This is a genomic window from Pseudoclavibacter caeni, from assembly GCF_008831125.1.
In the GTDB taxonomy this organism is placed as follows: domain Bacteria; phylum Actinomycetota; class Actinomycetes; order Actinomycetales; family Microbacteriaceae; genus Pseudoclavibacter_A; species Pseudoclavibacter_A caeni.
Genome location: NZ_WBKA01000007.1, coordinates 1 through 97,609 on the forward strand (window position 1 = coordinate 1; position 97,609 = coordinate 97,609).

The 97,609-nt window shown below is 68.7% G+C and carries 70 protein-coding genes, 1 tRNA gene, 1 rRNA gene, 1 pseudogene and 1 riboswitch; of the genes and pseudogenes, 47 read left to right on the top strand and 26 right to left on the bottom strand.

What is annotated here, in order from left to right:
- The 5 genes from rrf to F8O02_RS08035 all read left to right on the top strand — a co-directional run.
- A 5S ribosomal RNA gene (gene rrf / locus F8O02_RS08020) occupies positions 1 to 80 on the top strand; the annotation flags it as partial.
- A gap of 576 nt (positions 81 to 656) precedes the next feature.
- Entirely contained in the window at positions 657 to 1,358 is a 702-nt protein-coding gene (locus tag F8O02_RS08025) for a hypothetical protein (RefSeq protein ID WP_158036734.1), read from the top strand.
- Positions 1,355 to 2,002: a hypothetical protein gene (locus F8O02_RS09260; RefSeq protein ID WP_218859543.1), complete on the top strand. Its 648-nt coding sequence runs from the start codon at positions 1,355 to 1,357 to the stop codon at positions 2,000 to 2,002. The genes F8O02_RS08025 and F8O02_RS09260 overlap by 4 nt, the downstream gene beginning before the upstream one ends.
- Positions 1,999 to 2,475 carry a DUF4186 domain-containing protein gene (locus F8O02_RS08030; RefSeq protein WP_218859545.1) on the top strand — a complete coding sequence of 159 codons (477 nt, stop codon included), beginning with the start codon at positions 1,999 to 2,001 and terminating at the stop codon, positions 2,473 to 2,475. The genes F8O02_RS09260 and F8O02_RS08030 overlap by 4 nt, the downstream gene beginning before the upstream one ends.
- Positions 2,472 to 3,173 carry a mismatch-specific DNA-glycosylase gene (locus tag F8O02_RS08035; RefSeq protein WP_225734224.1) on the top strand — a complete coding sequence of 234 codons (702 nt, stop codon included), beginning with the start codon at positions 2,472 to 2,474 and terminating at the stop codon, positions 3,171 to 3,173. Before F8O02_RS08030 ends, F8O02_RS08035 begins: the two co-directional genes overlap by 4 nt.
- A gap of 134 nt (positions 3,174 to 3,307) precedes the next feature.
- On the opposite strand, the gene gndA is transcribed toward F8O02_RS08035, so the two are convergent.
- Positions 3,308 to 4,813 carry an NADP-dependent phosphogluconate dehydrogenase gene (gndA, locus tag F8O02_RS08040; RefSeq protein WP_158036736.1) on the bottom strand — a complete coding sequence of 502 codons (1,506 nt, stop codon included), beginning with the start codon at positions 4,811 to 4,813 and terminating at the stop codon, positions 3,308 to 3,310.
- Between the two features lie 240 nt (positions 4,814 to 5,053).
- Here gndA and F8O02_RS08045 point away from each other — a divergent pair, with 240 nt between their 5' ends.
- The 4 genes from F8O02_RS08045 (at position 5,054) to mfd (ending at position 12,219) form a co-directional block, all read left to right on the top strand.
- Entirely contained in the window at positions 5,054 to 6,400 is a 1,347-nt protein-coding gene (locus tag F8O02_RS08045) for a Na+/H+ antiporter NhaA (protein WP_179416271.1), read from the top strand.
- Positions 6,401 to 6,638: 238 nt separating this feature from the next.
- Positions 6,639 to 7,292, top strand: a complete 654-nt coding sequence (locus F8O02_RS09035) for a 50S ribosomal protein L25/general stress protein Ctc (protein ID WP_179416272.1) — start codon at positions 6,639 to 6,641, stop codon at positions 7,290 to 7,292.
- Positions 7,289 to 7,888: an aminoacyl-tRNA hydrolase gene (gene pth / locus F8O02_RS09040; protein ID WP_179416273.1), complete on the top strand. Its 600-nt coding sequence runs from the start codon at positions 7,289 to 7,291 to the stop codon at positions 7,886 to 7,888. The genes F8O02_RS09035 and pth overlap by 4 nt, the downstream gene beginning before the upstream one ends.
- A gap of 308 nt (positions 7,889 to 8,196) precedes the next feature.
- Positions 8,197 to 12,219: a transcription-repair coupling factor gene (gene mfd, locus F8O02_RS08055; RefSeq protein WP_158036789.1), complete on the top strand. Its 4,023-nt coding sequence runs from the start codon at positions 8,197 to 8,199 to the stop codon at positions 12,217 to 12,219.
- A gap of 12 nt (positions 12,220 to 12,231) precedes the next feature.
- Here the strand turns inward: mfd and F8O02_RS08060 are convergent, their stop codons facing one another.
- The 3 genes from F8O02_RS08060 to F8O02_RS08070 are packed head-to-tail and all read right to left on the bottom strand — an operon-like array spanning position 12,232 to position 16,521.
- On the bottom strand, positions 12,232 to 13,074 hold the full coding sequence (locus tag F8O02_RS08060; RefSeq protein WP_318655774.1) for a MazG family protein: 843 nt from the start codon (positions 13,072 to 13,074) through the stop codon (positions 12,232 to 12,234).
- Positions 13,067 to 14,146: an ABC transporter permease gene (locus F8O02_RS08065; protein ID WP_158036738.1), complete on the bottom strand. Its 1,080-nt coding sequence runs from the start codon at positions 14,144 to 14,146 to the stop codon at positions 13,067 to 13,069. Before F8O02_RS08065 ends, F8O02_RS08060 begins: the two co-directional genes overlap by 8 nt.
- Positions 14,146 to 16,521: an ABC transporter ATP-binding protein gene (locus tag F8O02_RS08070; RefSeq protein ID WP_158036739.1), complete on the bottom strand. Its 2,376-nt coding sequence runs from the start codon at positions 16,519 to 16,521 to the stop codon at positions 14,146 to 14,148. The genes F8O02_RS08065 and F8O02_RS08070 overlap by 1 nt, the downstream gene beginning before the upstream one ends.
- A gap of 210 nt (positions 16,522 to 16,731) precedes the next feature.
- Here F8O02_RS08070 and F8O02_RS08075 point away from each other — a divergent pair, with 210 nt between their 5' ends.
- From F8O02_RS08075 to F8O02_RS08095, 5 genes are all read left to right on the top strand, one after another.
- On the top strand, positions 16,732 to 18,069 hold the full coding sequence (locus F8O02_RS08075) for a histidine--tRNA ligase (protein ID WP_158036740.1): 1,338 nt from the start codon (positions 16,732 to 16,734) through the stop codon (positions 18,067 to 18,069).
- A 181-nt stretch (positions 18,070 to 18,250) separates the two neighbouring features.
- Positions 18,251 to 19,534, top strand: a complete 1,284-nt coding sequence (eno, locus tag F8O02_RS08080) for a phosphopyruvate hydratase (protein WP_158036741.1) — start codon at positions 18,251 to 18,253, stop codon at positions 19,532 to 19,534.
- A 2-nt stretch (positions 19,535 to 19,536) separates the two neighbouring features.
- The gene (locus tag F8O02_RS08085; protein WP_158036742.1) at positions 19,537 to 20,097 is read left to right on the top strand and encodes an FtsB family cell division protein; all 561 of its coding nucleotides are present in this window, start codon (positions 19,537 to 19,539) and stop codon (positions 20,095 to 20,097) included.
- Complete coding sequence (locus F8O02_RS08090) at positions 20,094 to 20,645, top strand: DUF501 domain-containing protein (RefSeq protein WP_225734226.1); 552 nt, start codon at positions 20,094 to 20,096, stop codon at positions 20,643 to 20,645. The genes F8O02_RS08085 and F8O02_RS08090 overlap by 4 nt, the downstream gene beginning before the upstream one ends.
- A 68-nt stretch (positions 20,646 to 20,713) precedes the next feature.
- Positions 20,714 to 22,096: an NAD(P)/FAD-dependent oxidoreductase gene (locus F8O02_RS08095; protein WP_158036743.1), complete on the top strand. Its 1,383-nt coding sequence runs from the start codon at positions 20,714 to 20,716 to the stop codon at positions 22,094 to 22,096.
- Positions 22,097 to 22,327: 231 nt separating this feature from the next.
- On the opposite strand, the gene F8O02_RS08100 is transcribed toward F8O02_RS08095, so the two are convergent.
- Both F8O02_RS08100 and F8O02_RS08105 read right to left on the bottom strand, forming a co-directional pair.
- On the bottom strand, positions 22,328 to 23,227 hold the full coding sequence (locus tag F8O02_RS08100; protein WP_158036744.1) for a M48 family metalloprotease: 900 nt from the start codon (positions 23,225 to 23,227) through the stop codon (positions 22,328 to 22,330).
- Between the two features lie 7 nt (positions 23,228 to 23,234).
- Entirely contained in the window at positions 23,235 to 23,804 is a 570-nt protein-coding gene (locus F8O02_RS08105) for a LemA family protein (RefSeq protein WP_158036745.1), read from the bottom strand.
- A gap of 550 nt (positions 23,805 to 24,354) precedes the next feature.
- On the opposite strand from F8O02_RS08105, the gene F8O02_RS08110 reads away from it, so the two are divergent.
- A tRNA-Leu gene (locus F8O02_RS08110) sits at positions 24,355 to 24,428 on the top strand.
- A gap of 219 nt (positions 24,429 to 24,647) precedes the next feature.
- Here the strand turns inward: F8O02_RS08110 and F8O02_RS08115 are convergent.
- Positions 24,648 to 25,325, bottom strand: coding sequence for a hypothetical protein (locus F8O02_RS08115; RefSeq protein WP_158036746.1), 678 nt, complete (start codon positions 25,323 to 25,325; stop codon positions 24,648 to 24,650).
- A 258-nt stretch (positions 25,326 to 25,583) separates the two neighbouring features.
- On the opposite strand from F8O02_RS08115, the gene F8O02_RS08120 reads away from it, so the two are divergent.
- Complete coding sequence (locus F8O02_RS08120; RefSeq protein ID WP_158036747.1) at positions 25,584 to 26,384, top strand: nitroreductase family protein; 801 nt, start codon at positions 25,584 to 25,586, stop codon at positions 26,382 to 26,384.
- 17 nt (positions 26,385 to 26,401) lie between these two features.
- Here the strand turns inward: F8O02_RS08120 and F8O02_RS08125 are convergent, their stop codons facing one another.
- Positions 26,402 to 27,211 (bottom strand): helix-turn-helix domain-containing protein, encoded by an 810-nt coding sequence (locus F8O02_RS08125; RefSeq protein WP_158036748.1) that lies wholly within the window; start codon positions 27,209 to 27,211, stop codon positions 26,402 to 26,404.
- A 331-nt stretch (positions 27,212 to 27,542) separates the two neighbouring features.
- Here F8O02_RS08125 and F8O02_RS08130 point away from each other — a divergent pair, with 331 nt between their 5' ends.
- From F8O02_RS08130 to ilvA, 12 genes are all read left to right on the top strand, one after another.
- Positions 27,543 to 30,206: a YncE family protein gene (locus F8O02_RS08130; RefSeq protein ID WP_158036749.1), complete on the top strand. Its 2,664-nt coding sequence runs from the start codon at positions 27,543 to 27,545 to the stop codon at positions 30,204 to 30,206.
- A 201-nt stretch (positions 30,207 to 30,407) separates the two neighbouring features.
- Positions 30,408 to 31,442, top strand: coding sequence for an ABC transporter substrate-binding protein (locus tag F8O02_RS08135; protein WP_218859549.1), 1,035 nt, complete (start codon positions 30,408 to 30,410; stop codon positions 31,440 to 31,442).
- Between the two features lies 1 nt (position 31,443).
- On the top strand, positions 31,444 to 33,786 hold the full coding sequence (locus F8O02_RS08140) for an immunoglobulin domain-containing family protein (RefSeq protein WP_158036750.1): 2,343 nt from the start codon (positions 31,444 to 31,446) through the stop codon (positions 33,784 to 33,786).
- Positions 33,783 to 34,631 (top strand): hypothetical protein, encoded by an 849-nt coding sequence (locus F8O02_RS08145; protein ID WP_158036751.1) that lies wholly within the window; start codon positions 33,783 to 33,785, stop codon positions 34,629 to 34,631. Before F8O02_RS08140 ends, F8O02_RS08145 begins: the two co-directional genes overlap by 4 nt.
- 258 nt (positions 34,632 to 34,889) lie before the next feature.
- Complete coding sequence (locus F8O02_RS08150) at positions 34,890 to 35,717, top strand: FecCD family ABC transporter permease (protein ID WP_225734228.1); 828 nt, start codon at positions 34,890 to 34,892, stop codon at positions 35,715 to 35,717.
- Positions 35,714 to 36,886 carry a FecCD family ABC transporter permease gene (locus F8O02_RS08155; protein WP_225734230.1) on the top strand — a complete coding sequence of 391 codons (1,173 nt, stop codon included), beginning with the start codon at positions 35,714 to 35,716 and terminating at the stop codon, positions 36,884 to 36,886. The genes F8O02_RS08150 and F8O02_RS08155 overlap by 4 nt, the downstream gene beginning before the upstream one ends.
- Positions 36,883 to 37,779 (top strand): ABC transporter ATP-binding protein, encoded by an 897-nt coding sequence (locus F8O02_RS08160; protein ID WP_158036752.1) that lies wholly within the window; start codon positions 36,883 to 36,885, stop codon positions 37,777 to 37,779. The genes F8O02_RS08155 and F8O02_RS08160 overlap by 4 nt, the downstream gene beginning before the upstream one ends.
- Entirely contained in the window at positions 37,772 to 39,130 is a 1,359-nt protein-coding gene (locus F8O02_RS08165) for an enterochelin esterase domain-containing protein (RefSeq protein ID WP_179416274.1), read from the top strand. Before F8O02_RS08160 ends, F8O02_RS08165 begins: the two co-directional genes overlap by 8 nt.
- An 11-nt stretch (positions 39,131 to 39,141) precedes the next feature.
- Positions 39,142 to 39,993 carry a lytic transglycosylase domain-containing protein gene (locus tag F8O02_RS08170; protein WP_158036754.1) on the top strand — a complete coding sequence of 284 codons (852 nt, stop codon included), beginning with the start codon at positions 39,142 to 39,144 and terminating at the stop codon, positions 39,991 to 39,993.
- Between the two features lie 46 nt (positions 39,994 to 40,039).
- Complete coding sequence (locus F8O02_RS08175) at positions 40,040 to 40,618, top strand: nitroreductase family protein (protein WP_158036755.1); 579 nt, start codon at positions 40,040 to 40,042, stop codon at positions 40,616 to 40,618.
- Between the two features lie 135 nt (positions 40,619 to 40,753).
- Complete coding sequence (locus tag F8O02_RS08180; protein WP_179416275.1) at positions 40,754 to 42,118, top strand: AI-2E family transporter; 1,365 nt, start codon at positions 40,754 to 40,756, stop codon at positions 42,116 to 42,118.
- Between the two features lie 186 nt (positions 42,119 to 42,304).
- Positions 42,305 to 43,615 (top strand): threonine ammonia-lyase, encoded by a 1,311-nt coding sequence (gene ilvA, locus F8O02_RS08185; RefSeq protein ID WP_158036757.1) that lies wholly within the window; start codon positions 42,305 to 42,307, stop codon positions 43,613 to 43,615.
- Between the two features lie 143 nt (positions 43,616 to 43,758).
- On the opposite strand, the gene greA is transcribed toward ilvA, so the two are convergent.
- On the bottom strand, positions 43,759 to 44,247 hold the full coding sequence (gene greA, locus F8O02_RS08190; RefSeq protein ID WP_158036758.1) for a transcription elongation factor GreA: 489 nt from the start codon (positions 44,245 to 44,247) through the stop codon (positions 43,759 to 43,761).
- A gap of 574 nt (positions 44,248 to 44,821) precedes the next feature.
- Here greA and F8O02_RS08195 point away from each other — a divergent pair.
- Together F8O02_RS08195 and F8O02_RS08200 are read left to right on the top strand one after the other, a co-directional pair.
- Positions 44,822 to 45,241 (top strand): DUF4307 domain-containing protein, encoded by a 420-nt coding sequence (locus F8O02_RS08195; RefSeq protein ID WP_179416276.1) that lies wholly within the window; start codon positions 44,822 to 44,824, stop codon positions 45,239 to 45,241.
- A 163-nt stretch (positions 45,242 to 45,404) separates the two neighbouring features.
- Positions 45,405 to 45,824: a hypothetical protein gene (locus F8O02_RS08200; RefSeq protein ID WP_158036760.1), complete on the top strand. Its 420-nt coding sequence runs from the start codon at positions 45,405 to 45,407 to the stop codon at positions 45,822 to 45,824.
- 73 nt (positions 45,825 to 45,897) lie between these two features.
- On the opposite strand, the gene F8O02_RS08205 is transcribed toward F8O02_RS08200, so the two are convergent.
- Positions 45,898 to 46,674: an isoprenyl transferase gene (locus F8O02_RS08205; protein WP_225734232.1), complete on the bottom strand. Its 777-nt coding sequence runs from the start codon at positions 46,672 to 46,674 to the stop codon at positions 45,898 to 45,900.
- 370 nt (positions 46,675 to 47,044) lie between these two features.
- On the opposite strand from F8O02_RS08205, the gene trhA reads away from it, so the two are divergent.
- Positions 47,045 to 47,710: a PAQR family membrane homeostasis protein TrhA gene (gene trhA, locus F8O02_RS08210; protein WP_404821186.1), complete on the top strand. Its 666-nt coding sequence runs from the start codon at positions 47,045 to 47,047 to the stop codon at positions 47,708 to 47,710.
- Here trhA and F8O02_RS08215 read toward each other — a convergent pair.
- Positions 47,692 to 48,771 carry an Lrp/AsnC family transcriptional regulator gene (locus F8O02_RS08215; protein WP_158036762.1) on the bottom strand — a complete coding sequence of 360 codons (1,080 nt, stop codon included), beginning with the start codon at positions 48,769 to 48,771 and terminating at the stop codon, positions 47,692 to 47,694. The two genes, trhA and F8O02_RS08215, sit on opposite strands and share 19 nt — an antisense overlap.
- A 141-nt stretch (positions 48,772 to 48,912) precedes the next feature.
- On the opposite strand from F8O02_RS08215, the gene F8O02_RS08220 reads away from it, so the two are divergent.
- The gene (locus tag F8O02_RS08220) at positions 48,913 to 49,779 is read left to right on the top strand and encodes a substrate-binding periplasmic protein (protein ID WP_179416277.1); all 867 of its coding nucleotides are present in this window, start codon (positions 48,913 to 48,915) and stop codon (positions 49,777 to 49,779) included.
- 1,050 nt (positions 49,780 to 50,829) lie between these two features.
- Entirely contained in the window at positions 50,830 to 51,570 is a 741-nt protein-coding gene (locus F8O02_RS08225) for a hypothetical protein (protein ID WP_158036764.1), read from the top strand.
- A 31-nt stretch (positions 51,571 to 51,601) separates the two neighbouring features.
- On the opposite strand, the gene F8O02_RS08230 is transcribed toward F8O02_RS08225, so the two are convergent.
- From F8O02_RS08230 to F8O02_RS08235, 3 genes are all read right to left on the bottom strand, one after another.
- Positions 51,602 to 53,080 (bottom strand): ABC transporter permease, encoded by a 1,479-nt coding sequence (locus F8O02_RS08230; RefSeq protein ID WP_225734234.1) that lies wholly within the window; start codon positions 53,078 to 53,080, stop codon positions 51,602 to 51,604.
- Positions 53,081 to 53,182: 102 nt separating this feature from the next.
- Positions 53,183 to 53,395, bottom strand: a complete 213-nt coding sequence (locus tag F8O02_RS09265) for a hypothetical protein (RefSeq protein WP_225734236.1) — start codon at positions 53,393 to 53,395, stop codon at positions 53,183 to 53,185.
- Positions 53,396 to 53,621: 226 nt separating this feature from the next.
- The gene (locus F8O02_RS08235; protein ID WP_158036765.1) at positions 53,622 to 54,167 is read right to left on the bottom strand and encodes a hypothetical protein; all 546 of its coding nucleotides are present in this window, start codon (positions 54,165 to 54,167) and stop codon (positions 53,622 to 53,624) included.
- 43 nt (positions 54,168 to 54,210) lie between these two features.
- Between F8O02_RS08235 and F8O02_RS08240 the strand changes: the two genes are divergently transcribed.
- Complete coding sequence (locus tag F8O02_RS08240; RefSeq protein WP_158036766.1) at positions 54,211 to 54,798, top strand: TetR/AcrR family transcriptional regulator; 588 nt, start codon at positions 54,211 to 54,213, stop codon at positions 54,796 to 54,798.
- A gap of 401 nt (positions 54,799 to 55,199) precedes the next feature.
- Here F8O02_RS08240 and bioB read toward each other — a convergent pair whose 3' ends face one another.
- Positions 55,200 to 56,417 carry a biotin synthase BioB gene (gene bioB, locus F8O02_RS08245; protein WP_158036767.1) on the bottom strand — a complete coding sequence of 406 codons (1,218 nt, stop codon included), beginning with the start codon at positions 56,415 to 56,417 and terminating at the stop codon, positions 55,200 to 55,202.
- A 295-nt stretch (positions 56,418 to 56,712) separates the two neighbouring features.
- A riboswitch (TPP riboswitch) is annotated at positions 56,713 to 56,824 on the top strand.
- Between the two features lie 172 nt (positions 56,825 to 56,996).
- On the opposite strand from bioB, the gene thiC reads away from it, so the two are divergent.
- From thiC to F8O02_RS08260, 3 genes are read left to right on the top strand one after another with little or no spacing between them, the layout of a single operon-like run.
- A complete protein-coding gene (thiC, locus tag F8O02_RS08250; protein WP_218859698.1) occupies positions 56,997 to 58,733 on the top strand; it encodes a phosphomethylpyrimidine synthase ThiC in 1,737 nt (578 codons plus the stop codon).
- A gap of 51 nt (positions 58,734 to 58,784) precedes the next feature.
- A complete protein-coding gene (locus F8O02_RS08255) occupies positions 58,785 to 59,048 on the top strand; it encodes a type II toxin-antitoxin system Phd/YefM family antitoxin (RefSeq protein ID WP_158036768.1) in 264 nt (87 codons plus the stop codon).
- Positions 59,045 to 59,305, top strand: a complete 261-nt coding sequence (locus F8O02_RS08260) for a type II toxin-antitoxin system RelE family toxin (protein ID WP_158036769.1) — start codon at positions 59,045 to 59,047, stop codon at positions 59,303 to 59,305. The genes F8O02_RS08255 and F8O02_RS08260 overlap by 4 nt, the downstream gene beginning before the upstream one ends.
- A 12-nt stretch (positions 59,306 to 59,317) precedes the next feature.
- On the opposite strand, the gene F8O02_RS08265 is transcribed toward F8O02_RS08260, so the two are convergent.
- The 6 genes from F8O02_RS08265 to F8O02_RS08290 all read right to left on the bottom strand — a co-directional run bounded on the left by F8O02_RS08265 (position 59,318) and on the right by F8O02_RS08290 (position 69,285).
- On the bottom strand, positions 59,318 to 60,673 hold the full coding sequence (locus tag F8O02_RS08265; protein WP_158036770.1) for a Wadjet anti-phage system protein JetD domain-containing protein: 1,356 nt from the start codon (positions 60,671 to 60,673) through the stop codon (positions 59,318 to 59,320).
- Positions 60,657 to 64,043 (bottom strand): ATP-binding protein, encoded by a 3,387-nt coding sequence (locus tag F8O02_RS08270; RefSeq protein ID WP_158036771.1) that lies wholly within the window; start codon positions 64,041 to 64,043, stop codon positions 60,657 to 60,659. Before F8O02_RS08270 ends, F8O02_RS08265 begins: the two co-directional genes overlap by 17 nt.
- Positions 64,043 to 64,756: a DUF4194 domain-containing protein gene (locus F8O02_RS08275; RefSeq protein WP_158036772.1), complete on the bottom strand. Its 714-nt coding sequence runs from the start codon at positions 64,754 to 64,756 to the stop codon at positions 64,043 to 64,045. Before F8O02_RS08275 ends, F8O02_RS08270 begins: the two co-directional genes overlap by 1 nt.
- Positions 64,753 to 66,201 (bottom strand): DUF3375 domain-containing protein, encoded by a 1,449-nt coding sequence (locus F8O02_RS08280; protein ID WP_158036773.1) that lies wholly within the window; start codon positions 66,199 to 66,201, stop codon positions 64,753 to 64,755. The genes F8O02_RS08275 and F8O02_RS08280 overlap by 4 nt, the downstream gene beginning before the upstream one ends.
- 246 nt (positions 66,202 to 66,447) lie before the next feature.
- Positions 66,448 to 67,602 (bottom strand): thermonuclease family protein, encoded by a 1,155-nt coding sequence (locus tag F8O02_RS08285; protein WP_158036774.1) that lies wholly within the window; start codon positions 67,600 to 67,602, stop codon positions 66,448 to 66,450.
- 729 nt (positions 67,603 to 68,331) lie between these two features.
- Positions 68,332 to 69,285: a GIY-YIG nuclease family protein gene (locus F8O02_RS08290; RefSeq protein WP_158036775.1), complete on the bottom strand. Its 954-nt coding sequence runs from the start codon at positions 69,283 to 69,285 to the stop codon at positions 68,332 to 68,334.
- Here F8O02_RS08290 and F8O02_RS08295 point away from each other — a divergent pair.
- Positions 69,271 to 69,513 (top strand): hypothetical protein, encoded by a 243-nt coding sequence (locus F8O02_RS08295; protein ID WP_158036776.1) that lies wholly within the window; start codon positions 69,271 to 69,273, stop codon positions 69,511 to 69,513. The two genes, F8O02_RS08290 and F8O02_RS08295, sit on opposite strands and share 15 nt — an antisense overlap.
- A 127-nt stretch (positions 69,514 to 69,640) precedes the next feature.
- On the opposite strand, the gene F8O02_RS09270 is transcribed toward F8O02_RS08295, so the two are convergent.
- Positions 69,641 to 70,906: a DUF6880 family protein gene (locus F8O02_RS09270; protein ID WP_218859550.1), complete on the bottom strand. Its 1,266-nt coding sequence runs from the start codon at positions 70,904 to 70,906 to the stop codon at positions 69,641 to 69,643.
- Between F8O02_RS09270 and F8O02_RS08305 the strand changes: the two genes are divergently transcribed.
- Positions 70,905 to 71,192 (top strand): helix-turn-helix domain-containing protein, encoded by a 288-nt coding sequence (locus tag F8O02_RS08305; protein WP_158036777.1) that lies wholly within the window; start codon positions 70,905 to 70,907, stop codon positions 71,190 to 71,192. The two genes, F8O02_RS09270 and F8O02_RS08305, sit on opposite strands and share 2 nt — an antisense overlap.
- Before the next feature lie 215 nt (positions 71,193 to 71,407).
- Here the strand turns inward: F8O02_RS08305 and F8O02_RS08310 are convergent, their stop codons facing one another.
- Together F8O02_RS08310 and F8O02_RS08315 are read right to left on the bottom strand one after the other, a co-directional pair.
- Entirely contained in the window at positions 71,408 to 72,670 is a 1,263-nt protein-coding gene (locus F8O02_RS08310) for an ATP-binding protein (protein WP_158036778.1), read from the bottom strand.
- A gap of 145 nt (positions 72,671 to 72,815) precedes the next feature.
- Complete coding sequence (locus F8O02_RS08315; protein ID WP_158036779.1) at positions 72,816 to 73,832, bottom strand: HNH endonuclease; 1,017 nt, start codon at positions 73,830 to 73,832, stop codon at positions 72,816 to 72,818.
- Positions 73,833 to 74,002: 170 nt separating this feature from the next.
- Here F8O02_RS08315 and F8O02_RS09395 point away from each other — a divergent pair.
- The 8 genes and pseudogenes from F8O02_RS09395 to F8O02_RS08350 all read left to right on the top strand — a co-directional run.
- Positions 74,003 to 75,178: pseudogene (locus F8O02_RS09395) on the top strand (DEAD/DEAH box helicase); the annotation flags it as partial.
- 504 nt (positions 75,179 to 75,682) lie between these two features.
- Entirely contained in the window at positions 75,683 to 76,501 is an 819-nt protein-coding gene (locus F8O02_RS09400) for a sigma-70 family RNA polymerase sigma factor (RefSeq protein WP_455430524.1), read from the top strand.
- Between the two features lie 95 nt (positions 76,502 to 76,596).
- Positions 76,597 to 79,692 (top strand): helicase-related protein, encoded by a 3,096-nt coding sequence (locus F8O02_RS08325; protein WP_225734238.1) that lies wholly within the window; start codon positions 76,597 to 76,599, stop codon positions 79,690 to 79,692.
- Between the two features lies 1 nt (position 79,693).
- Positions 79,694 to 84,412, top strand: a complete 4,719-nt coding sequence (locus F8O02_RS08330; RefSeq protein ID WP_158036781.1) for an Eco57I restriction-modification methylase domain-containing protein — start codon at positions 79,694 to 79,696, stop codon at positions 84,410 to 84,412.
- Positions 84,409 to 91,017, top strand: a complete 6,609-nt coding sequence (locus F8O02_RS08335) for a DEAD/DEAH box helicase (RefSeq protein ID WP_158036782.1) — start codon at positions 84,409 to 84,411, stop codon at positions 91,015 to 91,017. Before F8O02_RS08330 ends, F8O02_RS08335 begins: the two co-directional genes overlap by 4 nt.
- Positions 91,014 to 93,251 carry a 3'-5' exonuclease gene (locus tag F8O02_RS08340; RefSeq protein ID WP_158036783.1) on the top strand — a complete coding sequence of 746 codons (2,238 nt, stop codon included), beginning with the start codon at positions 91,014 to 91,016 and terminating at the stop codon, positions 93,249 to 93,251. Before F8O02_RS08335 ends, F8O02_RS08340 begins: the two co-directional genes overlap by 4 nt.
- Before the next feature lie 269 nt (positions 93,252 to 93,520).
- Positions 93,521 to 94,450, top strand: a complete 930-nt coding sequence (locus F8O02_RS08345) for a hypothetical protein (protein WP_158036784.1) — start codon at positions 93,521 to 93,523, stop codon at positions 94,448 to 94,450.
- The gene (locus F8O02_RS08350) at positions 94,447 to 96,441 is read left to right on the top strand and encodes a hypothetical protein (protein ID WP_158036785.1); all 1,995 of its coding nucleotides are present in this window, start codon (positions 94,447 to 94,449) and stop codon (positions 96,439 to 96,441) included. The genes F8O02_RS08345 and F8O02_RS08350 overlap by 4 nt, the downstream gene beginning before the upstream one ends.
- Before the next feature lie 42 nt (positions 96,442 to 96,483).
- Here F8O02_RS08350 and F8O02_RS08355 read toward each other — a convergent pair whose 3' ends face one another.
- The gene (locus F8O02_RS08355; protein ID WP_218859553.1) at positions 96,484 to 96,699 is read right to left on the bottom strand and encodes a hypothetical protein; all 216 of its coding nucleotides are present in this window, start codon (positions 96,697 to 96,699) and stop codon (positions 96,484 to 96,486) included.
- 168 nt (positions 96,700 to 96,867) lie between these two features.
- Positions 96,868 to 97,609: transposase (locus tag F8O02_RS08360; RefSeq protein ID WP_158036786.1), on the bottom strand; the 742-nt coding region annotated here is incomplete at its 5' end.

Genomic DNA, 97,609 nt, shown 5'->3' on the forward strand with positions numbered 1-97,609 from the left:
TTCCGAACCCGGAAGCTAAGCCTCACAGCGCCGATGGTACTGCACGGGGGACCGTGTGGGAGAGTAGGACACCGCCGGACACCCATTCCACCTCGGGCCCGCACCACACCAGTGGTCGCGGGCCCGAGGTGCACCCACAACCACACCAAGCCACACCACCCGGGCGCCCCCACGCCAGCCTGACACATCCCCGCCGACACACTCGACAACCACCCGACCCGCCTGCTTCTTCGCTCCTGCCAGGGCCGCAGCCATCAGGTGGCACATCTTCACCCCGACCGATGCCCTTCCTCACCCATCCGCCGCACGCCGCCATGGTGGCACAATGAAAGGCGGTGCCTGAATCACATCCCATCGGAGTCGATGACGGATCGTGCACAGACCTCATATTCATCACCGAGCACCTGAGAGCATGGAGACCATGGCAGACCATCACGACAGCGACCGTTCCAGACACGACCACGGCGGCCATCGGGACGACCGACGTTCGCGTGGCCGTGACGCCGGACGCGGTGGCAGGCCTGATCACGACCATTTCGATCGTGGCCATGAGGGCTCCAGACGCGGTCGTGACGGCGATCGCCGTCACGATGGCGAGCGTCGCCACGACAGAGGCGGACCTCAGAGGCGCACCTGGCATGATGATCGTCGCGGCAATGAGCAGCATCATGGCGATGGCCACCGCTCGGACGGGGATCGCTCGGGATACCGCCGCGACCGGCACGACGACCGGCGCGGTGGACGTGACGGTCGCTGGCAGCGCGGCGGAGACGACCGCTGGCGAGATCGACAGGACGATCGCCACGAGGGCGGTGCCCGGCACGATCGACGCGGCAGGGGCAGCTGGGAGGACCGGCGTGACCGCCCCCGGGGGCGTGACGACTGGCACAGTGAGCATCAGAACCGTGAACACGGGCGCGACGGTCACTGGGAGGATCGTCGGGATCGCTCCCAAGGTCGCGGCGGCTGGAACGGTGCCCATCGAGACGAACACCGTGACCCTGACGGATTCCGCGGAGACCGGCGCGATGATCGATCGAGCGCTCGGGGACGCTGGGACGACCGGCGTGGTGGCGACGGTCGCTGGCATGGTCGTCACGAGGGCGACCGGCAGCATGACCAGCGTGATGATCGGCGTGCCCGCCAGGACGGCGGCCGCTGGGAGGACCAGCGCGACCGCCGCCGCGATGACCGCCGTCGTGCGTCGGGTCGTGACCACGACCGGCCTGACCGTCGTGACGGTCGCCATGATCGCGGCGACAGCCGTGGCCGCCGTGACGATTCCAGGTCGCCGCGTCGCACGCGTCCTGACGAGCTGCAGCTGCCGGAGACGATCACGCCACGCGACCTCCCCATGAGCATGCGCGTCGCGCTCAAGTCGCTCCCCCGGGAGAAGGCCGACACCGTGGCGTGCCAGCTCGCGATGGCGCTGATGCTGCTCGATGACGATCCCGCCGCGGCGCACGCCTACGCCCAGGCCGCGGTGCATCGGGCCGGACGCGTGGGCGTCGTCCGCGAGATCGCCGGCCTCGCCGCCTACCGGGCCGGTGACTGGGCCACCGCGCTGCGCGATCTGCGTGCGCATCGCCGAATCACCGGCGACCAGACGAACCTCGCGATCATCGCCGATGCGGAACGGGGCCGCGGCCGGCCGCAGGAGGCGATCCAGCTCGCCGAGGAGGCCGACCTCGCCGAGCTGCCCACGGCGACGCGTGTTGAGCTCGCGATCGTCGTCAGCGGTGCATGGCGGGACCAGGGCGACCTCGACCGGGCGCGGAAGGCGCTCGAGATCCCCGAGCTCGACCCCGACACCGCCTACGCGTTCAGCGCCCGGCTCTTCGAGGCCTACGCCGACGTGCTGAAGACTCTCGGGGACCCCGCGGCGCGGGACTGGGCGGTTCGCGCCGGAGTCGCGGAACAGGCGTGGGCGAGGCGCGAGGGAGGAGACCTCGACGACGACGCCGAGTTCAGCATCCGCGATCTGGGGGAGATCATCGAGTGACCGGCCGGCCGGGCGTGCTCGACCGGCTCGCGCGCAGTCGGTTCCGCTCGAGCTTCCACCTCGACGCCGCGGACGCCGCCTATGCGCGCGAGCACGGCCGCGACACGATCGCCCGGCACGCCCGCGACCTGCTCGCCGGACGGGTGGGCCCCGCCGAGCCGCGGAACGACGGACGGCAGACGCCGTACCACGGTCACCCGGTGTTCACCGCACAGCACGCCACCGCCACCTGCTGCCGCGGCTGCATCGCGAAATGGCATGGCATTCCCAGGGGATGCGCGCTCAGTCCCGCGGAGCTCGACCGGCTCACCGGGCTCGTGATGGCCTGGCTCGATCAGGATCTCGCCCGCGACCTTGCCGCGCGGCGCGAGCGGGTGGCACGGCGGGACGCACGCGCCGCACAGGACGCGCCGCAGGGTGTGCGAATGGACGGCCAGACTGCGCGGCAGGACGAGCAGGCGGCACGGCGATGACCGCACGGGAGCGATCGACCGGCTCGGCACAGCGGGACGCAGCCGGACCGGAACCTGCCCGGCAGGGTATGGGCCAGCCCGGACGTCTGGACACTTCGAGCCCCCGGGTCTCGAACCGCCCGCATCGCCGCCGGTTCACCCGCGCGGAGCTGCTCGCGCATGAGAACGGCACCGTCGACGACATCATCGGCCCGGACTGCCGGCTGCTGTTCGTCGGCGTCAATCCGGGACTCTGGACGGCGGCGGTCAACGCACCGTACGCGTACCCCGGCAACCGGTTCTGGCCTGCGCTCGAGCGGTCCGGGCTGCTCGACCGGCGGCTCGACGCCAGTGACGGGCTCGACGCGGCGGAGCGTGCCGTCTTCATGCGCGCGGGACTCGGGTCCACGAATCTCGTCGCCCGGGCGACCGCCCGCGCCGCCGAGCTCGACGCCGCCGAGCTGCGCGCCGGTGCCGAACGGCTCGTCGCTCTGGTCGGGCGAGTGCGGCCGCGGGCCATCGCCGTGCTCGGCATCACCGCCTGGCGGACGGCCTTCCGGCGTCCGCACGCCCGTATGGGCCGGCAGGAGGAGACGATCGCCGACGTGCCGGTGTGGGTGCTGCCCAACCCGAGCGGGCTGAACGCGCACGAGACCGTGGACACGATCGCCGCGCGGATGCGCGAGGTCGGCCGGGCGGCGGGACTGCTACTCGACTGACTGGCGGTGGGCTGGCGAGGTGACCGGGGCGCGGCCGGCCTGCGCAGACGGTCGGGCGCCGTCGAGCCGGTCGGGCTCGGGGCTCGGTAGGCTCGGGGCTTGGCCGGGCCTGGCCGGCAGGCTGCCGCAGGTGCTCAGCCGACCCGGATCTCGGAGCGATCCCCGCTCCACAGCGTGTGGTAGGCGCCGGGACGATCCGTGCGCTCATACGTGTGGGCGCCGAACAGGTCGCGCTGGCCCTGGACCAGCGCGGCGGGCAGCCGTGGCGACCGCAGCCCGTCGAAGTACGCCAGCGAGCTCGCGAACGCGGGCACGGGGATGCCGGCGAGCGTCGCATGCGCCACCACCTGACGCCAGGCGCCCTGGGCCGCGTCAAGCAGCCGGGCGAAGTGCGGGGCGAGCACCAGCGAGGCCGGAGCGTCCGCCGGGTCGCCGTCGTAGGCGGCGGCGATGAGGTTCAGGAACCCGGCCCGGATGATGCACCCACCGCGCCAGATGCGCGCGATCGCGGCCAGGTCGATGTCCCAGCCGAACCGGGCGGCGCCCGCGCGGATCTCGTCGAACCCCTGCGCGTATGCGACGAGCTTCGCGGCGAGCAGCGCCTGCCGCACCGCCTCGACGAACGCGGCACGGTCGGTGACGGCCAGCGTGCCGCCCGGGTACCCCTGGGCCTCGGTGAACCGGGCCTGCGCGGCCTCGCGCGGAGCGGTCTGGGTGGAGAGCCCGCGGGCGAACACCGCCTCCGCGATGCCGGTCACCGGTGTGGCGAGGTCGAGGGCGGTCTGCACCGTCCATGTGCCCGTGCCCTTCATGCCGGCCCGGTCGGCGATGACGTCCACCAGCGGCAGCCCCGTCTCGGCGTCCACCTGGCGCAGCACCTCGGCGGTGATCTCGATCAGGTACGAGTCGAGCTCGGTGCGGTTCCATGCGGCGAACACGTCTGCGATCTCGGCGGGGGTCATCCCCGCGCCGCGCCGCAGCAGGTCGTAGCTCTCGCCGATCAGCTGCATGTCGGCGTACTCGATGCCGTTGTGCACCATCTTCACGAAGTGGCCGGCCCCGTCGGTGCCGACGTGGGTCACACAGGGCTCGCCGTCCACCCGCGCGGCGATAGACGCGAGGATTGGGCCGAGCGTCTCGTACGACTCGACGCTGCCGCCCGGCATGATCGACGGGCCCTCGAGCGCACCCTCCTCGCCGCCGGAGATGCCCGCGCCGACGAAGTGCAGCCCGTGCTCGCGGGCGGCCGCCTCACGCCGGATCGTGTCGGTGAACCGGGCGTTGCCGCCGTCGACGATGATGTCGCCCGGCTCGAACACTTCGGTCAGCTGCCGGATGACCTCATCGGTCGGCTCGCCGGCCTTCACCATGATGATCGCCGTGCGCGGGCGGGCCAGCGCTCGGGCGAAGTCGGTGATCGACTCGGTCGGGATGAACGTCCCCTCGTCGCCGTGCGCGGCCATGAGGTCGCGTGTGCGCTGGGGGCTGCGGTTGAACAGGGCGACGGCGCTGCCGTGCCGGGCGAGGTTGCGGGCGAGGTTGCCGCCCATCGTGGCGAGGCCGACCACGCCGATGTTCGCCCGCCCCACGAGGTCGTCGGGGAGCGCGAGGGACGAGGACGCTGGAGCACTGGAGGTCATGCCCGGATTCTACCGGCCGGGGCTCGCACGGGTGTGGCGGTTCGGACGGTGCCGCCGGGACATCCCCGCCCGGGATAGACTGGGGCGGTTCCGGCCTCGGCCGGATGGTGAGTCGGGAAGTCTGGTCGACCGGGGGCGCGTGCGGCGCCCTCGTCCGCATCCGCTCGCGCATCCCGCGCCCACCTCTGGAGGCGACCGTCGACCATGCCCGCGTCCCCCGAATACCCCTCGAACCAGGCCATGACCTCCGACCCGTCCGCGGCCGCTGCCCGTCCTGCGGCGTCCGCCCCGTCCGCGAACCCGGGACGACCCGCCCCGCGCCCCCGGCGGTGGCGCCCGCCGGCGGACGCGCGCCCCGGCATCCTGCTCATCGTCGCGTCCGTCATCGCCCTCGCGCTCGCCAACAGCCCGCTGGCCGACGGGTTCCACGCCCTGCTGCAGACCCCGGTCGGCCCGGCCCTCGCCGCGGACGGCCCACTGACCGTGCACGCCTGGATCGCCGACGGACTGCTTGTCGTGTTCTTCTTCGTCACGGGTGTCGAGCTGCGCGCCGAGTTCACCACCGGCAGCCTCTCCAGCCCGCGGCGCGCGGTGGTGCCCATCGCCGCCGCGCTCGGCGGCATGGCGGCGCCCGCCGGCATCTACCTGCTCGTCAACCTGCTCGCCGGCCAGGCCGGCCAGCCCCACGGCTGGGCAGTGCCCACCGCGACCGACATCGCGTTCGCGGTGTCGCTGCTCGCCCTCGTCGCCCCCGGCGTGTCGGCCGGGGCGCGGGCGTTCCTGCTCGCCCTCGCGGTCGCGGACGACCTGTTCGCGATCATCGTGATCGCCGTGTTCTACACCGGCGGGGGCTCGTTCGCCTGGCTCGCCGGCGCCGCGGCGGCCATCGCGGCGTTCTGGGCGGTGGCGACCGCGGGACGCCGCGTCGCGCTGCGCGGGGTGCCCGACGGACCCCGGTTCCCGCGCCGGCGGGCCGCGCTGTGGGCGCTGACCATCTCGGGCCTCGGGCTCGCCGCGATCGCCTGGTGGTGCACGCTGCGCTCCGGGGTGCACCCGACCATCGCGGGAGTCGCGCTCGGCCTCGCGATCGCCCCCGACGCGTCCGCCCGCGTGCTCGCCACGCTGGAGCCGGTGTCGACCTGGGCGGCGGTGCCGCTGTTCGCGTTCGTCAGCGCCGGCGTGCCCGTGGGGCTCGACGCGCTCGCGGACGCCGCCGGCGACCCCGTCTCGATCGGCGTGCTCGCGGGGCTCGTGCTCGGCAAGCCGCTCGGCATCCTCGTGGTGACGTGGCTTGTGACCCGCCTGACGGGGCGTGCGTCGGCGCGCGACGCGGGTGGCGTGCCGGACGGAGCATCTACGCCCGGCGGGTCGAGTGAAGCCGGAGCCAGCTGGCCGGATCTGTGGGTCGTCGCGATCCTCGCGGGCGTCGGCTTCACGGTGTCGCTGCTCGTCGCGAGCCTCGCGTTCGACAGCGCCGAGCACGTGGCGAACGCGACCGTCGCGGTCCTCGCGGCGTCCGTCGTCGCGCCGCTGCTCGCATCCGTCGCCTGGCGGCTGATCCGCCGGCGCCGGGCCGCGTCGCGTTGAGGGCGGGCATGGACGCGCCGGCCGCGCGCGCGTAGAATGGCCGGCGGTACTTCGGCGAGGGCCGCATCCGTGCGGCCGTGATCGACGCAGTGAGAGTGGGCCCCGCCCGCTCCTCGCGCACGAGCTCGAGTCGAGCAGGAGGACGGGGCCGTCCCGTCCCATGACCATGCGCCCGCATCCCGCGGGCGCCTGCCGTCCGGCATGGCGCCGGCGGCGTGCAGGACGAAGGAGAACACTCATGGCAGGAACCACCCTGGAGACGGATCACGTCTTCGACGCGCAGGTGCGCACCGAGTTCGGCAAGGGCGCCTCGCGGCGGCTGCGCCGCGCCGGCCAGACTCCCGCGGTCATCTACGGCCATGGCGACGCCCCCGTGCACGTCGCCCTCGACAGCCACCAGCTGATGCTCGCGCTGCGCGTGTCCAACGCGCTGCTGTCGGTGAAGGCCGGCGACGACGAGCACCTCGTGCTGGTCAAGGACGTGCAGCGCGACCCGGTGCGCCGCGTCATCGAGCACGTCGACCTACTGGCCGTCAAGCGCGGCGAGAAGGTCGAGGTCGAGGTGCCGCTGCACCTGGTCGGCCAGCCCGTCGGCGGCACGATCGCCGAGCTCGACATCACGACCGTCGCCCTGCGCGTCGAGGCGATCAGCATCCCCGAGAAGATCGAGGTGCCGATCGAGGGCGCCGAGGAGGGCACCCGCGTGCATGCGGGCGACCTCGCGCTGCCCGAGGGCGCCGAGCTGGTCACCGATCCCGAGGCGCTCATTGTCGCCGTGATCGTGCCGAGCGCCGCCGACATGGGCGACGCCGCCGACGAGCTCGCCGTCGAGGCCGCCGAGGCCGAGGCCGCGGCGGAGGCCGAGGGCGCCGGGGACGCGCCGACCGCGTGAGCGACGCCCCCTGGCTCGTGATCGGGCTCGGCAACCCCGGGCCCGAGCACGCCGGCACGCGCCACAACGCCGGCCGGATGGTCGTCGAGCGGCTCGCCGACGACCTGAACGCTGGCGCGCTGCGGCGCGAGCGCCGGCTTAACGCGTCGGTGGCGACCGCGGTCGCCACCGACACGGCCGGTCCGCATCGGATGCTGCTGGCCGAGCCCGGCAGCTACATGAACCTCTCCGGCGGCCCCGTCGCCGCCCTCGTGGGCTACTACCATGTGCGCCCCGACCACCTCATCGTCGTCCACGACGATCTCGACCTGCCGTTCGGCACCCTGCGCCTGAAACGCGGGGGCGGCCACGGCGGGCACAATGGGCTGCGGGACATCATCGCCGCCCTCAAGACCCCCGACTTCCTGCGGGTGCGCGTCGGCATCGACCGCCCGCACACCCGGCAGCCGGTCGCCGACTACGTGCTGCGCCCCTTCACCACCGTCGAGCGGCGCGAGCTGCCCATGCTCGTCTCCGACGCCGCGGACGCCGTCCAGGCGATCGCGCTCGACGGGCTCGAGGCCGCCCAGCGGCGCGTCCACGCGCCCCGATCCTGAATGACCCACGGTCGCATCCGCGCGACCGGGTCGCGACGGCCGCATCCCGTCGCGCTGCAGAGGAGGACATCGTGCCAGATCGCACGGATCGCACCAACCGCCCGGCTCGCTCTGATCGTCCGGGTCGCGGGGGCCGTGCGGCCCCCGCGACCTCAGCCCATGAGCCCGCGTCCGCCGAGCCCGCGGCCCTCCCTGCCGACCCGACGGCCGCCGCCGCGCTCACCGCCGCGTTCGAGAGCACCGCCGCCTTCTCCCGCGTGCGCGACGCGATCGACGACCCCGACCTCGGCATCGTCGGCGTCGAGCGGATGCGCACGGCCCTGCTCGCCGCGATGATCGATGAATATGCCGGGGGCACCCCCTCTGGCCGCGTCGACCGCGCCGCCGCCGACGTCACCGACCAGTACCTCGTGATCACCCCGACCTCCCGCGAGAGCGACGTGGTCGTGCGCGCCTTGAGCGCCCTGCTGCCCGCCGCCCGGGTGCGCGAGCTGCCCGCCTGGGAGACCCTGCCGCACGAGCGGCTGAGCCCCTCGCCCCAAGTGACCGGCGCCCGGCTCGAGGTGCTGCGCGCGCTCGCCGACCGGCGGGACGCGCGCGCGGCGGACGCGACCACGGCGCCCGCTCGCCCCGTGCAGATCGTCGTGGCGAGCGTCCGCGCCGCGCTGCAGCCGGTCGCCGACGACCTGGCCGACATCCGTCCGCTCGACCTCGCGGTGGGGGAGGAGCATCCGCTCGAGGAGCTCGCCGCCCGGCTCGTCGAGATGGCCTACGCTCGTGTCGACCTGGTCACTCGCCGCGGCGAGTTCACCGTGCGCGGCGGCATCGTCGACGTGTTCCCGCCCACGGCCGAGCTGCCCGTGCGCATCGAGCTGTTCGGCGACGAGATCGACACGATCCGGCCGTTCCACGTAGCCGACCAGCGCACCACCGGCGAGGCGCTCGACCGGGTGACGATCGGCGCGACCCGCGAGCTGCTGCTCACCGACCACGTGCGCCAGCGGGCGGCCGAGATGCAGCACGAGTTCCCGAACCTCACGAGCATGCTCGAGCGGCTCGCGCAGGGCATCCCCGTCGAGGGCATGGAGTCGCTCGCCCCGGCGCTCGTCGACCGGCTCGTGCCCGTCACCGACTATCTGGCCGAGGACGCGGTGGTCGCCGTGCTCAGCCCCGACCGGGCCCGCACTCGCGCCGAGAGCCTCGTCGCCACGAACCGCGAGTTCCTCGACGCGGCGTGGACGGCGGCCGTCGCCGGTGCCGAGGCGCCCATCGACTTCAGCGGCGGCGAGTACCTCGACCTCGACGCGCTGCGCCGCGCCGCCCGGCCCCGCCACTGGTGGCAGCTCTCCCCGTTCGGGGCCGCGCCGGCCGGGGACGCCGCCTCCGCGTCCACCGGCTCGGTCGCGATCGCCGGGCGCGCGGTGCCCGCGTTCGCCGGGGACGCGGACGGCGCCGTCGACCACGTGCGCGAGCTCGTCGCCGCCGGCTGGCGGATCGCGATCGCCGCGGCCGGGCCAGGCACCGCCGAGCGGACGCTGCGCCTGCTCGCCGAGCACGAGGTCGCCGCCCGGCCGCTCGCGGTCGCCGACGCGGACGCCGCCGCACTCGGCAGCGCGCTCGAACCCGGGGTCGCGGGCGTCCTCGTCGCCGACATCGAGGAAGGCTGGGAGCTGCCGGACGACCGGCTCGCCCTGATCACCGAGACGGACTTCTACGGGCGCGCCGCCCAGGTCGCCCGGGCCGGGGCGAAGAAGGTCACCCGGCGGCGCCGCGACGCGGTCGACCCGGTCCAGCTGCATCCGGGCGACCTCGTGGTGCACGAGAAGCACGGCATCGGCCGGTTCATCGAGATGACGAGCCGGGAGATCGGCGGACGCGAGGGGCGGCACCGGCGCGAGTACCTCGTCCTCGAGTACGCGCCCAGCCGCCGCGGGCACCCGGGCGACCGGCTGTACGTGCCCACCGACCAGCTCGACCAGCTGACCCGGTACGTGGGCGGGGAGGACCCGAAGCTGTCGAAGCTCGGCGGCTCCGACTGGTCGCGCACGAAGTCGCGCGCGCGCAAGGCCGTGCACGAGATCGTCGTCGGGCTGGTGAAGCTGTACGCCGAGCGCGCGCACGCCCGCGGGCACGCGTTCGGGCCTGACACGCCCTGGCAGCGGGAGCTCGAGGAGGCTTTCCCGTACGCCGAGACCCCCGACCAGCTGCGCACGATCGACGAGGTCAAGCGCGACATGGAGAGCGAGACCCCGATGGACCGGCTCATCGCCGGCGACGTCGGGTTCGGCAAGACCGAGATCGCCGTGCGGGCCGCGTTCAAGGCCATCCAGGACGGCTGCCAGGTCGCCATGCTCGTGCCGACCACGCTCCTCGCTCAGCAGCACACCGAGACGTTCGCGGAGCGCTTCGCGGGCTTCCCGGTGCGGCTGCGCACGCTCTCGCGGTTCCAGACCGACAAGGAGGCGCGCGACACGATCGCGGGCCTGGCCGACGGCAGCGTCGACATGGTCATCGGCACACACCGGCTGCTGTCGAAGAGCATCACGTTCCACGACCTGGGGCTCGTCATCATCGACGAGGAGCAGCGCTTCGGCGTCGAGCACAAGGAGCGGCTCAAGGAGCTGCGCACGAACGTCGACGTGCTCGCGATGAGCGCGACGCCCATCCCCCGCACGCTCGAGATGGCGGTGACCGGCATCCGCGAGATGTCCACTCTCGCCACCCCGCCCGAGGCCCGGCACCCGGTGCTCACGTACGTCGGCGCGTTCAGCGACCGGCAGGTGACCGCCGCGATCCGCCGCGAGCTGCTGCGTGAGGGCCAGGTGTTCTACGTGCACAACCGGGTCGGCGACATCGCCCGCCAGGCGGCCCGGCTTGCCGAGCTCGTGCCCGAGGCGCGCATCGGCGTCGCACACGGGCAGATGGGCGAGGACGAGCTCGAGCGGGTGATCGTCGACTTCTGGGAGCACCGCTACGACGTGCTCGTCTCCACGACGATCATCGAGACGGGCATGGACATCCAGAACGCGAACACGCTCATCGTCGACGACGCCCAGCGGTACGGGCTCGCCCAGCTGCACCAGCTGCGCGGACGCGTCGGCCGCGGCCGCGAGCGGGCGTACGCGTACTTCCTGTACGACCCCGAGCGGACGCTGACCGACACCGCCCACGACCGGCTCGAGACGATCGCCGCGAACAACGAGCTGGGCGCCGGCATGCAGGTGGCCATGAAGGATCTCGAGCTGCGCGGCGCCGGCAACCTGCTCGGTGGCGAGCAGTCCGGGCACATCGCCGGGGTCGGATTCGACCTGTACCTGCGCATGGTCGGCGAGGCCGTCGACGAGTTCAAGGGCGAGGGCCACGCCGAGCGCGTCGAGCTGCGCCTCGAGCTGCCGGTCGCCGCGCACATCCCGGAGACGTACATCGACTCCGAGCGGCTGCGGCTGGAGGCGTACCAGAAGCTCGCCACCGCGTCGAGCCCGTCCGGGCGGGAGGGCGCGATCGACGCGACCGTCGAGGAGCTCGCCGACCGGTACGGGGCGCCGCCGCAGGCCGTGCGCAACCTCGCCGCGATGGCCCGGCTGCGCCGCGACCTCGCCGACTCCGGGCTCTCGGAGGTCGTCGCGGTCGGCGGTCGGCTGCGCATCGCCCCGCTGAATCCCTCCGACTCGATGGCAGTGCGGCTGCGTCGGCTGCACGGCGGGTTCACCCGGCTGCCGGGCGGGCAGGGCGTGCTCGTGACGATCCCCGAGGCGGTGCTCGCCTCGGCGAACGCCCCGGCCGCGGCCGGCCGGTCGGACGCCGGCCTGCTGGGCGCCGGGGCCGGCGGCTCGGCGCCCGGTGGTGCGGGCGGTGCGGATGCCGATGCGGACGCCGCGGACGCCACGACGCTGATCGCCTGGGCGCGCGGGCTGCTCGCCGACCTCGAGATCCTCGAGCCGGTGAGACAGGGGGCCGGTGCGGATGCTGCCGGTGCCGGCTCGGGAACGTCCCGGCGAGGCGCGCGCGGCATGGGGGCGCGACGGGGCGCGACGGGTGGCTCTGGCGCGTCCGGGGCTTCGGGAGCGTCCCGTGTCTCCGGTGCTGCTGGGGCCGGTGCCTCCGGTGCGGCCCGGGGGAGGACGGCATCGGGCGCGGGACACCCCGCCGCCGGAGCCGCCGCCGGAGCCGCCGCCGGGTCGGCCGGTTCCCGGCCGGCCGCGGGCGAGGGCGCGCACACGGGTGAGCGTCCGCCGACGTTCGCCGAGCGCACCGCGAGCCGTCGTGCCGCCGCCGAGGCTCGCGCTCGCGCTCGCCGGGACGCCCGCCGGCGCCGCCGTGACGACTTCTGAGCGGCGCCCGGGTCAGTCCTCCGACGGTTCGGCGACCCCGATGACCCCGGCGTCGCCCGCGGCCCGCTCCGCCGTGTGGATCTCGGCCTGGAAGTCGCGCAGTGTCGACCGCAGCGCCCGCTCGGCGTCCATGCCGCTCGCCTTCGCCGAGGCGACCACGGCCAGCAGCAGCCGGCCGAGCTCCTCCTCGGTGTCGACCGCGAACGCCCCGGGCCGGGTCGCGTCGAGCAGTCCCAGCCGGTGCGCCCGCCCGATCACCTTGTCGGCGAGCGCCAGCGCGGGCATCGCCTGCGGGATGCCGTCGAGCACGCTCGTGCGGTCGCTCTTCTCTCGGGCCTTCGCCGCGTCCCACACGGCGACGACCTCCTCCGGCGTGTCGGCGTGGGCGTCGCCGAAGACGTGCGGGTGCCGGTCGCGCATCTTGCGGTCCACCGCCTTCGCGAGGTCGTCGATGTCGAAGCGGCCCTCGGTCTGGGCGAGCCGGGCATGGAAGAGCACCTGGTAGAGCACGTCGCCGAGCTCCTCGCGCAGCGCCTCGGTCGCGGCGGGTGAGCCGTCATCGGTCTCGATCGCGTCGAGGGTCTCGTAGGTCTCCTCGAGCAGGTACCGGGCCAGGGAGCGGTGGGTCTGCTCGCGGTCCCAGGGGCACCCGCCCTCGGAGAGCAGCCGGTCGACGGTGCCGACGAGCGCGTCGAGCGCGGGATGCGCCGCCGGCCCCGGCCGGGCGGCCCCGAACGGGGTGGGGATCGCATCCGTCCGGGCGGCGGCACTCGCGGTGCCGGCCTCGGTGGGCACGGTGGACGCCGCGGTCGGGTCGTCGTCCGTACGGGGCGTCTCGGTGTCGTGGTCAGTCAAGACGCTCCTTCGACGGGCGGCGGTAGGGGGTGCGGACGCGATGGGTCGCCCACCCGAGCAGCAGCAGGGCGAGCACGGCCTGACCGGCCATGCCCCAGAACCACACCGGCTGTGTGCCGGCCATGCGCTGCTCGGGGGTGTCCTGGGCGGTGGTGCTCCACGTGCACTCGTCGACGGTGTCGGTCGGGATCGGGGAGTGCTGCGCCGCGCGCAGATCGACCTTGATCGCGGTGAGCAGGTTCGTCGGGTAGCCCTCGGCCGTGCCGGAGCCGCCGCGCCCGAACCGGGCCGGGGTCGCGTCCGCGACGATGACGAAGGGGTTCGCGGCGAGCACCGGCCAGACGAGATCGGTGCGCTGGTAGGTGCGCTCCTCGGTCACCATGCGGCAGCGGGTGCCCGACTGGTCGGCCTGGTCCGACGCATCCGCCTGACCGCTCTGGTCGGCGGACGTGGACTGCTCGGCCACGTAGCGGTTCACCTGGACGCTGCGGGTGCTCGTGACCATCGACGACCCGGCCCCGTAGGCGATGGCGGTGCCGACCGTGAGCACGCCGATGAGCAGGTAGCTGAGCGCGGTGGCCGTGGCGCCGCGGGTGACGATGCCGGAGAACGCGACCGAGACGGCCGCGAAGAACGCGAGCTCCACGAGCAGCGCGACGAGCGACACCGTGATGATCAGCCAGTGCACGTGCCCATACCAGGCGGCGAACACGAGGAACGGCGCGGCGGTGAGCACGAGGACGAGCGAGGCCAGCCAGGCGGCGACGGCCTTCGCCCAGATGATCGCGGCCGGTCGCACCGGCGAGGCCTGCACGAGGGCGAGCACCCCCGAGGCGCGGTCCTCGCTGACGGAGCCGCCGGCCAGCGCGGGCACCAGCACGGTCGCGAGGAACAGGGTCGCGTAGACGAGCAGTGAGAACAGCCACTCGCCCTCGGCCTGCCCGGTGGCCCAGGCGATCAGCCAGGCGCCGCCGGTGATCCCGGCCAGCGCGATCAGCCAGATGACCAGCAGGGGCACCCAGCCGCGGGCATGCAGCCGCTGGTGCATCTCGAGTCCGATCAGTGCGCGCATCAGCGCTCCTCTCCCTCGCGGGCACGCGCTCCGGTGACGGACGCGGCGGCGGCGGTGGTGCCGGCCGGCGGGTCCGCGGCGTCCCGGGCGCCGAGCGCGTCTAGCACCGACTCGGTCGTGTCCTCCGGTGAGCGGTCGAGGAGCGCCCGGTGGATCTGCTCGACACGGCCGATCGCCGGCTCGTAGACGTGCACGGGCACCCCGGCGATCACGAGCCGGGCCAGCAGCAGGTTCGCCGCCTCGTCGCTGCCGAGCAGCACCTCGACCGACTGGGTCACGGGGTCCAGCGTGAACGGGGTCTCGAACCGGCGCAGCGCGCCGGCGAGCGCCTCGGGGTCGAGGCTGCGGATGCGCCACGGACGGGGTGCGCTCGCGGCATCGTTGACCTCGGCGGCGGAGGCGGTGACTCCGTGGTAGAGGTACACGACGTGGTCGGCCAGGTCATCGAGCGTGTCGAGCCGGTTCGTCGCGAGCACGATCGTGTGCCCCTCGTCGGCGAGCCGGCGCAGCGTCTGGCGCACGAGCCGGGCGGCCTGCTCGTCGAGCCCGGAGGTGGGCTCGTCGAGCAGGATGATCTGCGGGTCGTGGACGATCGCCCGGGCGAACGAGAGCAGCTGGCGCTCGCCGCGGGAGAGCAGGCGGGCCTGGGTGCGAGCCTGCTCGGTCAGGCCGGTGGCTTTGAGCAGGTCGATGACCCGGGCGCGGGCCTCGGCCCGGCCGAGCCCGTACATGCGGGCGAAGGTCAGCAGGGTGCGGCGCACGGTGATCCGGGGCCAGGTGGGCACGTGATCGGGCATCCAGCCGATGGAGGGCCGGGCGTCGGTGGGGCGGGCGACGGCGTCGATGCCGTTGATGCGCATCGTGCCGCCCTGCGGCTGCAGCAGGGTGGCGAGGATGTGCATGAGCGTCGTCTTGCCCTCGCCGCTGGAGCCGACGATGGCGGTGACCTCGCCGGAGCGGGCGGTGAAGCTCACGTCCACGAGCACGGGATGCCGACGGCCGTAGCCCCGCTCGAGGTGGCGCACCTCGACGTCGCGCTCGGTGATCAGCGGCGCGGCCGACTCCTCGTCGGCATCGTCGTCGGTGGGCTCCTCTGTCGCCGCGCGGGCGCGGGCGAGTGCCTCCGCGGCGCTCGGCCTGCGGTCCGGCCGCTCCGTGGCGGATGCCTCGGTGTCGGTCGCATCCGCCCCGGTGCCCTGTGGCACGTCGCCCGACTCCCGCGCGGCCTCGCCGGCGGGGAGCGTGATGGGGGTGATCACCAGCCGGTCGCCGGCGGTCGCTCCTGCCTCGGCGGTCTCGGCGGCCTCGATCGCCGCGGTCTCGGCGGTCGCCTCGATCGCACCGGTCTGTGCGGCGTCGACGCCCGCCGGGGCGGCGCCCTCCGCCAGCGCCTCCGCGTCGGTCTCCCGGGCGATCGTGGCGCTCACCGCGGCCTCCTCGGCGGCCACCGGGTTCGGCTCTGTGGTGACGGGCGGCTCGGTCACCGCCGGGCGCGCCGTCGGCTCCGAGGGGTGCAGGCGGGCGGCCAGCGCGGCGTCGGCCGCGGCGAAGGGCGCGGGCTTCCGTCGCTCTGGCTGCCCGGCGGCGGGAGCGGGAGCAGCAGGTGCGGACTCGGCAGGGGCTGAATCGGCGGCTGTGGGGGCGGTGGGTGTGGGCTCGGCCATCTCGGACCGCTCTGCGCGCTCGGGCGCCGCGTCGGCCGCGGCGTGCTCGTCGGGTGACGTCCCCGGTGCCTCGGCGGTGGTGCCGGGCTCACCCGTGGCGATGGATGCGGCAGCCTCCCCCGGGGCGATCGGAGCGCTGTGGGCGGCCGTGGCATCGGTCGTGGTGGACGTGATCTCCGCGGCCTCGTGCACGCGCTCCGCACGAGCGCGCTCCCGCTCCTCCTCGTGTGCGCGTGCCCGGGCGGCGGCCTCGGCGATCCGGGCCGCGTCGGCCGCAGCCTGGCCGCTGTCATACACGGGCCGCTCCGCGGGCGTCCAGGTGATGCCGGGCTCGTCCGCGGCGTCCGCGTGCGGCGCGTGCCCCTCGGCGGACTCGTCGGAGGTGGCGTCCGCGACGGTCGCGTCCCCGGTCTCGGCGGTGCCGGGCACGTCGACGGTGTCCGGGCTCAGCGGCCGGGCGGAGGCGATGAAGCCGTCCGGGCTGCCGATCGGTTCGCCGGGCGTCGGGCGCGCGGGGGTCTCGTGATCCTTCGCGGCCGGGACCGTGGCGTCGACGGTGCGCGGATCGCTCGCCGGGGCGCTGCCGTCCATGGGCACGGGCCGCTCGACGGTCACCTCGTCGGCAGGCCGCCTGCGCCATCCGAAGAGGCCGCGTCGCTGCTGTCCCTTGCCGTTCCTCGCGCCGCCGTTCCTCGCGCCGTTCTTCGCCATTGGCCTCGCCTCACCGCCTCGGACGTCGCCGCGGGCGAGGCGGTACGCGTCGCCCCGGCGTCGTGCGGACACTCGTCCACGACTCTCAGCGTAGGCATGAACCCCCGACGCCGGGGGCTGATCCCCCGGCGCGTCCGCACCGGCGCATCCGCGTCACGGCGGCCCGGCCGCGCGGAACCGGCCGGTCGGACCATGGCAAGATGGACAGTCATGGCACAGCAGATCAATCCACCCCGCGGCATGCGCGACTTCCTGCCCGCCGAGAAGGCCCGCCGAGAGCGGGTGCTCTCCAGCATCCTCGCCACCTACCGGCGGCATGGCTTCACCCGCATCGAGACACCGGTGATGGAGGAGCTCTCGCGCCTGACCGGGGGCCTCGGCGGTGACAACGAGAAGCTCGCCTTCCGCGTGCTGCGCCGCGGGCTCACCCCCGAGCGCATCGCCCGCGCCGCCGAGACCGGTGATGAGGCGGAGCTGGCCGACCTCGGGCTGCGCTTCGACCTGACCGTGCCCCTCGCCCGCTACTACGCGAGCCATCACGCCGAGCTGCCCCGGGTGCTCCGGGCGATCCAGGCGGCCCCGGTCTGGCGGGCCGAGCGGCCGCAGAAGGGCCGCTACCGCCAGTTCGTCCAGTGCGACATCGACATCCTCGGCGAGCCGACGATCCTCGCCGAGCTTGAGCTCATCACCGCCACCTCGGCCGCACTGGCCGACCTGGGGCTCACCGGGGTGACGATCCGCGTCAACGACCGGCGCATCCTCGACGCGATCCTCGCCGACGCCGGCTTCACCCCGGCCGACACCCCCCGGGCGCTCATCAGCATCGACAAGCTCGACAAGATCGGCTCGGACGGCGTGCTCGCCGAGCTGCGCGACGCGGGGCTGGCCGAGCCGGCCGCTCGCCTCGGCGGATTCCTCGAGCGGGCCGAGGCGATTGGCACCCGGCCGCTGAATCGAGCCGGCATCGAGGAGGTGCTCGGCGGCATCCGCGCCCCCGAGGCGGTCGACAGCCTCGCGACCCTCGCCGACGCGCTCGCGGCGGTCGGCGGCGTGGCCGGCTCGGTCGACGACCGGGACGTGCCCGGCCGGCCCGTGGCCGCGTCCCTCGTGTTCGACCCCACTCTCGTGCGCGGCATGGGCTACTACACCGGCACGATCTACGAGATCTCGCACCCGGCGTCCCGCTCGTCGATCGGCGGCGGCGGACGCTATGACGGGATGATCGGTCGGTTCCTCGGCACACAGGTGCCCGCGGCCGGCTTCTCGATCGGTTTCGAGCGCATCATTGACCTGGTCGACGTCGATCGCGACGGCGTCGAGGGCGGGCTCGTGCTGCTCGCCGACCGGCATGCGGCGCCCGAGCGGCTCATCGCGATCAAGGCGCAGGCGCTGGCCCGCACCGACCATCCCCGTGTGGACGTGGTGACCGAGCCGAAGAGGGTTGGCCGGCTGCTCGACGAGTTCGCCGCCGACGGGTACACCGCGTTCGCCCGCGTCGGCGCGGACGCGACGGATCTCTCCGACCTCGAGGTGCGGCCGCTCGGCTGACGGGCTCGGCGTCGGGCCGGGTGGACGAGGCGGCACGGGCGTCCGGAGGCCGCGCCCGGCTAGACTGGACGGTGGCCCGTTCGGCCGCGTCCGGCTCATCCCGCCCATGCCGGGCGATGAAGAACCACCGTCGGCAGCGTCCGACGCCGGGAGATCCCGGAGACCCAGAGAGGCAGCAGCTATGGCAGGCATCGTTTCGGTTTCGGCACGCGAGATCCTCGATTCCCGGGGCAACCCGACCGTCGAGGCCGAGGTGACCCTCGACGACGGCACCGTCGGCCGCGCGGACGTCCCCTCGGGTGCGTCCACCGGCGAGCACGAGGCGGTGGAGCGCCGCGACGGCGGCGACCGCTACCTCGGCAAGGGCGTGCTCGGCGCGGTCGAGTCGGTCGACACCGAGATCGCCCGGCTGCTCGCCGGCCGTGACGCCGCCGACCAGACCGGCATCGACCGGGCGCTGATCGACCTGGACGGCACCCCGAACAAGAGCCGGCTCGGTGCGAACGCGATCCTGGGTGCGTCACTGGCCGTCGCCCGGGCGAATGCCCTGTCCACCGGCCGGCCGCTGTACGAGGCCGTCGGCGGCGACGAGGCGGTGACCCTGCCGGTGCCGATGATGAACATCCTCAACGGCGGTGCGCACGCCGACTCCAACGTCGACTTCCAGGAGTTCATGATCGCCCCGATCGGCGCGGCGACCTTCGCCGAGGCGCTGCGCTGGGGCAGCGAGGTCTACCACACACTCAAGGCGGTGCTGAAGGAGAAGGGCTTGTCCACCGGGCTCGGCGACGAGGGCGGGTTCGCCCCGAGCCTCGGCCACAACGCTGACGCGTTCGCGGTGATCACCGAGGCGATCGAGCGCGCCGGCTACCGGCTCGGCGACGACGTTGCCCTGGCGCTCGACGCGGCAAGCAGCGAGTTCCACGCCGAGGACGGCTACCTGTTCGAGGGTGAGCGTCGCGACCGGGCGTGGATGATCGACTACTACGAGCGACTCATCGGCGAGTACCCGATCGTCTCGATCGAGGACGGACTCGACGAGGACGACTGGGCCGGGTGGGCGACGCTCACCGAGCGGATCGGAGGGCGCGTCCAGCTCGTCGGCGACGACCTGTTCGTGACGAACCCGCAGCGGCTGCAGCGCGGCATCGACGAGCACGTGGCCAACTCCATCCTCGTGAAGGTCAACCAGATCGGCTCGCTCACCGAGTCCCTCGACGCCGTGCGGCTCGCACACGCGAACGGGTACACCACGATGATGTCGCACCGCTCCGGCGAGACCGAGGACACCACGATCGCCGACCTCGCTGTGGCGGTCAACGCCGGGCAGATCAAGACCGGCGCTCCGGCGCGCAGCGAGCGCGTCGCGAAGTACAACCAGCTGTTGCGCATCGAGCAGCGGCTGGGCGACCGCGCCGTGTACGCCGGTCACGACGCCTTCCCGCGCTTCGCGAAGCAGGGCTGAGCATGGCGGGCGACGAGCGCCGGCCGGGGGCCGGGCCGCGACGGCCGCGGCTGCGCCTGTTCCCGGTCGCGCTCGTCGTCACGCTCGTAGCCGCCGCGGCGGTGGTGACTCCCGGGGTGCGCCTGTACATCGAGCAGGACCGCCAGCGGGCCGAGCTGCAGCAGCAGGTCGACCAGCAGCGCGAGCAGCTCGACGCGCTGCAGCAGGAGCGGGCGCGCTGGGACGACCCCGCCTACATCCGCGCGCAGACCCGGCAGCGGCTGTACTTCGTCGTCCCCGGCGAGACCACGTACGTGGTCGTCGGCGCCGACGGGCAGCCGACCGACGCGCAGGACGCGGTGCCCTCCGCGGAGGCGACCTCGTCCGACAGTCGCTGGGAGGACGTCCTCGGCGCCTCGATCGTGAGCGCCGGCACCGGCGACGCGCCCCTCGGCGCCGATGACGAGCAGCTCGGCGGTGACGGGTCGGGCCAGGGCGCGGACGCGTCCGCGGGCCAGCCCGAGCAGGGCGGTGCGGACGGCCAGGGCGACCAGCCCGACCAGAGCGACGGAGACGAGGGATGAACGCCATGATGACGCCGGCGACTGACCGGGATCTCGCGATCATGGCCGAGCAGGTCGGCCGTCCCATGCGGTCGGTGCTCGGCGTCGCCGCCCGCACCGGCGACGGCACCCCGGTAGTGGTGTGCACGGCGCCCCGGCTCGCCGGCGGCACCCCGTTCCCGACCTTCTACTACCTGACACATCCAGCGCTCGTCCAGGCGGCCAGTCGCCTCGAGGCCGACGGCCGCATGGCCGTGTACAACGCGATGCTCGCCGCCGATCCGGCGCTCGCGGCCGCGTACCGGGCCGCGCACGAGCGCTACCTGGGCGACCGGGCCGCGCACGGCGAGGTGCCCGAGATCGCCGGCGTCTCGGCGGGCGGCATGCCGCAGCGGGTGAAGTGCCTGCACGCGCTCGTCGCCCACGCCCTCGCGGCCGGCCCCGGCGTGAACCCGATCGGCGACCTGGTGCTCGACGAGGTCGGCTGGGACGCGGCGACCGGCACCTGCGCGCGTCCGGCGGGACGCGACGGCGTCTCGACCGGGGACCGCTTCAATCTGGCACAGTAATGCTGCCCACCCCGACGCCGCCGGAGTACTCTGGGATGAGTACGTCATCAAGTCTGCAAAGGAACACAGTGACCAAGATCCTGATTATCGGTGGCGGGTACGCGGGCTTCTACACCGCGCGCACGCTGGAGAAGCTGCTGAACCCCGGAGAGGCTGAGGTCACGCTGGTCGACGCTCGCCCCTACATGACCTACCAGCCCTTCCTGCCGGAGGTCGCTGCCGGGTCGATCGAGCCGCGCCACGTCGTGGTGCCGCACCGTCGCCACCTGAACACGACGAAGATCGTCAACGCGAAGGTGACGGCGATCTCGAACGCCGACAAGCAGGTCACCGTGCGACCCGAGGGCGGGGAGCCTTACGAGATCGACTACGACATCCTGGTGGTCACGATCGGCGCAGTGTCGCGCACGTTCCCGATCCCCGGCATCGCGGACAACGCCATCGGCCTGAAGGCCGTGGAGGAGGCCGTGTGGATCCGGAACAGGATGATGACGAACTTCGACCGCGCGGCGGGGCTACCCCGTGGCGAGGAGCGGCAGCGCCTGCTGACCTTCGTGGTCGTCGGCGGCGGCTTCGCCGGCATCGAGGGCTTCGCCGAGATGCGCGGCCTGGCCACTCGGCTGCTCAAGCAGTACCCGGAGATCAGCCCGAGCGAGGTGCAGTTCCACCTCATCGAGGCCGCTGACCGCATCATGCCGGAGGTCTCGCTCGAGACCGCCAAGTGGGTCGTCGAGGACCTCGCCCGGCGCGGGGCCACCGTGCACCTGGGCACGCAGGTCACCAACGCCGAGGGTGGTGTCGTGGAGACCTCGAAGGGCGATCGCTACCCGACCGACGTGATCGTGTGGACCGCCGGCCAGATGGCCAACCCCGTGCTGCGCAACAGCGACCTGCCGCTGGAGCCCCGCGGCCGCCTGCGCGTGCGTGCCGACCTGCGCGCCGAGACCGACGAGGGCATCCTCGAGAACGTCTGGGGCGCCGGCGACTCCTGCCAGGTGCCGGACGTGACCGGCAATGGCCTGCCGTTCGACGGCTCGTGCGTGCCGAACGCCCAGCATGCGGTGCGCCAGGCGAAGCGCCTGGGCAAGAACATCGTCGCCGTGCTGCGCGGCGACGCCCCGGTGGACTACGAGCACAAGCCCGCCGGCGCGGTCGCCGGCCTCGGTGTGGGCAACGGCGTGTTCACCAACGGCAAGAAGAGCTTCGCGCTGAAGGGCCTCGTGGCCTGGGCGTTCCACCGCGGCTACCACGGCCTCGCGATCCCGACGTGGGAGCGCAAGTGGCGCGTGTTCGGCGACTGGTGGCACCAGCTGTGGGTCGGCCGCGACGTGGCCAGCGACGGCCTCGTCGTCAGCCCGCGCGCCTTCTTCGAGGAGTACGCGGCCCGGCCGAAGCCGAAGCCTGCGGCCAAGGGCGACGACAAGGCCCCGGCGAAGCCCGCGGCCAAGTGACCCGGCCGCCGCACCGGCGCTGAGCGTCCGAGCACGCTGAGCGCCTCGAGCGCATGAAGAGGAGGGGATCCGCCATCCGGCGGATCCCCTCCTCGCGTGTGGGGGCGCAGCTGGCGGTGTGCGCAGGCAGTCTCGTGCCGGGCGTCTTGCGGCGTGGCCTCGCGGGCACGGCCCGGTCGGCTGTGATGGCTCGATCGGGCCAGACGCGGGCGATCTGGTGCGGAGGAGCGGTCAGAACCGGTCCGCGTTGTCGAGCAGGCGCCGGATGCGATCCGGGATCGGCGGGTGGGTTGCGAACAGGCGGTCCATCAGGCCGGGCTTGAGCGGGTCGGCGATGTACATGTGCGCCATCGCGGTGTTCGCCCGCTGCAGTGGCCGGGCGTAGCGTTGCAGCTTGTCGAGCGCGCTGGCGAGTGCCTCGGGGTCACGGGTGGTCAGCGCGCCGGTGGCGTCGGCCAGGTACTCCCGCTGGCGGGAGACCGCCAGCTGCACCATCGTGGCGGCGACCGGCGCGAGCACGGCGGCGAGGATGCCGAGGACGAGCAGGACGGGGTTGGCGCCGCCGTTGTTGCCCTCGCGGCGTCCGCCGCTCAGCCCGCTCCAGAAGCTCATGCGCATGAGCAGGTCGGCGACCATGCCGATCGCGGCGACGAGGCCGAAGACGATCATGTTCACGCGGATGTCGTAGTTGCGCACGTGCCCCATCTCATGCGCCATCACACCGGTGAGTTCGCGGTCGGTGAGCAGATCGAGGATGCCGCTCGTCGCGCACACGATCGCGTGCTTCGGGTCGCGGCCGGTGGCGAACGCGTTCGGGGCGGGGTCGTCCATGATGTACACGCGGGGCATGGGCGTCCCGGTGGTGATCGCGAGGTTCTCGACGATGCGCCACAGCCGCGGGTTCTCGGCTTTCGTGATCTCCCGCGCCCCGCTCATGGCCACGGCGGCCTGACCGGCCATGAAGTACTGGATCAGGGCGTAGACCGACGCGATGATCAGCGCGACGATGACGGTCGACCACCCGCCGCCGAACAGGAGGGCGGCGAGATAGCCGAGCACGCCGATCATGAGGATGAACACCGCCATGATCAGCACGGTGTTGATCTTGTTCTGACGGATCGCCCGATACATCGGCGGGTCAGAACTGCACGCGCGGCGGCTCGGCGATGGCCGACGGGTTGTCGACCTCGAAGAAGTCGCGCTCGGTGAACTTGAACATGCCCGCGATCAGGTTCGTGGGGAACGTCTGGATCTTCGTGTTGAGCTCGCGTACACCGCCGTTGTAGAAGCGACGGGCGGCCTGGATCTTGTCCTCGGTGTCGACCAGCTCCTGCTGCAGGTGCAGGAAGTTCTGGTTGGCCTTGAGATCGGGGTAGTTCTCGGCGACGGCGAACAGGCTCTTCAGCGCGCCCTGCAGGTGGCCCTCGGCGACCGTCGCCTGGGCGGGCGTCGCCGCGCCCGCGGTCTCGGCCCGGGCGCGCGTCACCTGCTCGAACACGCCCTGCTCGTGTTTCGCGTAACCCCTGACTGTCTCGATGAGGTTGGGCAGCAGATCCGCACGGCGTTTCAGCTGCACGGTGATGTCGCTCCAGGCCTCGTCCACGCGCATGCGCAGCTTCACCAGCGCGTTGTATGTGGCCCACAGCCAGATGCCGATGATCACCACCAGGGCGATCACGACGATGAGGGCGATCACTCCTCCGTTCACAGGGTCTCCTTCGTTCCGGGGGCGGCGGCACCGGATGCCCGGCGCGTGCACGCGGTCGACGCGGTGTCGGCGTCGCGGTCGCGGTGCCTCCAACTCTACCCGGGGAGTTGGTGTGCGGGGCTGGTCGAGCTGGCCTGTGGGCGGGTGGTCCGGTGACGCACGGCTGTGGATGCGCGGGGAGCGGTCGCGCCCTGTCTCGATGCACACGGACCTGTTCAGCACTGCACTTCTGCCCGGCCCTGTCCGACCCCGGCCCTGCCCTGGTTCCGCTCAGGCCTGCCCCCGTGCCCCCGTGCTGCCGAGCCCGGCCCATCCCGGCCACAGCCGGATTCACGCCAGAGGCTCACGGGGCAGCCACGGATGAGCCATGAAATGGCGCACGGGTGGTCGTGGGCGCGGGAGGTGTCGCGATCGTGGCTGCCCCCTCATGGAACCGTGTGAGGGCGCGATGGCCCGTCGAGTAGAGTCGATGTCGATCGTGCCCGCGGCGACGGCACGGGACGCGCGGCAACACGTGAGCCTGCCGGGCTCGCGCGAACCCGTGGGGCCCGCCCCCATAGCCCAACTGGCAGAGGCAGCCGACTTAAAATCGGCGCAGTGTCGGTTCGAATCCGACTGGGGGCACGCGATGGTGGCCGGGTCATGGATCGGTGACCTGAACCACGCACCTGGCGGCCTGGGCTGCATGCCGAGGATGACTCACCGGCCGCCCCGTGGTCTGAACCACGCACATCCGGGGCTGGGTGACGAGCCCCGCTCGACGGCCGCGGTCACCTCCCGAGCGCTCGTGGGCACAGGTCACGCTTGGAGCCTTGGCGTGTCGGGCCGTCCTGCCCCGGCCGGCTACGAGGCCCGCTGCACCGGCTGGGTCTCCTCCGCGGCGATCATCGACCGGCGGGAGGCCTGATCCATCGAGGTCGCCGGTGCAGTGGATGCAGACCTCCCTCGGCTCGAGGCGCCCCCGGCCCTCGCCGCGCGCCGGCTCGAGGCCGTCGATGACGTGCGATCCCCCGCGGCGCCAGGCGTCGCGTACGTTCCAGCCGGGGTCGATCGGTCCGGAGACGTCCGGGCCTCGGCAGCCGCAGCCTCCCGACGCTCGGCCCCGATGCGATGCAGGCGCGCGCGCAGCGACCGCAGCCCCCAGAGCCGACGCGGCAGCCGCATACCGCCGGTCAGCGTGCCCGGCTCGGCGGGCCTGCCGGCGACAGCGGAGCCGGCACTGCCGACGGCCTGCGCCGCGGAGGCCGGTGCGGCCACGGCGCCGGCGGACGCGCCCGCTGCGACTGCCGGGCGACGCGGCGGCGTCGAGGTCGACACGGCTCCGCTCACCCGCCGGCGCTGTTCCTCGCGGCGGCGCTCGGCCCTCTCCAGCTCGTGATCGCGCAGCGCCCGGCGCATGCCCTCGCGCACGCCCTCGCGGATGACCAGGTAGAAGAGGAGCAACCCGATGACGAGGGCGAGCAGCGAACCCGCGACGATGAGCAGGATCGTTGCCAGCATGGTGATGTCGGCGTCCGTCATGGCCCCTCCTCCCGGTCGTGCGGCGAGTCGGCCCGTGCCCGCCGACCTGACGCCGTGGGCGAGGGCTGGCGGTGCCCGGAGAGGCGCGCCGGCGACTCGCTCCCAGTCTAGGGATGGCCTGTGCGTCGCGGGAGGGTGCGGGGCCGGTCGTTGCCGGACTGTTACCCGGCGGTCGTCGGGCCTGCGTGGCGTGACTGGTCAGCCCCGCGACGTCAGGCGCATGATGTCATCATCGGCCCAGAGCGAAGGAGCATCCCGATGACGCAGACCGAGCACCCCGCAGAGCAGCCCGTCGAGCAGCAGACCGCCCCGAATGCGACGATCGCCGGCCAGCTCGCCCACCGCACCATCCGCGCGTTCACACACGAGCCGGTCGACGAGGCGATGATGCGCACGCTGCTGCGGGTGGCGACGCAGGCGCCGACGAGCAGCTTCTACCAGCAGCGCACGGTCATCCGGGTGCAGGATCCGGCCGTGCGCGAGCAGATCCACCTGGCCAGCGGGCAGCCGTACGTCGGCGGCGATCGCGGCGAGCTGCTCGTGTTCGTCGTCGATCTGCACCGCAACGCCCGCATCCGCGAGGCACAGGGGGCCGACCTCGCGGTGCTCGAGACGACCCCGCTGTTCCTGCAGGGGGTCGAGGACGTGCTCATCGCCGCGCAGAACGTGGTCGTGGCCGCCGAGTCGCTGGGCCTCGGCACCGTGTACCTGGGGTCGATCGGCGGCGACCCCCGGCGGGTGATCAGGGCGCTCGGCCTGCCCCTGCGGACGTTCCCGCTCGTCGGCCTCATCGTCGGCCACCCCGACCAGCGGCCGCAGCTGAAGCCACGCCTGCCCGAGACGCTCACCATCGGCGTCGACCGCTACCCGGATCTCGACGCGCAGGCGGACGCGCTGGCCGCCTACGACGAGCGTGTCACCACCTACTACGATCTGCGCGACACCAGCCGCCGCATCGACTCGTTCACTCACCAGATCGCCACGAAGCCCGGCACCGGCGCCGCCGAGCAGGCACCGACTCTCGAAGTGCTGCACGAGCAGCGGCTCGCGCTGCGGTAGCGGGGAGGGGCGATCGGTCAGCGGGACGGAGTGGGTCGGGTGTCGGCGCCGAACCGCAGCGCGTACCGACGTCTGGTGGCATGCTCGCAGCGGGAGGTGAGCTCCACCGCGGCACGTGTGATCGTGGTGTCCGGCGGCGGATCGGCTCGTGCGCGCAGTGTCCGCGGCGGGCGGCCGAACGCGCGGCGGAACGCGGCGGTGAAGGCGCTCGTCCCCGAGTACCCCACCTGGCTGGCCACCTCGGCAACCTCGAGTCCGGCCTCGAGCAGCGTCAGCGACCTGGCGAGGCGGGCCTGCGCCCGGTAGGTGCTCACCGTCATGCCGGTCTGTCGCTTGAACCGGCGCAGCAGCGTCCGCTCGCTCAGCCCGAGACGGGCAGCGAGTCGATCGAGCCCGGGGGCGGTCGCCGGATCACGTCGCAGTGCGGTGGCGAACTCGACCAGATCCGCGTCCTCGGGCATGGGCAGCTCAAGGCGGGGCGCGACGAGCGCGGGCAGGCTGGCGAGCACATGCCGCTGTTCGAGTGCCCGGTCGAACCTGGGGCTGAGCCCGGCCTGCACGAGGCGGAGCATCGCCCGGCGCAGATCGGCGTCGACCCGGATGAGCGTCGGCTCGCCCAGCGCACCCGCCAGCGACAGCGACACCGTGGGGAAGCGCAGGGGGAAGATCACATCGTCCACGGACGCCGAGACCCGATGCGGGCATCCGGCGGGGACCCACAGCGCCGTCTCTGGCGTGAGCGTCCAGTCGGCCTCATCGGTGCGGATGCGGAACGTGTGCGACGGCGACCAGTTGAGCTCCGCCTCGTCATGGGTGAATCGTGGCATGCGACCTCGTCCTCCCTCCTGGCGCTGTGCTGGGCACCGTCCCGCAACCCGAGTCATCGGACGACGGCTGCGCCGGTCCGTCAGGCCTGGGGCATGAACTGGCGCACGGCGCCTTCACGAGCCGGAATGACGGCAGAGAAGAGCATACCCAATGTGTCAGGTAAGCATAACCACAGCTGTCGTCGGCCATTCATCTGATGTGTCTCACGGGGCTGTGTCCTCTTCGATGTTGAAGTGGTCTCGGCGCTGTCGTAACCTCACGGCTGTGCCCTGAAGGGCAGGCTCGCCTAAGTCACGACGGCCGGCGAGATGATCGGACAGAAGAGGAAGTATGACGAGCACATCGAAGAAGACGGCATCGACACGCCACCTCGGCGTGGTCCGCGGCGCCGCGCTCACGGCCACGAGCGCCCTGATCGGCTGTGGCTTGGTCCTCGGCGGCGGCCTCGCGGCCAATGCCGCGCCTGCTCAGGGCAGCGCGTTCGGGCAGGCGGCGGTCGCCGCGGCGGAGATCGGCGCTCCGAGCATCACTTTGTCACCCACGACGGTGACGACGGACGGCGGATCGATCACCATTCAGGGGACTGGGATGGACCCGACGGATCGGGCTTGGTTCGCGGTCAAGCTCGACGACGGGGGCAACAGCTGGAAGTCGCCCCAGCCCACTGGAGAGCTGGTGGGCAAGGGAGGCTCGAACTATATTCAGGTGCCTGGCAGCGTCATCGATGCGAACGGTGAGTTCACGATCGCGGTCGCGGTGCCCGACGGCCTGTCCGTCGGGGAGCACTCTGTCCGAATTCTCGGTGGCGTCGGCGGAGGCGGCGCCTACTCCCAGAGCGCGGAGTTCGACGTGGTCCAGGCCACGGCGGACAAGACCGTGACACCCGGGACCGTCTCCACGGCGGCCGACGGCAAGGTGAGTGTCCCAGTCACCGGACAGAACTTCACCGAGGGTGCGAAGGTCACGGCCAGCCTCGACGGGCAGGCCCTGCAGTTCAAGGCCGGACGCGCCGCGGCGACGGACGACCTGACCGTCGGCGCGGACGGCACCTTCTCCAGCACCGTCGTCGTCCCCACAGGCAGCGCGCTGGCCGGCAGCGAGCACACCCTGACGATCACCAGCGACAAGGACGGCGTGTCGCAGGTGACGTTCACCGCCGACCCGTCCATCAGCACCACGCTCTCCACCCCCGCTCAGGGTGCGAGCGGCGATGTGACGACCGGCAACCTGCCCGTCGGCGCCAAGGTCACCGGGATCGGCGCCGCAGACCAGAACTGGCTGGGAGAAGGCCAGAGCGGCGAGGTCGCCGAGGGTGAGAACGCCGTCACCATCTCCGACGTCTCCATCCCCGAGGACGCGGAGGTCGGCGCCGTGATCATCGTCACCTATACGATCGCCGGCACGACCACGGACTTCGACACCGGTCAGATCGTCACGCCGAACAACGCGCTGGTCAACACCGACCAGTACGAGGCGACGTCGAAGACCCTGCCTCAGGGGCTCTACCAGATCGCGTCGAACCCGAGCACGAACAGCCTGTTCGTCGCCTACGCGGCATCGGTCAGCTCCGGCCTGCTCGAACTCGACGCCACGACACTCGAGCAGAAGGCGCTGGGCGCCGCGCCCATCGTCGACGGGGAGACCTCGAGCATCTACGGCGTCGGTGCCGACAACACCCGGAAGCTGGTGTGGGCCACGAACACCAGAAGCAACGGCGTGACAGTGTACGACCAGAATGACCTCAGCGCCGCCCCGGTCTACATCGACGGGAACACCGGGCACGCGCGGGACGTCGTCGTCGATGAGAGCACCGGACTCGCCTACGTCTCGTCGTCGACGGGGAGCGTGATCGGCGTCTACGACGGCAACACGAAGACGCACCTGAAGGACATCACCCTGGGCACGGACGAGGAGCCGTTCACCGGTGTGATGAGCCTCGACCTCGACCAGAGCACCGGGAAGCTGTACACGGTCTCGCTGCAGAACGCCCGCGCCGCGGTCATCGACACCCGCAACGGCGATCAGGCGACCTACTTCGATCTCGGTGACGACGTCTCGCGGGCCTCGGGCGCCGCCTACGACCCGACGACGCACAACCTGTTCGTCGCCTCGCAGGGCAGCAGCAACGTCGTGGTACTCAACACCATCTCCGGGAAGGTCATCGCGAACATCCCGGCCGGCGCCGGGGCGCTCAACGTGACCTACGACCCGGTGCACCGGCTCGTGTACTCGGCCAACCGCACCAGCGGCACCGTCACCGTCATCGACGCGGAGACCCTCCAGCGGGTGGCCAACCTCGACGGCGGCCAGAACCCGAACCAGGTCAAGGTCGTCAACGGGACCGCCTACATGGTGAACAAGGCTGCCTCGGACAACGCCATCTACACGTACACGCCGAAGGCGGAGGCGAAGGGCGACCCGGCCGCGCCGACCGCTGACGCGCTCACCGACGAGAACGTGGGTGACATCATGCTCGACGCCAGCACGGTCAAGCCTGGGGCCACAGTCACGGTCTCCGGCCTCGACGCGCTGGAGGGCCAGCAGGTCGACGCCTACCTGTTCTCCGATACCGTGCAGGCGAGCGATGACGCGACGGTGACGGATGGCAAGATCACCGTCACCGTGCCGGAGGACTTCGCTGCGGGCGACCACAAGCTCGCCATCGCCAACACGTACGGGACGGTGCAGGGCTGGGCGGCGCTGACCGTCGCTACCGATGGTGATGGTGAGAACGGTGACAGCGAGAACGGCGGCGGGACCGACGGCGGCACCGAGACCGGTGACACATCGGACGGTGCGACCGATGACGGTGCGACCGACGGCGGCACCGAGACTGGTGAGACCGATGTCCAGGCCGACCCGACGACCGATGAGGCCACGCTCGCTCGCACCGGCATGGAGAGCACCGCGCTCGTGCTCGCCGGTGGAGCCGCGGCCGCCATCGCAGCCGGTATGATCCTGGTCGCCGTGCGCCGCATGCGCCACCAGGACTGACACAAGGAGGGGGCGGGTCGGCGGCCGACATGACGTCAGCAGCCGATCCGGAGGGTGAGGGGGTGCACTCCGTGCACCCCCTCACCCCCGTCCCACACCACGAGACGCCGCGGCGGTCGGCGGGGATGTTGACGATGAACGTCGAGCACGATCGATCCACCCCGACGCGCATGAGGGCCGACGACGGCCGAGGAGCAAGGCATGCACAGCTGCACAGCAGACAGACGACCACACCTCGCTGGGGCGCTCGCGGCGGCTATGGCCGCCCTGGCGGCGCTCGCCCTGCTCCTGAGCGGTTGCGGGGTCGTCAGCGGCTCGACCGCGACGTCGTCGCAGACCGGGACCCGGACGATCCAGGACGCGGACGGCACCAGCATCGAGGCACCTGCCGCGCCACAGCGCGTGGTCACCCTCAGCGAGCCGACTCTTGACGGCGCACTGGCGCTCGACGTGACCCCGGTGGGCACGACCGCCGGCCGCGGCCAGACCACGGTGCCCGGCTACCTCGCCGACCGCGCCGCCGACGTACCCGTCGTCGGCCAGGTCGCCACCCCGAACTACGAGGAGATCGGCGGCCTGCACCCCGATCTGATCCTCACCGACGGCACGAGCATCAACGACGACGCCGTGCTCGAACAGCTGCGGGCCATCGCCCCGGTCGTCGTGACCGGGCACGCCGGTGACGACTGGCGCGACAACTTCCGTCTCGTCGCCGACGCCCTCGGCCGAGCCGATCAGGGTGAGGACGTCATCGACGCCTACCAGCAGCATGTCGACGAGGTACGGGCCCAGCTCGGCGACTACCAGGACCAGACGTTCTCGATCGTCCGCTGGCAGGGCAGCAGCGCGTCGCTCATCCTCGAGGAGCTGCCGCCGGGCCAGGCGCTCGCGGATCTCGGACTGCAGCGCCCATCCGGGCAGGATCGCCGCGGCGAGGGCCACAGCGAGCCCGTGTCGCTCGAGAACCTCAGCGAGATCGATGCGGACTACATGTTCTTCGGCACGCTCGGCGGCTCGTCCGTCGGCAACACCGACGCCGGCGGGGCCAGCGACGAGGCCGGCGCGCGCGAGGCGCTGCGCCAGGCGGTGGCCGTGCCCGGCTTCACCCAGCTGAACGTCTACCAGCAGCAGCACGTGTTCCTCGTGGACGGCTCGCTGTGGACGTCCACCGGCGGCCCGATCCTCATGGACGCGCTCATCACCGACGTCCACGACACCCTCATCGGAGACGAGTGACATGACGCACACGATCGCCCGACGCATCCTGCTCGAGACCGGGCGCGGCCTCGCCGTGCTGGCCACGGCCGGCCTGCTGGTGCTGGGGATGCTCGGGGCCTTGCCCGCCTCGGCGGCGGAGCCCCCCTCGCCCGACGGCACGGGGGTCACCGTGCTCGCCGCGGACGCTGCTGACGCCCAGAGCGCCGACGAGGCGACCGACGCCGTCGGGACCTGCGCGGACCTCACCCCGACGACGGGGGCGCCGAACACCGCACACGAGCAGGGCGATGGCGCCCTCACCGTGGAGCACTGCAGCTCCGCCGGGCTGCCGGGCGAGTACATCACCGTTCACGGCACCGGCTTCGCCCAGCGGACCCAGGTCGTGGGGAGGCCCGCACCCCAGATGACGTTCAAGCTCGACGACAACTCGGGCCACTTCGACGCACCACAGGAGGCGGGGACGGTGAACGCCTCCGGCTGGGTGACGGTCACCGACCCCGCGCTGCTGCCCGATGCGAACGGCGAGTTCACGGTGCGGCTCAGGCTCCCCGACACGCTCGCCGCCGGCGAGGCCCACTGGGTCCGGCTGCTCGCCGGCACGGAGGACGGCGGCCAGCAGGTCAGCATGCACGCGATGTTCCGCGTGGGGGAGCCGCCGCAGGCGGGTGACCCGACGCTGGAGACCGCCGACGGCGCCGCCTCGGCCGAGGTCGCGCAGGGCGACGAGCTCACGGTGCGCGGCGCGTCCTTCACCAGGACGGACGGGCCGGTCTCGTTCCGGCTGACCGGCCCTGGCGATCAGACGCTGGCAGCCACGGCCGAACCGGGAGCGGACGGAGGCTTCGTCACCTCGGTGCTGATCCCCGCAGACCTCGCGCCCGGCGACTGGCAGCTCGTGGCCGAGCAGACGACGGATGACGGCACGGCCGCGGCGCGACTGCCTGTGACCGTGGACACACCGCAGCCGCGGATCACGACCGGACTCGACACAGTCGCAGTCACGGAGAGCGCCGACGTCGACCTCACCATCACCGTGGGCGGCCTGCCCCGGCCCACGGTCATCTGGGAGCACTCCACAGACGGCGGCGCCACCTGGGCGACCGTCGAGACGGATGACGCCGCCCGCGGCACGGTGACGCACGCCATCACCCGGGCGGGGCAGGCCGACGCGGGACTGTACCGGGCGACCGCCACCAACGCGCACGGCAGCGTCCAGACGCTCGGGGCGCTCACGGTCGGCCCCGCCGCGACCACGACCACCGGCGGGACCGTGCGCCCGGAGGGGTGGAACTGCGAGTCCACGGACCTTCACACCGACGGCGGCGAGGGCGCCTGCATCGTCCCCAAGGTCCGGTCCGGTGGCACGCTGCATCTGGAGGGGACCGGGTGGAAGACCGCCGACGGCACGCTCGGCTCGTGCATCGCGATCAAGTTCGACGGCGGCGCGGTCGACGCGGCGAATCCGCCGACCACGGACACCACCGGCGTGTGCCGCGGCGGGGGCACCTCCGCCAACGTGTTCGCCTACGTCAAGGCCGATGACACCACGGGTGACTGGATCGCCGACGTGCCGATCCCCACACGGGCGAACTCCTCGGCTCTCGCGGCCGAGGGCGTCGACTGGGCCGACGGCGAGCGGCACTCGGTGACCCTGCTGACCGGCAGCTCCCGCAGCGGAGACCGGACGCGCTCCGAGCAGCTCGGTTTCGGCATCGGCGTGCGCGTCGACCCCGCCGCGGCTGGCACGACGGAGACGGTCGACCGCGTCATCGTCCAGCAGGCCGCCGCATCGACCACGTCGGTGCCCGTCACGACGGTCGACCGGATCGTCTCGGCCGCGCAGACGACGGATGCGGGCCGCCCCGAGATCACCCCGGCCGCGCCCGTCGACGACGAGAGCGAGCTGACCGAGGTCAACGCCGGGGATCTCACGGTGCAGCAGGACGGCACCGTGCTCACCGTCACCTTCCCCGACCTCGAGCCCGGCGCGTGGGTGTACCTGCACGCCTGGCCCGGTCCGCAGGCCGTCGACTGGATCCAGCTCGACGCGGACCGGACCGTTCGCTTCGACATCGCCGCGCTGGAGCCAGGCGACCACCGGTTCAGCTTCGTCGGCCAGACCGGCCAGCTCGTCGGCTGGGTGGCCGGCCAGGTGCCCGGGGAGAGCACCAGACGGACGTTCGACGCCGGCTCGGCCGCCGACGCCGGGGCCGACGGGCCGGGGAACGGCACGAGCTGGAACGGCCCGCTGCTGATCGGCGCCTTCGGCGTGCTGCTCGCCGGGCTGCTCGTCACGACCACGATCGGCGTCGTCGACGCCCGCACGGGGAGCGCCCGCGCCGGGAGAGGGGAGATCGCATGAACTGGCTGCACCGGTTGCTCGCCGCCGCGGCGGCGACCGCGCTGCTGACCCTCGGGGCGGCCCTGCCCGCGCTCGCCGTGCCCTCCTCCGGGCCAAGCTCCGACACCGCGGGCACGAGCTCGTCGGTGTCGAGCAGCCGGGTGAGTCAGGGGGACGCGCTCTCCTTCACTGTGGACGGCTTCCCCGCGAACCACACGATCAGTGTCAAGATCGCCGACGGTCAGTACTGCGGATCCGGCGTCCGCTACGGCTCCTGCGTGGTCACCCGGGTGACCAGCGACGCCAGCGGGCACGCCAGTGGCACGATCGTGATCCCCGACGACCTGACCACGGGCCGCTACTGGCTGCGTTTCCTGACCTCGAATCCGGCGACCTCGAACCGCGGCGCCAGCGACTTCAGCGTCGTCGCCCGCAGCGCGGCTACGGGGGGTGCCGGGGCCGTCACGACCACCGAGACCACTGCGGCAGGGTCGGCGGCGAGTGTGGGGGACGGGGCCGTGGTGAGCGTCCCCGCCCCCGACGCGGCGACGGCCGCGCGGACCGTCACCGACGACGAGCTGCCGATCGCCGGCGGGGCGGAGCGCGGCGGGACGGAGCGCGGCGGGGCCGGCTCCGATGCGGGCGACGACGCCGCGGACGCCGGGCGCGAGGACGCCGGGGGCACGGACGCGCTCGGCGCGCTGCTCCAGGCCGACGGGTTCCCCTGGCCCGGGACGATCGCGCTGGCGGGCAGCGTCCTGCTCGCCGCCGGGGCTGTGACCGGGATGCTGCTCGCCCGCCGGCGGGGCATCGCGTCCTCGGCCGCGTCCGTCGCCGGGCCGCCGGCCGGGACGCCTGCGCCGTGACCGCCGTCGCCTCGTCTCCGGCCTCCGCCCGGTCCGGCCCGGAGCACACCGGCGCTGGCCGCTCCGGCGCAGACCACTCCGGCCGCACTGAGATCCATCGCCCGGGCAGCGTCCGCGCCGTCTCGCTCGCGGGCGTGGTCGCCGCCCTCGCGCTCGCCGTGCTGCTGAGCCTCTCGGTCGGCTCCAAGCTGATCCCGCTCGACGAGACCTGGCGGCTGCTCGTCGCCCCGGACGGCTCGCAGAACAGCACCGTGCTGCGTGCCCCGCACGGCCATGGGGCTCGTCGTCGGCATGGCCCTCGGCGTGGCCGGCGCGCTCATGCAGTCGCTCACGCGCAACCCGCTGGCCGACCCCGGCATCCTCGGGGTGAACGCCGGCGCCTCGTTCGCCGTCGTGCTCGCGGTCGCCCTCACCGGGGTCAGCGGCATCTCGTTCTACCTGTGGTTCGCGTTCGCCGGCGCGGCGGTCGCCGCGACCGCCGTGTACGCCCTCGGCGCGGCCGGGCACACCCAGGCGACCGCGGTGCGGCTCGCGCTCGCCGGCGTCGCGATCAGCGCGGCGCTGCAGGCACTCACCGACGCGGTGATCCTCTCCGACCAGGCCGCCTACAACGAGTTCCGGTTCTGGGTCGCCGGCTCCTTCGAGGGACGCGGGTGGGACATCCTGCTCGTGGTCGCCCCGTTCATCGCGGTCGGGCTGGCGCTCGCCCTGCTGCTCGCACCGGCGCTCAACGCGCTCGCCCTTGGCGATGAGACGGGTCGGGCCCTGGGCGTCCGGGTCGCCCGCGCACGGACGCTGACCATGGTCGCCGTCACCCTGCTCGCGGGTGCGGCCACCGCGGCCGTCGGGCCGATCGGGTTCGTCGGGCTCGCCGTCCCCTTCCTCTCCCGCTGGCTGGTGGGCACCGACCAGCGATGGGTCACCGTGTTCAGCGCCCTGCTCGGCCCGGTGTGGCTGCTCGTCGCCGACGTGCTCGCCCGCGTGCTCGTGCGGCCCGACGAGGTGCAGGTCGGCATCGTCGCCTCGCTCATCGGCGCCCCGATCTTCATCCTCATCGTGCGCCGGAGGCAGGTGGCGGCCCTGTGAGCACCACCGACACCGTCCAGGGTGCCCGGTCGGTGGCGTCCGCTGGCGGACGGCCCGCATCGGGCGGCAGCCTGTCACCCGTCGCCACGCCCACCCCGGAGCAGGCCGCGCGGTTGCGCGACAGCCTTCGCCGGGCGCACGTCCACCGTCGGCTCGGGCCGCTGCGCGTGCGGCACGAGCGCCGCGGCGCCGTCGTCCACGCACTGCTCGTCGCCGGCATCCTCGTGCTCGGCACCGTGAGCCTGCTCATCGGCGACTACGACATCTCCGTCGCCGACGCGTTCGGCGCGATCTTCGGCACCCAGACGTTCGACGACCCGCTCGTGCCCTACTTCGTCGACCAGGTGCGGCTGCCCCGGGTTGTCGGTGGCATCCTCGTGGGCGCCGCCCTCGGCACGTCCGGGGCGATTTTCCAGGTGCTCAGCGGCAACCCGCTCGGCTCGCCCGACATCATCGGGTTCACCCGCGGTTCCGCCACTGGGGCGATCATCGCGATCATCGTCTTCGGGGGCTCCACCCCGGTCGTCGCGGCCGGGGCGATCGTGGGCGGGCTCGTCACCGCAGCCGTCGTTTACGGGCTCGCCTGGCGGGGCGGGGTGAGCGGCTACCGGCTCGTGCTCGTCGGCATCGGCGTGGGCGCGGTGCTCGCCGCGGTCAACTCGCTGCTCATCGTCAAGGCCGACCTCGCCGCCGCGCAGAAGGCGTCGCAGTGGATGGCCGGGTCACTCAACGCGACCCTGTGGCCGCAGTGCGCTGCGGTCGCTCTCGCCATCGCCGTGCTGCTGCCCGCCGCCGCGGGTCAGTTCCGCGCGATGACCCTCATGCCCCTCGGCGACCCGCTCGCCATCGGGCTGGGCGTGCGCGTGGAGCGGTCCCGGCTGCTCATGGTGGTCATCGGCGTGGCGCTCATGGCCGTGGCCGTCGCCGCCGCCGGGCCGATCGCGTTCGTCGCGCTCGCCGCCCCGCATCTCATGCGGCGGATCACCCGCACGTCGGGCATCGGCCTGTTCGGGGCCGGGCTGATGGGCGCGTTCCTCGTGCTCGTCTCGGACCTCATCGCGCGTCGCGTGATCGCGCCGAACGAGCTCGCCGTCGGGGTCGTCACCGGTTCCCTCGGCGGCATCTACCTGATCATCCTGCTGGGCATGGAATGGAGGAGACGCCCATGAGCGCCACGAGCACGGTCACGGGGACGGAGCACACGGATGACGAGGCGACCCGGGCGTCCGCCGGCGCGGTGCGCACCCGGCTGCACGGGCGGGGGGTCACGGTCGACTACGGCCGCCGCGGCAGCGGCCGCGAGATCCTGCACGGCGTCGACGTGGTGATCCCCGAGGGCGAGCTGACCGTCATCGTTGGGCCGAACGCGTGCGGCAAGTCCACCCTGCTCAAGGCGCTCGCCCGGATGCTGCCGCCGCGGTCTGGCTCGGTGTGGCTCGACGACCGCGACATCACCGACTACGCGCCCAAGGAGGTCGCCCGCCGGCTCGGCCTGCTGCCGCAGAACCCGAGCGCGCCGGAGGGCATCATCGTCTCGGAGCTCGTCGCCCGGGGCCGCTACCCGCACCAGAGCCTGCTGCGCCAGTGGACGCCCGAGGACGAGCAGGCGGTCGTCGAGGCGATGGCCGCCGCGAACGTCACCGACCTTGCCGACCGGACGATCGACCAGCTCTCCGGTGGGCAGCGGCAGCGGGTGTGGATCGCCATGGCGCTCGCCCAGCAGACCCCGCTGCTGCTGCTGGACGAGCCGACCACCTACCTTGACATCGCCCACCAGGTCGAGGTGCTCGACCTGACTCGGCGGTTGCACCGGGCCGGGCGCACGGTCGTCGCGGTGCTGCACGAGCTGAACCTCGCGTTCCGCTACGCCACCCACCTGATCGTGATGAAGGACGGCGAGATCGTGGCCACCGGGGCGCCCGCCGCGATCGTCACCAGCGACCTCATCGAGCAGGTGTTCGCCCTGCCCAACGTGATCATCGGCGACCCGATCAGCGGCACCCCCATGGTGGTGCCCCGCACCGGCGGCGAGGACACGTGCCAGAATGGGCCGGGTGAGTGAGGACGAGGTGAGTGTGATGACGCACGACGCCGAGCCGACGGGCGGGCGTCGTGGCGCGTCAGCACCGGCGCGCCGGCACCCGCCGAAGACCCGGCGCCCCACACCGGCACCCGTGGTGGCCAGCCCGGCGATCACGGCGCTGGAGGCGCGCATCGCCGAGCTGCGCGCACACCCCGACGGCGTGCACACGCCGCAGACGCTTGTCGACGCCTTCCGTGCCGAGCACGCGTCCAGCCCGATCATCGAGCCCGACCCGGCGGGCGTGCCCGGGCTGCGTGTGGTGACGTTCGCGCTGCATGACGCCGCCGCCGAGCGCGTGCTGTTGTTCGTCAACCGACTCACCGACGAGACCGACCTCGACCGGTCGCTCATGCGCCGTGTGCCCGACACCGACCTGTGGCATCTGAGCTACCGCATGCCCGACGACTGGATCGCCTCGTACAGCTACAGCGTGCAGCGGCCAGGCCACCTCGCACCATGGGAGAGACAGCCCGATCAGCGCGGCGTCCGCGACGCCCTCGATCACGGGCTCGCCGACCCGCGCAACCCCAGCCAGATCACGAACCGCGCCGGTGTGCGCATCTCGGTCGCAGCCCTGCCGCACGCGCCCGCGGAACCGTGGCGGGCCGTCCGCGACGGCGTGCCGCAGGGGCGGCTGACCGCGCACGCGGGCCCGGACGGCCGGCGCCTGTGGATCTACGAGCCGGCGGCCGGGGATCACGGTGCGGTCGCGCCCGCCCCAACCCCGGTGCTCGTCGTGCTCGACGGTGACGTCTGGTGCGATGCCCAGCCGCTGCCCACGATCCTCGACAACATGATCGCCGACGCGGCCATCCCGCCGGTCACCGCAGTCTTCGTCGACAGCGCCGACCGCGAGCGCCGCTGGGCGGAGCTCGACGCGCACGGCGGCATCGTCGACTGGCTGGCCGACCGGCTGCGTCCCTGGCTTGTCGCGCGTCTCGGCGGCGCGATCGACCTTGCCCCGCGGCGAGTGGTTGTCGCCGGGCAGAGCCTCGGCGGGCTCGCCGCGCTCGCGGCGGTCGTGCGCCGGCCGGACGCCTTCGGCGGCGCGATCGCCCAGTCGGCCGCGCTGTGGCAGCCGGACGTCGCCCGGGAGGCGGCCGCCTGCCCGCCCCGCGGCGCGCGCATCGACCTGCAGGTCGGCCTGCAGGAGTGGGTGCTGCTCGAACCGACCCGCGACCTGGCCGCACAGCTGGCCGACGACGGCGTGGACGTCGTGCTCACCGAGGTCGACGGCGGCCACGACTATGCCTGGTGGCGGCGGACGCTGCCCACCGCGCTGCGGCGCCAGCTCGCCGAGCCGCAGGACGCGGAGGCCGACCCGGCATGACCCGGGGTCGCATGAGGGGGAGGGGACGCAGACGGGGCCGGAGGAGCGTCCGCACCCACCGCGGGGGGCGTCTCGCGCTCGTCGGAGCCGCGGGCGTCGGGGTGCTCGGCCTCGCGGTGCTCGTCGTGTCGGTGCTCGGCGCGTTCGGTGTGCTCTCCGGCATCGGAGCCGAGGCGGCCGGCGGCGCGTCCCGGTCCGCGGACGTGCCCGCCCCGTCCGCGGACGCCGACGGTCGCATGGCGGTCGACCAGAAGGAGCCGGGGGCGACGGCCGGCCTCGGCGCCGGCGGCGCCGAGGGGATCGCCGGGCTCGCCGAGCAGGCCTGGGTCGCCCGGGTCGGCGGTCGGACAGGCATCCCTGAGCGGGCGCTGCGCGCCTACGCGGGGGCGGCGCTGCGGCTGCAGGCCGAGCGGCCCGCCTGCGGCCTCGGCTGGAACACGCTCGCCGGCATCGGGTATGTGGAGAGCCGGCACGGCACGCTCACCGGCGGGGCGATCGACGCGGACGGGGTGGCCCGGCCCGCCATCGTCGGCGTCGCCCTGGATGGTGACGGGGTGGCGGACATCGCCGACACGGACGGCGGCGCGCTGGACGGCGACACGGAGCATGACCGCGCCGTCGGCCCCATGCAGTTCATCCCCGCCACCTGGCGGACGCACGGCGTCGACGGCAGCGGGGACGGCGCGGCCGACCCGCAGAACGTCGACGACGCGGCGCTCACCGCGGCCGAGTACCTGTGCGACGTGGGCGGCGACCTCTCCGACGCCGCCGGGTGGATCCGTGCGATCGACGGCTACAACCGTGGCGTGGACTACAACAACGCGGTGGCCATCGCGGCGAACCGCTACGCCCGCGCGGGGTGAGACGGGACGCCGGCCAGACGCGGTGGGGCACGGTAGGCTTCGTCGCATGAAGTTCCACACGAAGAGGGGGCGTCGGCTGGCACGACTCATGCGCGCCCGTGCCTCCCAGCCCGGGGTGGGCGACGAGGCCCCCGACGACCGGCTGCTCGCCCGTTACGTCCGCGCCGCGGCGAACGTCCCCGACCACGGCGGGCTGCGCCCCTGGCGGCTCGTCACGATCCGCGGGGGGCAGCGCGAGGCACTCGGTCAGGCGATCGCCGATGCGTCCGGCGACCGCAGACCGAGCACGAAGCCGCTGCGGGCGCCGCTGCTCGTCGCGGTCGTTGCCAGCCTGCGTCCCGACCGGTATCGCAAGGCGCCGGAGTGGGAGCAGCTCGCCGTCGCCGTCGAGGTCGCCCACGGGCTGCAGCTGCTGCTCGCCGCGGACGGCTGGGGCAGCATGTGGCGCAGCGGTCGCATCGTGGAGACGGACGCGGTGCGCGCGTTCCACGGGCTGGCCGAGTCCGAGCGCCTGCTCGGCTGGCTGTACGTGGGGTCGCTGCCCGAGCGGCCGAAGACGGCCCACCGACCTGCGCTGCCGGACACCGCGCTGCGGCCGGTCGAAGACGTCGCCCGCGCGGACTGACCGAGCCACTGGGGCGTGCCGACCCCGGCCGGGATGCGCTGACCTGCCGCCGGGCGGGCGGTCCCCGGAGAGCGCGCTGGGCTCCTCAACCGGGCGTGCCCGACGAGGTCACCGGCCCCGTCTACAATGAGGGGCATGTCAGCGGCCAGAGACGATCGGCGTGCGCCCGCGCACGATCTCGACTTCGTTCCGTTCGGCGTGCGCATCGCCGCCGCCTGGAGCTGGCGGCTGTTGCTCATCGTCGCGGGCGGTGCCGTGGCCATCTGGGCGATCGTGCAGATCCGTCTGGTCGTCATCCCGGTCGTCGTCGCCCTGCTCATCGCCTCGCTGCTGCGGCCGGCGGTGCAACGGATGCAGCGCCACGGCGTGAACGTGTGGGCCGCCGTGGCCGTGACGATGATCGCCTTCATCGCCGTGGTCGCGGGGCTCGTCTGGATCGTCTCCGACCAGCTCGGCCGCGGCCTGTCCGGGCTCACCGAGCACCTCGAGCAGGCCTATGAGGAGCTCAAGCAGCTGCTGCTCGCGTCGCCGCTGCACATCACCGAGGACGACATCAACGGGTACCTGGCCCAGATCATGGACTCGGCCCAGCAGGACAGCCAGGTGATCGTCTCCGGCGCGCTCTCCGTGGGCACCACCGCCGGCCACGTGCTCGCGGGCGTGCTGCTCACCCTGTTCTCGCTCATCTTCTTTCTCGCCGACGGGCGCACGATCTTCTTCTGGGGGATGCGACTGGTCCCCATGCGCGTGCGCGCGGCGGTGTCCGGGGCCGGGCACGCCGGCTGGCGGACGCTGTCGAGCTACGTGCGCGTGCAGATCCTCGTCGCCGCCGTCGACGGCGGCGGCATCGCGATCGGCGCGGCGGCGCTGGGCCTGCCGATGGTCGTGCCGCTCGGGATCATGGTCTTCCTCGGCTCGTTCGTGCCATTCGTCGGCGCGATTGTCACTGGCACGCTCATCAGCGTCGTCGCCCTCGTCTACAAGGGCTGGATCGCGGCGCTCATCATGCTCGCGGTCGTCATCGCCGTCCACCAGCTCGAGAGCCACGTGATGCAGCCGCTCGTGATGGGCAGCGCCGTGAACGTGCACCCCCTCGGCGTGGTGCTGAGCGTCGCGATCGGCACGATGCTCGCCGGCATCCCCGGCGCCCTGTTCGCGGTGCCCGTCGTCGCCGTCGCCAACCGCGTGGTCAACTACTTCGGCGACCGCGACTGGGAGGCAGACCCCTTCGCCCAGGGCGTGCAGCTGACGATCGACGCCGAGCGCTGCCAGCAGGAGCGTCAGCACGCGGCGTACGAGCGCACGCGGGCCGCGCTGCAGGCCGAGGTCGCCACCGAGGCCGAGGCGGCGGAGGCCGCGGACGCCGGCGCGGAGGCGAGCACGACAGCGGGTGCGACCATGCCCGAGGGCCGCTCCGGACGGCTCTCCAGCCCCGCGGGGTCGAGCGCGGCCGCTGACGCGACTGCGTCCGAGGGCGGCGGCGAGATTATCAAGGGCTGACGCCCCGTCCCCCCCACGCGTCGGCCCGGACCAAACCCCTTCCCGCGGACGTACGCCGAGGCGGTGTGCGCGCCCGCTCCAGCCAGCCGGCCCGCGGCATCCCCGGGCCGCAGCGGACCCACCGCGATCCGACCGCCCGGCGCCACGCCGATCGCACAACGACACACTCACAGGTCAGGAGCACACATGACGACCACATCCGCCGGCGACGCCGGCACCCAGACGGACGCGACGGAGACCCCGCGGGCCTGGACGACCACAGGCCGGCTGCCCGAGGCCGCCCCGCAGTTGCAGGACATCGAGCGGGCACGGGCGAACATCTCGGCCATCGCGAAGGTCACCCCCATCGAGCGTTCGAAGGCGCTGGGCGAGGAGCTCGGCCACGACGTGTTCCTCAAATGCGAGAACCTGCAGCGCACCGGCGCGTACAAGGTGCGCGGCGCGTACACGAAGCTGCTCTCGCTCACCGACGAGGAGCGCGCCCACGGCGTCGTGGCGGCCTCGGCGGGCAACCACGCGCAGGGCGTGGCGCTCGCGGCACGCGAGCTCGGGATCAAGGCGACGATCTTCATGCCGCTCGGTGTGGCCCTGCCCAAGCTGCAGGCCACCCGCCGCTATGGCGCCGAGGTCGTGCTGGAGGGCGAGATCTTCGACCAGACCCTCGAGGCCGCCCAGCGGTTCACCCGGGAGACGGGCGCGACGTTCATCGCCCCGTACGACGACCCGCGCATCATCGCCGGCGCCGGCACGATCGGCCTGGAGATCATCGACCAGCAGCCGGACGTCGAGACGGTCGTCGTGCCGATCGGTGGCGGCGGCCTGATCTCGGGCGTGGCCACCGCGGTGAAGCAGAAGGCCGAGCTGCTCGGCCGGCGCATCCGCGTCGTGGGCGTGCAGGCCGAGCACGCGAGCAGCTACCTGCCCTCGCTGGCCGAGGGGCATCCGACCACGGTGACGGTGCGGCCCACGATCGCCGACGGCATCGCCGTGGGGCGGCCCGGCGACCTGAACTTCGGCATCGTCCGCGAGATGGTCGACGAGATCGTCACCGTGCGCGACGACGAGATCGCCCGGGCGATCGTGCTGCTGCTCGAGCGGGCCAAGCTCGTCGTGGAGCCCGCCGGGGCGGCCGCGGCCGCGGCGATCCTCGCCGGACGCGTCCACAGCGCGGGCACCGCCGTGGCGATCGTCTCCGGCGGTAACATCGACCCGCTGCTGCTGCAGCAGATCATCGAGTACGGGCTCGTCGAGCTCTCCCGCTACGCGACGATCTCGGTCATGCTGCCGGATCGTCCCGGGCAGCTGGAGATCATCTCGCGCAGTGTCGCCGCGAGCAGCGCGAACGTCGTCGGCGTGCTGCACACCCGGCATGGCCGCGGGCTCGGCATCGGCGCCGTCGAGCTGCAGATCTCGGTCGAGACGAAGGGCGAGGAGCACCTGCATGAGGTGCTGCAGGGACTGCGCGACATCGGCTACGATCCGCGCGTCGTGCGCTGACCGGCCGCGCCGTGGTGCGCTGACCGCGGTGCGGGCTGCACATGAAGACGCCCGCCGCCTCAGGGGAGGTGGCGGGCGTCTTCATGTCGGGGCGTCCTCAGGCCCGTGCCCGGTCGGGCAGGCCCGTGCATGTCGGTCGGGGGTCAGCCGGCCGTGTACGGCTCGACCGAGAGGATGTCGACGCTGATGGTGCGCCCGTTCGGCGCGTCGTAGGTGACCGTCTCGCCGGCGCGGTGGCCGGCCACGGCCGCGCCCAGCGGGCTCTCTGTGCTGAAGACCTTGATGTCGCCCGAGCCGATCTCGCGGTTGCCCAGCAGGAAGCGCAGGTCGCGACCGGCCACCTTCGCGGTGACCACGGTGCCACGGGCCGCCTTGCCGTCCTCGACGGCGACCTCGCCGACCTGAGCGTCGCGCAGCAGGGCCTCAAGCTCGCGGATGCGGGCCTCGAACTTGCCCTGCTCATCCTTCGCCGCCTGATAGCCGCCGTTCTCGCGCAGATCGCCCTCGGCTCGGGCCTCCTCGATGCGCTTCGCGATGTCGCGGCGCCAGGGGCCACGCAGCTGGTCCAGCTCGGCCTGCAGGCGGTCGTATGCCGCCTGAGTCAGCCAGGTGCCCTCTTGCTCGTCAGCCATTGCACACACTCCTCTTGGCAGAATGTCGAATGGCCAGTCTACCCCTCAGCCCATCTTGCTGCCCTGGCACGCCTGGGCGTCTGATCGCCCTTCAACCTGTCTGCTGCCTCGCTTGTCTGGTGCCTCTCAGCCCATCAGACCGCCCAGCAGGTCGCCTGCGGCGGCCCATGAGTCTTGCCAGGGCCGAGGGCTGAGTCGGCGTGCCCCGACCCTGATTCCGGCGCGCCCCGACGCCGAGAGTGTGGGAATGCCCGTCTCTGGCGTCCAGGCTGCGCGGTGCCACGCCTGCCATCGGTCTCGGCGGTCATCTGTGCGATGTGGATGCGCCTGGTGTGGGACTGCGTGATGTGGGTGCGCCGGGCGGGGACGCGTCCTCGACCACGCCACTCGAGTCGTGAGAACCTGGCCGCCGAGTCGTCCCGCGATAGGATCGCCATGGTGTGACGGACGCATCACGACGAGCGCCGAGGAACACGACGGCATCCACCAGAGCCACGCACGAAGCCCCGTCGCCGGAGAGAGCATGCGCCGGAGCTGTGCCCGCGAGCGGCCCCGTGCCGAGACGAGGAGTGACATGACGCATCCTGTCGAGGACGCCAGCATGGCGACGCTGCTCGAGCAGCGCTACGGCCGCACCCCGCGTCGGCTTTCTCGCCGTGCCTGGGCTTGGCTGGGCACGATTCTCGTCGTGATCGCGACCGTCGCGGTCGTGGTCTTCGCGGTGAGGCAGCCCTCGTCGGCGGTGAGTGCGAAGACGGCGACGTCGGCCGTCGACGCGCAGGGGGATGCGGTGGTCCGGTTCACGCTGAACACGAGCCCCGGCATCGCGGTGCGGTGCGCGCTCGACGCCCGCGGTGAGGGCCAGGCCCAGGTCGGCTGGAAGTACGTGGATGTCCCCGCCTCCGACGAGCCGACCCGCACGATCACCGAGACCGTTCAGACGTTCCGCCCGGCGCTGGCCGGTTCGCTGCAGTCGTGCTGGCAGGTGGACTGATCCGCGTGACCGTGGCCCAAGCGCTGGCTGCCCAGGCGCTGGCGGGGGCGCACCAGCTGATCTGCACGACCACGGCATGCCACAGCGGGTCAGGCGCCGCGGCGGGAGGCGCGGGAGCGCTGCACCGCGGGGAGGCCCGCCGCCGCTGTGAGAGACTGGGGGCATGACCGTGCTCACCGATGCCGTGTACGCCGCCGTGCCCGTCGCCGACCCCTGGACCGCCGAGACGAGCGTTTCCCCCTCGCCGTCGACCTCGACGGGCGATCAGCTGCTCGAGCAGGATCAGGACCAGGTCGGCGCCGGCCCCGGGGCGTTCTGGACGGGGTTCATCGCCGCGGTCATCATCCTCGCCCTCGCCGTCGATCTCGTGCGGCGACTGCGGCGGATGCGCTACCGGCAGCAGGCTCGCATCGAGCTCGCCCGCGAGTACGGAGTCGAGGACGAGGAGTTCCCTGACGGTGCCGAGGTGCCGCCCGCGGACGAGGACCCGTTCGCCGCGGCCGAGCGCCGTGACCGGGAGCGCGAGGAACGCCGCACCGCCCGTGCCGCACGTCGGGCTGCGCGGAGGTCGCGTCAGAGCTGAGGCGCGCGGCAGAGCTGAGCAGCCTGTCCGAGGGCCGCACGGCGCTGAGGTCTGCGCGACACCTCGTCCCGGCTCAGGAGCCGAAGCGACGCTGCCGGCCCGCGTACGAGCGCAGCGCCCGCAGGAAGTCCACTCGGCGGAAGTCCGGCCACAGCACGTCGGCGAAGTAGAACTCGCTGTGCGCCGCCTGCCACAGCAGGAAATCGCTCAGCCGCTGCTCGCCCGAGGTGCGCAGGATGAGATCCGGATCCGGCTGCGAGCCCGTGTAGAGGTGCTCGCCGATCTCGGCCTCGCTCACGCCCTCGGCGAAGTCGGCCAGAGTGCGCCCAGCCTGCTGCCACTGCCGGGCGGTCAGCCGCACCGCGTCCACGATCTCGCGCCGGCCGCCGTAGCCGACGGCGAGGTTGACCTGCATGCCCGTGGCGTCGGCGGTGCGGTGCTGCGCCGACTGCAGGGTCGCGACGAGCTGCTCGGGCAGTCCGTCGGTGCTGCCGACGTGGCGCACGCGCCAGTCGCTGCACCGGGAGATCTCGTCGGTGAGGTCGATGATGATCTGCACGAGCTGCTGCAGCTCCTCGTGCCCCCGGTTGGCGAGGTTGTCGGTGGAGAGCAGGTACAGCGTCACGATGCGGATGTCGCGCTCGTCGCACCAGCCGAGGAACTGGCGGATGACGGCGGCGCCGGCCCGGTGCCCGGTGGCCGCCTTGGAGTTCTGCCGCTCGGCCCACCGCCGGTTGCCGTCGAGGATCACCGCGACGTGCTGGGGCGGGGTCTGGCCCTCGAGCTCTCGCTCCAGCCGACGCTCGTAGATGTGGTAGAGGAGCGGGATGCGACGCGGATCACTGGGCACTCCCACAACGATACCGAATCGTCATCCGCGTCGAGAGGATCGCCCGGCGTCAGCGGGGCGGCCGCGCGTAGACTGGCGGGCAGGCGCGCCGCCCGTCGCGCGTCGGGCGGGAGCAGCCATGACCGACACCACGGACTCATCGAGGACGGACCCCACAACGGCCGCGGCGTCCGCGCGCCAGAAGGCACCCACCGGAGCGGCGGATACGACCGCGGCGCCCGACCGCGCGGCGCGGCCCGGCGCACCGCGACCCACTGCGGCGGGCACGGTCCGGGCGGATGCTCGGGGCGCGTCCGTCGTCGCCGAGCGCGTCGCCGCCCACGGCACCGAGGCTCAGCTCGAGCGCGCCGTGCGGGCGGAGGCGCCCGGGCTGCCGCACCTGCCGATCACCGAGGCGACCCGCAGCGTCCGCGGTGACCGGCCGCTCATGCGTGGCTGGCTGCATGCGGTGACGTTCCCGCTCGCACTGGCCAGCGGGATCGTGCTCATCGTGCTCGCTCAGGGCGCCGCGGCGAAGGCCGCGTGTGCGGTGTTCATGGCCACGTCGATCCTGCTGTTCGGCAACTCGGCCGTCTATCACCTCTTCCCGTGGGGGCCGCGCACGAAGCTCGTGCTCAAGCGCATCGACCACTCGAACATCCTGCTGCTCATCGCCGGCACGTACACGCCGCTGAGCATCGAGACGCTGCCCCCGGACAAGGCGCGGCTGCTGCTGACGATCGTGTGGACGGGCGCGCTCGCCGGCATCCTCTTCCGTGTGCTGTGGATCACTGCGCCGCGCTGGCTGTACGTGGCCATCTACCTGCTGCTCGGCTGGGCGGCGGTGATGTACCTGCCCGACTTCTTCGCCTCGAATGCGGCCGCCATGATCCTCATCCTCGCCGGCGGGGTGCTCTACAGCATCGGCGCGGTGGTGTACGCGACGAAGAGGCCGAACCCCTCACCGCGTGTGTTCGGGTTCCACGAGGTCTTCCACGCGTTCACGGTGCTCGCGTTCGCGTGCCACTGCGTGGCGATCTACCTGGTCACGGTCTGACCGGGCGTCGTCTCGGCCGGCGCGTTCGACATGGGGCCCGCCACGTAGCCGATGTGCCGGCCGGCCGCGTCGATCAGATGCCCCGCCCGCTTGGCGAATCTGGTGGCCAGCCAGCGGTCGCGGATGCGTGTGCTGGGGAACCGGCGCACGAGCTCGTCCTCGATCGCGTCGACCTCGTCGAGTGACCGCACCCACAGGTGGATGTACAGGTTCGCCCGGCCGACCATCGTCGCGCACTCGCGCACACTGTGTCGGTGCCGGCGCAGCATCGCGCCGATCGCCGTCAGCTGTGACTGCGGTGCCTCGACCCAGAGGTCGGCCAGCTGGATGTACCCCAGTCGCTGCTGGTCGAAGTCGATGCGGAGGGCGAGGGCTCGATCGCGCTCCAGCTGGTGCAACGCCCGGCTCACCCCGGAGACCGACCGGCCGATCGCCTGTGCGATGTCCGAGACGGTGCGCCGGCCGTCCTCTGCCAGGGAGGCCATGATGTCGCGCTCGAAGCGGCTCGGCTCGCGGCCGACGGTGTCTCGTCCCGACTGCTGGCGCTCCGCTGCATCGAGCAGCCGCCGCTCGTCGGCTGGGTCCAGTGCGCGCAGTCGCCAGTCGCCGGGCTGCACATGGAAGCGGCGGATCGGGGTGGTGACGGTGCGCACGATACCGTCCACTCTGCCCAGCTGCTCGCGGGTGAGCCGGTCGAGCATCGACCAGGTCGGGGTGGTGACGGTCAGCAGCAGATCGCGGGTGCCGGTCGTGCACTCGATCGTCCAGATGTCGGGGATGCAGGAGAGCGCTCGCAGCACAGAGTCACGGTAGCCGGCCTCACAGGACACCTCGATGTAGGCCGTGGACCCGATGGTGGAGAGCCGGCCGGTGAAGCTGTGCGCAGGCTGGCAGGTAGACCACACTTCGCCGGCGGTCTGCAGCGTCCGCCAGCGGCGCGAGAGCGTGGACGCATCGGCACCGAGCACCTCGGCGAACTGGGTCCATGGCAGTCGGGGAGCGACCTGCAGGGCGGCCAGCAGTGGTGCATCCGTGGGACGGAGGAGAGACCTCTGCGGCATGGATGGAGATTATCAAATATCTGGCGTTCTAACATGTTGGAAACACGGAAACGGGATCATCTCACCTGTGCATCGAGGGCGGCGTCCACCGCTGGCCAGTCGGTCACGACGCAGCATTCATTCGGATTCAGGAGGAACGAGATGACCATCACCCGCACCATCGCAGCGCTGGGTCTCGCCGCGGCCACGGCCGTGGCACTCACGGGCTGCAGCTCGGACTCGCAGAGCAATGTCGCCGAGGGCTGCACTCCCGCGCACGAGGGGCTGACGACCGTGACCTCCGGCAAGCTCTCCACGGCGATCGTGGACGCGCCGCCGTACAGTGCGAACACCGATGACGGCGACGCTGATGGGCTCGAGGTCGACATCCTGAACAAGCTCGCCGAGATGGAGTGCCTCGACATCACCTACACGCCGTCATCGTTTGCCGGGGCGGTGCCGCTCATCACCCAGCAGCGCAGCGTGGACATCGCGGCCGGCGCGTTCTACCCGACCGCGAAGCGCAATGAGGTGGCCGACTTCGTCGGGCCGCTGTACTACGACAACATGTCCATCGCGACGAAGACCGGGGTGTCGTCAGTGGCGGATCTCGAGTCGATGGACAGCATCGGCACCGTCGACGGGTTCCTGTGGACGGAGGACCTGCGCACGGTGCTCGGTGACAAGATCCGCACGTACAGCAGCTCGGTGGAGCTCAGTCAGGACATGCTCAACGGCAGGCTCGACGCCGCGATCGACTCCGTGGCCACCTCGCAGCTGTATTACAAGGACGATCCGGACATCCAAGTGAAGGTCGCCGACAAGGACGACCGCATCGCCGTCACGGTGAACACCCCGCAGGTGATCTTCCCCGTCTCGAAGGACAACACTGCGCTGAAGGACGCCCTCGACGAGGACATCGCGACGATGCGCTCGGACGGCACACTCTCGTCGCTCATCGCCGATGCGGGCTTCGACACTTCAGCGAACATCCCCGAGAGCGACTCGACGTTGCGGGTCATCGGCTGATCGTCGACTGGGGCGGCGGCACTGGGCTGGGGGCGCCCGACGCCCTGTCGGGGGCCCCAGCCCGCCGATCCGGTGGGGAGGAGCCGCATGGCTAGGCTCATCGCGTCGCCCCAGTACACGGACGAGCCGTAGGGCACGACCTGCGGAGTCACCCCGCCCTGCTCGTGCATCGGGGCGTCTCCCCTGCCGGTGACGGCGGGCACGCCGCTGTCGAGGGGGGATCCACCAATTGGTGTCGCCCCCGGCGGACTCGCCGTACGGCTTCGTGTCGAAGAACGACTTCACCCCGCAGCCGGCGTACGAGGACGAGAGATCACAGCCGATGTCGCCCGTCGGTGTCTTGATCACGGCGACCTGCGGGCCTCCGGAGGAAGCCACTGTGGTGATCTGCGTGGCGTCTGCCGGTCGTGTGCCGCCGGCCCCGGACCAGCCCCCTTGACCGGCGCGGTGCCGGAGGAGGCGGAGGAACCCCGGCCGTCTGCCCCTCGTCCGGCGGCAGGTCGCCATCGCGGCGGATCGTCTGCGTTCCCTCATCCCAGGCGAACGTCGACGTGGCGTGCAGCGAGGCCTCCGCCGTGGTCGCGTCCCACTGTGACCCGGACGTCCCGCCCGACAGCGAGGGCACCTGACCGATCCAGCGCTGCAGCGCCTGCGTGCCGGTGAAGTCAGCGCACTGCGCGTCCGACGAGGCGATGACGGCCCACACGGTATGCGCGGGGCGAGCAGGGCGGGGCCGCGCCGCGCGGATCCGCATCGTGATCGCCCGCTCCACCCGTGTCGCATCGGACAGCGCGCCGGCACCCGCCTGTCGTGCCACGTCGGAGGCCGTGCGCTGGTGTGATGCGGCCGTCTCGGTCTGCCGCATGATGCCCCTCGCGATCTGGGGGTGTTCGCCACACGTGCGATGACAGACCTCATTCTATGAGACGGCTGTGACATTCGCGGTCCGACGGGGAAGGGGCCCATCCTTGCCGCGTGCGTGACCGATGGCGCCGCGTCGTGGGAGACTGGGGCGATGACGGCCATGGCTCCAGCCCGCGAGGTGCGGCGATGATCCGCGCTGTCGTCGCTCTCGCCGGCATCGGCCTCGCGCTCAGCGTCAGCCCCTCGACGCTGGCCGTGCTGCTGCTCGTGCTCGGTGCGGGGCCGGCCCAACGCACGCGCTCGCTCGCGGGGCTGTTCGGGGGCATCGTCCTCGGCAACGCCCTGCTGCTGGCGCTGCTGCGCGTGGCCACACCGCGTGCGCTCGCCGCGCTCGTTGATGCCGGGGCCGAGGAGCTCGTCTCGGCGCACTGGCTCGATCTGCTCGCGGCCGCGACGCTCGTCGTCGGCGGGCTGCTCGCCCTGCGGCGGGCCTGGCGGGTGCGGCGCCAGCGGGCCGGGCTGCGAGCCGAGGGCGGGACGGCTGCGCCGGAGGTCTCCCAGACGCCCCCGATGTCGCCGCGGCTGCGCCGGGCGGCGACCTCACCGTGGGCGCTGCTCGGCTTCGGCCTCACCGGCTCGGTGTTCACCTGGACCGGCGCCGTGCTGCTCTATGCGGCCACCCGCCTCGTGCTGGACGCCACGGACGCGCTCGTCTGGCAGTTCGCCCTGCTCGGCTGGCTGCTCGCGGTCGTCATCCTGCCCTACCTCGCGGTGGTGTGGATCTGGGACCGGGCACCGCGGGCGGCGCGGATCGTGCGCCGAGTCGCCGGCTGGCTGCTGGGCCGCGACGCGGTGGCGCTCGCTGGATGGGCCACGCTCGCCGCCGGCGTCACGTTCGGGGCGTGGACGCTCACACGGCTGGGGTGAGGGTCACACGTTGAAGCGGAGCTCGATCGAGTCACCGCGGTTCGCGGAGCCGGTACGCGCGCACCTCTGCGAGCATCAGTTCCTTGTGCTCCTCGACCCTCCCGCGGTCCACGGGGTGCTCGACGCTGAAGTCCTTCATTGGCATGGCCATCTCAGCCACTCTCCTGCAGCACACGCGCATCCCTGCTGTGCGTCGGGTTGCGCGTATGCTCGAACAGTCATGAAGGCAATCGGCAAGGTGCTCAAGGTGATCCTCATCGGGGTCGTCGCTCTGTACGGTCTGATCTTCAGCGGCATCCGTGCCTGCTACCGTCGCTGGCCCAAGCCCACGGTGTTCACCGGTGGCGCACTGGTGGGCGTGTTCTTCATCAGCGCGGCGGTCGCCGGCGTGCACGGGGGAGTACACGGCGAGACGACGTCGACTGCAACCGGGGTGAACGGCACGAGTGCAGCATCCATCAGCCCGTCGGCCGAGGACGACGACGCGGTCGAGGATGCAGATGACCCCTCGGGCGCGAGCGCGACGGTGACCAGTGCGGCAGCCAATGTCAGCGCCGCTGGCCGCAGCATCCCCCGAGTCGGATGAGATGGTCGGATGCACGAGGTTGATCACGAGCACGCCGATCAGCCCGACGGCCACGCCGATGACCCCGCCGATCAGACCCTGCACGAGCGATTCGCCGGCCACCTGGCGCACGACGCGACCGTTGGACCATCCGATCGCCTTGAGCGTGCCGAACTCCCGGGTGCGGCGGGAGACCCCTGAAATGGTGAACAGAACGGCGAGCAGCACGGCCACGGCCAGCAGGATCACCGACAGCCAGGTGCCGAGGCTCGAGATCAGCGACGAGGCGCTCGACAGCGAGCCCGAGACGGTGGAGGCGAGATCCGACTGCGAGCTCACGGTCGCGTCGGGCAGGGCCTCCTCGATGGCCGACTGCACGCTCGAGATGTCATCGGCCGAGCTCGCCTGCACATACACTGTCGAGATCACATCGCCGGTGCCGGCCAGCGTCTGCGCTACGTCGAGCGGAATGTAGACGTTGGCGGCGGTGTCTGCATCAGAGGAGCTCGAGGTCACGATGCCGACGATCTCGAGGTCGGTGCCGCCCACGTTGATGGTGTCGCCGACGGCGAGATCGCTGCTGGTCGCATAGGTGGAGTCGAGCACGGCCACGTTCTGGCCGGCGTCGTCGGCGTCGAGCTGGCGCCCGTCGCTGAGCGTCACCGAGGACATGGGGCCGATCTCTGTGGTGTCGGTCGAGATGCCGAGCACGGTGAACGAGTCGATGCCGAACGAGCCGCCGCCGAAGCCGCCGCCCTGGCCGCCCGACGGCGGGCCGGAGGTGCCGGAGTCGGTGCCGGAGTCGGTTGACCCCTCGGTGGGGGCGGAGGGCAGCTCGCCCGAGAAGGTGGAGTTGGTCAGGCTGAGCGCTGCGGTGGCGTTCGACACGCCGTCGACGCCGAGCACGGTGTCGAGCGTGCCGGCCTCCAGCGTCGAGCGACCCATCTCGGTGGTCAGCGTCGACTGGTTGAGCGTGGTGTTGCCCTCGCTGTCTGTGCTGCCGCCGTCTTCGCCGAAGTCGAAGGAGGGGCCGCCCTCGCGGCCGCCCTAGGTGGGCTCCGACTGCGCCCCGGTCACGGTGAGGTCTGTGCCGACGCCGTAGACGGATGCCAACGCGGTGGTCTGCGCATCCTTGACGCCTGCCGCCAGTGCGTTGACGATCACCACCAGCGCGATCGCCAGGGCCAGCCCGGCTGCGACGATGATCGTCTGCTTCTTTCGGCCGCCGAGTTCGCGGCGTAGATAGGTCCAGACATGCACTCTCCTCATCAGGGGTCGGTTCGACCGTCGATGATGAGGCTAAAGAGGCATCTTGTCGGCACACTCGGTGAAGGTTGTGAATGGGTTGAGGTGTGGGGTGACTGCGCTGCGCGGGCTGCTGTGCAGTGGGGCGTGTGGCGGGGCGTGCGGTGGGGCGTGCGGTGGGGGTGAGAAATCTGCGAAAGGTGCAGTGGGGGTGAGTGTGCGTCACCCCGGCCGCACATTTTCACCCCTGGCGCATATCGGCGTGCGGGCGCTTCGGCCAGATCGTGTAGCTTGCGGCCCAGACCACGTCGATGGCGAGTATCAGCCCGAGCACTCGCCAGGCATCGAGCAGTGGCGCAGTGGTCGTGGGGTCGCCGACGGCCAGCACGAGCAGGCCCAGCACCGCGGCGGCGATCAGCAGGGATGCGAAGGTGCGGAGAACATCCACCCAGCAGGATCTGGCATACGCCATACCGTGCAGAGCGGGTGGTCGGGGCCCGGCCTGCAGCAAATGAGTGGCCCAGCGATCGGCCCAGGCGATGAGGCGATGCCCGTAGACCACGGAGAAGCCGAGATACAGCGCCGAGAGCACGTGTGTGAAGCCGGCCTGCGCGCCGCTGCGCAGGTCGAAGTAGGTCACGGTCAGCAGCAGCAGGTCGACCAGTGGAGTGGCGGCGAGCAGCACGGCGCCGAGCCGCGGGCGGTGCAGCAGATAGCGGGAGACGAGTCCAGCGGCGATCAGCATCCAGAGGCCGATCTCGCACAGAATGATGATGGTGACGAGCACGGCAAGATATTAGCACGACTGTGCTAATACGTAGACTGGTGTCATGCCCAAGCACATCGACCATGAGCAGCGCCGTGAGCAGATCGCCGAGGCGCTGTGGCGGGTCGTCGAGCAGGAAGGCGTGGCCCAGGTCTCGGTGCGGCGCGTCGCGCAGGAGGCGGGGCTCGCTGTGGGGTCCCTCCGACACGTGTTCCCCACCCGTGCGGATCTGCTCGAGTTCTCGACAGAGCTGATGCTGCGGCGGGCCACTGAGCGCATCCGGCAGGTGACACCACACGAGGACATCGAGGAATACGCCTGCGAAGTGCTGGAGCATCTGGTGCCGCTGACCCCTGCCTCGCGCATCGAGTTCGCGGTCAATCTCGCGCTCTACGCGGAGGCTCCATCGGTTTCCCAGATCGGGGTGCTGCGCGACCGCGCTCAGCATGCGCTGCAGGAGGGGTGTCGTTTGCTGGCGCGGCGGCTCGGGGTGCCCGACGTGCGGGTCGAGTTGGAAGCGCGCCGCCTCCATGCGCTCGTGGACGGGCTGGCGCTGCATCTGAGCGGGTCTGTGGATGCGGCCGAGGCGGAGTGGGCGCGCGAGATCCTGGCTGCGGAGGTGCATCGGCTGCATGCCGCAGCTGCGGAGTGACTTGGCGACGGGGATCGTCGGTGGTGTGGGCGGCAGCGTGCACTGGGGGTGACGAATCTGCGAAATGTGCGGTGGGGGTGAGAGCGCCTCACCCCGGCCGCACATTTTCACCCTTGGGGCGCGGCAGCGTGCAGCTTGCAGACACGGGCGCGGGGCCTGACCGCGCTGCTGCCGGCATCCGTGCTGTGGGCCGCAGCAGTGATGATCGTGATCGTGCTGATCGTGGAGGCCACCGAGCCCCGACAGGCGTGAAGTCCGCCGGTATTGCTGATGTGCAATTCCTGAAAATCAGGCAGTACCGCGAAGAATCTGGCACGATCTGGCGACAGGTGCCGTGTTCTTGGCGGTGGTGCCGTGTTCTGGGCCACGCCGCGACCCGGCGTGGCCGTGCGGGTGGCCGCTCAGCTCGCGTGTGCATCCTGCTCGACCACGAAGCCGAGCTCGTCGATCATCTGGCGGTCGGCATCCATCGTCTGCCCCTCACTGGTGAGATAGTCGCCCAGAAACACCGAGTTCGCCGCGAACAGCGCCAATGGCTGCAGTTGCCCCAGGTTCAACTCTCGGCCGCCGGCCAGTCGGATCTCGCGCCCCGGCAGCAGGTAGCGGAACATCGCCACGATCTTCAGGCAGCGCAGGGGAGTGAGCAGGCGGCGACCGGCCAGCGGGGTGCCCTCCTGTGGGATGAGGAAGTTGATGGGCACGGAGTCGGCCTCGAGCCGGCGCAGCTCGAGGGCCACCTCGGCGAGGTCGTCGTCGTCTTCGCCCAGCCCGCAGATGATGCCGCTGCACGGCGAGATGCCGGCGCGCCTGACCGATTCGATGGTCTCGACGCGGTCGCGGTAGGTGTGCGTGGTCACGATGCGGTCGTGGTAGCGCGGCGCCGTGTTCACGTTGTGGTTGAACCGCTCGACGCCCGAGTCGGCGAGCACCTCGGCCTTGGCGTCATCGATCAGGCCCAGACAGGCGCACAGCTTCATCTCGGGCATCTCTTCGCGGATGCGGCGCGCGGCCGAGGCGATGCGGTCGACATCGCGACGCGAGGCCCGTCGCCCGCTCATGACCATGCAGTAGGTGCCGGCCTGCTGGGCGTGGGCGTGGCGGGCGCCCTCGACGATGGTCTGCTCGTCGACGAGCTGGTATTCGGGCACGGGCGCGGTCGCATAGATCGACTGCGAGCAGTAGGCGCAGTCTTCGGCGCAGCGGCCGCTCTGCGCGTTGATGAGCATGTTGAGCTTGACGCTGCGGCCGTGAAAGCGGCGGCGGATGCGATAGGCGCCGGCCATCAGCTCCAGGATGTCGTCGTCGTGGCTGCGGAGGATGCGCAGGGCGTCGTCTCGGCCGGCGGGCGTGCCGGCGAGCACGCGTTCGGCGAGCCCTGTCCAGTCGTGCCCGGGCGGGGTCGTCGGGGTGGGGCGCTGCGCGCGCGGTTCGACACTCGGGCCCTCGTGCGGTCGTCGTGGATGGGCTGCGCCTGCGGTGCTCGCCACGGCTGCGGTCGGGATTGAGGTGAGCGGGCGTCCATTGCGGGTGATGCCGGGCAGCCGTGGGGCCGGGGTGGCCGGGGCGGTCGGGGCGGTCGGGGCGGGCAAGGGCGTCTGGGTGTGTTGAGGCGTGGTCATGCGGGATCCCTTCTCGTACGGGCTTACCTGAACGGTGTTCAGTGAACGGTGTTCAGGATACACCGGGCTGCGGTGCGGCGTGCACTGAGGGTGAGGAATCTGCGAAATGTGCGGTGGGGGTGAGGAATCTGCGAAATGTGCGGTGGGGGCGAGTATGCGTCACCCCGGCCGCACATTTTCACCCCTACGGGATGCCCCGGCCTGACAGTGCACGGCAGAGCAAATGCATGGCTGGGGGCGGAGCGTGCCCGACCAGGGCACGGGCAGCGCACATCCGATCCGGGGCTATGATTTCAGCGACCCCGCGGGGGCCCTCGGGCAGAGGGCTGAGACCAGGCTGACACCGCCTGACACCGCTGAACCTGATCCGGTTGACACCGGCGTAGGAAGTGAGGATCGCGAATGATCGCGCCTGAAAACACCCACCCTGAACACGCTGAACACCCTGAACACCCCGGCCGCGCGCAGCACGCAACACCGTCTGACACAGCGCGGCCCGGCACGGTACCGGCAGTCACGCCCCAGCCAGTCACCGCCCAGGCAGCGCCGGCGGCCACGGACGCGACCATATCGCACAGGCTGGCCGCGGGAACCGAGCAGTACCACACGCATTCGCTGGCCTGGCTCGAGGATGCCGAGCACGGCATCCATGTGCCGGTGACCGAGATCGCGCTGGAGCCGAGCGGTGAGCATCCCAACCCGCCCGTGCAGGTGTACCGCACCATGGGGCCGGGCAGCGTGCCCGAGCAGGGGCTGCCGCCGCAGCGCGAGCCCTGGATCATCGCCCGCGAAGACACCGAGACGTATGCGGCGCGCGGGCACCGGCTCGAGGATGACGGGCGTGCGGCCGTGCGGCGCGGCGCTCCCTCTCAGCGCTGGCAGGGGCGGCGCCCGGCCCCGCGCCGTGCGAAGGCCGGCCGCACCGTCACGCAGATGCACTATGCCCGACGCGGCATGATCACGCCAGAGATGCGCTATGTCGCGCTGCGGGAGGGATGCGACGTCGAGCTCGTGCGCAGCGAGATCGCGGCGGGGCGGGCGATCATCCCCGCGAACGTGAACCATCCGGAGAGCGAGCCGATGGTCATCGGCCGGGCGTTTCTGGTGAAGATCAACGCGAACATCGGCAACTCGGCGGTGACCAGCTCGATCGCCGACGAGGTCGAGAAGCTGCAATGGGCCACCAAGTGGGGCGCTGACACGCTGATGGATCTGTCGACCGGCAACGACATCCACACGACGCGCGAGTGGATCATCCGCAACTCGCCGATTCCGATCGGCACGGTGCCGATCTACCAGGCGCTCGAGAAGGTGAACGGGGAGGCGAACGCGCTGACCTGGGAGATCTACCGCGACACCGTGATCGAGCAGTGTGAGCAGGGCGTCGACTACATGACCGTGCACGCCGGGGTGCTGCTGCGCTATGTGCCGCCGACCGCGGACCGGGTGACCGGGATCGTCTCGCGCGGCGGCTCGATTCTGGCCGGCTGGTGCCTCGCGCATCACCAGGAGAACTTCCTGTACACGCACTTCGACGAGCTGTGCGAGATCCTCGCGCGGTACGACGTGGCGTTCTCGCTGGGCGACGGACTGCGCCCGGGATCGATCGCCGACGCCAACGACGCGGCCCAGTTCGCCGAGCTCGACACCCTGGCCGAGCTCACCCACCGCGCCTGGGAGCACGACGTGCAGGTGATGGTCGAGGGCCCGGGGCACATCCCGCTGCACCTGGTGCGCGAGAACGTCGAGCGGCAGCAGCGGCTGTGCGACGGCGCGCCGTTCTACACGCTGGGGCCGCTGGTCACCGACATCGCGCCGGGCTACGACCACATCACCTCGGCGATCGGCGCCACCGAGATCGCGCGTTACGGCACCGCGATGCTCTGCTACGTCACGCCCAAGGAGCACCTCGGCCTGCCCGACCGCGACGACGTGAAGACCGGGGTGATCACCTACAAGATCGCCGCGCACGCGGCCGACATCGCGAAGGGGCATCCGGGCGCGACCGCGCGCGACGACGCACTGTCGAAGGCCCGCTTCGAGTTCCGGTGGCGCGACCAGTTCGGGTTGGGGCTCGACCCCGAGACCGCGGTGGCCTTTCACGACGCGACGCTGCCCGCGGAGCCGGCGAAGACCGCGCACTTCTGCTCGATGTGCGGGCCGAAGTTCTGCTCGATGCGCATCTCGCAGGACATCCGCGACACCTACGGCAGTGCCGAGGCGCAGGCGGCGATCGCGGGCATGCAGGCCAAGAGCCGGGAGTTTTTGGCCGCCGGCGGGCAGGTGTATCTGCCCGACCCTGTGGTGCGGGGGTGATGGGGCGTAGGCTAGTGTGTACACAGTGGTCATAAGTGCTATAATCGCCGCATGGAGACAGTGACCAGCCAGATGTCCACGCGCGAGCTGCGCAGCCGTCTCTCCGACGTGATCGGTCGTGCGATGTACGGCGGAGAACGCATCGGTGTGACGCGTAACGGTCGACTCGCCGCAGTGGTTCTGAGCATCGACGATCTCGAAGCACTCGAGGCCTTCGAGATGGCGCAGGACACTGCGGCCTACCGGCAGGCGAAGGCCGAGGATGACGGCCGTCGCATCTCTCTCGACGAACTCAGGGCAGACCTGACTCAGTGAGATACCGCGTTGACTTCACCACTGCCGCGGCACGAGAGCTGAAGAAACTGCCGCAGCAGGCGCGCAGCCGCCTCCTCTCGGCCATCGCGCAGCTGGCGACAGACCCTCGACCTCATGGTGCGCGCAAACTGGCCGGTGAGCAGACGGCCTGGCGCATCCGTGTCGGAGACCATCGGGTGATCTACGACGTGTTTGACGCACATCTGGCCGTCACGGTCGTGAGAGTGGGGCATCGTCGAGAGGTCTACCGTCGCTGAACCCAGCAACGGTCACAGAGTCTGCGGAGCAGAAGCCTTCAGTACTGCACTGGAGGCATCCACGGTCTCGTCGACCGCCGCGCGCAGCGCCTCCAGTGCGAAGTTCCAGGGGATGCGCTCCTGCTCCAGGCGCACTGAGCCCTCGTCGCGCAATACGTGAAGCGCCTGCCGCTCGGCCTCAGTCAGATGCTCGAGTGTCGCGGTGGATGGCGCAGGTTCTGGCACCCACAGGTCACGATGGGCGAGCAGCGTGTCGACGTCCATCAGCACGCTTCGAGCATGTGGCAGGTGGGCGCGCAGTCGATTCAGGATGGCCAGCCCATGCGAGTCGAGATCGCCCCAGTACACGATCGGCGTCTGATGCAGCCAGGGGAGCTGTTCGAGCAGATCGACGGCATAGCCGCCGCCGTGCACGGCCACGGCGCCGGGCCAGTCGGGCATGGCGAGCACGCTCTCGAGGTTCTCGAACACGAAGGCCACGCTCGGATGCAGCGGCAGCCGGGCGAGTTCGGCGGGCGGCGCGGCGAGATCATGCGGCATCATCGAGAACGCCAGACCATCCACTGTGCCTGTGCCTGTGCCTGAGGCGTCTGCATGCAGCACCGCGTCATCGAGCACGCGCAGCCGGATGCGCGGGTCGGCGTCGACGATGGGCAGCGGCCCGGGGTGGGCGACCTCGACCAGCTTCGCCACCGTGCCGCGGTGACGCCCGAACCACTTGGTGTCGACCCCGCGCACCGGCAGCTGTCGTGGGCGCAGCGCCTCGCTCGGATGCTCGAGCAGCCACGCGACCACGTCGCGCAGCCTGCCGAAGTCGTCGTCGCCCAGAGCGAGCACGCTTGAGCCGACTCGCCGCAGCGCGGCGGTCACGGAGTCGTCGCCGGCACCTGGCCGGGGCTGGTCGACCTCGGGCTGGTCATTGTGTCGCCGCTCGTGACCAGGTGGGAGGGCCTGCGCCGGGGCAGAGGCCGTACTGCTGAAACCATCGAGCAGACCACGCAGCGCACTGTCGCGCTCGACGAGCACCTTGAGACTGCGCTGCAGTGAGTCGCCGGCAAATGCACCGATGACGGCCCGCCCGTTCAGATCGAGCGCGGTGGGGATGCGCTGCGCGCCGAGCCGGTGCCAGTTGCGAATCGCCCAGTGCAGCACGATGCCGTCGGGCAGCTGCTCGGCGAATCGCGCCCATTCCCGCGCCCAAGCTGCGGCACCGGCTTCATCGGTGCGGGCCTGGGCCTCGGTCGGCGGTTGCAGTGCGATGTGCACGGTGAGTGCGGCGGCCTCGATCGGCGTCAGCGCAGCCCAGGCGTGCAGGTTGTGCTTCAGCCGCTCGCGCACGAGGCCCCGGGCGTCACTCAGGCTGCGCATCGTGCTCCCAAGCCAGCTCGCTGAAGACGGTCTGCTGTCGGGTGGGGTTGGCCAGCACGGTCGCACCGCCGATGTAGGGCTCGATCGTGGTCACCAGTTTGTTCGGCGTGGCCAGTACCATGTGGAATCCGAAGGTCTGGAACACATCGAGCGCCATGCGCGTGTAGCTGCTGTCGGCCTTGTCGAAGGCCTCGTCGAGCACGACTGTGCCGTAGCTCGGCAGCTCGCCGGCGGTGCCGGAGAGCTGGTAGCGCAACGCTGCGGCCAGGGCGAAGATGGCGAGCTTCTGCTGCTGACCGCCCGACATCGCCCCGCCAGAGTCATAGGTGGCCTGCACCTGGCCGGCATCGTCGATTTCCTCGGCCAGAAAGGTCACGTGCTGCCTGGTGTCGAGGCATTGTGTGCGCCAGATGCGATCGACATGCTCGCTGGATGCGAACCGGCGGATCAGCCCGGCAAGCTTTGCGAAGCGGTGCTCGGCGAGTTCCATCGTGTCGTCGACCCAGGACTGACCGAGTACCTCGTCGAGATCGGTGAGGAAGTCTGCAGCCGCCTGGGTGCGACGGGGTTTCACCCGGATGCGCAGGTGACGGCCGCGGTCGAACTCGGAATGTGCCAGAGCCTCGTTGACTGGATCGACGCGCAGGCGGATCTCTTCGGGTGCGCTGCGGATCTCATCGCGCAGAAAGCCCATCAGCTCGGTGGAGCGTCGGTGCAGCAACTCGAGGAAGTCGCGCTCATGCTCGGGCAGGCCTCGGGCGATGATGTCATCGAGGCGGGTCAGGTACCCCGCGCGGTCTTCGACGGTGGCGGTGAGATCGACGGCGGCATCGGGCCAGCGCTGCCGGAACTCTGATTCGAGCGCCACGATGCGCTCGGCGGCTCTGGCCGCGGTGCGCCGCTCGGTGTCGATCTCGGTGCGCACCTGTCGGGCGATCTGCGCACCGGTGTCGGCCACTTGGTCGGCGTCGAGTCGTCGCTGACGCTCGTGGAAGCGCCGGTCGAGCTCGGTCATGGTGGAGTCGTCGGGAGCTCCACCGTCTGCGTCGGCCTCCGCCTCTGCTGAAGCTGAGGCCTGGCTGAGGCGCGCGATGCGCTGATCGACACCGTCGAGGTCGTGCTGCGTAGTGGAGAGATCGGCCAGGGCTGCGGCGTGGTCGGCGCGCAGCCGGTCACGGTCGTGCTCGGCCGCGCCGAGACGCTGCACGGCCTCGGAGAGCTCCGAGTCGGGACGCACCAGCTCGTCGAACTGCCGCTGCAGCTGTGCGACAACGTTTTCGGCCGAGGCCAGATCATGGTCGTCGAAGCGCACCTCGCGCAATGTCGAGAGCGTGCCGGCTCGTCGAGCCCGGTGCTCGTTCGCCTGCTGCACGGCCTCTCGGGCCTGCTCGGCGACCCGCCGACGCTCGAACAGCTCGGCGGCGCGCTCGAGCAGCAGATCGAGTTTGCGACGACGGTCGCCGAGCACCCACTGCAGCCGGTCATCCACACGCACACGGTCGTTTTTCTCGTAGCGCCCGTGGCCGCTGTACTGCTGGCCGTTGATCGTCACCGCGCGAGGATGCTCGCCCAGCTCGGCGGGGGAGTCGACGCAGGTGAAGTCGTAGGCGTCGCCCAATCGCCAGCGCAGCCATTGGGAGAACGCGCCATCGGTGACGCGCACCCGAGCCACCAGCGATCGTTCGTCGCCGGTCGGCTTCGGCACGGGCGGGTTCGGGGGCACCGCTTGGTAGACCAGCCGCGTGCCCAGATGATGCCCGTCGACCCAGGCGCGCACCTGCGCGAGGTGCTCGGCGCGCACCAGCAGCGTCAGCGACAGCGGCCGCAGCACGCGTTCGATCGCGCCGGTCCAAGCGGTGTGCTCTTGGCGCACCTCGATCAGCTCTGCGGCGAAGGGCAGCGCCCGCGTGGTGATCGAGAGGTGCTCGGCGAGCAGTCGACGCACCTGCAGCAGTGACTCGGGCATGGTGCTCTGCTCGCGCTCGAGCACCTGAATCTGGCGCTGCACCTGCTCGTGTTCGTGGATCGCTTTGGATGCCGCGTCGTAGACGTCGTAGCTGCGGTCGGGTCTGTCGTCGGCGACTTTGCGGGCATCGAGCTCGGCGAGTTCACGAGCGATCGTCTCGCGCAGCTCGGCGAACTCCTCGGCGGTCGCCGGCACTGTCGTGATGCCGACCTCGCCGAGCTGACGCTGCAGCAGCTGCCGTCGCTGCTCGACCTGCTTCACCTGAAGCTGAGCCTCATCGATGCGGTGCTGCAGCTGGCGCAGATCGCCGTCACCGAGCTCTGCGGCTCGCTGCGTCATCGCGGCGACCAGCTCGTCTGCCGCGGAGACGCTCGCCTGGAGTGCGGCGGTCTCACCGTTCAGTCGTGCGATCTCGGGCAGCAGGGTCTGGCGCCTGGCCTCGAGCAGATCGAGCTGCAGCCGACGCTGATATGTCGGCAGGGCGCGCTCGAGGGCGGTGAGCCGATGGATGCTCGCCTCGGCCGTGTCATAGGCCTCGGCCTGCTCACGCAGCAGCACGAGATGGTCGCGCTGCAGGCGCAGCTGCACCACGGCCTGATAGCTCGCATCGAGCTCGGTGAACTGCCTGACCGCCTCGTCGGCTCGGTCGAAGGTGCCGGGGCGCTCGAGCATGTAGTCGCGGAACAACTGGTCGAGGCTGTCGAGGTTCTTGGCCGACTGCGTGCGGTGCAGCAGGCGCAGAGCGTTCTCCTGCTCGATACCGAGCAGCGTGCGCAACCTGGCGAAGTACTCGCCCGGCTTGTAGGCGTCGAGCCCCGGCGCGAGCCGCTTCATGGCGCGTAGATCGAGATTCTGCTCGGCGGCCAGGGCGATCTCGTGCAGATCGAGGGCATCACGACGGATCAGGTACTGCTGCTTGAGATCACCGGATGCCGTGCCGGTGCCGGTCACGAAGAACAGCCGCGCCAGCGTGAGCGACGCACCGCGCCCGTCGTCGAAGCGCAGGGCGATGCCGCTCCACGTGGTGCCCGGGCGCAGATACGCGGAGACGATGCGGTCATGCGTGTCGTCGGTGGTGCGCGACCAGGCGCCGCGCACATAGCTGATCAGCGAGCGCTGGTCGCCTCGGTCACGACTGCCCTGGGCGGCGAGGTTGAAGCGCAGCGAGGTCACCGGGGTGAGCACCGTGGCGATGCCGTCGAGCAACGACGACTTGCCCGACCCGGACGGGCCGGTGAACAGATGGCCACGGCGGGCCACGGGCAGGGTGCTGAAACCCTGGAACGTGCCCCAGTTGACCAGCTGCACCTCAGCCAGACGCCACTGACCGAGGGTCGCGGCAACCGGGTCTTCTGCGGCGTCTACGACGGTGGGGTCGCTGAACAGCGGAATGTCGGCGCTCATCAGGCCTCCACAGTGTCTGCGTCTGCGTCTCCGTCTGCGTCGGTGTCGGCTTCGGCAAGGCCTCCGGCGTGGGCGAGCTCGCGGTACTGCTCGGTGAGCGCGCGAACCCGGTCGTCGTCGACCAGATAGCGGATCACCGGCGAGATCTCGGCGCGGCCCTCGCCCACGTCGTGCAGTACGCGCAGGCGATTGAGCATGCGCCCCCATGAGGCGTTCGTGCGTGATCGCCAGACGCGCTCGTCGGTGTCGCCTCGATACACCTCGAGCTGCTCGAACACCTCGTCGGCATCGACGATGACTCGTCGCTCGCTGCTGGTCAGCAGCAGCTGGCGCAGCACCAGCACCATGAGCGTGTCGATGAGGTTCAGGCGAGTGCTGCGCAGCACCGTGGGCACCTCGAGCTCATCAGATCGCACCTGGCGCACGAAGGCCACTTCTGCGTCATGGTCGATGACCAGCTCGACGAACAGATCGCTCAGCCTCGAGCGTATGGCGCGCTCGTCGGCCAGCAGCGCGAGCCACTGGTTGCGGCGATTGGCCGCCGACAGGTAGGGGCCGGCCAGAAGGGTCACCAGTGCGCGGCGCGAGTCGGGTGCCAGCGTGCCCGTATCACCCGGCCAGAGACCGGACGGGGTCGCCGTATTCTCGGCGCCCTCGGCCAGCGCCTCGGCAGGGCGCGCATCGGCCGGGCCCTGTAGAGTCTCGTCGCTCATCGCACCCTCTCATGGAATTCGTGCCGCACGACGGTCGCCGTGCGCTCGAGACCATCTTGCCCTGACCATCCGACATGTTCGCTCGCCGAACGATCGACGGCGCCCTGCCCCACGGCCAGCGTCAGCAGCCCGACCACGCTGGCCAGCCCCTGCGTGGCGGGATGCCGCGCCAGCACCGCTCCGACCGACACCGGGCCGACCGCGTCGGCGAGAGTGTCGTTGACATCGGCGATGAGCTCGGCGAAGTCGATCTCAGACTCGCGAACGAGAGCCCGCAGTTCGGCCAGATCGAGTGCGGCGGCGCTGTTCTCGGTCAGCGGGGTCGAGGCCACGGCCGCACTCGGGTCATGTACGCGCGGCTGGCTGATGCTCGAGAAGGTCATGCCGGTCAGAGACAGCTCGCCCATGGCGTGCAGCGGTGACACGGCTCGCAGCGCCGGCACCGCCTCGGCGAGGGCGTTTCGCAGCAGGATGCGCATCTCGCGTTCGCGCTGGAATTCCTGCGACTGCACGAAGCGGCGCAGCCCCCGGGCGAAATCGGTCAGGGCACGGTGCACGTCGCGACTGGACGTCTTGAGCTGCCGCAGCAGGCCGGAGAGCTCGCGCCGGCTGGAGCGGTCGAGACGTTCGGCGAACTCGCGCGAGAGCACCTGGGCGACGTCATCTGAGAAGGCCTCGGAGCGCTCCGGGTCGAGTACGAGTGCAGCGAACGCCTGGAATGTGCGACCCTCGTCGCTGTCGGCGATGAGGTTGACCCCATGGAAGATGTCGTCGAGCACACTGCGCTGCGCATCGTCGGAGTCGAGAATGCGGGCGCGCAGGTCGTGGCCCAGCTGCTCGAACCGGTCGCGCACCCTGGCGAAATCGGTCGGCAGCGCCTGCGCCTGCTGCAGAATGTCGTTGACGCGCTCGCGGGCGCGCTCCGGGGCGAGGGTGGGCTCTTCGCCGTGGCGGATGCGGCGGATGCGCTCGTCGAGCTCATCGCGCTGGCGCTCGAGGGTCTCGATGCGCCGGGAGGTGTCGGGGTCGGTCTCGACGGCGAGGCCATGCAGCTGCGCAGCGAGGCTGACCAGACGGGATTCGGTGACCGTGGTGCGGGGGTCTTGCAGCTCGCCCAGATAGCGCAGAGCGCCGAGGGCCGCCGGGGTGAGCTCGTAGGTCTCGCCGCGGGCGGCCTCGGCCGGGCGCCGGCGCAGCAGACCGGCCTGCCGCCACTCGGTGCAGTAGAACTTGCCGGTTTGCGAGAGGTCGAAGTGCTCGCGCAGGCGATCGAGGTCGGCATCGATGAGCTCGTGCAGGTCTTCGACGGGCAGACGGGTGGTCGAGGTGAGATGCTCGGCGAGCACCGCGGCGGCCACCGGCAGCGAGGTCATGCGCAGCATGCGCAGAGCGGCATGCTCGTCGACCAGCCGGCGCAGCTCGAGGGCGCGGGCGACTGCAGACATCGGAGCCCCCTCTCGATCGGCGTCGCCCGGCAACGCAGCGGCTGCCTGCTGCGCAAGCCGCATGTGCCGTGTGCAGTGCTGGTGTGCACGCCAAGTCTACGGGCCGGCACTGACACTGCGGGCTCGGGCAGCGCGCGCTCCGGCAGGATGACCAGTGCGGGCGACCTTCTCGGCCAACGGCGGTTGCGGGCTACCGCCGGGCGCCCAGCAGAACTGTCACGGGCGCCCCGAGCTGCAGCCACTCGGTCAGATCGGCTGCTTCGTGGTGCAGTCGATGTAGATGAACGACTTGCCGCCCGGTGCATACCTGCGGCAGGGCGCCGCTGTGCTCGGCCGGTCTCCATCGGACTGCGACTGGGACGATGATTCGCCGTTTGATCCGTTTGATCCGTTTGATCCGTTTGATCCGTTTGATCCGTTTGATCCGCTTGACCCGTTGGACCCGTTGGACCCGCTGGAGCCGCGTTGCGACTGCTGCGCCTGACGCGCCTGTTCGGCCTGGCGCTCCGCCTCGGCAGCTGCGGCTGCATCCGCGGCAGCCTGAGCTGCCTCGGCCTCGGCCTGCAGCTGTGCCCGTCGGGTGACGACCTGCGCCTGCTGCGACTGCAGCCCCGCAATGTGGCGCTCGACGCTCTCCCGCATCGAGTTGATGCGCGTCGAATCATGAAAGTACAGCGGGAACTCGTCACGGCTGCTGTCGAGCAGCTTGACCAGTGCCGCAGCCCGGGCGATCGCCTCGTCGATGCCGGCGGCCTGTGCATCCATTGTGGCGACGGTGTCAGTCGAGGCTGCGGTGAAGCTCGTGTCGGTCGCGGTCAGGCTCGTCACCTGTGACTCCAACGAGCAGCTCAGCGAAGGCGAGTACATGCCGACCTTGCGTGCGATGGCCTCTTTATTCGCCTGGTCCACCTCCTCGAAGTGCTCGACGTTCTCATCGACGCTCATGCTCGCGCCGAGACCGAGCCGCGCGATCTCGGCGTTGATGAGCACGCCATCCTTGTACGCCGCGGCGAGGTCTCTGCCGTAGCCATCCTGCTTCGTGACGTCGTAGTCGAGCTCGACGCTCGTCCCGGCGGGCAGCGTCTGTGCGAGCCAGTCGCTGGCCTCTTTGCCGCCGCATTCGACAGGCTTGTTGGGATCGACGGTCTCGGGAGTGTCGATGTTGAGCAGACGGATGCGTTTGGTCACGCCCTCGTCGAGCACCTCGATGGTGTCGCCGTCGATCACGCGGGTGACCTCGACCGAGCGCAGCGCGGTCGCCTGCGTGCGCGCGTGCCACACCAGCATGGATGCGATCAGGGTCACCGCGGCCGCCACCGCAGCCGAGACGAGCAGCAGACGTGTGCCGCTCAATGAGCGGGCCCAGGCGATCAGTCGCCCGGGGATGTTCGTGACGCCCATGCATTCCCCTCCGCTGTGCTGTGGACATCGAGAGTGTAGCTGTTCTGTTCCTCCCTTGTGTGAATGCTGTCAGGCGATTGGTGCGTTGAGCTGGTGGTGGGCCTGATTTCACTCCGGTGAGCAGAATCCACCGATTCGTGGACACGTATGGTGAAATCCGGTACAGGCTGTTGAACTCTCGCGGGGCTGGCTGTCGCCTGGCGCAGTCGGCCTTCGTCAGCGGGTGCTTGGGTGCCGTTGTCGGGGCCGTGCTGTGGGGGTGAAGAATCGGCGGAATGTGCGGCAGGGGTGAGAACTGTTCACCCCTGCCGCACTTTTTCACCCCGACGGAACGGCGGGCCCCGTGCATGTGTGAGGCACGTAAGACTTGAGCGGGCAGGAGACGAGGTGGCGTCGGGCGGGGTGACGCATGATTTCACCCGCGTGTGCCTGATTTCACCGATTCGGCGCCGCGACGGGTGAGATCGTGCGCGCTTGGTTGAGATCCCACTCAGAAAATGAACACCCGCACCTACACCACGAAAGATAAAGTCATCGTGTCGCCACGAATCCGGCATGACCGCGGAGAATCAGACAGCATCAGCCACATGCTGTCGTGATCTCGACGGTGATGCTGCGTTCTCCGCTGCACTGACGGTGGCGATGTGAACACGAGCGCCGCCCCCCGTCAGCGCCCGACGCCTGATTCGCGCGCTCGACACGGGCGCCGATGCGCAGAGGCGGTGAGCTTCACCCAGCGCACACCCCGATGCGATCGAACACGTGCCCGGCGAGCACGGCGTTGTGCGAGCGCCGGAACATGCTCACACTGCGCCGCATCAGCCGCACGTTGAGGGCGTAGCAGCCCTCGAGCAGCTCGGGGATCTCGAGCGCCTGCACGATGTTGTGCCAGTCTTCGATGGTGATCGCCACGGCATCCGGCTCGGCGCGGTAGTCCCCGACGGATGCTTCCCACGGTGCGTCAGCGGCGTCGAGCGCTGCGGCGATCGCATCGAAGCCCTCTTGCGTGGTGAGCAGATTCACGCTCGCGGCGATGATCGCCTCTCCGTCGATAACGACCTCGCGAAGGTAGAGCGTCTCCATCTGGCCGCAGTTCAGGGTGAACAACCGGTGCGCACCGGACCGGCGACCGGTGCCGGGCAGGGCTGTCAGCGTCCATAATTGGCCCGCCGTGCTGATCGGCGCCGGGATCGTCTGATCGACATAGCGAGCGAGCACCTCGAGCAGCGCGGGCCAGTCTGGCCGGGCCTGCAGCTGCCAGGCGCGCTGCCTGCGGCTGTTGGCCTCGTCGGCGACGGTGACGCGGCGCTCGCGCTCCCACGGCAGCGTGGCGGAGATCTCGTCGTCGAACGAGACGGTGAGATCGGATGCGCCACCCGGCAGATCGGTGAGCATCACGTTGCGCAACCGGTGGTGGCGCTCCTGCTCGTGGATGGTGGCCCGCTCGGCCTCGTCGAGATCGCCCGGAGCGCATGGGGCGAAGCTGAGCGCCACGACGTCGCCGTGGTGCCGGCGGTGCGCGGCGTATCGCGCGACGATGTCGACGGTCTGCCCCACGTATCGGGCGTCGTCGGCGAACTCGAGGATGTAGACGCCGGTGCGCGGAGCATCCCTCGTCGCGAACAACGGGCTCGCCGACCCCTGCTCGCTCATGTCGAATCGTGTGAAGTGCAGTGCCTGCATTTCGCGTTCCCTCCCCTGAAGTCTGGCTCGGATCGGCCGTGCGGCAAGGCGACGGCCACCCACCGACATGGTTGTGCGGGGGGATGCGAGGGCCGCGGCCTGCAGCATCCCACCGCCGAGGCGGCCGCCGCGCAGCCCCCGACCGTAGACGGGATTCGCGAGTACCGCATCGTCATCGAGCAGCTCGCGCGCGCGAACCGCCTGGTGCTGGGCGGCGTGTCGACGTGATCTCGGAACGTGCGCACGGCGATACCGGCGAGATCCGCTACATCCTGCTGTGTCAGGCCCAGCGCCCTGCGCTCAGCTCAGCCCAGCTCAGCTCAGCTCAGCCCAGCCCAGCTCAGCCCAGCTCAGCTCAGCCCAGCCGGGCTCGATCCAGCGCGGCGATGAGACTCGGCCTCCTGCGGTAGCGCTCGCGGAGTTCGCCGATGGCGCCGTTCACGAGGGCGAGCGCTTCATCCCCGGCCGCTGCCGCGGACCTCTTGATGGCGGCAAGTTCGCGTGCCGCCGGTCGATACCTGCGTGTGTTGGCCTCCACAAGCGAGCCTTCGACGAGGCGCAGCTGCACGCTGATCGCGGCGATGGGGTCGATCGCCAGATACGCCGCAGCGAGATCGGCCCAGAGCCGGTCGTCCTCGATTTCCAGCCGGGTTGCGGTCTCCCAGGCGAGGCGGGGGTCGGCCATGGTCTCGAGCTGGAACCGGATCAGCTCAGCGGGCCGGCTCAGCAAGGTCTCCTGTACATCTGGGATGAGCCCGGCGCCCGACGTCTCGATCACCCGGGCGCCGGCCCCGGCGCTCGGCCAGCGCCCGAACACCACACGCACAGCGTCGGGAAGGTCTTGGGGCCGGTGCTGTTCGAGGAGACGCTGCCATCGCCTTGCGGCTTGCTGTGACTGGTGCCCGTGTTCGAACAGTGTCGCCTGTTCGCTCCAGTCGATGGCCAAGTCGATCTCGCCGATCTCCTCGAAGGCCGCGGCGACATCCTCGTACCAGGCCGCGACACGGCCGTCGCGCAGATGGGTGTGGATGATGGCCTCGAAGTCGCGATCGAGCACCGCGAAGCGCTTGTCGAACCATCTGACCAAAAACTCGCGGTGGTCATAGTGCGCGAGCCGATCATCCGGATCGTGGGGTGGAATCTCACCCCGGAGCGCATCGACTCGGGCTCGCAGTCGATCCAGGCCCTTCGGCCCGAGTGCCGGCGCGTAGGCGACCGGGTCGAGCTCGAAATAGTCGACCTGGTCGTCGAAGTGGAAGTCGAAGATCCAGTCGGCGAGTTTCGTCGGTGACACTGTGGCCTGTGCGGCGGCTTGGGCGTGCAGATCGATCAGCTGGCGGCAGGCGTCACCGATGATGCCGGCGGAGTCGTCGGCGCGGGCGATCACCCGGATGGCGCTGGCCAGTGCCTTGTGCGCCACCTTATAGGTCTCATCCGGTGTCGGCTCCACGACGCCGTATATGTTCAGCGATTGCGGATGCCGGATGGCCTGTTCGAGCAGCGCTGCACCGTCCAGCATCTGAACCCCGTGCTCGTTGGCGACGGAGTAGCGCCACAGGTCGCGACTGCGCGAACGGATGAGGGGCAGCACGGCATCGCCGAGGGGCAGAAGGTCGCTCATGACTACAGAGTACTGGGGCTGGGCGCGGCGAGCAGATGGGGTGGGTGAAGATGAGGGCCTCACCCAGACACAGCTCGCTGAACGCCTGGCGTTCTCACGTGACTATCTGGCCGATCTCGAGGCGGCCAGGCTGACGCTGTACACGACGCGACTGTTCCGCACCCTGCATGAGCTCGGCATCCGGCTCACGCTGGAGTACGAGGATGAGACGCAAGCTGCCGACACTGCCGACACCGCCGAAACCGTAGCAGCAGGCACGGAGCTCGAGGCTGATTCCAATGCCTGAGCTCGAGCTCTTCCTGCATGACCAGCATGTGGGCATCGTGCGCCCAGTGAGTCGCGATCGATCGCGGGTGATGCTCGACATCGACCGGGGCTATCGGCAGCAGGCGCATGCACTCGCGAGAAATGGGGCGGCGGGGGGCGCGCGTGTACGCACGCGGTGACGGTTGGCTGCGCTTTGGCTTCCCGGCGGGGCGGATGCTCCACTCACCCGACTGCTTACTGCTGGGATTCCCACAGTGCGCTGATCGGCACGGCCAGCTTTTTCGGCCCGAACGAGAGCGTGCGTTGCCCGGTGTAGAAGACGATGCCGGTGACGAGGTCGTCCCCGGTGCGCTGTGCGAGGTGATCGATGCCGCGGAAATCCTCAGCGCGCACGGTGGCGGCTGCCTTGACCTCGATGGCGATGACTCTTCCACGGCGGTCTTCGAGCACGATGTCGACCTCGACCTGATCTTTGGTGCGGTAGTGGAAGATCTCGGCGCGTGTGCGAGACCAGGTCAGCTGTCGGGCGATCTCGCTGGTGACGAAGCCCTCGAGCAGCGCCCCAAGCGGGCTGTCAAGGCGCTGCAACGATGTCTCATCCTGACTGAGCTGGTCGGCGGCGATGCCGGAGTCGACAAAGAAGAGCTTCGGCGTGCGCACGGCACGGGCACTGAGGTTCCGGGTCCAAGCTGGCACCCGCTTGACCAGGAAGACCTGTTCCAGAAGCGCGAGGTAGCTCTCGACGGTCGGGCGCGAGATGCCGAGGTCACCTGCCAGGGTGCCGGGCACAGCCAGCCCACCGCTGCGTGCGGCGAGCAGACGAATCAGTCGACGCATCTGAGGCCCGTGCTCGATGGCGCTGACCTGAATGACATCTCGATTGACCAGGTCGCCCACATAGTTCTCGAAGAATCGTTCTCGACGTCTGCCGCTGCGGGCGACGGCCTCGGGAAAGCCTCCTCTGACAATGCGGGCGATGTAATCGTCGCGGGTGAGATCGCTCTCGTGCCGGTAGTCGGGGCCGGCGTCGAAGACGGCATCGACGAACCCGTCAGGGGTGCCGTCGATCTCGCCCTGCGACAGCGGCCAGAGCTCGATGGTCTCGATGCGTCCGGGCAGGGCGTCGGGCACGCTGCGCAGCGACAGCACATGTGCCGATCCGGTGAGTAGAAAACGGCCGGGGCGTGGATCGGCGTCCACAGTCTCTTTGATGGCCAGCAGCAGATCGGGCTCGCGCTGTATCTCGTCGATGACCAAGAGTCCGGGATGGCTGACGAAAGTGACGGGATCAGCCTTGGCAGCCTGTCTCATCGCCGCATTGTCCAGGCTGCGCCACTCTCGGTCGGAGGGTGTCACCTGAGCGACGACGGTGCTCTTCCCCGATTGGCGAGCCCCGACGACCAGGACGACACGGGTGTCAGTCAGCGCCTCCGCGATCAAGGCTTCGGCGTGCCGGTCGAGGATGCGCCCAAGAGGGGAGCGCGGGGTGGAGAACATGGTGCAATGATCTCATGTATTTGCGCTTGGCCGCCAGTCGTATTTTCACTTGGCCGCTGCTTCCATTTGCCTTTGGCCGCTACCTACATCTTCATCTGGTCGCTACACGTATCTGCATCTGGCCGATCAGTGCCACGAAGCGCGACTACGGGATGATCTTGTGCACTCCACCCCACACATGCTCCCGGTGCCATTGCAGGTACGCGCCGCCGGGCGATGCGGCGGGGGAGGGCACGAGGAGGCGATCGAGCATCCCTGCAGCGCCGAAGTTGTGTGCCACGCGTTCGTCGGCGGCCGCGGCGTCGCGCAGGTGCGGTGCCCGCACGATGGTGAGGTCGTCAGCGACGGTGACCAGCCCTTGGTCGAAGGCCACGTCGTGGGTGGGGCAGGCGGCGATGCCGTTGTGCGCGTCGAGGCGCTCGCGGCCGGTCGCGTCGCGCCATGGCTTCACGTGGCTGGCGATCAGCAGGTGTCGGCTGTTCGGGATGGCGTCGGCGCGCAACCCGCAGAAGGCGCAGGTGCGCTGGTAGTTGCGCAGCACATCCTTGGCGAAGCGCTGCTGGCCGATGCGCTGCCCGGCGACGGCGAGGCGCTCGGTCTCGGCGGTTGGGATGTCGGGCGCCTTCTGCTGCCAGGCGTCGATCTCGATCTGCACGGCCTGTTCCATTTGCCAGTCGGGAATCAGATCGATCTCGAAGAACGCGCCGATGTCGGCGGGGGAATCATGCGGCACCAGCTCGAGGAAGTCGGGCAGCTGCACGGCGCTGATGCCCGCGGCGCGTGAGGCGAGCAGCAGTCGCTGGTAGATCGCGAGGTATGCCGGCACGTCGCGGGTCAGTTCGAGTGCGACGATCACGTCGTTCTTGGCGCCGTTCGGGCTTGATCCGTCGAGATTCGACATTTTGCGGATGATGCTTCCGGGCGAGCGTCGGAACAGTCGCGCCAGCTGCGGCACCGGCTCGGGTGCCCTGGTGATGTTCGCGCCGCCGTAGCCGTGCCCGTTGACGCGGAAGCTCGCTCCGAAGCACAGCAGCGTCTCGACCGGGAAGAACGCCTCCTGCCTGCTGCCGGGTGATGCGGGCCTGCGCGCGAGGATGCGCTCGAACTGCGCCCGCGCATCCGCCTGCGTCAGGTGCAGGTAGGAGTCGAGCGGGTAGGGCATGGTGCCAGGATATCGCCGCCGAACACATGCTTGGGCACGAATCACTCAGTGGCGCGAATCACTCAGCGGCACTGACTCATTCAGCAACACTGTGCCGAGTCGGCAGTGTCAGAGCCTCCTGATAGCCTCCCCGTGAACCTCTGCATGCGGCAGGGGAACAAGGGGAGGGCATGAGAGATCAGGTCTATCGCTGGCAGTCCGAGGCATTTGCGGCCTGGGTTGAGCATGGGCATCGAGGCGTCGTCGAGGCCGTCACCGGCGCGGGCAAGACGCGCCTCGGCGTGCTTGCGGTGAAGGCTGCGCTGAGCGCAGGCATCAACGTGGTGATCATGGTTCCCACGATCGAGCTGCTCGACCAGTGGATGGCCACATTGCGCGCCGCTCTGCCACAGCAGCGCATCGGTCGCCTGGGAGGCGGAGGCCATGACGATCTGTACGGTCATGATCTGATCGTTGGCACGGTGCACAGCGTCGCGCGCGCGTTCATGAGTGAGGGCATCGAGTTGCTCAGCTCGTCTCGGCAGGGGCTTCTTGTCGCCGACGAATGTCATCGATACGCAGCCGATCAGTTCTCGGCGGCGCTCAGTGAGAACTTCGATTGGAGGCTTGGGCTCACCGCCACGTATGAACGCACCGATGAGCTCGACCAGAGCGTACTCGACCCATTCTTCGGCGGCGTGGTCTTCAGGCTCTGGTACGACAGAGCCCTCGACGACGGGGTGATCGCACCGTTCGACGTCGCTCTGGTGGGTGTGCCGCTCGATCCGGCTCGCAGGGCGACGTACGACGATTACAGCCATCGCCTCCGTGAGGCCAGGCGCGGGCTGCAGTGGAATCTGCCACAGCGCATGCTTACCGCCGATGGTGACCTGGCCGTGCCGTTTCCGGTGTTCCTCCGGATGGTGACCATCTGGGCTGCTGCTGATGACGGCAGTGCGCGAAGTCGGCTGGCGGCGACGCTGCTGAACCTGATCGGTGCCCGTCGTCGCCTGCTGGCAGATGCGCCGGCCAAGATTCTCGCGCTTGATGACCTGCTGCCGGCGATCCGAGCCGCTCATGGCGCCTTGGTCTTCGCGCAGACTCAGGATGCGGCCAACGCTGCCACCGACCGCTTGCGCAGCGCCGGGGTCGAGGCGGCCGCCACCCACAGCGGTCTGACCAGAGAAGATCGGCATCTGCGGCTCGACAGGTTCCGCTCGCGGGAGATTGACGTGCTGGCGGCGCCGAGGGTGCTCGACGAAGGCGTCGACGTGCCCGATGCCGACCTGGGCCTCATCATCGCGGCAAATCACAGCCGCCGTCAGATGGTGCAGCGACTCGGGCGCATCATCCGTCGCAAGACCCCGCCACGAGCCGGGCGGCTGGTCTACCTCTACGCGATCGACACTGTCGAAGACCCCAATGTGGCAGGGGATGAGCATCTTTCATCCATTCTGCGGTACGCGCGTCGGGTGGGCTGGTTCGATTCATCGCGTGATCCAGAGCTGCTGCGATTTCTGCTCGCCGAGCAGGCTGTGCCGGCGCGTGAGCCAGAGCAGGTGCCCGAGCCGGAGTTCGTGGGGCTCAACCTGCCCGACGACAGCGGCCAAGGGCCTGAAAATCGACGCCCGGGCATCCATGTGTGCGCTGATGCGCTGCACGATCATCTGCTCAGAATCGGCCGCTATGAGCTGCTCACAGCCGAGCAGGAGCGAGCACTCGGCCGCTGCCAGACGCAAGGCGAGCTCGCGCAGGAGGCGCTGCGGCAGGAGCGGTATGCGACGCGTCGGCAGCGCAGGGCGTTCGAACGTCAGGGGCAGCAGGCGCGACGTGCACGTGAACGGTTCATTCTGTCGAACCTGCGTCTGGTCGTGAGTGTCGCCAAACGTTATGCCTGGCAGGGCAGAGCGGGTGCCGACGTTCTCGATCTGGTGCAGGAGGGCACCATCGGACTCATCCGTGCGGTGCAGAAATTCGACGAGGAGAGAGGGAACAAGTTCTCGACCTACGCCACATGGTGGATCCGCCAGACGATCACGCGTGCGCTTGCTGATCAGGCTCGCACCATTCGGCTTCCCGTGCATGTTGTCGAGACACTGAACTCGGCACGCCTCGAGGCGAAGCGCATGATCTTCGAGTCCCCGGAGCTCCTCTATCAGCGTGGAGGGCGTCAGCGGCTGCTGGCCATGGTCGCGCAGTCGGTTGAGGAAGACGTCGACAAGCTTGAGCTGTTCATGCTCAGAGCTGAGCCGCCGCAGTCGCTGGACGCATTCCGGTGGGTGGTCGAAAGCGGGCGCATAGCCCCCGGCACACTTGCCGACTCCGTCATTGACGACGCGGCGCCGGGCATCGACGACCAACTCTGTGCGTGGGAAGACACCGCAATGCTCAATCAGCTGCTTTCCCTCCTGCCGCAGCGCGATCGTCTGATCCTGAGGGCGCGCTTCGGCCTGCTCACTGGGGAGGAGGAGACATTGGATGCTGTGGCGACCCGCGTGGGCGTGACACGTGAGCGTGTGCGCCAGATCGTCAACAAGTCACTGGTGCTGCTGCGAGAGCATGCGGAGGCAGACGGTGGAGGTCATCCAGCCTCACCGATAGCTCACGCGTTCGTCAGGCGCAGGGCACGCGCGGATGCCGACGTCGTGATGCGTCAGCGGTATCGGCGCCTGCACGCGGTGAGTGACTGAGTCGAACTTCAGTGCAGGTATTCGGCGCTGTGGTGCATAAACAAGACCGCCTAGAATACACAGGTGCCCCCCTGTGTGAGGAAGGATCACGCCCGATGGTGTCAACGTTGCCAGTCTCTTCAACGATGTCTCAAGTATCGACGCCTTCTGCAGAGAGTGTACGGACGACCGATCGCACCTCGATGATCGTGCCGGGCAGTACTGTCATCGTGCGTGATGAACAATGGCTGGTCACGAGTACGGCCCAAACTGAAGACGGCCTGCGCGTCGATGTCCAGGGGCTGAGCGAGCTGGTGCGCGACACAACAGCCTCGTTCTACGCCGCTCTCGACGAGATCACACCGTTCAACCCACGCGACGCTCGCCTGCGCGCCGACGATTCTCCGAAGTACCGTCAGTCACGCGTATGGCTCGAAGCGATGATGCGTCAGATACCGGTTCCTCTCGAACAAGATACCCTGACCGTGAGCAGTGAGATGCTGCTCGACCCGCTTGAGTACCAGTACGAGGCTGTTGAAAGAGCGCTGAGCCCTGAGAATCTGCGACCTCGCATTCTGCTGGCGGATGCCGTGGGGCTTGGCAAAACCGCTGAGATCGGCATGATCTTGAGTGAACTTGTGCGGCGAGGCAGGGGCGACCGCATCCTTATCGTCACGCCGAAGCATGTGCTGGAGCAGACCCAGCAAGAAATGTGGGTGCGCTTCGCACTGCCATTTGTGCGTCTTGATTCGGTCGGCATCCAACGCGTCCGTCAGGAGCTGCCGGCAAGCCGGAACCCGTTCGCCTACTATCACCGCGTGATCGTCTCGATAGACACTCTGAAGAGCGACCGGTACCTGAGCGCCCTGCAGCGCCAGCAGTGGGATGCAGTGGTGATCGATGAAGCCCACGGGCTGTCCAACTCCGCCACGCAGAACAACCGGCTGGCGCGTACGCTGTCTCGGCGCACGGATGCATTGATTCTGGCTTCGGCGACACCTCACAACGGCGATCCGCAATCTTTCGCGGAGCTCGTCCGACTGCTCGATCCGTCTGCGGTGCCGGCCGATGGCATCATCGATGCGAAAGACTCTCGACAGTTGGCTGATTTGCGGCGACTCGTCGTTCGTCGCCATCGCAATACACCGTCAGTTGCCAAGGTAGTTGGAACAGAGTGGGCCCCGCGGGCTGCTCCAGTCAATCTGACGGTGGCGACTTCTCCCGAAGAAGAAGCTGTCGCCCGTGAGTTGCAAGATATCTGGCTTTTCCCGGAGTCGGGACGAACCCCGTACTCCGGTCAGAATGGTTCGCTGTTCGGGTGGGTCCTTGCGAAAGCCTATCTGTCGTCGCCTGCGGCGCTGGCTGAAACCATCACGCAGCGGCGAAACCGGCTCGTCGTGCACAATGATGCGCCCTGGCCGGCTTCGAGTACCAGCAGAGTGGATGCGTCAGCCTTGCTCAGATGCGAGGCTCCAGCCGAGCGGGAGGCGCCATTCGCCGGCCCTCAAACCGAGATCCGTGCCCTCGACGAACTCGCTCGCTTGAACGACGCCGCTTTGAGCGGTGCTTCCGGCAAGTTGCTCCAGCTCACCGAGTACCTGAAGGAAATCGGCATTGGGCCGAGGTCAAAGACCCGCGTGGTGGTCTTCGCCGAACGTGTAGCGACGCTGAAATGGTTGAAGCAACAGCTCCCAGCTCTCATGAACATGCCAGATAAAGCGTTCGAGGTCATGCATGGCGGCTTGACCGATGAAGAGCAGCAGTCGATCGTCGACCGGTTCAAGCGCAGCCAGACCGATCTGCGTGTGCTGATCACGGGTGATGTCGCGAGTGAAGGCGTGAACCTGCACGCGCAGTGCCACGACCTCGTTCACTTCGACATCCCGTGGAGTCTGATCCGCATTGAACAGCGCAACGGTCGCATCGATCGGTACGGGCAGAAGCATTCGCCACGCATCGCGACCCTGTTGCTCACCCCGCGCTGTGATCGTTTCAGCGGTGACCTTCGCGTGCTGACCACTGTGGTCGAGAAAGAACACCAGGCCCATGAAGCTCTGGGAGACACCGCCTCGTTGCTCGGCAAGCACAGCGTCAAGGGCGAGGAAGAAGCGATCCGCGACGCCTTGATGAAGGAGCGCGATCTGCGCTTCAGCGCGGCTGGCCAAGCCCTTGAGGCTGCGGAGAAGGGAGATCTCTCCGCAGCGCAGGCAGCGACGGCCGACGTGACTGATTCCTGGGAGGCACTGCTGCTCAGCCAGCTGGAGGCTCCCGAGACGGCCATGTCCAACAACACGAATCAGGCACAGACTGATGGCGGTACGGGGCTGTTCAGATCCCCATCGGAGTACCTGAACACTGCGTTGCAGGCCGGCTATGCTCACCCGGAAGAACGACCTGGTGACCGCGGTCAAGGTGGTGGCGTCGGGCTGCAGCTGCCAGAAGAAGATGTCGTCGAGCTGGTTCCGCCTCCCGAGCTTCGGCAACGCCTCAGCGTGCTGCCGCAGAGCTATATCAAGGATCGAAAGATAAACGACGGCCTGCTGCTGGTTACGAGCAAGAAACTGGGCGAAGATCTCTACGCTCGTGCCCGAAACTCCGATTCACTGTGGCCGACCGGGCACTATCTTGGCCCATTGCACCCGGTGCTTGACTGGGCTGGCGATCGGCTGCTCTCAAGGTTCGATCGAAATGAGATTCCTGTCATGCGCAGTGACGTGGAGATGCCTGTGGTGGCCGTCGTCGGCACGTTGAGCAACGTTCGGGGGCAGGTCATCTCTCGTGTGCTCGCCACAGTGCACTTCACTGATCCGGGCGCTGAGCAGCCGTTGTTCACCACGATGCACGAGAGCTTCAATGAACTGGTCGAGACCCTGAGTATCGCCTCGACGACCAACCTGATCAACCCAGGCCCGGTTCCTGACGGAGATCTCAGAGCACTGCAGCACTTGATCCCGGCATCGGTGGATGCGGTGCTCCAGCAGATGGAACCGCTGGCTGACGGAATGCGCGAGCGTGCACGGCAGCGAGTCCAGATGTGGCGCAACCGCACCGCGGACTGGGCGGTACGCGCGGGGGAGATCGTTCAGCGTGGGTCGCTGCTGGAACATCGTGACCTGGTCGACGACGAGAAGCGGCTGGCCGAGATGATGAAGCCGCAGCAGAATGCGATGGTACGCCCGTTGATTCTGGTTGTGCCAAAAGAGGGGAACTGACGTGGCCGCATCAGACGCGATCATCATCGGCGAGAGCTGGATCAGCGAGCATTTCTTCACCTCTGACTCGACGAAGGAGTCCTTCCAGGCGAAGGTGCATGAGCGCGAGCAGGAATGGAAGCAGCAGCGTGCCGATGGTCTCGAATCGCCCCTTTCACGCTTTGAGCACATCATGCCGCAGCTCGCTTCGGTCTTCGGGTCGCTTTCCGAGAATGACGATGGCATCGGCGGCAGCGTGGCAGTGGCAGCGCAGACGCTCGATGATCTCTATCTCACCCTGCGACGCGCTCTCGGGTATGAGGCCGCGGGCCTGACCCGGCACACGAGCGGTTCCCTGCATCTGATCGGCACGGAAGGCATCGACGGGGCACCTCTGGCTCTGGTCGATGCACGCTTCGCCCGCAGTGTCGAAGATGTCATCCGGCGGGATGCCCCGGATGCGCCGGCCGACAACCTGCTGCTTCCGACAGCTCTCCCGGAGTCTGGGCCGTTGACGAATCTCGATACTGACGAGAAGACGCTGGAGTTCACGAACACGGCCCGTCTGCTGTCTGAGCTGTTCATCAGAGATGGCGGTCCGAGGTTCGCTCTGGTCTTCGCCGGCGGCTGGGCGCTGGTCGCTGAACGGGAGCGCTGGGCGGAGGGCCGTTATCTGGCGATCAACCTGCAGCTTGTCGTGGAGCGTAATGATCGCGGCAATGGGAAGGAACTCAACCGTGCTGTGACCTGCCTCGACGCAGAGTCGCTTGCCCCAGACCCAGATGGTGAGATCTGGTGGGCTGGTGTGCTTGAAGACTCGGTGCGTCATACCGTCGGGGTGTCAAGCGAGTTGCGTGACGGCGTTCGCGAGGCGATTGAGATCATCGCGAATGACGTCGTGCGTCAGCGCAGGATCAAGGGCCTTGAGCCACTGCCAGATCACGAGGCGCAGCCGCTCGCGAAGCAGTCGCTGCGTTTTCTGTATCGCATCCTGTTCCTGCTCTACGCCGAGGCGTCGCCTGAGCTTGGCGTGCTGCCAGTAGGCGCACCCGAGTACGAGTCCGGGTACAGCCTTGACCGGCTGAGAGACCTCACCCTGGTGACACTCACCTCGGAACGCTCTCGCGAGGGGCGGCACCTGTACGAATCGTTGAACCGTCTCTTTACCCTGGTCGACCAGGGTAACGCGGCGAAGCAGCCAGTGAGCCCAGCTCCGGTGGATGCTGGCGAGGGCCTGCACTTCGAGGCGTTACGCGCCGATCTCTTCCGCCCCGACCGCACCGCACTGATCGATGAAGTCGGCCTGTCGAACGTGGCCCTGCAGCGCGTGCTCGATCGCCTCTTGCTGACCCGATCGAAGCAGTCTGGCCGCCGTAAACGCGCAGAGCGCGGGTTCATCTCGTACGCTGAGCTTGGCATCAACCAGTTGGGGGCCGTCTACGAGGGCCTGATGTCGTACACCGGCTTCTTCGCCACCGAGCCCCTGTACGAGGTGGCTCGGAACGCGAATCCCGAGAAGGGGTCGTGGGTCATCCCGGTGAGCCGGGTGGATGCGCTGGAAGGCACCGAGAAAGAGCTCATCGCGAGTTCGCTTGTGCGCGTCGAGGACGCCCAGGGGCAGTCTGTGCCACGCCGATATGAGACCGGTGAATTCGTCTTCCGGCTGGCTGGCCGGGAACGTCAGCAGTCGGCCTCGTACTACAGCCCTGAAGTGCTCACCCGCTTCACCGTATCGCAGGCCCTTGCCGAGCTGCTCGATCAGGATGGTGTGCGCACGCCCGCCCGTGAGATTCTGCAGATCACGGTCTGCGAGCCGGCGCTGGGGTCTGGCGCATTCGCCATTGAGGCCGTTCGACAGCTGGCCGCCGCATACCTGAAGCGTCGCCAGGAAGAGCTCGACACGACCATCGACCCGGACGAGTACCCGCGTGAGCTGCAGAAAGCTAAAGCCTACATTGCCTTGCATCAGACTTATGGTGTGGATCTCAACGCCACCGCCGTCGAGCTGGCCGAAATCTCGCTGTGGCTTGACACCATGGTCGCGGGGCTTCAGGGCCCGTGGTTCGGTCTGCATCTGCGCCGAGGCAACTCACTGATCGGTGCCCGCCACGCGTTCTACTCGAAAGATGCGGTGAAGAGCCGCCGCTGGTTGAAGGAAGAGCCGGATGCCGTGCCGCTCACGACGAACCCGGCCGGCCGCATCCCGCATTTCGTGCTTCCTGCCGTGGGCTGGGGATCGGCCGTCGACGCGAAAGAGGCGAAAGAACTCGCGCCGGAAACCCTGAAAAGGCTGAAGGGCTGGCGGAAGACCGTCACCGCAAAGCCCTCAACGAAGCAGTTGGATCGTCTGCAATCGCTGGGATACCGTGTTGAAGCCCTCTGGCAGCTCGCCTTACGACGCTTGGAGATCGCCGAGAGCCAGATTCGACGCAGCGTCGATGTGTGGGGCGCCGAAGACTTGCCCGAGGGCGGGGAAGTGTCGCGTGAGAAGATCGAGGCAGCACTCGCTGACCCTGATGGAGCCTACGGCAGGCTTCGCCGCGTGATGGATGCCTGGTGCGCGCTGTGGTATTGGCCACTGACCGTCGATGAGGCAGACTGGCCCGAACCACCGACACTGGACGAGTGGCTGGACACGCTCGAAGCACTGCTCGGCAAGGACTACGAACGCAGCAAGATCGTCCGCAAGATGGGTGACACCCAGGTGATGCTGACCCCGAGCCGTGACTGGGATGCCCTGGACGACGCCGAAAAGTTGGATCTCGGCTACGCCAGCGCACGCTCCGTTGAGATGGCCCTGGCTGAACACCCCTGGCTGAACACCGCGGCTGACATCGCCGAGCAGCAGGGCTTCTTCCACTGGGAGCTGGACTTCGCCAAAGTGTTCGCACACGGTGGATTCGATCTGCAGGTGGGGAATCCACCGTGGGTTCGGCCGCAATTCAAGCTTAACGATGTGCTCAGTGAGTTTAACCCTTTACTTGGACTGTCAGATATTCGGAAAGCCTCAAACTTGTCGGCCTTTTCTGACGAGGTTAGAAGGTATGTTCTTCATGAGTCTTCGCGAATGACAACGGATCAACGATACTATCGCGATCAAACCATCTGGGAGTTCTCGGGTAAAGGTCAACTTGATCTGTACATGATTTTTATGTGGCAATGTCACAGACACATGTTTTTAAAGAAGACAATGAACGGTGTAGTCGGGCTAATTCATCAGGAAAGCCACCTTACAAGTGAAAAAAATTATAAGAATCTGAGAGCGTTCGCATATTTGACTCTCAGGCGCCATTGGGAGTTTACAAACGAACTTAAGCTTTTTGATATCCAGAACCAGAAACACTTTAGTGTAAATGTATATAGCAATGAACGCGGTATTGTTGACTTTGTCAGTGCTGTAGGTCTTCTTCTCCCCGTGATGCTAGAAAACTCATGGCTGCAGTACAAGAAGAGAATCTTGGGGGGGAGTATACCTCCCCTGAAGAATACGGAAACTGGTACTTGGAACATCTCTCCTCATCCGGATAGGATTATTCGAGTTACTGATGTCGAACTGGAGCAGTGGGCTCGTTACTATCCTGAGTTGACGGATTATAAGACGGTCCCATTTAGCTACTTGCAGTTCGGTAAGCTACAAGGAGTGCTGGATGCAATTAATTCGCATGTGCGGATTGATCCCCGCTCTAACGAAGCTATTCCTGTAAAATCTGTTCCTTCTGAAGGAGGGGATAAGAGCTGGTGGCAGCCAAAAGATGTTGGCAAAGTAGTCTTGCAGGGTAGCCACTTTAATATTTGGGAACCAGTGTACAAAACGCCTAACTCGACGATGAAATCATCAACTGATTGGCGAGATGTATCCCTCCGAGGACTACCAGTGCAGTGGCTGCCGGCCTGTGTGCATCGGGCTGAGAGGGCCCCTGCGCAGAGCACTTCTTCCTTAACTGTCATTTGGAGAAAAATGATTGATACTTCGGGAAGCCGTTCTCTCATTCCGGCAGCTCTTCCATTAGGCCATAGCATTGCCCAATCGGTTGCGGGTGTATCTTTCACTTCTGGAGCGTTAGGTATAAGAGTGCTTGCTAGTATGGGAACGCTTTTAACTGATTTCTATGTAAAAGCGCGTCAGATCAATAATGCATCAGTCGGTACTTTTTTCAGTCTTCCTATACTGTTCGAGAGTTCCCGTAAAATTACGAATTGGGCAGTTCTACGTGTTGGGCGTTTGGGGGCTCTCCGAACATGGGACAGAGGCCTGTGGGACGCTGCGGTGCAGAATGGAATTGATCCACGGGACAGCTGGACAAAAACTCATACCGGGATGGATAGTTCACTTTTTCCGCCGTCATTAGATTGGACACCATCGTTGGGCTTGAGGTGTGACTCTGATAGGTACTGGGCTGAACTTGAAGTCGATGTGCTGGCTTGTATGGCATGTAATCTGACGGTGGAAGATATTTGTTCTATATATCGTGTACGGTTTGGCGCCTTACGAGATAGTGACTCCGGGAAAGGAACATATGCTCATCTGTACGATGCGAATGGCTGGCTAGTTCCTTCCTCCGTGCTGAAGATATGGCGCCAGCAGGGTGACAATATAGCTCAAGCTGATCGTACGATTACAAATGCCTCCGGTAACACGTACACGTATGAGCTGCCCTTCGTGACCTACGATCGTGAAGAAGACATGCGAGTGGCGTACGCCGAGTTCGAGCGACGCCTGCAAGACCAGGGGGAGCGTTGAGCGAGCTCGTACCCGTCCAGCAGGCTGAGCGCATCCGCACCGTCTTGCTGGACTATCTGACGACGAGGTTCGCTCTCGACAACCTGCAGACTCGTGAGGTGCTCGCACAGTTTCTGAGCGATCCCGTTCACGGAGTGTTCCGTGGCCCATATGCCCGCATGCGACTGCCCTTTCGTGCGGCCGATGAAGGCTGGGAGAGCGCGGTCGATTGGCGACCAGACGGGCTGCATCCCTATGCTCACCAGGCCGCAGCGTGGAAGAGGCTGAGTTCCAAACCAGACGTCAACCCCGAAGGCCCTCAGCCAACCTTGGTGACGACCGGCACGGGTTCTGGAAAGACCGAATCCTTCCTGATCCCGATTCTTGACCACGTGGCACGAGAACGTCGCCTGGGGAACACCGGGATGAAGGCGCTCATCCTGTATCCGATGAACGCCCTGGCCGGCGACCAGGCCAACCGTCTGGCCAGCTACATCACCGAGAACGCTGCCCTGAACGGGGTGCGGGCAGCCATCTACGTCGGAGACGGCAGCCACGGGCGCAAAGGAGTCACAAAAGACGGCCTGATCACCGACCGCGACAGCATCAGGGCAGAAGCCCCGGACATCCTGCTCACGAACTATAAGATGCTCGACCAGCTCCTGCTGCGCCCGGCAGACCAGGAACTGTGGAGACAGAGCGCACTGAGCCTGCAGTATCTCGTGCTCGACGAGTTCCATACCTACGACGGCGCGCAGGGCACTGACGTGGCGATGCTGCTGCGGCGACTGGGGCTCGCCCTGAAAGCAGCGTGGCCCGATGATCCCACGCTGGAAGGTGCTCGCAAACTGCCATTGGGACGTATCACCCCGGTGGCCACCAGCGCTACGTTGGGCGGTGGCGACGCTGTACCAATGGTCGATTTTGCCAACACGGTGTTCGGCGGCGGCTTCGATGCCACATCCGTGATCGGAGAGAGTCGGCAGAGCATCGACGAATGGGCCGCGGGTGTGGCGAGCGAACAGCCTGGCGGTAAGAGCTTTACTGGCTTCGAAGCCGGGTCGTTGCGTCAGACCATCCGGCGGGTCAATGAGGCGGTGCCGCATCCCGAAGACCTGACCCCAGCCGAAGCCGCTCAAGCGGTGGCAAATGCCCTTCTCGCCTCCGAAGCCGACGTGGAAGATGCCTCGGGGCCGTCTGCATGGTCTGACGACCAGTTGCTCGCGCTGATGGCCACACACCCACTGTTGCGCCGCCTCGTGCAGGCAGCGAGCAGACCCAGAAAACTGGATGACCTCTGTGACGCGTTGACGGACGCTCCCTCGGCCCTTGTCGGCGTAAGCACGAATGACCGAGAGCACTTCGTTGCACTTCTGCTGACGCTCTGCAGCCACGTGCGGGCGGTCACCGGCAGGCGCGCGCCGAACGTCGACGTTCATCTGTGGCTTCGCGAGCTGAGCCGGGTGAACCGCTCGACGACGACCGATGCCAGATTCATATGGAGTGACGACGGCATCCGCCGCAGCGAGGGTGAAGCCGAAGACGCCACAGACACCGAAGAGACCCATTACGAGTATCTGCCGGCGATCTACTGCCGGCGATGCGGGCGCTCAGGCTGGATGTCCACCGGTTCATCCGTCAGCGATGCGATCGAGGTCGACCCGCAGGCAGTGCGCACGAAGAGCGGCCGTGACCATAGCCAGCAGCGGCCCCTGATCTTCGCTCGTGAGGAAGGCGAACTCGCTCTGGCCGCGCCGAGCAGCGGGAAACGAGCCTCTGCCGCGCCGGAACGCCGCCTGACTCCTGGGCTGCAGTGGCTGCATACCCGTGACAACCGGCTTGTGGACGAGCTGCCCTCGCCCGATGACGAAGATTTCACATCTGGTTGGATTCTGCCGGTGCTTGGTCTCACTGGCGATCACGTTAAGGACGACGCGGCGAACGACACCTGCCCGGCCTGTGGCACCGCGAACTCCATACGGTATATCGGCAGTGCGATCGCGACCATGCTCTCGGTTGCGGTCTCGACGCTCTTCGGAGCGACCAACCTCGACGGTGCTGAGAAGAAAGCACTGATCTTTACCGACTCGGTGCAGGATGCGGCGCATCGAGCGGGCTTCATCGAAGCGCGATCGCGGGTGTTCACCTTCCGAAGCCTGCTTCGGGAAGCCGCTGGCGATGGCGGGACGCTGCCGGAGCTGGTGGGGCGTGCGGTTGAACAGGCTGGTGACGACCTAGACGAGCGGTTCCGACTGATTCCGCCGTCTCTGGTGGAGCATGAGGGCATCAAGCCCTATTGGAATCCGAAGAAGCAGAAAAAGGCGCAGATCGAACGCGCCAGACAGAATGTGGTTAAACGACTGCTCTTTGACGCTGAAGAGGAGTTCGGCCGCTTTGGTGATATTGGTCGCACGCTGGAGCTCACCGGCACGCTCTCCGCCGGGCACGGGCTTTCCGATAGAGAACTGCTTTCGGCAGCCAGAGAAGCCGTCGTCGCCTCGCGTGAGCGAGAGATGCTCGACGGTCTGAGCGATGGCTTCGAGAACACCGATGCTGCGTTGTTGGCCTGGGCCCACGGCGTGCTCTATCGCATGCGGCGAGACGGGGCCATTCTGCACCCGTGGTTGAAGAAGTACCTTGAAGAAGGCGGCGCGCTGTATCAGCTGCAGGGCGGGCGGAATCGTGGCGAAGGGCAGCCCTGGCTGGGACGACAGTCACGCATCCCGAGTTTTCCCTATGCCAGAACAGCATCGAAGAAGAACACGGCGGGTTCCAAAGCCTCGCTCGAAAACTTGGTCAACATCGGGTCGCCGCGAAGCTGGTACTCGATCTGGGGCTCACGAGTGCTGCATACTGACCACACTGCCACTGCCAGGCATACCCGTGCGCTGTTTGTCGCACTGACGAAGCAAGGCCTTCTGGAACCTGTCGAAGGGTTGTCTCGCACCATCATCGCCTACGGGCTGCCCCCGGAGCACCTACGCATTGAGCCTGTCGATCGCTCAACATGGCTCGCCGGCGGCTACCGGCTGCGATGCGATACCTGCCACACCGTCGAGGCAGCAGAGCCACGAGCCGTCAACGCACTTCTCGGTGCCCCCTGCCTCAACGCTCGCTGCAGCGGCCACCTCGAGTCATTGCCTGGCGATGACGGAGCGTTCTACCGCAGGCTCTACGAGAGCCACATGCGCACGGTCATCGCCCAAGAGCACACGGGGCTTCTCGAAGATGCAGCTCGACAGACCGCCGAACAAGGTTTCAGAGGAAAGCGTCACAGCCCGGACGCACCGAATGTGCTCGTGGCAACCCCAACGCTCGAACTCGGCATTGACATCGGCGATCTCTCCACCGTGCTGCTGGCTTCCCTGCCGAAGACGAACGCGAACTATCAGCAACGAGTCGGGCGTGCAGGGCGTCTCACCGGCAACGCGCTTGACATGGCCTTCATCCGCGGGCGAGGGAAGAACCTGCCGGTGCTGGATGACCCGTTGAAGATGATCGACGGCGAAGTGCAGCCTCCGGCGACGTATCTGAGCGCAGAGGAGATCCTGCAGCGACAGTACTTCGCGTTCCTTATGGATACCATTGCCAGGGACGGGTCAGGCCCCCAACCTCTGCAGTCTGCAGCGGATGTGTTGGGGCATGCGGCAACCGATACGGTGCTCGGCGAGGTCATTCGCCGGGCACACAGCGGCAACGTGGAATGGGCGACATCGACTTTTGTGCATGAGTTCGGCACCCATGTGGACCCCGAAGTAGCTACCGCTCTGGCACAGTGGGCCACACCTGACGCAACTGGTGAATCAGGCCTCTCGCGTCGGATTGACGAGGCCGTCGCAACATATCGTCAGACAGGTGAACGAATCGCGCATCGTCTGAAACATGTCGAAGACTCGCTGGAGGGGTTGCAGAGGTCAGCTGATTCGGCCCGAGCGACCGATGAGGATCGTCGCGCTCTGAGTCTTGCCGTTGGTGCGCTGAAGATGCTGCGCAAGATGAAGAGCGAGCACGCTGGCACGTTGCCGGGCACAAACGGGTATTGGATCTCAGCACTGGAAGAGTACGGGCTGTTGCCGAACTACACCTTGCTCGACGATTCGGTCGAGCTTTCGGTCGAGCTCTCCTGGTACGACGCCGACAGCGGCGAATACAAGAGCGACGATCCTATTCGCATCCAACGTGGGGCAGTCTCGGCAATCACTGAATTTGCGCCAGGCAGCACGTTCTATGCACGAGGGCGAGCACTGCAGATCGATGCGGTTGATCTTGGAGCAGATGGCGGCGACGTTCGCACCTGGGCACAGTGCCCGGAGTGCGGTTTCGCCCAGGACTTGACTGGCGAACAGCAACCGCTGACCGTGTGCCCGCGATGCGGCAGCGGAGGCATCGCTGACCGTGGACAGCAGCTGCAGGTGGTGGATCTAGCTCGAGTCAGCTCTCAGGAAGACCGTGATCGCACCCTGATCGGCACGGACGACGAAGACCGACGCCGAACATACTTCACCACGGTCACCTGCGCTGATATTGACCACTCAAAGAGCACCGGAACCTGGTATGTGCAGGGGAACGGCTTCGGTGCCACCTACCTGCGCTCGTTACGTCTGCGTGAGCTCAACCTAGGCAAAACTGTGGCCGGGCGAGACATACGTATCGCGGGGCAGGACATCTCGGCAGCGCTGTTCACCGTGTGCAGCGCGTGCGGGAAGCTTGACCGCAAGGGAGACACGAACTCTCCCGCCGAGCACCGGCCATGGTGTCCACACCGGTTGGATAAGGAAGAGCACAACCGGCAGATTGCCCTCGCACGGTCGCTCACGACACAGGGAGTGGCACTCACACTTCCTGCAGGCCTTGCCGAGCAAGACTCGTTCGTTCTGCCAAGTCTGAAGGCGGCTCTGCTCTTTGGGCTGCAGCTTGAGTTTGGGGGTGATCCCTCACACATCACGGTGACGGATGTGCTGATTCCGGACCGCCGACCCGATCAGCCCAACGACCGGGGGCTGCTCCTGCACGACCAGGTTCCTGGCGGTACTGGGTATCTGGCATCTTTCGGCACTCCCGAGCACGTCTGGCATCTGCTGCGCGAAGTCTGGCTGAGACTGCGCACGTGCAGCTGTAGGGGAGAAGATGTTCTGGCGTGCGAGCATTGCCTGCTGCCTTTCGCTGGATTCAGCTCCGAACACGTCTCACGCGCTACTGCCGAACGGTGCCTGGAGTCAATCCTGACGAGCAACGGTAAGCTCAGCGCTGAGGCGCTGGCAGAGGATTCAGCGAGCCAGGTGCAATGGGATGTTACGGAAGAACAACCAGTAATTACACCTTATGACTCCCCGTTGGAGGGACGTTTTGCGGCGCGGTTCTCGGAGCTGTTGAAAGACAGGGGAGCGGGCATTAAAGAGGTGCCCGGTGCCCATGGCAATAGCTTGCATATCCGGTTGCCCGGACAGCGTCACGAGTGGAGGTTGCAGCCTCAAGTCGAGCTTGCCGGTACTCGACCGGACTTCGGCCTCGTGCATTCTGACACGAACGATCCTGAGATCATGATCTACACCGATGGGTATCAATACCATGGCACCCCGACCAACGATCATGTGGTTGACGATGCTCAGAAGCGAACCAGCGTGCGCAACTCGGCTGACCGGGAACGTCTGGTGTTCTCGTTCGTCTGGGACGAGATCGATTCAGACTCGCCTGCAGCACCATATTGGTGGAACCAGCAGAAGCAGGAGAAGCTCATTCAGAAGGGGATCGCTAGCCAGACGATGCTGCAGATCGTGCAGCAGGGGCCCCTGGCCGTGATGATCGACCTCTTCAGCGGCACCGACGCTGACCGGTGGGACAGCTGGCGGCGATACACGGCGGCATTACCGGTCGGAATCGGAGACCTGGTGGCGCTGTCGCCGCACGACGACCTGCGTGCCATTGCTCTCGCTGAACTTGACGACGCTGGATCGCACGTAGCAGATGCTCAGCAACTTCGCGCAGGGCAGGAGCTCAGCCTTGGGACGATGTGGAGACATGGGCCGACGCTTCTACTCTCACGCTTGAAGCATGAGACACAGTCGTGGGAGACGGTCCTCACGATCGATGAGCGCCAGGTCGGCGAAGACGGCTTCCACGAGGCCTGGAACTCATGGACGCAGCTAGGGTCACTGTTGGGTCTGAACCGTTGGGGCACGACGATTGACACCCGCCTGGGCTTGAAACGCGCTCTCGCGAGCGAAGGCACTGAGACATCGAGCTCAGGGCGAACAGACCTGCCGTCGCCCTCGGTGTCGATGAGCAGCAGTGATGAACAGCCCCTTGCCGACGCCGAGTGGGCGGCACTCGTCGAAGATGCTCGTGCAGACGGCGATGATCGGCTTGTAAAGGCCATTCGCCAGCTTGGGTTGGAACTGAAGGGGCCGGTTCCAGAGCTGTGGGCGGAAGAGACGGCAGAGGGCATCCCGGTGCCGCTGAGCTTTCGCAATGAGCAGGTGGCGGTGGTCTTGCCTGACACGGAAGACGATGATCGCCGCGATCTCGTCGCTGAAGGATGGATCGTCGTCGAACTGCAGGATGTGTCTGCCATCGAACGAGCAGTCAATGACCGGTGCGGTAACGCAGATGAAAAGGTGGATGCATGACCACGAACATCATCATGACTCGAACGAGCATGGAGTTTCCCCGCGAACAAACCAAGAAAGTATTTTCATTCCTGCAGAAGCTCGCAACTGATGACAGCACGCCAGGCCTGCATATCGAGCCGATGCACAACCCTGCTGATGCACGAGCGCGCACTGGTCGAGTCGATCAGGGGTATCGAGCAGTGTTGTTCAAACTCACCGATAGTCATAGTCAGCCATACTATGTTTTTGCCGGAGCATATCCGCACGATGAGGCTATAAAACGGGCCCGGACAACCGTGTGTCAGGTCAATCCGGTAAATGGTCTAGCCGAGCTCGTGGAACATGAAGCGCCGACTCAGAATGTTGCGATGTCCTCTTCTTCCGACGTGAGGTTTCCCGGCACGGCCGTCGGCCACGCTGCCCCTGAAGCTCAGCGTCAGCCGCTCCTCGCAGAGCAAGGAATCACCTATGCGGATCTCACCGACAGGATTGGGATAGATCCTGCTGTGGCAGCCTCCGCTTTGTCTGCCACGGACGATGATCAGTTGCAGCAGGTCATTGAGGCGAATGGGGAGAATTGGCAAGGGCTTGCGCTCATCGACCTGGCCACTGGTTTGGGGGTGGAAGAGGTCGTGACGACTTACAGTGCGCAGACCAATGAATCTCCTGAGCCAGATACGGTGGCACCCACCTCCGCTGTCGCAGAGCAGGATGACCAGCAGATCATTGACGCCATGCGGAGTCAAGCCGGGGGTGCAGAGTTCACATTCATCGAAGGTGAAGACGATCCTGAGTTCCGCAGAATGCTGGAAGAGGGCAGCTTCCAAGCGTGGAGAGTGTTCCTCCATCCCACGCAACGACGCTATGTCGATACCGATTACAATGGGCCCTTCCGTCTGACCGGTGGTGCTGGAACTGGCAAGACCGTTGTCTTGCTGCACCGAGCTCGACGCCTGGCCCGTGAGAATCCATCTGCTCGTATCGTGCTGACGACGTTTACTCGTTCACTCGCAGATGCCTTGCAGGCACAGCTCATAGCTTTGGATGACGAAATTCTGCTGGCAGAGCATTTAGGTGAGTCTGGCGTTCTCGTGCGAGGCGTCGATCAGCTGGTGTCTGAAGTGCTGCAGCGGGGGCAGGGTGAGATGAGTGCTGCCACTCAAGATGTACTCGGATGGCCGTGGGAGAGTGCTCGAACGGGAACAATCGATCGAACGTTGTCGCAGCTGGCTCGTGAGGCAATCGGAGACGATCTGCCGACTGAGCTGCGGTCGGGAAGCTTCATTGACGCAGAGTACGAACAGGTGATTCTGCCCCACCGGATTCTTACTGAGGGAGACTATCTTCGTGTACGTCGTCCTGGGCGTGGCGTGCGACTCAACCGGAGAGCGCGAAAAGGGCTATGGGGTGTCATCACTGCCTACCGCTCGGCAATTCACTATGGGCAGGAAGGCATAGTCAGCTTCTCAGAAGGCACAGCTATCGCCGCTGAATGGCTGAGGGGGAGACGAGAACCGTTCGTCGATCATCTTCTGGTTGACGAGTCGCAGGATCTGACCCCTGTCAAGTTTCAGTTTCTACGTGCTCTTGTACCCGAAGGCAGGAACGACCTGTTTCTTGCGGAGGATGCACAGCAGCGAATCTATGGTCAACCGGTTGTGCTCGGACGATGGGGAATCAAAGTCGTCGGCCGGTCGAGGAGGCTTCGCCTGAATTACCGCACGACTGCGCAGAATCTCTCTTTCGCAGTGCGTGCGCTGCAAGGCATGGCATACGAAGACCTTGAAGGAGAAGCGGTGACAACCGCTGAGTACCGTTCTGCGCGCTCAGGCCCTGAGGTCAGAGTCCTGGAGGTCGGGGCTGGGCACGAACGCGCTGAAGAAATCTCTCGTCTCCTCCGGGAATGGGTGAAAGCCTCGAATGTTGAGCCGTCTTCGTTGGCTGTGCTGATTCGTTCGAGACGCGAGGGGGATCTCCTCGCCGATCAGCTTGCCCGGCTTGGATCTCCTGTGACGACAGTGCGCCGAGGTGACGTTCCTGCGACTGACAAGCCGCTGCTGATGACGATGCACCGGGCAAAAGGGCTCGAGTTTGCGCGAGTGATTCTCGTAGGGGTCGACCCCGACGATCCGTTGGCGAGTATGCCAGCACAGATGCGTGCTGACCCAGACAGGGACGATGCAATCCGGAAGGAACGGTCGTTGATCTACGTTGCTGCGTCACGAGCACGCGACGTACTCGTCGTTTTGTGAATGGATTTCAGAGGCCGACGGCTGTGACCCGACACTTTCACGCTCACATCTGCGCCTGTGAGCCTCGAGATGTCTTCGATTCGCGGATCACCACGGCTGCTCTGAGATTCGACCTCGCAGGAGCATTTCGAGACGTTTTGAACACTCTAGCGACTGTCCAGTTGATGAGTGCTGCTCACTCCATCTCTGACGTTCCCCGCGCTGCATGGAGTAAGCTGGGGTCCGTCGGAAGTAGGCGAGTGCGCCGGCAGCTCTGAGGGGGAAGAAGAATGGCTGATCCAGTAAACCGCGTACATGCGATCGTATTGTTCAGCAGCGACCATGACAGTGACTTGATTCGGCAGTCATTTCATTCTTGGCCAGCCAAAGCTGCGGACGTGACTGCAATCGTGGCCGATCCAGCTGCACCGCTCGTCGGCCTTCCAGACGCAACGCGAGTGATCAGGGCTGAGCCGACTCAACTGCTGGCCTGCCTCCATGAGGTGGCTGAGAGCATTCGTGATGAATTCGTGTTGCTGCATGACGGTCGTACTCTGTGGAGAGAGTGGCTTCCTGCGGAGTTGCGGCGTGCGTTGGCGGACAATCCCGATTGGGGTGCTGTCGCAGCGCAGACAACATTCACGTTTGAACGGTCAGGCGGGTCAGACAGTTCCTTCCGTGTGCTGCCGTCAGCGGATGGCGTCGATCCGCTGGAAAAAGACATCGTCACCAAACCTGCCCACATCGAGCGCCGGCTGATCCAGCCCTCGGCCACGCTCGTCCGGGGTTCGGTATTCAAAGAAGCGCTCGCAGAGGCCAATCCGGCGAATGCTCTGTATTGGGGAATTGCGCTTCTCCGGCAGGGCACAGTCGGCAGACTGGTCAAGAGTGGGGTGCCCGGGGCGGAGATCACGCTGCGGGGCGAGAACTTGTCAGACTATGCGTCTGAACTGGCTCAAGACACAGCACATGTGTCAGGCGCCGTGCTCTCTGAAGTGGTGCATCATACTCAACTCGAGATTTTGAACAGGGTCGCTACGATACTTGACTCTACTGAGACTCTCATCGCCGAGGTGAACGATACGAAGCGGATTCTGCTGGAACGGACGACGCCAGAGGGAGGCCTGAGTATCCCAGCGAGGGTGAGGCTTGGCGTGAAGCGACGAATTCGACAGCTGGCCACGATTGTCGGTGACACTGTGCGAAAGGTGGGGCGTTGAAGACAGCGACATGGGGCCTCGAACAGCACCCAGGTGATGATGTGCGTGCCATCCTTCAAGCGGCGGAGGTCGTCTCCTTCGATGTATTCGACACTTTGTTGCAGCGTCCACTCGCGAGGCCAGCCGATGCGTTTGCCGTCCTTCGAGATGCGGTCCGTGAGCAGGGTGTCGTCTTGCCGCTGACCTGGCCGCAGGAACGCCGTGCCGCCGAATCCAGAGCCTACCAACGTGCAGGCGTGGGTCCGTACATCACGATTGACGACATCTACGATGAGCTGGTGCGCCGCGGGAGCCTCTCTGAAGGTGACCGGCAGTGTGTGCTTGAACAGGAGCTTGAGATCGAGGCTGGCCTCCTTCGCTCGACGCGTCGTGGCAGGACCCTGTTCGATCTGGCCAGGGCGTCCGGGGCAGACATCGTCCTGCTCAGCGACATGTACCTGCCGGAGGTAACCATCGCTCAGGCGCTGCGCTCAGCGGGATACGGGGAATGGTCGAGTCTGGAAGTCAGCGGGTATGCGAAGCGCGCCAAGTATGACGGAACGGCATTCCGCCATCTGCGGGAACAATATCCTGAACGCCACCTCGTGCATGTGGGCGACAGCGCTCACGCTGACGTTCGACAGGCTCACGTGTTCGACATTGACACCGTTCATCTGCGCCAACCACGAACGGTGATCATGAGTGGCGGCGAGAACGCGACGGAGGGCATCGCCGTCCATGATTTGGCGTCTGAAAGGCCGCTGGATGAGCTCGCGCTCGCTGACTCCACAGTGGCGGGTCTCGCTCTGAATCGTCTGGAGAGACACCCGGATATGGATGCCGCAGAGCGGCTCGGGTATGAAGTGCTCGGTCCATTGCTCGCTGGATTCTCCAGATTCCTGCACCTCAGGGCACGCGAAGACGGAATTGAACGGCTCGAGTTTCTCGCCCGCGACGGCGCAATTCTTCGAAGAGCTTACGCACAGTACTGGGGAAGCGAGGCGCTGGAGAACGATTACCTGGTGGCCTCGCGGCGTCTCCTGCGTTTAGCGACTTTCCGTGAACATCTTGTTCGGGATGACCTCGACTTTTTGACGTCCACGTCCACTCCACTGACGCCCGTCGAAATGATTCGCCGATGGCTGCCCGATCTTGGCGATCAAGAGGTCACGACCGCCATCCGCCTCACCACCATCGAGCCGGACCAGAGGATCTCGGAAGCAGAGGCGCGGGCTCATCTGGCTCCGGCACTCGAATTTCTGGCTGACAGATTCATCGAGCAGTCGATTCTCGAGCGTAGGCTCGTCGTGCGGTACCTCGAACCACGTTTCTCTCAACGGGCGACAGCCGTCGTTGACTTGGGCTGGCAAGGAACGATGGCACAAGCCATCGGCACACTGCTGGGCGAGCCCGTGAAATCGTACTACGTGGGCGTTCCCGATCAGCCTGTCACACGGGCGCGCCCCTCGCTTCGTGGGTGGGTGGATGGCCGGTTCGCCTGGGAAGCCACAGAGGCGATGCGCCGAATCTTCGAGACCGTGGCAGTGCTGGAATCGCTCACGGCAAGCCCGACTGAAGCCTCGGCCATCGGTTTGACGGAGGTGGGGGAGAACGTGCAGCCGGTGTTTGGAGATGAGCGCGTGACCGCCGATGAGGTGGAGGCTCTGACACGGATCCAGGATTCGGCGATCGAGTTCGTTCGCGATCATGCTGAGCTGTCGAGGAGGCTGCCGTCTCGTTCCGTCAGGCTTCCCTTCCAAGCGGCGTTGCGACCATTGTTCAACATGATGGAACGCCCGACGCCGGCACAGGCCCGCGTGCTCGGGCTGTTTGAACACGACAATAGCCTTGGTGTCAACCGCACAGTCAATTTGGGGGCGCCGAAGTTCAACGCGGATCATTACGCTGCCCATCCGGAGGAACTGGAGGCAGAGTACGAAAACTGCTGGTGGAAGCAGGGGTTCGAGGTCAACGCGGTCAGTCGGGGAATCCCTTGGCCGCCGCGCCCGTAGCAGGCGAACGGTCGTCACCGTTGGGTGACGACCGCACAGCAGCTACGCGCCCTTCTGCTCGTGGTATTCCTGTTCCACGTTGACGTTCCAGATGTTCGACTTGTCGGTGCGGCCCTGCTGGATGTTGTCGACGGCGGCCATGGCCGTCAGCATCGAGTGGTCCTGGTTGTTATAGCGGTGCATGCCGTTGCGGCCGATGAGGAACAGGTTGGGAATCGGGTCGACGAAGGCCCGGATCTCATGGCATCGGTCTACCACGTGACTGCCGGGTGATACCGGCTGTTTCTGATGACGTTTTTGATGACCTCAGCCGAAGGGTCGAACGGGGATGAACGCTGCCAGAGGAATCGGGTCACGGGTCACCTGGTGCTTGCGCAGCAGCCGTATGTACTCCCCTTTGTCGGCTCTTCGGACATCCGGTGGGGGTCATGGGGTGAGTCTGCCGGCGGCGAGGAGCGTGCGGAGCCGGTAGTTGTCGCGGTTGCGGATGCCGCGGGCGAGGCGACGGTGCAGCTCGTTGATCCTGTTCACGGCCTCAGTTCCGCCGTTCGATGATCGTCCGGTCGTGAAGTAGGCCAGGAACGCGGCTCGCCAGCGGCGGAGGGTGCGGCCCAGGCGTGCGATCTCGGGGATCGGGCAGGTGTGGAATGTGTCGAGGACCTTCTCGGCGATCCGCCGCCCGGCGGCGAGGTCCTTCTGGTGGTAGGCGGAACGTAGTTGCTGGGCGCACTGCCACGCGACGAACACCTCGTCGTGGGCGGGGTCGGCCTCGATGGCCGCGACCAGCCGGGCGCGCTGCTTGTCGGTGAGGTTCTCGGCCCCGGCGCGCAAGATGGTCTGGATCCCGTAGAGCGGGTCGCCGGTCCGACCGCGATGCCCGAGGGTGTCCTGCTGGACGCGGCGGCGGACCTCGTCGACCGCGGCGGTGCCGAGTTTCACGACGTGGAACGCGTCCAGCACGGCCGTGGCGTCTTCAAACTGGTCGTCGATCGCGGTCTTGTAGCCGGCGAACGGATCAAGAGCTGCGACCTTCACGTTCTTGCGGAACGCTTCGCCGCGTTCGGCGAGCCAGGACGCGTAGGCCTTCCCGGAGCGGCCCGGCACCAGGTCGAGCAGCCTGGCCCGCGTCCGCCCGGTGCTGTCGCGGCTCAGATCGACCATCCCAGTC

What these genes read in the sequence shown, in the direction of transcription:
- F8O02_RS08025 (WP_158036734.1), top strand. Translation starts at nt 657, where the DNA reads ATGAGCAGCATCATGGCGATGGCCACCGCTCGGACGGGGATCGCTCGG.
- F8O02_RS09260 (WP_218859543.1), top strand. Translation starts at nt 1,355, where the DNA reads ATGAGCATGCGCGTCGCGCTCAAGTCGCTCCCCCGGGAGAAGGCCGAC.
- F8O02_RS08035 (WP_225734224.1), top strand. Translation starts at nt 2,472, where the DNA reads ATGACCGCACGGGAGCGATCGACCGGCTCGGCACAGCGGGACGCAGCC.
- gndA (WP_158036736.1), bottom strand. Translation starts at nt 4,813, where the DNA reads ATGACCTCCAGTGCTCCAGCGTCCTCGTCCCTCGCGCTCCCCGACGAC.
- F8O02_RS08045 (WP_179416271.1), top strand. Translation starts at nt 5,054, where the DNA reads ATGACCTCCGACCCGTCCGCGGCCGCTGCCCGTCCTGCGGCGTCCGCC.
- F8O02_RS09035 (WP_179416272.1), top strand. Translation starts at nt 6,639, where the DNA reads ATGGCAGGAACCACCCTGGAGACGGATCACGTCTTCGACGCGCAGGTG.
- mfd (WP_158036789.1), top strand. Translation starts at nt 8,197, where the DNA reads ATGCGCACGGCCCTGCTCGCCGCGATGATCGATGAATATGCCGGGGGC.
- F8O02_RS08065 (WP_158036738.1), bottom strand. Translation starts at nt 14,146, where the DNA reads ATGCGCGCACTGATCGGACTCGAGATGCACCAGCGGCTGCATGCCCGC.
- F8O02_RS08070 (WP_158036739.1), bottom strand. Translation starts at nt 16,521, where the DNA reads ATGGCGAAGAACGGCGCGAGGAACGGCGGCGCGAGGAACGGCAAGGGA.
- F8O02_RS08075 (WP_158036740.1), top strand. Translation starts at nt 16,732, where the DNA reads ATGGCACAGCAGATCAATCCACCCCGCGGCATGCGCGACTTCCTGCCC.
- eno (WP_158036741.1), top strand. Translation starts at nt 18,251, where the DNA reads ATGGCAGGCATCGTTTCGGTTTCGGCACGCGAGATCCTCGATTCCCGG.
- F8O02_RS08085 (WP_158036742.1), top strand. Translation starts at nt 19,537, where the DNA reads ATGGCGGGCGACGAGCGCCGGCCGGGGGCCGGGCCGCGACGGCCGCGG.
- F8O02_RS08090 (WP_225734226.1), top strand. Translation starts at nt 20,094, where the DNA reads ATGAACGCCATGATGACGCCGGCGACTGACCGGGATCTCGCGATCATG.
- F8O02_RS08100 (WP_158036744.1), bottom strand. Translation starts at nt 23,227, where the DNA reads ATGTATCGGGCGATCCGTCAGAACAAGATCAACACCGTGCTGATCATG.
- F8O02_RS08115 (WP_158036746.1), bottom strand. Translation starts at nt 25,325, where the DNA reads ATGACGGACGCCGACATCACCATGCTGGCAACGATCCTGCTCATCGTC.
- F8O02_RS08120 (WP_158036747.1), top strand. Translation starts at nt 25,584, where the DNA reads ATGACGCAGACCGAGCACCCCGCAGAGCAGCCCGTCGAGCAGCAGACC.
- F8O02_RS08125 (WP_158036748.1), bottom strand. Translation starts at nt 27,211, where the DNA reads ATGCCACGATTCACCCATGACGAGGCGGAGCTCAACTGGTCGCCGTCG.
- F8O02_RS08130 (WP_158036749.1), top strand. Translation starts at nt 27,543, where the DNA reads ATGACGAGCACATCGAAGAAGACGGCATCGACACGCCACCTCGGCGTG.
- F8O02_RS08135 (WP_218859549.1), top strand. Translation starts at nt 30,408, where the DNA reads ATGCACAGCTGCACAGCAGACAGACGACCACACCTCGCTGGGGCGCTC.
- F8O02_RS08140 (WP_158036750.1), top strand. Translation starts at nt 31,444, where the DNA reads ATGACGCACACGATCGCCCGACGCATCCTGCTCGAGACCGGGCGCGGC.
- F8O02_RS08145 (WP_158036751.1), top strand. Translation starts at nt 33,783, where the DNA reads ATGAACTGGCTGCACCGGTTGCTCGCCGCCGCGGCGGCGACCGCGCTG.
- F8O02_RS08160 (WP_158036752.1), top strand. Translation starts at nt 36,883, where the DNA reads ATGAGCGCCACGAGCACGGTCACGGGGACGGAGCACACGGATGACGAG.
- F8O02_RS08170 (WP_158036754.1), top strand. Translation starts at nt 39,142, where the DNA reads ATGAGGGGGAGGGGACGCAGACGGGGCCGGAGGAGCGTCCGCACCCAC.
- F8O02_RS08175 (WP_158036755.1), top strand. Translation starts at nt 40,040, where the DNA reads ATGAAGTTCCACACGAAGAGGGGGCGTCGGCTGGCACGACTCATGCGC.
- F8O02_RS08180 (WP_179416275.1), top strand. Translation starts at nt 40,754, where the DNA reads ATGTCAGCGGCCAGAGACGATCGGCGTGCGCCCGCGCACGATCTCGAC.
- ilvA (WP_158036757.1), top strand. Translation starts at nt 42,305, where the DNA reads ATGACGACCACATCCGCCGGCGACGCCGGCACCCAGACGGACGCGACG.
- greA (WP_158036758.1), bottom strand. Translation starts at nt 44,247, where the DNA reads ATGGCTGACGAGCAAGAGGGCACCTGGCTGACTCAGGCGGCATACGAC.
- F8O02_RS08195 (WP_179416276.1), top strand. Translation starts at nt 44,822, where the DNA reads ATGACGCATCCTGTCGAGGACGCCAGCATGGCGACGCTGCTCGAGCAG.
- F8O02_RS08200 (WP_158036760.1), top strand. Translation starts at nt 45,405, where the DNA reads ATGACCGTGCTCACCGATGCCGTGTACGCCGCCGTGCCCGTCGCCGAC.
- F8O02_RS08215 (WP_158036762.1), bottom strand. Translation starts at nt 48,771, where the DNA reads ATGCCGCAGAGGTCTCTCCTCCGTCCCACGGATGCACCACTGCTGGCC.
- F8O02_RS08220 (WP_179416277.1), top strand. Translation starts at nt 48,913, where the DNA reads ATGACCATCACCCGCACCATCGCAGCGCTGGGTCTCGCCGCGGCCACG.
- F8O02_RS08225 (WP_158036764.1), top strand. Translation starts at nt 50,830, where the DNA reads ATGATCCGCGCTGTCGTCGCTCTCGCCGGCATCGGCCTCGCGCTCAGC.
- F8O02_RS08230 (WP_225734234.1), bottom strand. Translation starts at nt 53,080, where the DNA reads ATGGGTCGCTCGACGCTGGAGGCCGGCACGCTCGACACCGTGCTCGGC.
- F8O02_RS08240 (WP_158036766.1), top strand. Translation starts at nt 54,211, where the DNA reads ATGCCCAAGCACATCGACCATGAGCAGCGCCGTGAGCAGATCGCCGAG.
- bioB (WP_158036767.1), bottom strand. Translation starts at nt 56,417, where the DNA reads ATGACCACGCCTCAACACACCCAGACGCCCTTGCCCGCCCCGACCGCC.
- F8O02_RS08255 (WP_158036768.1), top strand. Translation starts at nt 58,785, where the DNA reads ATGGAGACAGTGACCAGCCAGATGTCCACGCGCGAGCTGCGCAGCCGT.
- F8O02_RS08265 (WP_158036770.1), bottom strand. Translation starts at nt 60,673, where the DNA reads ATGCGCAGCCTGAGTGACGCCCGGGGCCTCGTGCGCGAGCGGCTGAAG.
- F8O02_RS08270 (WP_158036771.1), bottom strand. Translation starts at nt 64,043, where the DNA reads ATGAGCGCCGACATTCCGCTGTTCAGCGACCCCACCGTCGTAGACGCC.
- F8O02_RS08275 (WP_158036772.1), bottom strand. Translation starts at nt 64,756, where the DNA reads ATGAGCGACGAGACTCTACAGGGCCCGGCCGATGCGCGCCCTGCCGAG.
- F8O02_RS08280 (WP_158036773.1), bottom strand. Translation starts at nt 66,201, where the DNA reads ATGTCTGCAGTCGCCCGCGCCCTCGAGCTGCGCCGGCTGGTCGACGAG.
- F8O02_RS08285 (WP_158036774.1), bottom strand. Translation starts at nt 67,602, where the DNA reads ATGGGCGTCACGAACATCCCCGGGCGACTGATCGCCTGGGCCCGCTCA.
- F8O02_RS08290 (WP_158036775.1), bottom strand. Translation starts at nt 69,285, where the DNA reads ATGCAGGCACTGCACTTCACACGATTCGACATGAGCGAGCAGGGGTCG.
- F8O02_RS08305 (WP_158036777.1), top strand. Translation starts at nt 70,905, where the DNA reads ATGACTACAGAGTACTGGGGCTGGGCGCGGCGAGCAGATGGGGTGGGT.
- F8O02_RS09270 (WP_218859550.1), bottom strand. Translation starts at nt 70,906, where the DNA reads ATGAGCGACCTTCTGCCCCTCGGCGATGCCGTGCTGCCCCTCATCCGT.
- F8O02_RS08310 (WP_158036778.1), bottom strand. Translation starts at nt 72,670, where the DNA reads ATGTTCTCCACCCCGCGCTCCCCTCTTGGGCGCATCCTCGACCGGCAC.
- F8O02_RS08315 (WP_158036779.1), bottom strand. Translation starts at nt 73,832, where the DNA reads ATGCCCTACCCGCTCGACTCCTACCTGCACCTGACGCAGGCGGATGCG.
- F8O02_RS08325 (WP_225734238.1), top strand. Translation starts at nt 76,597, where the DNA reads ATGGTGTCAACGTTGCCAGTCTCTTCAACGATGTCTCAAGTATCGACG.
- F8O02_RS08340 (WP_158036783.1), top strand. Translation starts at nt 91,014, where the DNA reads ATGACCACGAACATCATCATGACTCGAACGAGCATGGAGTTTCCCCGC.
- F8O02_RS08345 (WP_158036784.1), top strand. Translation starts at nt 93,521, where the DNA reads ATGGCTGATCCAGTAAACCGCGTACATGCGATCGTATTGTTCAGCAGC.